The 108789-nt window shown below is 32.7% G+C and carries 103 protein-coding genes, 1 pseudogene and 4 riboswitches; of the genes and pseudogenes, 68 read left to right on the top strand and 36 right to left on the bottom strand.

All coding sequences use genetic code 11. The features are described 5' to 3' along the window. Window positions 1–335: 335 nt before the first annotated feature. From ACYQ3D_RS09200 to ACYQ3D_RS09100, 21 genes are all read left to right on the top strand, one after another. A complete protein-coding gene (locus ACYQ3D_RS09200; protein WP_459838025.1) occupies window positions 336–617 on the top strand; it encodes an acylphosphatase in 282 nt (93 codons plus the stop codon). A 319-nt stretch (window positions 618–936) separates the two neighbouring features. After that, the gene (locus tag ACYQ3D_RS09195) at window positions 937–1365 is read left to right on the top strand and encodes a MarR family winged helix-turn-helix transcriptional regulator (protein WP_459838024.1); all 429 of its coding nucleotides are present in this window, start codon (window positions 937–939) and stop codon (window positions 1363–1365) included. 124 nt (window positions 1366–1489) lie between these two features. Further along, a complete protein-coding gene (locus tag ACYQ3D_RS09190; RefSeq protein WP_459838022.1) occupies window positions 1490–2632 on the top strand; it encodes an MFS transporter in 1143 nt (380 codons plus the stop codon). A 246-nt stretch (window positions 2633–2878) separates the two neighbouring features. Beyond that, window positions 2879–3442 carry a nitroreductase family protein gene (locus ACYQ3D_RS09185; protein WP_459838020.1) on the top strand — a complete coding sequence of 188 codons (564 nt, stop codon included), beginning with the start codon at window positions 2879–2881 and terminating at the stop codon, window positions 3440–3442. 72 nt (window positions 3443–3514) lie between these two features. Then, window positions 3515–3670, top strand: a complete 156-nt coding sequence (locus ACYQ3D_RS09180) for a hypothetical protein (protein WP_459838019.1) — start codon at window positions 3515–3517, stop codon at window positions 3668–3670. A gap of 230 nt (window positions 3671–3900) precedes the next feature. Continuing rightward, entirely contained in the window at window positions 3901–6606 is a 2706-nt protein-coding gene (locus tag ACYQ3D_RS09175) for a calcium-transporting P-type ATPase, PMR1-type (RefSeq protein ID WP_459838016.1), read from the top strand. Window positions 6607–6724: 118 nt separating this feature from the next. Further along, window positions 6725–6994, top strand: coding sequence for a hypothetical protein (locus ACYQ3D_RS09170; RefSeq protein WP_459838014.1), 270 nt, complete (start codon window positions 6725–6727; stop codon window positions 6992–6994). Between the two features lie 112 nt (window positions 6995–7106). Further along, a complete protein-coding gene (locus ACYQ3D_RS09165; protein WP_459838012.1) occupies window positions 7107–7652 on the top strand; it encodes a tryptophan transporter in 546 nt (181 codons plus the stop codon). A gap of 162 nt (window positions 7653–7814) precedes the next feature. After that, on the top strand, window positions 7815–9803 hold the full coding sequence (locus ACYQ3D_RS09160; RefSeq protein WP_459838010.1) for an ATP-dependent helicase: 1989 nt from the start codon (window positions 7815–7817) through the stop codon (window positions 9801–9803). Window positions 9804–10040: 237 nt separating this feature from the next. Beyond that, window positions 10041–12596 carry an alpha-glucan family phosphorylase gene (gene glgP / locus ACYQ3D_RS09155; protein ID WP_459838008.1) on the top strand — a complete coding sequence of 852 codons (2556 nt, stop codon included), beginning with the start codon at window positions 10041–10043 and terminating at the stop codon, window positions 12594–12596. Between the two features lie 170 nt (window positions 12597–12766). Further along, on the top strand, window positions 12767–14221 hold the full coding sequence (gene glgA, locus ACYQ3D_RS09150; protein ID WP_459838006.1) for a glycogen synthase GlgA: 1455 nt from the start codon (window positions 12767–12769) through the stop codon (window positions 14219–14221). A 19-nt stretch (window positions 14222–14240) separates the two neighbouring features. Further along, window positions 14241–15893, top strand: coding sequence for a glycoside hydrolase family 57 protein (locus ACYQ3D_RS09145; protein WP_459838004.1), 1653 nt, complete (start codon window positions 14241–14243; stop codon window positions 15891–15893). Window positions 15894–16002: 109 nt separating this feature from the next. After that, window positions 16003–16668 (top strand): YetF domain-containing protein, encoded by a 666-nt coding sequence (locus ACYQ3D_RS09140; protein WP_459838003.1) that lies wholly within the window; start codon window positions 16003–16005, stop codon window positions 16666–16668. 77 nt (window positions 16669–16745) lie between these two features. Further along, the gene (locus tag ACYQ3D_RS09135) at window positions 16746–16943 is read left to right on the top strand and encodes a hypothetical protein (protein ID WP_459838001.1); all 198 of its coding nucleotides are present in this window, start codon (window positions 16746–16748) and stop codon (window positions 16941–16943) included. Between the two features lie 12 nt (window positions 16944–16955). Then, the gene (locus tag ACYQ3D_RS09130; RefSeq protein ID WP_459838000.1) at window positions 16956–17108 is read left to right on the top strand and encodes a DUF1540 domain-containing protein; all 153 of its coding nucleotides are present in this window, start codon (window positions 16956–16958) and stop codon (window positions 17106–17108) included. A gap of 119 nt (window positions 17109–17227) precedes the next feature. Beyond that, window positions 17228–17746, top strand: coding sequence for a transcription repressor NadR (locus ACYQ3D_RS09125; protein ID WP_459837998.1), 519 nt, complete (start codon window positions 17228–17230; stop codon window positions 17744–17746). Window positions 17747–17862: 116 nt separating this feature from the next. Beyond that, the gene (locus tag ACYQ3D_RS09120; RefSeq protein ID WP_459837997.1) at window positions 17863–18240 is read left to right on the top strand and encodes an alpha-helical endospore appendage domain-containing protein; all 378 of its coding nucleotides are present in this window, start codon (window positions 17863–17865) and stop codon (window positions 18238–18240) included. 158 nt (window positions 18241–18398) lie between these two features. Next, window positions 18399–20453 carry a thioredoxin domain-containing protein gene (locus ACYQ3D_RS09115; RefSeq protein WP_459837995.1) on the top strand — a complete coding sequence of 685 codons (2055 nt, stop codon included), beginning with the start codon at window positions 18399–18401 and terminating at the stop codon, window positions 20451–20453. Window positions 20454–20505: 52 nt separating this feature from the next. Then, the gene (locus ACYQ3D_RS09110; protein WP_459837993.1) at window positions 20506–21093 is read left to right on the top strand and encodes a DNA-3-methyladenine glycosylase; all 588 of its coding nucleotides are present in this window, start codon (window positions 20506–20508) and stop codon (window positions 21091–21093) included. Window positions 21094–21209: 116 nt separating this feature from the next. Continuing rightward, on the top strand, window positions 21210–21695 hold the full coding sequence (locus ACYQ3D_RS09105; RefSeq protein ID WP_459837991.1) for an Lrp/AsnC family transcriptional regulator: 486 nt from the start codon (window positions 21210–21212) through the stop codon (window positions 21693–21695). Next, window positions 21692–22855 (top strand): aminotransferase class I/II-fold pyridoxal phosphate-dependent enzyme, encoded by a 1164-nt coding sequence (locus ACYQ3D_RS09100; protein WP_459837989.1) that lies wholly within the window; start codon window positions 21692–21694, stop codon window positions 22853–22855. Before ACYQ3D_RS09105 ends, ACYQ3D_RS09100 begins: the two co-directional genes overlap by 4 nt. Before the next feature lie 31 nt (window positions 22856–22886). Here ACYQ3D_RS09100 and ACYQ3D_RS09095 read toward each other — a convergent pair whose 3' ends face one another. Next, window positions 22887–23732, bottom strand: a complete 846-nt coding sequence (locus ACYQ3D_RS09095) for a DegV family protein (protein WP_459837987.1) — start codon at window positions 23730–23732, stop codon at window positions 22887–22889. A 110-nt stretch (window positions 23733–23842) separates the two neighbouring features. Between ACYQ3D_RS09095 and ACYQ3D_RS09090 the strand changes: the two genes are divergently transcribed. Together ACYQ3D_RS09090 and ACYQ3D_RS09085 are read left to right on the top strand one after the other, a co-directional pair. Beyond that, window positions 23843–24049, top strand: coding sequence for a zinc ribbon domain-containing protein (locus ACYQ3D_RS09090; RefSeq protein WP_459837986.1), 207 nt, complete (start codon window positions 23843–23845; stop codon window positions 24047–24049). Window positions 24050–24073: 24 nt separating this feature from the next. Continuing rightward, on the top strand, window positions 24074–24619 hold the full coding sequence (locus tag ACYQ3D_RS09085; RefSeq protein ID WP_459837984.1) for a manganese efflux pump MntP: 546 nt from the start codon (window positions 24074–24076) through the stop codon (window positions 24617–24619). A 44-nt stretch (window positions 24620–24663) separates the two neighbouring features. Here ACYQ3D_RS09085 and ACYQ3D_RS09080 read toward each other — a convergent pair whose 3' ends face one another. After that, window positions 24664–24804: a hypothetical protein gene (locus tag ACYQ3D_RS09080; protein WP_459837982.1), complete on the bottom strand. Its 141-nt coding sequence runs from the start codon at window positions 24802–24804 to the stop codon at window positions 24664–24666. Between the two features lie 187 nt (window positions 24805–24991). Between ACYQ3D_RS09080 and ACYQ3D_RS09075 the strand changes: the two genes are divergently transcribed. The 10 genes from ACYQ3D_RS09075 to ACYQ3D_RS09030 all read left to right on the top strand — a co-directional run bounded on the left by ACYQ3D_RS09075 (window position 24992) and on the right by ACYQ3D_RS09030 (window position 36756). Then, window positions 24992–25468, top strand: a complete 477-nt coding sequence (locus ACYQ3D_RS09075; RefSeq protein WP_459837980.1) for a protease complex subunit PrcB family protein — start codon at window positions 24992–24994, stop codon at window positions 25466–25468. A gap of 61 nt (window positions 25469–25529) precedes the next feature. Continuing rightward, window positions 25530–25665, top strand: a riboswitch (Lysine riboswitch). Window positions 25666–25750: 85 nt separating this feature from the next. Continuing rightward, window positions 25751–27331, top strand: a complete 1581-nt coding sequence (locus tag ACYQ3D_RS09070) for a Na+/H+ antiporter NhaC family protein (protein ID WP_459837978.1) — start codon at window positions 25751–25753, stop codon at window positions 27329–27331. 123 nt (window positions 27332–27454) lie between these two features. Continuing rightward, on the top strand, window positions 27455–28159 hold the full coding sequence (locus tag ACYQ3D_RS09065) for a vWA domain-containing protein (RefSeq protein ID WP_459837977.1): 705 nt from the start codon (window positions 27455–27457) through the stop codon (window positions 28157–28159). A gap of 124 nt (window positions 28160–28283) precedes the next feature. Then, on the top strand, window positions 28284–31052 hold the full coding sequence (locus tag ACYQ3D_RS09060; protein ID WP_459837976.1) for a UPF0182 family membrane protein: 2769 nt from the start codon (window positions 28284–28286) through the stop codon (window positions 31050–31052). Between the two features lie 154 nt (window positions 31053–31206). Further along, on the top strand, window positions 31207–32259 hold the full coding sequence (locus tag ACYQ3D_RS09055) for a M42 family metallopeptidase (RefSeq protein ID WP_459837975.1): 1053 nt from the start codon (window positions 31207–31209) through the stop codon (window positions 32257–32259). Further along, complete coding sequence (locus tag ACYQ3D_RS09050; RefSeq protein WP_459837974.1) at window positions 32250–33287, top strand: M42 family metallopeptidase; 1038 nt, start codon at window positions 32250–32252, stop codon at window positions 33285–33287. Before ACYQ3D_RS09055 ends, ACYQ3D_RS09050 begins: the two co-directional genes overlap by 10 nt. Continuing rightward, a complete protein-coding gene (locus ACYQ3D_RS09045) occupies window positions 33271–34275 on the top strand; it encodes a M42 family metallopeptidase (RefSeq protein WP_459837972.1) in 1005 nt (334 codons plus the stop codon). The genes ACYQ3D_RS09050 and ACYQ3D_RS09045 overlap by 17 nt, the downstream gene beginning before the upstream one ends. A 147-nt stretch (window positions 34276–34422) precedes the next feature. Then, a complete protein-coding gene (locus ACYQ3D_RS09040; protein WP_459837970.1) occupies window positions 34423–35409 on the top strand; it encodes an asparaginase in 987 nt (328 codons plus the stop codon). Window positions 35410–35433: 24 nt separating this feature from the next. Next, a complete protein-coding gene (gene splB, locus ACYQ3D_RS09035) occupies window positions 35434–36447 on the top strand; it encodes a spore photoproduct lyase (protein ID WP_459837969.1) in 1014 nt (337 codons plus the stop codon). A 24-nt stretch (window positions 36448–36471) separates the two neighbouring features. Beyond that, the gene (locus ACYQ3D_RS09030) at window positions 36472–36756 is read left to right on the top strand and encodes a hypothetical protein (protein ID WP_459837967.1); all 285 of its coding nucleotides are present in this window, start codon (window positions 36472–36474) and stop codon (window positions 36754–36756) included. Window positions 36757–36824: 68 nt separating this feature from the next. Here ACYQ3D_RS09030 and ACYQ3D_RS09025 read toward each other — a convergent pair whose 3' ends face one another. Further along, window positions 36825–37388, bottom strand: coding sequence for a 5' nucleotidase, NT5C type (locus ACYQ3D_RS09025; RefSeq protein WP_459837966.1), 564 nt, complete (start codon window positions 37386–37388; stop codon window positions 36825–36827). Window positions 37389–37401: 13 nt separating this feature from the next. After that, complete coding sequence (locus ACYQ3D_RS09020) at window positions 37402–38169, bottom strand: DUF1385 domain-containing protein (RefSeq protein ID WP_459837965.1); 768 nt, start codon at window positions 38167–38169, stop codon at window positions 37402–37404. A gap of 125 nt (window positions 38170–38294) precedes the next feature. After that, window positions 38295–38395, top strand: a riboswitch (TPP riboswitch). A 108-nt stretch (window positions 38396–38503) separates the two neighbouring features. Between ACYQ3D_RS09020 and thiS the strand changes: the two genes are divergently transcribed. From thiS to thiE, 5 genes are read left to right on the top strand one after another with little or no spacing between them, the layout of a single operon-like run. Beyond that, on the top strand, window positions 38504–38707 hold the full coding sequence (gene thiS / locus ACYQ3D_RS09015) for a sulfur carrier protein ThiS (protein WP_459837963.1): 204 nt from the start codon (window positions 38504–38506) through the stop codon (window positions 38705–38707). A gap of 1 nt (window position 38708) precedes the next feature. Next, window positions 38709–39479 (top strand): thiazole synthase, encoded by a 771-nt coding sequence (locus tag ACYQ3D_RS09010; RefSeq protein ID WP_459837961.1) that lies wholly within the window; start codon window positions 38709–38711, stop codon window positions 39477–39479. A 1-nt stretch (window position 39480) separates the two neighbouring features. Then, window positions 39481–40581 (top strand): 2-iminoacetate synthase ThiH, encoded by a 1101-nt coding sequence (gene thiH / locus ACYQ3D_RS09005; protein ID WP_459837959.1) that lies wholly within the window; start codon window positions 39481–39483, stop codon window positions 40579–40581. Window positions 40582–40595: 14 nt separating this feature from the next. Continuing rightward, window positions 40596–41207: a sulfur carrier protein ThiS adenylyltransferase ThiF gene (thiF, locus tag ACYQ3D_RS09000; RefSeq protein WP_459838029.1), complete on the top strand. Its 612-nt coding sequence runs from the start codon at window positions 40596–40598 to the stop codon at window positions 41205–41207. 1 nt (window position 41208) lies between these two features. After that, the gene (gene thiE, locus ACYQ3D_RS08995; protein ID WP_459837957.1) at window positions 41209–41823 is read left to right on the top strand and encodes a thiamine phosphate synthase; all 615 of its coding nucleotides are present in this window, start codon (window positions 41209–41211) and stop codon (window positions 41821–41823) included. A gap of 97 nt (window positions 41824–41920) precedes the next feature. Here thiE and ACYQ3D_RS08990 read toward each other — a convergent pair whose 3' ends face one another. The 3 genes from ACYQ3D_RS08990 to ACYQ3D_RS08980 form a co-directional block, all read right to left on the bottom strand. Further along, window positions 41921–42781, bottom strand: a complete 861-nt coding sequence (locus ACYQ3D_RS08990; RefSeq protein ID WP_459837956.1) for a methylenetetrahydrofolate reductase — start codon at window positions 42779–42781, stop codon at window positions 41921–41923. 85 nt (window positions 42782–42866) lie between these two features. After that, window positions 42867–45275: a homocysteine S-methyltransferase family protein gene (locus ACYQ3D_RS08985; protein ID WP_459837954.1), complete on the bottom strand. Its 2409-nt coding sequence runs from the start codon at window positions 45273–45275 to the stop codon at window positions 42867–42869. Between the two features lie 153 nt (window positions 45276–45428). Further along, window positions 45429–46121, bottom strand: a complete 693-nt coding sequence (locus ACYQ3D_RS08980; protein WP_459837953.1) for a hypothetical protein — start codon at window positions 46119–46121, stop codon at window positions 45429–45431. A gap of 42 nt (window positions 46122–46163) precedes the next feature. Beyond that, window positions 46164–46344: riboswitch (SAM riboswitch) on the bottom strand. Window positions 46345–46504: 160 nt separating this feature from the next. On the opposite strand from ACYQ3D_RS08980, the gene ACYQ3D_RS08975 reads away from it, so the two are divergent. The 15 genes from ACYQ3D_RS08975 to zupT all read left to right on the top strand — a co-directional run bounded on the left by ACYQ3D_RS08975 (window position 46505) and on the right by zupT (window position 66036). Beyond that, on the top strand, window positions 46505–47437 hold the full coding sequence (locus tag ACYQ3D_RS08975; RefSeq protein WP_459837951.1) for an ArsR/SmtB family transcription factor: 933 nt from the start codon (window positions 46505–46507) through the stop codon (window positions 47435–47437). Between the two features lie 242 nt (window positions 47438–47679). After that, window positions 47680–48561: an aldose epimerase family protein gene (locus ACYQ3D_RS08970; RefSeq protein WP_459837949.1), complete on the top strand. Its 882-nt coding sequence runs from the start codon at window positions 47680–47682 to the stop codon at window positions 48559–48561. A gap of 579 nt (window positions 48562–49140) precedes the next feature. Continuing rightward, window positions 49141–50916 carry a glycoside hydrolase family 2 protein gene (locus tag ACYQ3D_RS08965; RefSeq protein ID WP_459837947.1) on the top strand — a complete coding sequence of 592 codons (1776 nt, stop codon included), beginning with the start codon at window positions 49141–49143 and terminating at the stop codon, window positions 50914–50916. 129 nt (window positions 50917–51045) lie between these two features. Beyond that, window positions 51046–52416: an MFS transporter gene (locus ACYQ3D_RS08960; protein ID WP_459837946.1), complete on the top strand. Its 1371-nt coding sequence runs from the start codon at window positions 51046–51048 to the stop codon at window positions 52414–52416. Between the two features lie 285 nt (window positions 52417–52701). Then, complete coding sequence (locus ACYQ3D_RS08955; protein WP_459837944.1) at window positions 52702–53988, top strand: MFS transporter; 1287 nt, start codon at window positions 52702–52704, stop codon at window positions 53986–53988. Between the two features lie 273 nt (window positions 53989–54261). Next, the gene (locus ACYQ3D_RS08950) at window positions 54262–54789 is read left to right on the top strand and encodes a nitroreductase family protein (protein WP_459837942.1); all 528 of its coding nucleotides are present in this window, start codon (window positions 54262–54264) and stop codon (window positions 54787–54789) included. Between the two features lie 13 nt (window positions 54790–54802). Then, the gene (locus tag ACYQ3D_RS08945) at window positions 54803–55429 is read left to right on the top strand and encodes a TraR/DksA C4-type zinc finger protein (protein ID WP_459837940.1); all 627 of its coding nucleotides are present in this window, start codon (window positions 54803–54805) and stop codon (window positions 55427–55429) included. A 115-nt stretch (window positions 55430–55544) separates the two neighbouring features. Next, window positions 55545–56243 (top strand): FadR/GntR family transcriptional regulator, encoded by a 699-nt coding sequence (locus ACYQ3D_RS08940; protein ID WP_459837938.1) that lies wholly within the window; start codon window positions 55545–55547, stop codon window positions 56241–56243. A 755-nt stretch (window positions 56244–56998) separates the two neighbouring features. After that, entirely contained in the window at window positions 56999–58588 is a 1590-nt protein-coding gene (locus ACYQ3D_RS08935) for a solute:sodium symporter family transporter (protein WP_459837936.1), read from the top strand. 167 nt (window positions 58589–58755) lie between these two features. Continuing rightward, window positions 58756–59970 (top strand): ROK family transcriptional regulator, encoded by a 1215-nt coding sequence (locus tag ACYQ3D_RS08930; protein ID WP_459837934.1) that lies wholly within the window; start codon window positions 58756–58758, stop codon window positions 59968–59970. Between the two features lie 16 nt (window positions 59971–59986). Next, window positions 59987–60967 carry a UDP-glucose 4-epimerase GalE gene (gene galE / locus ACYQ3D_RS08925; protein ID WP_459837932.1) on the top strand — a complete coding sequence of 327 codons (981 nt, stop codon included), beginning with the start codon at window positions 59987–59989 and terminating at the stop codon, window positions 60965–60967. A 213-nt stretch (window positions 60968–61180) separates the two neighbouring features. Then, a complete protein-coding gene (locus ACYQ3D_RS08920; RefSeq protein ID WP_459837930.1) occupies window positions 61181–62383 on the top strand; it encodes a galactokinase in 1203 nt (400 codons plus the stop codon). A gap of 54 nt (window positions 62384–62437) precedes the next feature. Beyond that, a complete protein-coding gene (locus ACYQ3D_RS08915) occupies window positions 62438–63385 on the top strand; it encodes a DUF5107 domain-containing protein (RefSeq protein WP_459838028.1) in 948 nt (315 codons plus the stop codon). A gap of 24 nt (window positions 63386–63409) precedes the next feature. Then, window positions 63410–64942: a UDP-glucose--hexose-1-phosphate uridylyltransferase gene (galT, locus tag ACYQ3D_RS08910; RefSeq protein WP_459837928.1), complete on the top strand. Its 1533-nt coding sequence runs from the start codon at window positions 63410–63412 to the stop codon at window positions 64940–64942. A gap of 281 nt (window positions 64943–65223) precedes the next feature. After that, entirely contained in the window at window positions 65224–66036 is an 813-nt protein-coding gene (zupT, locus tag ACYQ3D_RS08905) for a zinc transporter ZupT (protein WP_459837926.1), read from the top strand. Here zupT and ACYQ3D_RS08900 read toward each other — a convergent pair whose 3' ends face one another. Beyond that, on the bottom strand, window positions 66037–66471 hold the full coding sequence (locus ACYQ3D_RS08900) for an FxsA family protein (RefSeq protein WP_459837925.1): 435 nt from the start codon (window positions 66469–66471) through the stop codon (window positions 66037–66039). Window positions 66472–66579: 108 nt separating this feature from the next. On the opposite strand from ACYQ3D_RS08900, the gene ACYQ3D_RS08895 reads away from it, so the two are divergent. From ACYQ3D_RS08895 to ACYQ3D_RS08885, 3 genes are read left to right on the top strand one after another with little or no spacing between them, the layout of a single operon-like run. Further along, window positions 66580–68304 (top strand): CHASE2 domain-containing protein, encoded by a 1725-nt coding sequence (locus ACYQ3D_RS08895; RefSeq protein WP_459837923.1) that lies wholly within the window; start codon window positions 66580–66582, stop codon window positions 68302–68304. A 3-nt stretch (window positions 68305–68307) separates the two neighbouring features. Further along, window positions 68308–69153 (top strand): FecR family protein, encoded by an 846-nt coding sequence (locus ACYQ3D_RS08890; RefSeq protein WP_459837921.1) that lies wholly within the window; start codon window positions 68308–68310, stop codon window positions 69151–69153. A 24-nt stretch (window positions 69154–69177) separates the two neighbouring features. Beyond that, on the top strand, window positions 69178–69834 hold the full coding sequence (locus ACYQ3D_RS08885) for a Crp/Fnr family transcriptional regulator (protein WP_459837919.1): 657 nt from the start codon (window positions 69178–69180) through the stop codon (window positions 69832–69834). 150 nt (window positions 69835–69984) lie between these two features. On the opposite strand, the gene ACYQ3D_RS08880 is transcribed toward ACYQ3D_RS08885, so the two are convergent. Continuing rightward, window positions 69985–70965, bottom strand: a complete 981-nt coding sequence (locus ACYQ3D_RS08880; RefSeq protein WP_459837918.1) for a DUF4382 domain-containing protein — start codon at window positions 70963–70965, stop codon at window positions 69985–69987. Between the two features lie 96 nt (window positions 70966–71061). Continuing rightward, entirely contained in the window at window positions 71062–71292 is a 231-nt protein-coding gene (locus ACYQ3D_RS08875) for a hypothetical protein (RefSeq protein WP_459837916.1), read from the bottom strand. Between the two features lie 223 nt (window positions 71293–71515). Between ACYQ3D_RS08875 and ACYQ3D_RS08870 the strand changes: the two genes are divergently transcribed. Continuing rightward, window positions 71516–73981, top strand: coding sequence for a U32 family peptidase (locus tag ACYQ3D_RS08870; protein ID WP_459837914.1), 2466 nt, complete (start codon window positions 71516–71518; stop codon window positions 73979–73981). A 1-nt stretch (window position 73982) separates the two neighbouring features. Here ACYQ3D_RS08870 and ACYQ3D_RS08865 read toward each other — a convergent pair whose 3' ends face one another. Then, window positions 73983–74984, bottom strand: a complete 1002-nt coding sequence (locus tag ACYQ3D_RS08865) for a hypothetical protein (RefSeq protein WP_459837912.1) — start codon at window positions 74982–74984, stop codon at window positions 73983–73985. Continuing rightward, a complete protein-coding gene (locus ACYQ3D_RS08860; RefSeq protein WP_459837910.1) occupies window positions 74929–75378 on the bottom strand; it encodes a GIY-YIG nuclease family protein in 450 nt (149 codons plus the stop codon). The genes ACYQ3D_RS08865 and ACYQ3D_RS08860 overlap by 56 nt, the downstream gene beginning before the upstream one ends. 116 nt (window positions 75379–75494) lie before the next feature. Between ACYQ3D_RS08860 and ACYQ3D_RS08855 the strand changes: the two genes are divergently transcribed. Both ACYQ3D_RS08855 and ACYQ3D_RS08850 read left to right on the top strand, forming a co-directional pair. Beyond that, on the top strand, window positions 75495–76427 hold the full coding sequence (locus ACYQ3D_RS08855; protein ID WP_459837909.1) for a tyrosine-type recombinase/integrase: 933 nt from the start codon (window positions 75495–75497) through the stop codon (window positions 76425–76427). A gap of 63 nt (window positions 76428–76490) precedes the next feature. Next, window positions 76491–76679, top strand: a complete 189-nt coding sequence (locus tag ACYQ3D_RS08850) for a DUF1540 domain-containing protein (RefSeq protein WP_459837908.1) — start codon at window positions 76491–76493, stop codon at window positions 76677–76679. 21 nt (window positions 76680–76700) lie between these two features. Here the strand turns inward: ACYQ3D_RS08850 and ACYQ3D_RS08845 are convergent, their stop codons facing one another. After that, on the bottom strand, window positions 76701–76856 hold the full coding sequence (locus tag ACYQ3D_RS08845) for a hypothetical protein (protein ID WP_459837907.1): 156 nt from the start codon (window positions 76854–76856) through the stop codon (window positions 76701–76703). A gap of 112 nt (window positions 76857–76968) precedes the next feature. Beyond that, a complete protein-coding gene (locus ACYQ3D_RS08840; RefSeq protein WP_459837905.1) occupies window positions 76969–77418 on the bottom strand; it encodes a DUF5667 domain-containing protein in 450 nt (149 codons plus the stop codon). A gap of 128 nt (window positions 77419–77546) precedes the next feature. Between ACYQ3D_RS08840 and ACYQ3D_RS08835 the strand changes: the two genes are divergently transcribed. Beyond that, window positions 77547–79100 carry a putative polysaccharide biosynthesis protein gene (locus tag ACYQ3D_RS08835; protein ID WP_459837904.1) on the top strand — a complete coding sequence of 518 codons (1554 nt, stop codon included), beginning with the start codon at window positions 77547–77549 and terminating at the stop codon, window positions 79098–79100. Here the strand turns inward: ACYQ3D_RS08835 and nhaC are convergent. From nhaC to ACYQ3D_RS08810, 5 genes are all read right to left on the bottom strand, one after another. Continuing rightward, complete coding sequence (nhaC, locus tag ACYQ3D_RS08830) at window positions 79097–80473, bottom strand: Na+/H+ antiporter NhaC (RefSeq protein ID WP_459837902.1); 1377 nt, start codon at window positions 80471–80473, stop codon at window positions 79097–79099. The genes ACYQ3D_RS08835 and nhaC overlap by 4 nt on opposite strands. A 26-nt stretch (window positions 80474–80499) precedes the next feature. Beyond that, a complete protein-coding gene (locus tag ACYQ3D_RS08825) occupies window positions 80500–81546 on the bottom strand; it encodes a type I phosphomannose isomerase catalytic subunit (RefSeq protein WP_459837901.1) in 1047 nt (348 codons plus the stop codon). A gap of 87 nt (window positions 81547–81633) precedes the next feature. Beyond that, window positions 81634–81939, bottom strand: a complete 306-nt coding sequence (locus tag ACYQ3D_RS08820) for a hypothetical protein (RefSeq protein ID WP_459837900.1) — start codon at window positions 81937–81939, stop codon at window positions 81634–81636. 55 nt (window positions 81940–81994) lie between these two features. Further along, window positions 81995–83191 (bottom strand): O-acetylhomoserine aminocarboxypropyltransferase/cysteine synthase family protein, encoded by a 1197-nt coding sequence (locus tag ACYQ3D_RS08815; RefSeq protein ID WP_459837899.1) that lies wholly within the window; start codon window positions 83189–83191, stop codon window positions 81995–81997. Window positions 83192–83255: 64 nt separating this feature from the next. After that, window positions 83256–83358: riboswitch (SAM riboswitch) on the bottom strand. Between the two features lie 52 nt (window positions 83359–83410). Next, window positions 83411–83599: a DUF6897 domain-containing protein gene (locus ACYQ3D_RS08810; RefSeq protein WP_459837898.1), complete on the bottom strand. Its 189-nt coding sequence runs from the start codon at window positions 83597–83599 to the stop codon at window positions 83411–83413. A 191-nt stretch (window positions 83600–83790) separates the two neighbouring features. Between ACYQ3D_RS08810 and ACYQ3D_RS08805 the strand changes: the two genes are divergently transcribed. Together ACYQ3D_RS08805 and ACYQ3D_RS08800 are read left to right on the top strand one after the other, a co-directional pair. Beyond that, a complete protein-coding gene (locus ACYQ3D_RS08805; RefSeq protein ID WP_459837897.1) occupies window positions 83791–84588 on the top strand; it encodes a hypothetical protein in 798 nt (265 codons plus the stop codon). Window positions 84589–84646: 58 nt separating this feature from the next. Then, a complete protein-coding gene (locus ACYQ3D_RS08800; RefSeq protein ID WP_459837894.1) occupies window positions 84647–85789 on the top strand; it encodes a hypothetical protein in 1143 nt (380 codons plus the stop codon). A 52-nt stretch (window positions 85790–85841) separates the two neighbouring features. Here ACYQ3D_RS08800 and thiI read toward each other — a convergent pair whose 3' ends face one another. The 5 genes from thiI to ACYQ3D_RS08775 all read right to left on the bottom strand — a co-directional run bounded on the left by thiI (window position 85842) and on the right by ACYQ3D_RS08775 (window position 90882). Beyond that, complete coding sequence (thiI, locus tag ACYQ3D_RS08795) at window positions 85842–87020, bottom strand: tRNA uracil 4-sulfurtransferase ThiI (RefSeq protein WP_459837892.1); 1179 nt, start codon at window positions 87018–87020, stop codon at window positions 85842–85844. 87 nt (window positions 87021–87107) lie between these two features. Further along, window positions 87108–88250 carry a cysteine desulfurase family protein gene (locus ACYQ3D_RS08790; protein ID WP_459837890.1) on the bottom strand — a complete coding sequence of 381 codons (1143 nt, stop codon included), beginning with the start codon at window positions 88248–88250 and terminating at the stop codon, window positions 87108–87110. Between the two features lie 62 nt (window positions 88251–88312). Further along, window positions 88313–88624, bottom strand: coding sequence for an MTH1187 family thiamine-binding protein (locus tag ACYQ3D_RS08785; protein WP_459837887.1), 312 nt, complete (start codon window positions 88622–88624; stop codon window positions 88313–88315). A gap of 79 nt (window positions 88625–88703) precedes the next feature. Beyond that, window positions 88704–90326 (bottom strand): radical SAM protein, encoded by a 1623-nt coding sequence (locus tag ACYQ3D_RS08780; RefSeq protein WP_459837886.1) that lies wholly within the window; start codon window positions 90324–90326, stop codon window positions 88704–88706. Window positions 90327–90423: 97 nt separating this feature from the next. Further along, window positions 90424–90882, bottom strand: a complete 459-nt coding sequence (locus tag ACYQ3D_RS08775) for a GIY-YIG nuclease family protein (RefSeq protein WP_459837884.1) — start codon at window positions 90880–90882, stop codon at window positions 90424–90426. Between the two features lie 87 nt (window positions 90883–90969). Between ACYQ3D_RS08775 and ACYQ3D_RS08770 the strand changes: the two genes are divergently transcribed. After that, window positions 90970–91329, top strand: coding sequence for a hypothetical protein (locus ACYQ3D_RS08770; protein ID WP_459837883.1), 360 nt, complete (start codon window positions 90970–90972; stop codon window positions 91327–91329). A 28-nt stretch (window positions 91330–91357) separates the two neighbouring features. Here the strand turns inward: ACYQ3D_RS08770 and ACYQ3D_RS08765 are convergent, their stop codons facing one another. The 4 genes from ACYQ3D_RS08765 to ACYQ3D_RS08750 form a co-directional block, all read right to left on the bottom strand. Continuing rightward, window positions 91358–91786, bottom strand: coding sequence for a DUF2721 domain-containing protein (locus tag ACYQ3D_RS08765; RefSeq protein ID WP_459837881.1), 429 nt, complete (start codon window positions 91784–91786; stop codon window positions 91358–91360). A 10-nt stretch (window positions 91787–91796) separates the two neighbouring features. Then, a complete protein-coding gene (locus ACYQ3D_RS08760) occupies window positions 91797–92183 on the bottom strand; it encodes a DUF2721 domain-containing protein (protein ID WP_459837880.1) in 387 nt (128 codons plus the stop codon). Between the two features lie 115 nt (window positions 92184–92298). Then, window positions 92299–93360, bottom strand: a complete 1062-nt coding sequence (locus ACYQ3D_RS08755; RefSeq protein ID WP_459837878.1) for an AI-2E family transporter — start codon at window positions 93358–93360, stop codon at window positions 92299–92301. A 39-nt stretch (window positions 93361–93399) separates the two neighbouring features. Continuing rightward, window positions 93400–94455, bottom strand: coding sequence for a DNA polymerase IV (locus ACYQ3D_RS08750; protein WP_459837877.1), 1056 nt, complete (start codon window positions 94453–94455; stop codon window positions 93400–93402). 489 nt (window positions 94456–94944) lie between these two features. On the opposite strand from ACYQ3D_RS08750, the gene ACYQ3D_RS08745 reads away from it, so the two are divergent. The 3 genes from ACYQ3D_RS08745 to rbr all read left to right on the top strand — a co-directional run bounded on the left by ACYQ3D_RS08745 (window position 94945) and on the right by rbr (window position 96966). Beyond that, window positions 94945–95103, top strand: coding sequence for an aspartyl-phosphate phosphatase Spo0E family protein (locus tag ACYQ3D_RS08745; protein WP_459838027.1), 159 nt, complete (start codon window positions 94945–94947; stop codon window positions 95101–95103). A 79-nt stretch (window positions 95104–95182) separates the two neighbouring features. Then, window positions 95183–96238: a GerAB/ArcD/ProY family transporter gene (locus ACYQ3D_RS08740; RefSeq protein WP_459837875.1), complete on the top strand. Its 1056-nt coding sequence runs from the start codon at window positions 95183–95185 to the stop codon at window positions 96236–96238. Between the two features lie 155 nt (window positions 96239–96393). Continuing rightward, entirely contained in the window at window positions 96394–96966 is a 573-nt protein-coding gene (rbr, locus tag ACYQ3D_RS08735; RefSeq protein ID WP_459837873.1) for a rubrerythrin, read from the top strand. Between the two features lie 79 nt (window positions 96967–97045). Here rbr and ACYQ3D_RS08730 read toward each other — a convergent pair whose 3' ends face one another. Further along, window positions 97046–98158, bottom strand: a complete 1113-nt coding sequence (locus tag ACYQ3D_RS08730) for an amidase domain-containing protein (protein WP_459837871.1) — start codon at window positions 98156–98158, stop codon at window positions 97046–97048. A 153-nt stretch (window positions 98159–98311) separates the two neighbouring features. Between ACYQ3D_RS08730 and ACYQ3D_RS08725 the strand changes: the two genes are divergently transcribed. Further along, window positions 98312–98959 (top strand): undecaprenyl diphosphate synthase family protein, encoded by a 648-nt coding sequence (locus ACYQ3D_RS08725; RefSeq protein WP_459837869.1) that lies wholly within the window; start codon window positions 98312–98314, stop codon window positions 98957–98959. Window positions 98960–98987: 28 nt separating this feature from the next. On the opposite strand, the gene ACYQ3D_RS08720 is transcribed toward ACYQ3D_RS08725, so the two are convergent. The 7 genes from ACYQ3D_RS08720 to ACYQ3D_RS08690 all read right to left on the bottom strand — a co-directional run bounded on the left by ACYQ3D_RS08720 (window position 98988) and on the right by ACYQ3D_RS08690 (window position 108091). Then, window positions 98988–100289 carry a cation:proton antiporter gene (locus tag ACYQ3D_RS08720; RefSeq protein ID WP_459837867.1) on the bottom strand — a complete coding sequence of 434 codons (1302 nt, stop codon included), beginning with the start codon at window positions 100287–100289 and terminating at the stop codon, window positions 98988–98990. Window positions 100290–100840: 551 nt separating this feature from the next. Continuing rightward, on the bottom strand, window positions 100841–102946 hold the full coding sequence (locus tag ACYQ3D_RS08715) for a sigma 54-interacting transcriptional regulator (RefSeq protein WP_459837865.1): 2106 nt from the start codon (window positions 102944–102946) through the stop codon (window positions 100841–100843). 348 nt (window positions 102947–103294) lie between these two features. Continuing rightward, the gene (locus ACYQ3D_RS08710) at window positions 103295–104650 is read right to left on the bottom strand and encodes a hypothetical protein (protein ID WP_459837864.1); all 1356 of its coding nucleotides are present in this window, start codon (window positions 104648–104650) and stop codon (window positions 103295–103297) included. Window positions 104651–104679: 29 nt separating this feature from the next. Continuing rightward, window positions 104680–105954, bottom strand: a complete 1275-nt coding sequence (locus tag ACYQ3D_RS08705; protein WP_459837862.1) for an acetyl-CoA hydrolase/transferase family protein — start codon at window positions 105952–105954, stop codon at window positions 104680–104682. A 44-nt stretch (window positions 105955–105998) separates the two neighbouring features. Next, window positions 105999–106319 (bottom strand): hypothetical protein, encoded by a 321-nt coding sequence (locus ACYQ3D_RS08700; protein ID WP_459837861.1) that lies wholly within the window; start codon window positions 106317–106319, stop codon window positions 105999–106001. Next, window positions 106320–106622 carry a NifU family protein gene (locus ACYQ3D_RS08695; protein ID WP_459837859.1) on the bottom strand — a complete coding sequence of 101 codons (303 nt, stop codon included), beginning with the start codon at window positions 106620–106622 and terminating at the stop codon, window positions 106320–106322. A gap of 20 nt (window positions 106623–106642) precedes the next feature. Then, window positions 106643–108091, bottom strand: a complete 1449-nt coding sequence (locus ACYQ3D_RS08690) for a 4-hydroxyphenylacetate 3-hydroxylase family protein (protein ID WP_459837858.1) — start codon at window positions 108089–108091, stop codon at window positions 106643–106645. 553 nt (window positions 108092–108644) lie between these two features. Between ACYQ3D_RS08690 and ACYQ3D_RS08685 the strand changes: the two are divergent. Further along, window positions 108645–108770 (top strand): annotated as a pseudogene (locus tag ACYQ3D_RS08685) (IS3 family transposase); the annotation flags it as partial. Window positions 108771–108789: the final 19 nt, after the last annotated feature.

Raw genomic sequence — 108789 nt, 5'->3', positions numbered from 1 at the left:
AATTGATATAAAGTGGCACTTTCGTGCCACAGCTATCAGCTGTCTGCAAATGGTTTTTATTACGGAAGGTCTGTTTTCTAGACCTGTAGGGTCTGTCGTGAGCCAAATCAAATTCTTCAATTCAAAACTATAAACCTAGTTCAACCTCTGAAAACACAGTAATCTTAAAGGATTTAGATGTTGAACTCAAAGGTCTTGAATTAGCTGATAGCTCATAGCAGATAGCTGACGACTGTGTCACCTGCGGTGACACAATATATCAATAATATTTAAAATTATAGTATTCATTAATTTAATTATTGCAGTAGAAAAATAATAAAAGGGAGGGAACCTAAATGGTTGATAAAATAAGAAAACATATCTATTTAAGCGGTAGAGTCCAAGGAGTAGGATGTCGAGCTTATATCAACCAAAATGCTAATATGTTAGATGTATCCGGGTGGGTGAAGAATTTAACTGACGGACGAGTAGAAGCAATATTTGCAGGGCCTCAGAATGCAGTAAAAGAAATGCTAGAGATTGCTAAAGAAGGACCTCCTTTTGGTAATGTGACTGATATTGAAGTTTATAATGAGGAGTATAAAGGAGAATTCAAGAAGTTTAGAATTAAATATTAAAAATGAAACTAACTAAAATACTTACTGAAAAATAAAAAGAGTTTAAAATTATTTATCAGGGCTGATGTTAGAGTTGGCCCTGGATTTATTTTTTGTAAATTAGATGATTATCAAGTCAATTATTAATTAGTCACTTATGAACATATAAACTTAAATATAATTTAAGAAATAAAATCATCATAAAATTCTAGATCATTCAACTCTTTAAAGATTTTACGGATCAATAAAGAATAAACTTTTAGTCAGACAGATGTTGACAAAGGAGAAAAATTAAGATATTATTTGTATGTACAAACATTAATTTAAGGGAGCGAAGACAATGATAGATAAATATCTGCATAATTGTTTATATTTCACAGCTAACAAATTATCAAGGGCAATAACGAAAATGGCAGAAGAAGAATTTAGGATTGTAGGACTAACTCCTAATTATGCTTTTTTGTTAATAATAGTATATGAGAACGAAGGGGTGGGACAGAAAGAAATAGGAGAAAAATTACATCTTGCTCCTTCAACCGTAACTAGATTTGTAGATAAGTTAAAAAGTAAAGGACTAGTCGAAAAGAAAAGTGAGGGGAAAAGGGCTTTAATTTATTTAACGGATAAGGGAATTGAGTTGCAAGATGATATTAGACGCGCCTGGAAAAATCTTCACAAAAGATATTCGGAAATTTTAGGCGAGGATGCAGCCGAAGAATTAAATCAATTAGTCGATGAAGCTGGAATTAAGTTAGAAGAAAATTTGTAAATTGGATTTATTTATGATTGTTATTAAATAAGCTCGTATGTATAAGTAATATAGGACAACAGATATATGTTAGTGGTGTTAATTTAATCTTAAGAGAAAATGATTTTGTAAGGAGGAGTAGTTGATGCAATTTAAAATATTTAATTTTATCTTTTATATGGGAATGGCTACTTTTCTTTACTTTAATGTTTATTTTAAAAGTATTGGTTTAACCTCTACTCAGATTGGAAATATCAATTCAATTGCGAAAGCGATTTCTTTATTAATTCTTCCTCTGTGGGGGATGGCTGCTGATTATTTTAAAGTGAATAAAAGATTATTAATGATAGCAGTGTCAGGAACGTTGGTAGCCAGTTTATCATTTTTATTATTTCAAAAATTTGTTTTTGTGTTGTTAATAATGATTGTATTTTTAATCTTTTTAACTCCAATAATTCCTTTAATTGATTCCCAGTTATTAGGTTACTTAGGTGAGTCGGGAGATCAGTATGGGAAATATAGAATTTGGGGTTCAATTGGGTTTACTTTGATAGTACCGTTGATCGGTTTTTTTCTCGAACGGACTAGTCCTGGGAATTTATTTTTTGTTAGTGGGGCTGTATTTCTACTTACTTTAGGATTAACTTATACTTTGCCAGAGAGTAATGTCGAGGTAGAGCTTAATGATTTTCGTGAGTTTAAGTTTTTATTTCAGCACAAAACCTTGCTAATTTATATTGTTTTTGAATTTTTAATTTATATGACTTACTATACGTATAATGTTTTCTTTCCTATTTATATTATGGACAATGGGGGAGGAGAAACATTAGTAGGGATTGCCCTAGCAGTTGCTGCTATTAGTGAAATGGGAGTTTTCTATTTTTCAGAACAGATTATACAGAAATTTGAATTTAGATATATTTTTCTGGTCTCAGCTCTGTTTTTTTCACTGCGTTGGTTTATAGTATCTCAATTTCCTATTCCGGCAGTGTTATTAGTTTCTCAATTATTACATAGTTTAACTTTTGGTTTATTTCATGTGACTTCAGTTAATTTTATCAATTTAATCAGCGGAGAGCGGTTTAAGGCTACAGGTCAAAATTTATATGCTACATCAAAAGGGGTTAGTGCAATAGCCGGGAGTGCTCTCGGCGGCTGGATTTATGATAATTTAAGTGGAGGAGTTTTGTTTTTGAATATAAGTGTTATTGCCTTACTGGCTGGAATTGTTTACTTTTTAATTTTAAGTTATCAGGCGCGGCACCAAGGATATGCAGAAAAAATTTAAACTTATCCCTTAAAATGGGTTGACAAAAGAGGGAAAATAGTATATCATTTGTATGTACAAATGATGAGCTAAATTTTGGAAAGAAAAAAGATATATTTTTTTAAAGTATATTTGTATGTACAAACAATAACAAAGAGTGGGTAGAAAGTTAGGTACTGCTAGACTGATTTTTAAATTACCAGGAAAGAAAATTATTCCTCAAAGGTAAAATTACTTAAATTAATAATATTATAGGAGGAATTAACCATGGGAAATGAAACTTTACAGACTATTAAAGAGAGAAGGACAGCTAGGGCTTTTAAGGAAGAACAAATTAAAGATGAAGAACTAGAAGCGATTTTAGAAGCGGGGATGTATGCACCAAGTGCTCATAATCATCAGTCGTGGCATTTTACAGTAGTTCAGAATCAGAAGTTGCTAGATGAAATGAGTGAAGATGCTAAAGAAGATGCTAAAGGTTTTGATGATGAACAAATTCAAAAGATGGCGAATAATGAAAAATTTAATATTTTTTATGATGCTCCTACAGTAATTATAGTTTCGGGAGAAGATGAAACAATGATGCCGGAGATTAATTGTGCAGCAGCAACAGAGAATATGTTACTTACTGCTGAGTCTTTAGATATAGGAGCCTGTTGGAATGGATTTGTTACTTTCTTATTTAATGGAGAAAAAAGAGAAGAATACTTGGAAAAACTTGATATTCCAGAGGGGCATACTCCTTATTATGGGGTTGCTTTAGGTTATAAGCAGGTAGAATCAGGAGAGGCGCCTGATAGAAGAGAGGATAGGATTCAATACATAAGTTAAGCAAAAGAAAGGTTAATTAATGAAAAAAGCATTATAAAGAGGGGATTAATATGTTTAATTTAAAGAAGGAAGGTGCGGGATTTTTTATATCCGCAATCTAAACAACAAACTAGTAATTTTTTAGAGCAAGCAATGTCAGAAGAATGGCCGGGATTTGTAATAGCAGAAGTTGAAACTGAAGAATACCTAGGACAAATTGACTTTGGGGAGATACTTTATCTGAATTAGCTTATTGGTTTGAAGTTGATATGTCTAAGCTGGTAAAGATTAATAATATAAAAGATCCTGATCTATGCAGGAGATAAATTAGTTCTTCCTACTAATAAGTAAAAATAAATAGTTGATTTAATAAAGAGTAGTTCCTAGGGGAGCTACTTCTTTTTTAGTTTTAGGTCATTTTCTACTTCTAACCTGAATAATTTATAATAATAGTAGTATTAGAAAGGAGGGGAGTCTGGTTGACCGAAGAACAGAAATTATATAATTTATCTACTGTTGAATTAGAGCAAGTACTGGATACTAATTTACAAAAGGGATTAACGGAAAATAAAGTTGGGGCTAGATTAGATCAAGTAGGTTTTAATCAGTTACCTACTAATGATAGTAAGTCTATTTTTCGTTTATTGTTAGAACAATTTCAAGATTTTATGATCTTAGTCTTAATTGGAGCTACAGCTATTTCCTTTTTCTTAGGGGAAATGGCAGATGGGATTACTATTTTAGCAATTATAATTTTAAATGCCTTAATGGGTTTTATCCAGGAGTATAGAGCAGAAAAGTCATTAGAAAAGTTACAGGAATTTTCTGCTCCTGAGGCTATGGTGTTAAGAAATGATCAATTAGTAGAGATTCCAGCTCGAGAACTAGTTCCTGGAGATATAATCCATTTAAAACGAGGCGATAAAATACCAGCAGATTGTAGAGTGATTGCAGCTGATAATCTAGAAGTTAATGAAGCTTCTTTGACTGGAGAATCAGTACCTGTAAGTAAAGCAGCAACTAGTCTATCTGGGCAAGTAGCAGTGGGCGATAGAAAGAATATGTTACATATGGGTACTACAGTTACTAAAGGACGAGGAAAAGCAGTGATTACTTCTACAGGTGTAGGTACTGAAATGGGCCAAATTGCTGATTTATTACAACAATCTAGTAGCAGTTTAACTCCTCTACAAAAAAGATTAAAGGCGTTAGGTAAGTGGTTAGTGTTTGTTTGTCTCTTAGCTTGTGTGTCTGTAGTTGTTTTAGGGGTTATCAAAGGAGAACCTATTTATAGGATGTTCTTATCAGGTATTAGTTTAGCAGTAGCTGCTATTCCGGAAGGACTACCGGCAATTGTGACTTTGGCCCTAGCTATTGGGGTGCAGAAGATGAGTGAACGGAATGCAATTATTAGGAAGTTACCAGCAGTGGAAACCTTAGGTTGTGCTACAGTAATTTGTTCGGATAAAACAGGAACTCTGACTAAAAATGAAATGGTAGTAGAACAGATATATACTAATAATCAACTTTATTATTGTCAAGCAGAGGGATTTAATTATCCAGAATTAGAAGAATTATTAAAGATAGGAGTGATCTGTAATAATGCTCAATTAAAACAAGATAAATCGTTATCGTCTAAGTTAAAAAATAAAATGTTAGGTACTAGTCGACAAGAAGTAGTAGGAGATCCTACAGAAGGGGCCTTATTACTGGCTGGAGATCAGATTGGTCTAAAAAAGGATACTTTAGAACAGCAATTTAGTGAACGGTTAGAAGTTCCCTTTAATTCTGGGCGAAAAAGGATGTCTGTAATTGGAAGACAAGAAGGCCAGTATAAATTATATGCTAAAGGAGCACCTGATATTTTAATTGAGCGGTGTAGTCATTATCTGGAGGAAGGAGAAGTTAAGAAGTTAACGCCAAGTAAAAAAAGAGAGATTATGGAGAACAATGATCAATTAGCCAGTCAAGCGTTAAGAGTTTTAGGTTTAGCTTATCGTGATCTGGGAAGGAGTTTGGATAGAGATAATTTAGAAAAATACGAAACAAATCTAGTCTTTGTTGGTTTAGCAGGAATGATGGATCCCCCACGAACTGAAGCTAAAGAAGCTATTGCTCGTTGCCAGAGGGCTGGTATTCGCCCTAAGATGGTAACTGGTGATCATAAACAGACAGCAGTAGCTATAGCTAAAAAACTTAATCTGTTAAAAGCTAAGGATAAGGTGGTTACTGGTTTAGAGTTAGAAGAGATGAGTGATCAGCAGTTGGCCCGGGAGATTGAGGATATTGCAGTCTTTGCTCGGGTATCACCGGAAGATAAATTAAGGATTGTAAATCTTTTACGTGATCAGGGACATATTGTAGCCATGACAGGAGATGGGGTTAATGATGCTCCAGCAATTAAAGAGGCAGATATTGGTATTTCCATGGGGGGAAAAGGAACAGATGTAACCCAGGAGGCTTCTTCTTTAGTTTTAGCTGATGATAACTTTGTAACTATTGTAGATGCAATAGAAGAAGGAAGAGCTATTTATGATAACATTAGAAAGTTCATTCGTTATTTATTGTCCTGTAATATTGGTGAGATTCTAACTATGTTTTTAGCTTCTTTGTTGGGATTACCATTACCATTAGTTCCGATTCAGATATTATGGGTTAATTTAGTAACTGATGGTTTTCCTGCTTTAGCTTTAGGGTTGGATCCAGCGGATGATGATATTATGAATAGACCGCCTCGAGAGACTGAAGAGAGTGTATTCTCGCGGGGATTAAAATGGCGGATTATAGGTCAAGGAATTTTAATTGGATTAGGCACTTTATTTGTCTTTTTATGTGGTTTGCAATTTGGTGATTCTTTGGCTAAAGCCCGAACCATGGCTTTTACTAATCTGGTAATGGCTCAGTTGTTTTTTGTCTTTAGTTGTCGTTCGGAAGAACATAGTTTATTGCGGATGAACCCTCTAAGTAATTTATATTTATTAGTAGCAGTTGGTTTGTCCTTTGGCTTACATTGGTTAGTATTATATCAACCTTTCTTCCAGATGTTATTTAAAACCACCTTATTAACTAAACAAGAATGGGGAGTAGTCTTATTAGTTTCTGGAGGTTCTACTTTCTTAATAGAAACAGTGCAGTTTATAACTAATTTAATCAAAAATAAAGTATTTATGGTGGGATTTAAATAATCTACTAGTTAAGAGAGGTAGCTTTGGCCCTCTCTTTTTGTTTTAGGAATTATAATTTAAGCGATTAGAGCATATATATTGATTAAGATAGTGCTTTATTAGTTGGGAGGTGGTGAAAGTGAATTATTATATTTATGCTACTGACCATGCCATCAAAAGATATCAACAACGACAAAAAGCAATTAGTCGTTCTAAAGCAATTCATAATATAGTTGAGGGAGTAAAAAGAAGTAGGTTGATTGGATTTGCTAAAGGAAAAAGAGAAATCAGAGAACACCGGGGGGTTATATTTGTTTGTGAATTAGAAGAAGATAAGATGAATGTAATTACTATTCTTAATAGTAAAGCTGAATTGAGATTTATTGAAGATAATAATGAAGTGAATTAATTATTTAAGATTATTAAAAAAATATATCAGAAGACTCTTGATTTTCATTCTGTTAGGTAATATACTTATGAATATAAAGTAGTAAATAATGAGCTAAGAGGAGATGAGACTAGTGGAGTTGAGAAAATTTGTTGAAGCGAGTTTATTGTTGGCAGGAGGATTTGTCTTGCATCAGATTATGCCACCTATTCCAATAGGGGCTGGAATGCGACCAGATATGAGTTTGTTGATGCTATTTATTATTATAGGTCTCTATCAAAATAAGAAGTTAACTTTATTATCCGGGGTGGTGACAGGAATAATATCTGCTTTGACGACTACTTTTCCTGGGGGCCAAATACCTAATTTAATTGATAAACCGATTACCGGTTTTGTGGTATTAGGTTTATTTTTAGTAGCAGATAAGTTAGAGATTCCTACTAAGTTTAGTTTGGCTATTATTGGTAGTGTAGGAACAATTGTAAGTGGAGGGCTGTTTTTAGGTTCAGCTTATTTAATAGTTGAGTTACCTAAGGCATTTGCAGCTTTATTCTCTACTGTTGTTTTACCAGCAGTCTTGTTGAATACTGCTTTTATGTATGCCTTATATCCGCTAATTGTTAAGATTAAAGGCTCTTTGTCAACAATTGAATTGGATTCTAATAATAAAGCAGCCTAATTAGGCTGCTTTATTCATTTTTTTGGTTAACAGAAGGAACTTAGTTATGTTATAATATCAGAGTGCTTATATTAAAAAATAAAAATTTAAATTTCACTTTATATTATTTTAATTTTTGAGCACAATAGATGACAGAATTAATAGTAGTTTAAGGAGGAAAAGATGAATTTATCTACAGCATTAAACAAGAAGCAAGAAAAAGCAGTAAAAACAACTGAAGGGCCTGTTTTAGTATTAGCTGGGGCAGGAAGTGGGAAAACAAGGGCATTGACTTATCGGATTGCATATTTGATTGAGCAAGGAGTGGATCCTTATAATATCCTAACATTAACTTTTACTAATAAAGCAGCTGAAGATATGCAACGAAAAGTTAAAGATATAATCGGTGATAAACCATCTAGGATGTGGATGGGTACTTTCCATAGTGTAGGGGTTAGGATCTTAAGTCAAAATCTAGCAGAGTTAGGTTATGAATCAGGGTTTGTAATTTATGATCAAACAGAAAGTAAGGCTTTAGTTACAGATATTATTGTTACTTTTGATCTAGATACTGAAACATATGATCCTAATAGTATATTAGGAATTATCAACCAAGCCAAACAGAACTTATGGACTAAACAAGACTTGGTAGAGCATTATGACCAGCAAGAATTTTATCAAACTGTAGCTGATATCTATCAAAAGTATAACGAAACTTTACAGAAGAATAATGCTTTTGACTTTAATGATTTAATTAAGCAGACAATTGAATTATTTCAGGAGCAAGAAGAGATATTAGATAAATATCAAGATAGATTTAAATATATCTTGATTGATGAATATCAGGATACTTCACCAGCACAGTATCAGTTAGCTAAAATGTTATCCCAAAAACATAATAATATTTTTGTGGTAGGAGATGACTACCAAAGTATATATAAGTTTCGCGGGGCAGATATGAGTAATATTCTTGATTTTAGTGATGATTTTGCTGATTGTGAAGTGATCAAACTAGAGAAAAATTATAGATGTAAAGAGAATATTATTCAAGCCTCTAATGTTTTAATTAGCAATAATTTTAATCAATTCGATAAACAAGCTTGGACTGATAACCAGGCTGGAGAACCAGTTGTAATTACTGAAGCTAGTGATGAGTATGGTGAGGCTGATTATATAGCTGATGAGATTAAAACTTTAGTTAGGTTTAGTGGTTATGAGTATAGTGATATTGCTCTGTTATATCGCTCTAATCACCAATCAAGAGTAATCGAGGAGGCTTTTATTAAACAACAAATTCCTTATCATATTGTAGGTGGATTAGGATTTTATGATCGGCGAGAGATTAAGGATACAATCAGTTATTTAAAGGTAGCTGTTAATCCACAAGATACAGTAGCTTTAAAGCGAATAGTTAATGTACCTAAGCGAGGTTTAGGACCAAAGACTATAGATAAATTAATTAATTATGCTCAAGAGTATGTACCAGAATTTGACCTCTTTAGTTTTGCGCAAGAAGATGCTTCTTTAGGGTTATTTGATGTCATGAAAGACCCTACTCAAGTAACAGGAATAGGTGCTAAGAAGGCTACTAAGATTAAGAAGTTTCATCAGGATTTAGAAGACATTATAGAAATTAAAGAATCTAATCTGGCCTTACCGGATAAGGTTGATAAAATTTTAAAGCGAAGTGGTTATCGGGCTATGTTAGAGTTGGATGATTCGGAAACAGCCCAGACTAGATTGGAAAATATACAAGAATTTTTAACTTTAGCTGCTAACTATTATTCTAAAAATAAAAATAGAGATTTAGAGGATTTTGTCCGTGATTTAAGATTGTTTTCTGATCAAGATGATTTAACTAAAGCTAATCAGGTAAAAATGATGACTGTTCATGCTGCTAAAGGACTGGAGTTTCCAGTTGTTTTTATAGCTGGTCTTGAGGAAGAAACTTTTCCCCATTACCGGAGCTTAAAGACAGGTTTACTAGAGGATATTGAAGAGGAAAGAAGGTTATGTTATGTAGCTATGACGCGAGCTGAAGATAGACTATATATGAGCTATGCTTTAGAGCGGCAAAAATATGGGGAGACTAAACAGATGAAACCAGCTAGATTTTTAGAGGAATTACCGCAAGAGGTTATTTTAGAACAAAATCATAATCTTGGTTTTTAATTTATAAAATCAGAAAGATGGTTTGGTTAACAGAAGAAATTCAATTATTCTTTACAGCAGAAGAAATCTATGATTATGAGTAAGGTGTGCCTTTAAAGGTGCACCTTATTTATTTTAAAAGTAGTAATTATTAGGCTTGTAACTAAATATAATATACTATTAAGTGGTATGTTACCAGAATATTACTTGACAATTAATTGATATAAATGCTATAATTTAACTTCAGAGGTGATTATTATGGAATTTTACGGAAGTTTTTCGGTGAAATCGAAATTGCCGGAGCGAATTAATAATTTAGAAGATTTAGCTTATAATCTATGGTGGTCTTGGAATTATAAAGCAGAAGAATTGTTTAAACGGATTGATAGACAGCTATGGCAAGAATATAATAATAATCCAGTAGAGTTGATTTATAATATTAGTCAGTCTAAATTAGAAGCATTAGCTACTGATAAAGAATTTTTACAGCAGTATGACGAAGTGATTAGTGACTTTGAAGCTTATCTAGCAACTGATGATACGTGGTTTCAACATAATTTTCCTGATTATTGTACTAATTCCCAGGAAGTAATTGCTTATTTTTCAGCTGAATTTGGTCTTCATGAATCCTTACCTATTTATTCAGGTGGTTTAGGAGTATTATCTGGTGACCATTGTAAGTCAGCTAGTGATTTAGGGTTACCTTTTGTGGGGGTAGGTTTACTATATAGATCAGGTTATTTCAAACAGCAGATTAATGAGGAAGGCTGGCAAGAAGCATTCTATCCTACATTGGATCTTAGTTATCTACCAGTTACTCCGGCTCAAGATGATACAGGTAACGATTTAAAGGTGCAGGTTAAATTAGCTAATAGAGAGGTTATAGTTAAGGTCTGGAAGTTACAAATTGGTAGAGTGAAGTTATTTTTGTTAGATACTGATCTTCCAGCTAATAATGCCACCGATAGACAATTGACTTCTCGGTTATATAGTGAAGAACAGGAAACGAGGATATCCCAGGAGATAATTTTAGGGATTGGTGGTACTAAAGCACTAGTTGCTTTAGGTTATAATCCTGTTGTCTGGCACTTAAATGAAGGACATTCAGTCTATTTAGAATTTGCCAGAATAAAAGAATTAATGAAGCAAGCCAACTTAGAGTTTAATGAAGCAATGGAAGTTGTAGCAGCTAATAGTGTCTTTACTACCCATACTCCTGTTCCAGCTGGTAATGAAGTCTTTCCTTTTGGTTTAAAGGAGAAATATTTTGCTAATTACTGGGGAGAATTTGATTTAACTAAAGATGAATTTATGAATTTAGGATGTGTGCATGATGTAGAACAAGAGGAAGGGTTTTGCTTAACTGTTTTAGCTCTTAAACTAGCTAGGTATAATAATGGTGTTAGTCAATTACATGGAGAAGTAGCTAGTGATATGTGGGAAGAAATCTGGGGGGGGGTTCCGACAGAGGAAAATCCTATTACAGCTATTACTAATGGAATTCATACTTTAACTTGGTTGGCTCCAGAATGGGAAGAATTATTTGATGAGTATCTACCTGCTGATTGGAGACAACAGATTACTGATCAGCAAATGTGGGAGCAGATAAGACAAATTCCTGCTGCTGAATTTTGGCAAGTCCATTACCAATTAAAAAGTAAATTAATTGATTATGTTAGAGATAAAGATTTGGCTCGGCGGAAAAGATATGGTAACTTAGCTAGTAAAGATGAAGGGTTATTAGATAAAGATAAGTTAACAATTGGTTTTGCGCGGAGGTTTGCTACTTATAAACGAGCTACACTAGTCTTCAATGATTTAAAGAGATTAAGTAATATTTGTAATCAATCTGATAGAGAAGTTCAGTTTATATTTGCTGGTAAGGCTCATCCAGCTGATGTACCTGGCCAGGAATTAATTAAAAAGATTTATGATATCAGTCAGCAAGAAGAATTTAAAGGACAGATAGTAATTTTAGAGGATTATGATTTAGAGATGGCTCGTTATCTAGTGCAGGGTGTTGATGTGTGGTTGAATAATCCTCGACGTCCTTTAGAAGCTAGTGGAACTAGCGGTCAAAAAGTAGCAGCTAATGGGGGGTTGAATTGTAGTGTGCTTGATGGCTGGTGGTGTGAAGGTTATAATGGGAAGAATGGTTGGGTGATTGGTCGGGAGATCACTTATGATGATCAAGCAAAACAGGATGAAATAGATAGTAATTCCTTATATTATATTTTAGAAAAGGAGATTATTCCTCTCTATTATGATGTTGAACGGGGAGTAGCTACTAACTGGATTACCCGAATGAAAGAAGCAATGATTACTAGTATTCCTGTTTATAGTACTGATAGAATGGTCCAGGAGTACACTACAGAGTTATATTTACCGGCTTATAACCGAGGAACAGAACTAAAAGCTAATCAATATCAAAAGGCTAAACAGTTAGTTGCTTGGAAAGAAAAACTAACTTCAGCGTGGTCAGAGATTGAATTAAAGGCTGGTGACCAAAAAATAGATAATGAAGTTTATAAATTAGAGGAAAAGATTGAGTTCTCTGTTCAAGTGGAGTTAGCTACTTTGCGTCCTGCTGATATAGAGGTGGAATTATATCTATTATCTGAAGCTAATAAAGAAACAGAAGTTTTTACTATGGAATTAAAACAAGAATTAGCGCCAGATAGATTTATTTATAATCTAAGCGTTGATTTGAGCCAATTAAAGTATAATGGTGATTATAAATATACTTTTAGAGTGGTACCTGAATCAAGTAAATTAACAGACAAACATGAGCTAGGATTAGTAACTTGGCTATAGCTATTAATTGATACTGGAATTAGTTCCAGTGTTTTTTGTTTTCAGTTTTATATCATATAAATTACATAATAAATAAAATTTGACAATTAATTAGCAGGGTATTATAATTTAACCAGCGACAAATAAACATATTTTACAAATTATATAAAGTGAATTATAGGAGGTAAAAAATGAATCAGGAACAACTAAAAGTTCTATTTGTTTCTTCAGAAGTAGTTCCCTTTGCTAAAACAGGGGGATTAGCAGATGTAGCTGGTTCACTTCCTCAGGAACTGAAGAAATTAGGTGCTGATGTTAGAGTAGTAATGCCTGAATACAGTCAGATTCCTGACGAATATTTACAAGAAACAGAACATGAACTGCATTTTCGGACTAAAGTTGGCTGGCGGAATAATTATGTAGGAGTTAATAGTTTAGAAAATAATGGAGTAACTACTTATTTTATTGATAATAAGAATTACTTTACTACTCCTGGATTATATGAAGGAGATAATAAAGCAGTTAAATTTGCTTTTTTTTGTAGAGCAGTGCTAGAAATGTTACCTAAGTTAAATTTCAAACCTGATATTATTCATTGTAATGATTGGCAGACTGGTCCTTTAAGTATGATGTTAGAAGAGAATTATAAATTATATGATTTTTATCAAGACATCAAAACTGTGTATACTATTCATAATTTACGGTATCAAGGGGTATTTGGAAGAGAAATTTTAGAAGATGTATTAGCTTTAGACGCTAAGCACTGGGTTACTGGTGTAGTTAAACATAATGATTGTGTCAACTATATGAAGATGGGCATTAATATGTCTGATATTGTGACCACAGTTAGTGAAACTTACGCTGAAGAAATTAAGACTCCTTACTTTGGAGAAGGACTGGATTATGCTCTGCGAATGAATGGTGATGATTTATATGGCATTGTTAATGGATTAGATTATGAGGACTATAATCCAGCTACTGATGATGCTATTTATGCTAATTATGATCAGGATGATTTAGCAGGTAAAGTAGAAAATAAACTCCAATTACAAGCAGCAATGAATCTGCCACAAAATAAAGAGGTAGCAGTTATTGGTTTAGTTACTCGGTTAGTTGACCAAAAAGGTTTGGATTTAATTACTCATATAATAGATGATTTAGTAGAAGAGGATAACTTACAGTTTATTATGTTAGGAACAGGAGCTGCTGAATATGAAGAAATATTTGCTGAATTAGGAGCAAGATATCCTAATAAAGTAGCAGCTAATATCATGTATGATGCCGAGTTGGCCCGGAAAATTTATGCAGGTAGTGATCTATTCTTAATGCCTTCGCAGTATGAACCATGTGGCTTAGGACAATTAATCAGCTTAAGATACGGGACTATTCCTGTTGTACGAGAGACTGGGGGCTTAAATGATACTATCCAGTCTTATAATGAAGAAACAGGTGAGGGCAATGGTTTTAGCTTTACTAATTATAATGCTCATGATTTGTTATATACTATTAGAAGAGCCCTTCATTTTTATTATGATCAACCTCAAGTCTGGACTAAGCTTGTTACTAAAGCTATGCAGGAAGACTATAGTTGGCAACAGTCAGCTGAAGAATATTTAGACTTGTATAATAAGTTAGTTACTACATAATAATTTGGGAGTGATACATGTGGAAGAAGAAAAAGGTTATTTATCTTTAGTACTACACGCTCATTTGCCTTATATTCGGCACCCTGAGCATGAAGATTTCATGGAAGAACATTGGTTATTTGAGGCAATTACTGAAACTTATATTCCCTTGCTAGATCATTTTGCTAGTTTACACCAGGAGAATATAGAATATAGATTAACTATGTCTTTAACACCTCCTTTAATGGAGATGTTAACTGATCCATTACTCCAGCAGAGATATCTTGATTATTTAGATAAATTAATTGAATTAGCCACTAAAGAACTAGATAGAACTCAAGATCGGCCTCAGATTAATAAAACAGCTGCTCATTATTTACAAAGATTTCAAAAAGCAAGAAAGATTTTTGTAGAAGATTATGATTGTAATTTAGTGACAGGTTTTAAGAAATTTCAAGATCTAGGTTATTTAGAGATTATTACTTGTGGGGCTACTCACGGGTATTTACCTTTAATGCAGCAGTATCCAGAAGCAGTTAGAGCCCAGATAGAACAAGGGGTTAAAACTTATAAGCACCATTTAGATCGTGCTCCTAGAGGTATTTGGTTACCAGAGTGTGCTTATTATCCTGGAATGGATGATATACTAAAAGAATATGGGTTACGCTTTTTTGTTGTTGATACTCATGGTATTTTACACGCTGAACCAAGACCTAAGTATGGAGTTTTTGCTCCTATTTATACAGAATCAGGAGTAGCAGCTTTTGCTCGCGATCAGGAATCTTCTCGTCAAGTTTGGAGTTCTGAATCTGGTTATCCAGGTGATCATGATTACAGAGAATTCTATCGTGATGTCGGTTATGATGCACCTATGGATTATATTGCTCCTTATATTCATCCTGATGGGATCCGAATGAATACAGGAATTAAATATCATAAGATTACTGGAGATAAGACTAGTTTACATCAGAAAGAACCTTATGATTATGAAGTTGCTCGTGGTCGAGCCGAAGAGCATGCAGCTGACTTTTTATCTAATCGGGTCCAGCAGATAGATTATTTAGATCAGCTAATGGATCGTAAGCCAGTAATTGTGTCTCCTTATGATGCTGAATTATTTGGTCATTGGTGGTATGAGGGACCTGATTTCTTGTATCATTTATTGAAAAAAACTGCTTGTGATCAAAATCAAGTAGAATTAATTTCTCCTATTGATTATCTAGAAGAGTATTCTAGTAATCAAGTTAGTCAACCACCTACTTGTAGTTGGGGCGCAAATGGTTATAATGATGTCTGGTTAGATGACAGTAATAATTGGATCTATCGCCATCTTCATCAGGCAACTGAAAAAATGATTGAGCTAGCTAGTACTATTAATGACCCGGATGAAGTGACTGAAAGAGCCCTTAATCAAATGGCTCGTGAATTATTGTTGGCCCAGAGTAGTGATTGGGCATTTATTATGATGACAGGAACAACTGTAGAGTATGCTGTCTACCGGACTAAAGGTCATATCCATCGTTTATTTGAGTTATATGATCAAATAAAGGCAGGAACAATTGATCAAGAGTGGTTAGATGAATTAAACTGGAAAGATAATCTATTTCCTAATATTGATTATAATATGTATAGCAAACATTACGAACCAAATACTACAACAACTGATCAAGAGTTAACAATTGTAGCTAATTAGTAATTGGAAATAATTATATATTCAGCACTGGAATTATTCCAGTGCTTTTTTATTTTTTGACTGTTTAATTAAAAAAGATTAGGAAAAAATAAAATCAGGAGGGCAGAAGATGGAGTTATTTTTTAAAACATTATTTATTTATTTGATAACTTTAATTGCTATTCGGTTAATGGGTAAAAGAGAAATAGGTGAATTAACCCCTTTTGATTTAGTAGTCTCTATTATGATAGCTGAATTAGGAGTTTTAATTATTGAAAATGAAGGTATTTCTTTAGTCAAAGGATTAATTCCTATTTTTACTTTAGCTGGTATTGAAATTATTATTGCTTATTTATCATTAAAAAATAGTTTTATTAGAGAGTTAGTTAACGGAAGTCCTACTGTTTTAATTAAAAATGGTGAGTTAATGGTAGAAGAAATGACTTCCTCGCGGTATACAATTCATGATTTATTAACTCAATTGAGAGAAAACGGGATCTTTAATATTTCAGATGTTGAGTTTGCTGTGTTAGAGACATCAGGTGAATTAACAGTACTACCTAAATCTCAAAAAAGGGGCCTTACACCAGAAGATTTAGGTTTGGAAACAACATATGAAGGTTTACCAATTGTATTGATTGAAGACGGTAGGATTAATTATGAAGGATTATATCAATCAAAATTAGATGAAGATTGGTTATTAAATGAATTAGAATCTAGAAATATTAGTCAACCAACAGAAGTAATATTAGCAGCATTAGAGACAGATGGTAATCTTTATATTTCTACTAAGTAATTAACATGTAAAAAAACGATATTATTGCTTAGTTAGTAGAATAATAAAAATAGTAACTTAACAAAGGAGGGATTTTAATGAGTCAAGAACCTAAAGATAAAGAACAAGAGCGTAGAGACGAAATAGTCTCTGAGATTAATCCAGATGATGTGGATAAAGGAGAAGAGTTACCTGGTTTTAAAAAAATCAACGGTACTTTAGGACAACTAGAGAAAGAACGTGATTTAAATCCTGATGATTTTGATAATGAAGTTGATGATTCCGAAACTGAATAAGGAGTTGGTATTATGGCCAAGATTAAGTGCATAGTAGATAGCTGTGCTAATAATAATGATGATGGATTCTGTAAATTAGAAGAGATCCAAGTAACTGCTGATGATAATGGACAGTTTGCTCGCCGGGCCAAAACTACTAAGTGTCAATCTTTTGTTCGAGAGTAAGGCAGGAATTATAATTTACAGAGAGAATAACATACAGCAGGGACAATATTGTCCCTGCTGTAAATAAATTATTAATCTAAACTAAAATTGATAAATCTAAATAGAATAGGGGGATATTTATGTCAGGAAGTGAAAGAAGAAAAAAGTTACTAGAGAGATTACAGGCAACTGACCAGCCAATTACTGGGTCGGATTTCGCTATAGAATTTTCTGTTAGTAGACAAGTAATTGTTCAAGATGTAGCTTTACTACGAGCCCAAGGGGAAGAAATACTAGCTACTTCTCGTGGTTATTTAATTGAAGATAGTAAAAATGAATTAGCTCAGATGACAATTGCTTGCCAACATGATGATACTCCTTTAACAATAAAACAAGAATTAGAGATTATTATTCAATACGGAGGAAGAATTAAAGATGTTACTGTAGAACATTCGATTTACGGAGAATTAAAAGGGGTGTTAATGATTCAATCACAATCAGATATTGAGTCTTTTATTGCTGATTATGAATCTGGTCAAGCTTTATGTTCACTAACAGAAGGAGTTCATTTACATACTATTGAAGCTTTAAACCAAGAAGTATTAAATTTAATTAAAAATAAATTATGTGTAAAGGAGTATTTATTAATTCAAGATTAAGTTGGATTTATAATTAAGTCACTTATTACTTAGTCATTTATGAACACGTAATAAAAACAAAAAACAAACAATAACATATAATAAAGAATAAAAAAATTATAACAAGGAGGAATAAAATGAATAAAGTATCAATTAAAGAACGACAAGAAGATGAAGTAAAAAGAGATTTAGTAGAAGCAACTGCTTTAGAAAAAACAGCTTTAGCAGAATTAATTGATGCAGAAGCAGAAAAACTAAAGAAGATATCTGAATTAGAGGGGATAACAGTTGATAAGTTAATCCAATTACAAGACAACATAAGTACAATTTTAAATACTGGTGTAGAATTACAAAAATTATTCCAAGCAGATCTAGATTTTGCTCAAGGAGACTTAGCAAGTAAAGAAGAAGCAACTGATGAAGAAGTCATAAAAGTAAAAGAAGAAATAAATGAGGTAGAAGAAGATGGAACTAAAAAAGTAGAAAAAGTAATTACTAAGCAAAAAGAAGAATAAAGTAGATACTAGGTTTAAAGTTAATGGCTTAAAAGCGTTCTTCCTGAACAGGAAGAACGCTTTTTCATCTAAAAAGAATAGCTACAAGTAAGAAAGTACAAATTATAAATAAGTTAAAAAATTATTTATTTAATCAGAGAAGAGAAAGGAGTAATCTGATGGCTAAAACAAATAATCTAATTAATGAACAAAGTCCTTATTTACTGCAACATGCTTATAATCCAGTTAATTGGTATCCGTGGAGTGAAGAAGCTTTTCAACGAGCCCAAAAAGAAGATAAACCAGTATTTTTATCCATTGGATATTCTACTTGTCATTGGTGTCATGTAATGGAGCGAGAGTCATTCACAGACAAAGAAGTAGCTGACATACTAAATGAAAACTTTATTTCAATTAAAGTAGATCGGGAGGAAAGACCAGATGTTGATGATATCTATATGTCTGTTTGTCAAACTATGACTGGACAAGGTGGTTGGCCTTTAACAATTATTATGACTCCTGATAAAAAACCTTTTTTTGCTGGTACCTATTTTCCTAAAGAAGCTAAACGAGGTCGGCCAGGACTATTACAAATTTTAAATAAAATTAAGAAAGCTTGGATTAATGAGCGAGAAGAACTCCTAGAATCCAGTGAAAAAATAACAGATATAATCAAGCAGGAAAATCAGAATCAACAACCCCAAGATTTAACTACTACTAAGCTAGAAGATATAGTAGAGACAGGAGTAACTAGTTTAAAAAATAGTTTTGATTCTAAATATGGAGGTTTTGGAAGAGCTCCTAAATTTCCTAGTCCCCATAACTTAATGTTTCTGTTAAGATATTGGAAAACAACAGAAGACCAGGAAGCTTTAAATATGGTAGAAAAAACTTTAGATAGTATGCAGCAAGGAGGGATTTATGATCAAATTGGTTTTGGATTTTCTCGCTATTCTACCGATGATAAATGGTTAGTACCTCACTTTGAAAAAATGTTATATGATAATGCTTTATTAGCTATGGTTTATCTAGAAGCTTACCAAATATTAGATAAAAAGGATTATGCTCAAGTAGCTCAGGAAATTTTAACTTATATCAGTCGAGATATGACTTCAGAAGAAGGAGCTTTTTATTCAGCAGAAGATGCTGATTCAGAGGGAAAAGAAGGGAAATATTACCTGTGGACTCCTGAAGAAATAAAGAAAGTACTAGGAAATAAGAAAGGACAAGAATTCTGTCAAACTTATAATATTACTCAAAACGGAAATTTCAAAGGCCAGAATATACCTAATTTAATAGGGACAAATAAGAGTAAATCAGAAATAAATAATCAATTTGCTACTGCTAAAGAGAAGTTATTCGAAGCCCGAGAAACAAGAATTCGTCCCGACCAAGATGATAAAATCTTAACTGGTTGGAATGGATTAATGATTGCTACCTTTGCTAAAGCAAGTCAAGTTTTAGAAAAAGAGGAATACTACACAATAGCTAAAGAAGCTGCCCAATTCATTTGGGATAATTTAAGACGAGCTGAAGATGGACGTTTATTAGCTAGATATAGGCAAGGAGAAGCAGATTATTTAGGTTATGTCGATGATTATGCCTTCTTTATCTGGGGATTAATAGAATTGTATGAAGCTGGATTTAATCCGGATTATCTAGAACAAGCTTTAACTTTAAACCGGGATTTGATTCACTACTTTAGTGACCAAGAAGCAGCAGGACTTTATTTGTATGGTGATGATGGAGAAAAGTTAATTACTAGACCTAAAAGAATACGTGATGGAGCACTACCATCAGGTAATTCAATAGCTACCTTAAACTGGTTACGTTTAGCTAAGTTAGTTGAAGATGAAGAACTACAAGAGATGGTTAGAGAGCAAGTAGAATATTTTTATCAGCAATTACAACAAAGACCATCTGCTTATACAGCCTTTTTAATGTCAGTATTATTTATTCAGGAAGTAGGACAAGAAATTGTAATAGTTGGTCAATCTATAACTGAGGAATTTGAAGAAATGATTAATTTTACTCAGCAAGAATTTATGCCTTTTAGTACAACAGTAGTCAAAGAAGAAGAGGTCAATATAACTGATACAGTCCCTAGTTCATCTAGTTATAAACAAATAGAAAATAAGCCAACTGCCTATATCTGCCAAAATTTTAGTTGCCAATCACCTGTCACAACAGTAAAAGAATTTAAAGAATTAGTTACTAATTCTTTAAATTCATAACTATTTGATGATAATTAAACTGGCAGTTAAATTAATAAAGGAGGCAGTAAAGTTGCGTTTAGGAGCAGACTTTTACCAACAGGATGCTTTAACTGTAGCAAAACAATTGATTGGACAAGTTATTGTCCGGCATCTAGAAGGTACTAAAGTAAAATGCCGGATAGTGGAGACAGAAGCCTATATTGGGCCTGAAGATAAAGCCTGTCATGCTTATCAAAACAAACGAACTAATCGCACTGAGGCTATGTTTGGTCCGGCTGGTTTTACTTATATTTACTTAATTTATGGTCTGCACCATTGTTTTAATATTGTAACTGGTAGACAAGATAAACCAGAAGCAGTATTAATTAGGGCTGTAGAACCACTAACTGGAATAGATACAATTCAAAACAGACGACAGATTAAGAGTAACTTAAAAAAAGATTTAACTAATGGACCAGGAAAATTATGTGAAGCATTGCAAATAGATAAAAGTTTTAATCAATATGATTTAACTAGTGGAGAAGAATTATATCTAAGCAAACAAGAAGAAGGTTTTTCAATAGCAACTTCGCCGCGGATTAATATTGATTATGCTCAAGAGTATACAAAAAAGGAGTGGAGATTTTTTATACCAGACAATCCTTTTGTGTCCCAATGATTAGTAACAATTTTGAATAGTTCAACTTTAGAGACAGGAGAATATTTTATTACCTAGAATACATAGCAATACTAGTAGAAATTTTTAAAATTAGTAGTCGAGAAGGAGAGATAAAAATGCAAGCAGAAATTTTAGATTTATTAGAGGATAATAGTAAATTAAGTCCAGCCAAAATAGCTACTTTATTAGATGCTCCACTGGATGAAGTAAAAGAAAAAATTAATAATTTAGAAGAGGAGAATGTAATTGTTAAGTATCATACTTTGATTGATTGGGATAAAACAGATAAAGAAATTGTAACAGCTTTTATTGATGTTAAAGTAACACCTGAGCGCGACTTAGGTTTTGATGCTGTAGCAAAAAGAATCTATAAATTCTCCGAGGTTACTTCAGTTTATCTAATGTCAGGTGGGTATGACTTATCTGTACAAGTAGAAGGTAAGACAATGCATGAAGTCGCTTTATTTGTAGCGGAAAAACTAGCTACAATTAATCATGTAGAAAGCACAACAACTCATTTTATGTTAAAGACTTATAAAAAAGATGGAGTTATTTTTAAAGAAGGAACAGAAGCAGCTGAGCGGCTAGTGGTATCACCATGAATTGGGAACAGTTAATTTCAGCCCGAGTTAAAGAAATTTCCCCTTCGGGAATCAGAAAATTCTTTGATTTAGTATCCGGAGTAGATGATGTGATTTCTTTAGGAGTAGGGGAACCTGATTTTGTTACTCCTTGGCATATTAGAGAAAGTGCTTTTTATTCACTAGAACAAGGAGCTACTATGTATACTTCTAATTATGGCTTATTGGAGTTAAGAGAAGAGATTGCTCAACAGACAAAGGAAAAGTATGATCTAACATATGATCCCGAAGAAGAGGTATTAGTTACTGTAGGAGTCAGTGAAGCAGTGGATTTGGCATTACGGACTCTATTAGATCCGGGAGAAGAATTACTATTGCCAGAACCTAGTTATGTTTCTTATGAACCTACAACTCAATTAGCTGGTGGAGAAGTAGTTCAGATACCTACTAGTAGACAAGATAATTTTAAGTTGACCGCAGAACAGTTACAACAAGCAATCACTCCGCGTAGTAAAGCCTTAGTGCTCTGTTATCCTAATAATCCTACTGGAGCTATTATGGAACGAGAAGATTTATTAGAGATAGCTGAAATAGTAAAAGAGCATGATTTAATTGTCTTAGCAGATGAAATCTATAGTGATTTAACTTATACTGGAGAGCATACTAGCTTTGCTAGTCTACCGGGAATGAAAGAGCGAACTATTGTCTTTAATGGTTTTTCAAAAGCTTATGCTATGACAGGTTGGAGAGTAGGTTATGTACTAGCTCCTCAACCAGTCATCAAGGCTATGATGAAAGTGCACCAATATACGATGTTGTGTGCTCCAATTATGAGCCAGAATGCTGCTCTAGAAGCCTTAAAAAATGGAGCAGATAGAAAGAAAGAAATGTTTATAGAATATAATAGACGACGTAGAGTAATTGTTAAAGGATTAAATGAGTTAGGGCTGGATTGTTTTGAACCGCAAGGTTCTTTTTATGCTTTTCCTTCTATCAAATCAACTGGATTGACATCAGAAGAGTTCTCTCAGAAACTACTCGAGGAGGAAGGGGTAGTAGTGATCCCTGGTAATGTTTTTGGAGCTAGTGGAGAAGGATTTATTCGTTGTTCCTATGCTACTTCTTTAGATGATATTTACGAAGCCTTAAATAGAATCGAAAATTTTGTTAATAAAATATAATTAGTAGAGAGATTAATCTCTCTACTAATTATTATTCTAAACTTTCAACTACTACTCCAATCAGTCCTGGGCCAGTATGGACTACCATAACTGGACTGATCTGACCAAAAAAAGTTTCTTGAACATTATCTAGTTTTTCAAATCGAGCTAGTAAGTCTTGAGCTTTGGATAAAGCATTGCCATGCATTACGCTAACTCTACTAGCTCCTTGTTTGATTTTTTCTTTAGCTATGTTAAAAAGTTGATTAATAGATTTTTTTCGTCCTCTAGTTTTTTGGTAAGTATAATATTCTCCTTGTTGGTTAATAGAGATAATTGGTTTAATATTTAACAAATCACCAATTGTTCCTTTTACTTGTCCAATCCGCCCCCCTTTACGTAGATATTTTAAGTTTTGAAGTACGAAAAATACTTCTGTATTCTTTATTTTTTGTTGTGTTTTAGTGACTAATTCGGGCCAAGGTACTTGTTGCTTGATTAAATCAGCAGCATATAAGACAACACTACCTAGGCCCATTGATAGTGCTTTAGAATCAATAACTTCTACTGTGATATCTTCTAGTTGTTGACTGACCATTTGGACTAGATTATAAGTTCCACTTAAGCCACTGGAAATATGGAGTGCAATTATATGAGTATAGCCTGCTTCTTGTAGATTAAGAAGTTTATCCTTTATTTCTTCAGGAGCTGGCATAGAAGTAGTAGGAACTTCAGTAACTAGTTGGTCATAAACTGTTTGGGGCTGGATTTCAACCTTATCACGATACTCTTGATCCGAATAGATAATTTTAAGCGGGACCATACTAACTGGTAACTGATCTAGTAAATCGGATGGTAAATCACAAGTGCTATCTGTTAAGATACCTATTTTTTTCATTATCATTCCACCTTTTAGTGTTAATTTTGATATTTAAATTGTATCACAAACATTATAATATGACAATAGCGTTAATTTTATGTATAATGTCACTAATTGGAGGTGAGACTATGACTACAGATTATACTTGTCCTAAATGTAGCAATAATAATTACGAGACAGATACCTTTTCTGCTACTGGAGGGGGCTTATCTAAATTATTTGATGTGCAAAGTAAGAAATTTACTACAATAACTTGTAGCAAATGTGGTTATACTGAACTTTTTAAAGAAGATACCAGTACTTTAAGTAATATTTTTGATTTCTTTACTGATTAATAAATAGAAGGTGTGTGGTAGTAAATGATAAGTGTTATTCCGATTGCTATAGCATTAGCTTTAGATGCTTTTGGAGTTGCTTTAGGAATAGGCTGCGGTAGTCAAATAAAGTCGCAAGAGAAATTAGGGCTGATTTTTTCTTTTGGTTTATTTCAATTTCTATTTTCTTTATTAGGAGCTATAGTAGGTAATTATATTGATAGTCATTTCTTTAGTATCAGTGGTTATGTTAGTGGGCTTATAATTTTATTATTAGGATTATTTTTGATTAAAGAAGGTTATCAACAAGAGGAAACTTATATTTACCACAATCTTACTTTTATGACTTATATTATTTTAGGTGTTAGTGTTAGCATTGATGCTTTAGGAGTTGGTTTTTCCGTTCTTTATAATTTAAATCTAGTTACAATCATTAGTAAAACTATTGTCATTGGAGTAGTTACTAGTTTATTAACTTTTAGTTCTCTAGTAATAGCTAACTACATTAAAAACTTCAGTTTGGTGGAAAAATATGCAGATTATTTAGGAGGTATTATTCTGGTTGTTTTTGGGCTAAATATGATGTTGTAGTATCTTCTTAAACCTGAGCCAGGGCTTAAACCCTGGCTGTTAGTTTATCTTTTCTTCATCCAGTTGAGAGCCTTGCCTAATAAAAAAGCACCAGCAAAGGTTAAGAGTAATGTTGAATAGAGATTATCTTTTTTAGGTTCCTGCTGCCTAGTATTACTTAATTGATTCTTGATTCTAGTAAGCATTATTTCTCCCTCCTTAACAAGTTAAACTTATTATTATTTTGTCTTAAGTAGTAATCTAATATCCTACACGAAATATTGTAAAAATGTAATTTAAAGTTAGTACCAAAATTTTAAAATTGCATTGTTTTAGAGAATATAATATAATAGATAATAAGCTAGTTATAGTTTGATTGTGAGGTGAAAAATTATGCGACAGAAAGTGCTGATTAGTTTATTAATAGTACTGATTTTAGTAATTACTGGCTGTCAAAATCAAGGAGAGTTAATCTATCAGGATCAAACAAAATTAGATGGAGACCAGTTTACTGGTAACTACCTTAACCAAAAGCAGGCTACTGTAATTACACCGCAAAATATAGAAAGTTTAAGAGGCGAACTAAGAGGAATCCAGAATTTAGAATTAGAAACTGGACTAGCAGTCTATGTTACATTAGGTAAACAACCTTCAGGAGGTTATCAGATTAAAATTAAAGAAATCAGACAGCAAGAAAAAAAGCTGTATGTAACTGTTAAAGCAGTTGGCCCAGCTCCAGAAGAAAGTGTAACCCAAGTAATTACTTATCCGCAGGATGTTGTTAAAGTACCACTCACTAAAGATGAAATCAATCAAGTAGTCTTTTTATCTACCCAGCAAGAAAAATTAATTACTCTTGCGGTAAATTAAGTTTATAGTTTCTATTTGCACAAATTGCTCATATATGTTATACTGTCTTAGCAAACTGAATAATTGAGATAGAGGGTGCAATTATCAAGAATACCTAATAAAGGGAAAGGGATAATTGCCGAAACAGTCAATCTGTTGGTCTTATATCGAATAGATATAAGACTGTCGCTATCTATTAGTGGAGTACTATCTCACCGATTAGCAACTGACAGCTCTGGTGAGTGAAAAACTTTCCAGAGTTTTTTTAATGGTCATTAATATTTATAACAAGGAGGAAAGAACATGGAAAGTTATGGTATATTATCATTATTACCACCGTTACTAGCTATTTTGTTAGCTTGGTGGAGTAAGGAAGTGTTGATTTCTTTATTTACTGGTTTACTTGTCGGAGCAACTATTTTAGCTGATTTTAACCCATTGGTAGGATTTATGAAGACTCTTGATACTTATATTGTAGGCTCTTTAACAGATTCTTGGAATGCATCTATTTTACTTTTCTTATTGATTTTATCAGGTATGGTAGGGATTATTACTAAATCAGGAGCTACTAATGCCATTGCTGATTTTATAGCTAAGAAGGCTAAAACAGCTAAAAGAGCCCAATTAGCTACTTGGATTATGGGGATTTTGATCTTTTTTGATGATTACGCTAATAGTTTAATTGTAGGAAATACAATGCGGTCAATTACTGACAAACTGAAAGTTTCTCGAGAAAAATTAGCTTATATTGTTGATTGTACTGCTGCTCCAGTAACTAGTATGGCTTTTATTTCTACTTGGGTAGGTTATGAGATGGGCTTAATCCAAGATGCTTTTTCTAAGTTAGGAATTGAAGCTAATGTTTATTCTACTTTTATCAAAACAATCCCGTATCGTTTTTATAGTATCTTAGCTTTGGTAATGGTCTTTATAATAATTAAGACTGGTAAAGACTTCGGGCCAATGTGGGAAGCAGAAAATAGAGCTAGAACTACAGGTAAATTATTAGCTGATGGAGCTAGCCCAATGGCTTCAGAAGAATTAACAGATATGGAGCACAAAGAAAATAATAATATGAAGTGGCATGATGCCTTTTTACCTATTATTTCAGTAATTATAATTGCTTTAATTGGTCTTTGGTATGATGGTGGAGGTATGGCAGCAGATGTAAGTATTAGACAAGCCTTTGGTGATGCTGATTCTAGTGTCGTATTATTATGGGCTTCCTTTAGTGGTACTCTAGTAGCAGGTCTTTTGGCGTTATTTAAATCTAATTTAGCAGTCGAAGAAGTAGTGGATAGTTGGGTGAATGGGGCTAAAGCATTAGCTACAGCCTGTGGAATTTTAATTTTAGCTTGGTCACTAGGAACAGTAATTGATAAACTAGGCACAGCAGATTATATTGTAGCTATGACTAAAGGATTCATCCCTCCTTATTTGCTACCAACAATGATGTTTATTATTCCTGCTATAGTAGCTTTTTCTACAGGTACTTCTTGGGGTACTAACGCAATTATTATGCCGTTAGCTATTCCTATGGCCTTTGAATTTGGAGCACCTATGTTACCAACAATTGGTTCAGTATTAACTGGTTGTGTACTAGGAGATCACTGTAGTCCTATTTCAGATACTACAATAATGTCTTCCACAGCATCAGCAGCAGACCATATTGATCATGTTAATACGCAATTACCTTATGCTCTAATGGTAGGAGCAGTATCAATAGTATTTGGTTTTCTACCAGCTGGATTTGATCTGCCTTATTGGGTAGTTTTTCCGTTATTAGCCCTAGGATGTATTGCTTTATATTTATTGGTTAATTTCTATGGTTCGCAAGTTGAAGAAGTGGAAGTTACAACAGAAGATAAAGAACGAGTTGCCTAGTTTGTCCAGATCCCAGCGGATTTCCCGCTGGGATTTTTAATTTTAAGTAATAAAAAAATAAATTAGGAATACGATTATACTAAGAAGATGATGGATTTTAAGTTGAAAAAAGGAGGGATTTTAATGAGGTTAAAGCAGAATATAACTTTAATTACATTAGTAATCTGTTTGTTAGGTTTATTAGTGGGAATTAATAACCTGGATATTTTATCTTTTTCTGCTGTTCAAGATAAATCAGCACGAGGAGAAGAAATCAAAGTAGATAACTCTAGCTCCCCAACTCAACATCAGGATAATATAGAAATTATCTGGGATGTATCTAACAGTATGTGGGCTACAGTGGATAAACAACATAAAATTTCACTCTCTAAAGAAATTTTACATACAATAGTTAACCAACTTCCTAAGCAAGTCAATTTAGGACTTAGAGTCTTTGGTAGTAAACAACATCAAGATAACAAATCTTTATTGGCCATCCCTCTAGCTACAAATAACCGATTAAAAATAACTAGTTTTATAAATCGAGTAACTCCTGCTGGCAAATCACCTATTGGACTAAATTTATTACAGGCTAAAAAAGATTTGGTTGCTACAGATGGTAGAAAACATATTATCTTAGTAACTGATGGGCAAGATACTGGCCGAATTATGCCAAATAATATAATCCAAGAGATTAAACAATTAGGAATTAAAACTCATGTAATTCATGTAGGAGAAATCAAACAACAAAAGCAGCTCCAATTAAAATCACTAGCTAAGTTAGGGGATGGGAAGTATTTTACTTATTTTGAAGCAAAACAAATAGTGCCCACACTTAACTTTGATTAAATAACAGAAATTGATTTTTAATAAAGGAAGAAACTATAATCTATAGAATAAATTAAAAAGAAGTGTAATTTAGAATAAACTATAATAATTAGTTAAGAATAACAAATAATACGGAGGTGCTAAAATGAATAAACTAAAAAAGCTGTTAATTTTATTAATTACAGTATTTATTGTAAGCAGTATTTTTTTAGGTTTGGGAGTTAATTTCTTTACAGATTGGTTATGGTTTGAAAATCTAAACTTTGCTGATACATTTTGGACGATTATTACTGGTAAGATAGGATTCAAATTAGGAACTTGGTTGTTAGTTTCGAGTATTGTATTAATTAATTTACTAGTTACTAAACCCAAAGTGATGGATTTTTGGCAGCGAATTAAAGAGCGAAAAGAAAATCAAGGTGAAGATGTAGTTGAATTAAACCCAGTTGAGTCTAGTAAATGGTTAAAATTCATCACTCCTGGTAAAATAACTTTAGTTTATCTATTTGCTAGTTTAGTTATTGGTTTTATCTTTAGTAATGTTAGCTCTAGAGGTTGGGAGGTTTTGCTTAAGTTTTTAAATAGTACTTCTTTTGGACAAACAGATCCTTTATTTAGTAAGGATCTAGGATTTTATATCTTTAAGTATCCTTTTTATAATTTACTTTATCAATTACTAAGTTTAGCTTTGATATTATCTGGAGTTGTTTCGGGGGCTATTTATCTACTAACTTCTAGTGGTAGTTCTTTCTTCAATAAATTAAATAGTAATCATATTAAGTACCATTTATCTATTTTATTAGCTATCTTTTTTGGACTAAAAGCTTGGGGTTATCGACTTGATATGTTTAAATTACTTTATTCAGGTCGAGGAGTAGTATTTGGAGCTAGCTATACAGATGTTAATGCTCAATTGCTAGCTTTAAAAGTATTATTTGTAATCTCAATTATAGTTGCTATCTTTATTTTTAGCAATATCTTCTTTAAAAATCTCAAGTTTATTATTGGAGGAGTTGTTGCTTTAGTTGTAGCTTCACTTGTATTAGGTAATCTATATCCTACTTTTATCCAACAATATCAGGTAGAACCAAATGAAATAAATCGAGAAGCACCTTATATTAAACATAATATTGAATTTACTCAACAAGCTTATAATTTAGACGAGATTGAGGAACGAGAGTTCCCAATTGAGGAAAAGATGACCTATGAGGATATAACTAATAATCAAACGACAGTTGATAATATTAGACTTTGGGATACTAGACCTTTAAAATCAACTTATGGTCAATTACAAGAAATTAGATCCTATTATTCGTTTAATGATATAGATGTTGATCGTTATAAAATCAATGGTGATTTACAACAAGTAATGTTAGGAGCCAGAGAGTTAAACCAAGATTTATTACCTGATCGAGCCCAAACTTGGGTTAATAAACGCCTCAATTATACCCACGGGTTTGGCTTAGCTATGAGTCCAGTTAATAAAGTAACTGCTGGAGGCCAACCAGAGTTTATCATTCAAGATGTACCACCTAAAAGTAAAGGACCTCAGATTAAACAGCCTCGAATTTATTATGGGGAGTTAACTAATGAATACGTAGTAGCTAATACTAAAGCGCAAGAATTTGATTATCCCCAAGGCAATAAAAATAAATATTATACATATCAAGGTAGTGGAGGAATAAAATTAGATTCGTTGGCTAAAAAAGTAGGCTTTGCCCTCAAGTATGGTACCTTAAAATTGTTATTAAATAATGATATTACTGCTGATAGCCGATTAATGTTTAGAAGAAATATTAAATCTCGAGTCCAAAGAGTAGCTCCCTTCTTAAGATATGATCAAGATCCTTATTTAGTGATTGGAGATAAAGATAGACTATACTGGATTCAAGATGCTTATACAACTACTAATCTATATCCTTATTCAGAACCACAAGACTGGGGAAATTATATTAGAAACTCTGTTAAGGTGGTAATTGATGCTTATACAGGACAGATGAAGTTTTATGTAGTTGATTCTTCTGATCCATTAATTCAAACATACCAAAAGATTTTTCCTGAGTTATTTACTGCTCAATCTGAAATGCCTCAGAAGATCAAAGATCACCTTCGGTATCCAGTAGATTTATTCAATATCCAAACTCAGATGTATAATAACTATCACATGCGGGATCCTAAAGTGTTTTATAATAAGGAGGACCTCTGGAATATTCCCCAAGAGAGTTATACTGATATAGAAAATCAAAATAATACTACAACTACAGGATCTCAGGTCGATATGGAGCCTTATTATATTCTAATGAATCTTTCTGAAGAGCAAAAAGAAGAATTTTTATTGATGTTACCTTTCACTCCGCAGAAAAAGAATAACTTAAATGCCTGGTTAGCAGCTAAACCAAATGGTGAATTAGTCTTATATAGATTCTCCAAACAAGAATTAATTTATGGGCCAATGCAGATTGAAGCGCGGATTGATCAGGATTCTAATATCTCTAAACAGTTAAGTCTATGGAATCAACAAGGTTCTAATGTAATCAGAGGTAATCTACTAACTATTCCACTTGGAAAATCACTATTATATGTAGAACCAATCTATTTACAAGCTGAACAAGGTGAATTGCCAGAGCTAAAAAGAGTTATAGTCTCTCATGGAGAAGGGTTAGCTATGGCTCGTAATCTCGAACTAGCTATTCAAAAATTATTTGGAGTAACTAAAGAAGACCAAGAGGAAACTCGAGCTGATTTACCACCAGAAACAGAACAGTCCGCTACTGTAAAAAGTTTAATAGCAGAAATTGATGATTTGTATCAGCAAGCTCAAGAGGAATCACAAGCTGGGAACTGGAGTCAATATGGTGAATTGCTACAGGAATTAGAGGATAAATTAAATAAACTAAAAGACAGAGTAGAATAATTTATACTAGTTTAGTACAGGATTAATCTATGACAATAAGAAATATACCTAAAGAGAAGGCTGAATTGGTAAAGGATGATAATTATATTTTTATTGTTGTCATTAGTATTTACTTTTAAATTAAGAGAAGATAGTAAAGAGAGGGGGATTTATAGTGGAAACCAAACAGCAATTAAAAGAGTTATCAGAAACAGTAGGTGTGTCAGGTTATGAAGCAGACTTAGCCCACCAAGTAGGACAACTCTTTAGTAATTATGTAGACCAGATTAAATATGATACCTTAGGTAATCTAATTGGTTATCAAGCTGGAGAAAGTAAGGATAGTCTCCAGGTTATGCTAGCAGCTCATATCGATGAAATCGGATTGATGGTTACAGATATAGAAGAAGGTTTTTTAAGGTTTACTACAGTAGGAGGGGTGGATTATAGAACACTAGTAGGCCAAGAAGTGGTAGTTCATAGTAGTCAGAAAAACTTTAAGGGTATTATCGGGGCCAAACCTCCTCATGTACAGACTAAAGAAGAAAGAAAAAAGGCTTATCAGTCTGAGGATATGTATATTGACTTAGGTTTACCAGCTGATAAAGTGGTAGATGAGGTTGAAATAGGGGATATTATCTCTTTAGCTAGAGATTTTCAGGATTTAGAACAGGATAGAGTAACAGGTAAAGCCCTTGACGATCGTGCTGGTATCTTAGTTATTTTACATACCTTACAGGAATTACAGAAGTTACGCCAGCAAGTTGATTTATATCCTGTGGCTACCGTCCAAGAAGAAGTAGGGGTTAGAGGAGCTACTACTAGCACTTATGGAATAGTACCGGATATTGGAGTAGCAATTGATGTTTGTCACGGAACTATGCCTGGTGTTGATGACGAAGATGCTTCTGAATTAGGCGAGGGGCCAGCAATAGGATTTGGGCCTCATGTCCATCCTAAATTATTTAATAAGTTAGAGAGTATTGCTGATAAATTAGAATTACCTTATCAAGTAGATCCTTCTAATACTCCTTCTGGAACTGATGCTTATGCTATTCAAATTACTAGATCTGGAGTTCCTACTGCTTTAATTTCGATTCCATTACGGTATATGCATACCTCAGTGGAGACTTTAGAGCTCCAAGATATCAAACGAGCCGGTAGATTATTGGCCCACTTTATTGCTGAGATAGATGGCGAGCTAGAGGAGGAATTAACATGCTGTTAGAGAAGTTAACAGAAGCTATTGGAGTTTCCGGTCGCGAAGAGGAAGTAAGAGAGATAATTAAAGCAGAGATAATAGATTATGTAGATGAGATCAAGACTGATAGTTTAGGTAATCTGATTGCTTATCAAGCAGGAGATGATAGCCAACCTACAGCTATGTTGGCTGCTCATATGGATGAGATTGGGTTAATGATTAGTGATATTACAAGTGATGGGCTGCTTAAGTTTAAACCAATTGGGGGACTTGATAAACGAGTCCTAGTCTCTAAACAAGTAACAGTTGGCCCGGATAAAATTCCTGGGGTTATTGGAGCTAAAGCAATCCATCTTCAGGAGCCTGAAGAAAGAAGAAAGCCACTGGATTATAGTAACTTATATATAGATATTGGCACTGCTAGTGAAGAAGAAAGTAAGAAGTTAATTGAGTTAGGAACTATGGCTACCTTTAATACACAGTTTGATCAGCTAGGAAGCCAGACTGCTAAAGGGAAAGCCTTTGATGATCGAGTAGGGTGTGCTAGTTTAATAAAGTTATTACAAGCTCAGACAGATATTTCTTTATATGCTGTCTTTACTACTCAAGAGGAGGTAGGGGCTAGAGGAGCTAATATTGCTGCTTATAATATCAACCCTGATTTAGCTTTAGTATTAGAAGCAACAACAGCTTCTGATGTGCCAGATAGTAAGGAAGCTCAATATTCTACAAGCTTGGGCCAAGGGCCAGCCTTAACTATCCGCGATAGTAGAGTAATCCCTGATCAAACAATTGTGCAGACACTGCTTAAAACTGCTCAGGAGCAAGATATTAATTACCAATTCCGTAAATCTACTAGTGCTGGTAATGACGCAGGAACAATTCAGTTAACTAAAGAAGGAATTCCTACTGCAGTTGTTTCTGTACCTTGTCGTTATATCCATTCTCCTGTTTCCCTAATCAATCTAGCTGATTACCAAGCTACAACCAAGTTAGTAACATCATTCTGTCGTAAAGTTGCTAAAGGAGGAATTAGTGATGAAAAAATTAATTAAAAAACTGGTAGAAACTTATGGGCCAGCTGGTGCTGAAGCAGAGATTAGAGAAGTTATTAAAGCAAAAATAAAGGATCATGTAGACCAGATTAAAGTGGATACTATGGGGAATTTAATTGCTCTTAAGAAAGGAAGAAGTTCAGATCATAAAGTCATGCTGGCAGCCCATATGGATGAAATAGGAGTGATTGCTACTCATATTGATGAAGATGGATTTATTCGTTTTTCTCCAGTAGGTGGAGTACCTACTTATACTCTATTAGGGGAGCGAGTTTTATTTAACGGCCAGACAGTTGGAGTTATAGACAAAGAAGAAGAAGTAGAGGAAATAAATAAATTACAGCCAGCTAAAATGTATATTGATATTGGAGCAAGCAGTCACCAGGAAGCAGCAGAAAAGATCAGTTTAGGAGATACAGCCTGTTATTATCGCCAGCTGAACAATCTAGGAGATAGAATAACAGCTAAGTCCTTAGATGATCGAGCAGGTTGTGCAGTACTAATAGATAGTCTACAAAGATTAAATCAGCCAACTTATGATACCTACTTTGTCTTTACTACCCAAGAAGAAGTTGGTACCCGAGGCTCACAAGTCTCAGCTTATGGAATTGATCCTGATCTAGGTATAGCAGTGGACCTAACTTTAACAGGTGATACTCCAGAAGCTAAATGCAGACCTATGTCCTTAGGAGACGGGCCAGCTATAAAAGTAAAAGACCGGAGTGTACTAGCTAATCCGCAAGTTAAAGATTTATTAGTCGAGTTGGCCCAAGCTAACGAGATACCTTACCAGCTAGAGGTACTCCAGGCTGGCGGTACAGATGCAGGAAGTATGCAATTAACTAAAGATGGTGTTTTAGCAGGAGCAATTTCTATTCCCGCCCGTTATGTCCATTCTCCATCAGAGATAATTGATATATCTGATCTAGAAAATGGAGTTAAATTATTAAATCAGCTACTAACTAGTAGTTATAAACAAATATTATAAATTTTATTTGCCGCCATAAGGCGGCCTTTTTTTATTTATATCTCTTCTATTAGTACTAAAAAATAATAATTATCTAGTCTAATTAGAATTATAAAGAACCTGCCTGCATAATTTATTAGTAAGAACTCTTATAAAGGAGAGGCTAAGATGAAAAAAATTAAGATTATTACTACTGGTGGTACTATTGCCATGGGCCCAGATGAAACAACTCACCAGATGGTACCCCAATTATCAGGTGCAGATTTGTTACAACAGATTCCTCAACTAGAAAGTATGGCCCAACTGGAATTAATCCAGTATACTAATCTGGATAGTTCCCAGTTACAGCCCGAATCAATTCTGGAGTTATCTCAATTAGTAGAAAATTCTTTAGCTCAAGATGATATCAGTGGGGTAATAATTACTCATGGGACAGATACTTTAGAAGAAACAGCTTATTTACTTGATTTAATGATTAATCATCCTAAACCAGTAGTTCTCACAGGAGCATTACGTAGCTTTAAACAACCTAGTTCGGATGCAACTGCTAATCTGATTCAATCATTACAAACAATTCTAGAGCCTCATAGTAAGAATCGAGGCGTTTTAGTTGTGCTTAATAATTTAATTCATGCTGCTCGTTTTGTAGCTAAGACCCATACTAATAAACTAGAGGCTATTTCTTCTTTACACCATGGGCCATTAGGAACTATTGATCACTGTGGAGTCCATTATTTTGCTTCACTTAAACCCCAAGTAACAGTTAAAACCTCCTCTTTAACTAACCAAGTAGAGATTATCAAATTAGGTGTTGGTAGCACTGATAATTTAATCCAAGCAGCTTTAGATGCTGGTTGTCAAGGGTTAGTAATTGAAGCTTTTGGGGTAGGCACTTTACCCTACGAGGTGACTCCTGGTCTCCAGCGAGCTAAAAAGAAAAGAGTTCCAGTAGTAATCACTTCTCGAGCTCGAGAAGGTAGAGTCTACAATCTCTATGGAGCTTCGGCTGGGGAAGTAGAAATTGCTGATTTAAATTTAATTTTTGGTGAAAATTTAACTAGTGCCCAGGCTAGATTACTATTAATGTTATTATTAAGTCAAGACAAATCTATTCCAGAGATTAGAGAATTTATCAATTTAGAACTGAAAACGTAATTAATTTAATAGGAGGTAGAGCAAATGCAACAATTTAAACCACAACGAGTCTTAATAGAACATGATGCCTTAGATTATCCACTAGGTAAAAAGATAGAGAAGCAATTTAGCAACCAGGAAATCCCTATAGATTATATAGAATCGCATAATAGAGTCCGAGCTGAAGAAGATATGGAACCTCCGGCTTTATTTAATTGGAATAAGGAAACATTAGTAGTTGGGGTTAAAAAGACACTTAATTTTAAATCTTGTCAACCATCTGCTGACTATCGATTAGTAACTAGCACTAGTTGTCCGGCTAAATGTGAGTACTGTTATTTGGCTAAGAATTTAGGTACAGCTTCCTATGTGAGAGTTTATGTTAATCTAGATGAAATTTTAAAGGCTGTTAAAAAGCATATTAGAAAGGGGCACGGGGAGATTGTTACCTTTGAAGCTAGTAGTTCTTCTGATCCAGTAGCTGTTGAGCACTTAACAGGTTCGCTGCAAAGAATTATTAACTATTTTGCTAAGCAGCCCAAAGGGCGGTTAAGAGTAGTTACTAAATTTGCTAATGTAGAACCTGTTTTAAATTTAGAGCATAATGGTCATACTAGATTTAGATTTAGTCTTAATAGTAAGTATGTAATAGATACCTTTGAACATTTGACTGCTGATTTAGAGGAAAGAATTAAAGCAGCAGGTAAGATTCAAGAAGCTAATTATCCTTTAGGCTTTATTTTAGCTCCACTAATGATCTATGATGGTTGGCAAGAGGATTACTCTCAATTATTAAACCAACTCCAACAGGAGTTAGTAAATCCTCAAGATGAAAGATTGACTTTTGAATTGATTATGCATCGCTTTAGCACCCGCTCTAAGAATTTAATTGAAAAGAGATTTCCTAATTCTCAATTAGAGTTAAATAAAGATAAATATCACCATAAAGGTTTTGGGAAGTATGTTTATCCGGAAGAACAGGCTACAGAATTAAAAGAATTCATTACTGCTAAAATAAATGAATTATTCCCCAAAGCAGAAGTGGAGTACTTTACTTAAAAATAATTAGTTTTTAAGGGGTTGATGACAATTAATGAGTACAAAGCACTACGAATTATCTCGATTGCTTTTAAAGTACTAGCTGGTTTCGCATTATTATTTACTTTATTGGTTACTTTTGTTAATATAATCCAGAATCCTAACATGGGGCCACAAACTCATCCGAATCCAATTATCGCCTTTTTTAATACTTTATTTCCTATTCTATTTGGTCTATTCCAGAGTTTATTCTTATATGCTAGCAGTGAGTTGATTTTATTACTAATTGATATGAAGGATAATTTAGAAGATATAAATCATAAATTATAATAGTGTCAGTAGTGAGTGTGAGGAATGAGTGACTGTAAACTCACACTCATTCCTCACACCCACACATATTATTTTAAGATTTCCTCTATTTTCTTTTCTATTTCCTGCCAAGTATGCACTCGAGGAATTGCTCCTTCGTAATGGTGATTATGATCCATATCCATTAAAAACACAGGAATTTCTAATTCCTTAATAGCTAGTAGATTCTTTAACTTATCATCAACAAATGCTTCTACATCTTCTTGCTGACAGCTAGCAGCTTTATCTTGACTGTGAATTAGTTTATCAAAGGGGATTTCGTGTTCTGCTAACCACTGCCGAGTTACATCATTATATCTCTCTTCTCGAGCAGTAATTAAAATAATCCGATTACCTTGTTTTTGTAAGTTAGTTAAAACCTCTTTAGCTTTAGTATAAGGACTTACTTGTCCGAAGATTTTTCCACCTTCTGTTTCCATAAACTCCTCTATCTCTTCTAACTGAAGATCATAAGCTTTTGTAAAGTCATAAACTTGTTTCTTTTTTTCTTCTAAATCGAAATAATTACAGATCCGCTGGTGCCAGATATTAGCACTGCCTTTACCTTCATCAGTTAAAACAGCATCAATATCAAACCCAAGTACATGTCCCATTATATCCCTCCAATTAAGCTGCTGATTCTCTCTCTTGTTCTTTAGTAAGCAATAGATTAAGTGCTGCCTCGGCTGCTTGTAAATGTTTAGCATCGGGTTCAACAGTAGTGAATCGCTGGACTAAAAAGGGAATTGATAATAATCTGTCGGGGATAAATAATAATAATTCATAAGCTACCCCTAATAATAATAGAGTTTGAGCATACAGGTTAAACCCTAATCCAAAATATTCTATAACAAAGGTTAAAATTAGATATAAGGCTATTAAATTAGTTCCACATCGTCTAGCTAGACGAGAATGAGAGGCTATATCACTATTAAACTCGGATTGATAGTAATTAACTGCTTTATGCTCTGCTCCATGGAATTTAAAGACTTCCTGGAATACTGTATGGCGTAAAGTGATTAATAAGACCACTAATAACCCCCAATAAAAGATTGAGGGTAGAAAGAAGATGCTATTGACCACTTGATTACTGCTAGCAGGATATAAAATAAAGTAAGTTTCTAAAGCAATATCAGCAGATATTAATAACAAAATAGGCCAAAAACGTTTAGGCTGACTAGCAGCTTCTTTAAAGAAAAAGTACAACGAGAATAAAAGACTAAAAACCCCTCTTAAAATAGGAATCTTTTTGGCTAATTGATACAATTTATTATCAGCTAAGGCATTACTACCTACTTGATAGACTAGTCTTTCTTCTTGATAATAAGCTTTCACAGAGTAGTGTTCTCCAAATAAAGCTACCCCATTTTTATAGGCTCGACCTCCAATGCGCATAAATTTCACCCCCAACTATTAAATAGTGTATTCTTTTTATCCTTAGATGTCAACAATGATTTAGTAAGATAAATTTATTTCTTGATATTATTTAGGTAAATTGATATAATATAGGCACAATCAAATAATTAAGCTAGGGGTGCCTTAGATGGCTGAGAGGAGTTTAACTCCAACCCTGTAACCTGACCTAGGTAATACTAGCGTAGGGAAGCTGGTAATAAAGATAATTATGTACCTCTGGGGGCTTCCTTACATTTATAGGGAAGCCCCCTTTTTTTAATTAAACAACAATATATATCTTATAATTATTCACCTGAATGAAAGGAGGGTAGAGATGAAAATAACTTTAAATGGAGAAGAGGAAACATTAGAAACAGAAATTTCATTAATTGATTTTCTAACTGCTAGAAATTTAGATCCGGATAAGCTAGTAATAGAATATAATCAAGAAATAATTTCCCGAGAAGAATGGGCCAACATTACTTTACAAGATGGAGACCAATTAGAAGTATTAAGGTTTGTAGGAGGAGGATGTTAATATGTCTGATAAGCTAATTATAGGTGATAAGAAGTTAGAGAATAGGTTATTTACTGGAACTGGTAAATTTGCTGACCAAAATTTAATTCCAGAAACAATTGAAGCTGCTGGATCACAAGTGATCACTATGGCTTTAAGAAGAGTTAATTTCGATACACCAGAGGAGAATGTAATTAACTATATTCCAGATGATTGCATTTTATTGCCTAATACATCTGGAGCCAGGACTGCTCAAGAAGCAGTTAGAATTGCTAAGCTTGCTAGAGCTGCTGGGTGTGGAAATTGGATCAAAATAGAAGTAATATCTGATAATAAATATCTGCTTCCAGATAACCAAGAAACAATTAAAGCTACAGAAATATTAGCCGAAGAAGGTTTTGTGGTACTGCCTTATGTAAGTCCTGATCTTATGGTAGCTAAAAAACTAAAAGAAGCAGGAGCAGCAGCAGTAATGCCTTTAGGAGCTCCTATTGGTTCTAATCGAGGTCTTAAAACTAAAGAACTAGTTAGGATTTTAATTGATGAAATTGACTTACCAATTGTCGTTGATGCAGGTATTGGAAAGCCATCACAAGCTGCAGAAGCTATGGAAATGGGAGCTGATGCTGTACTTGTAAATACTGCTATTGCTACTGCTAATGATCCAGTAGCTATGGGTAAAGCTTTTAATCAAGCTGTTCAAGCAGGAAGACATGCTTATTTAGCTGGAACAGGAAGAGTTAAGGATGAGGCTTCAGCTTCTTCACCACTAACAGGATTTTTAGGTGAGTAATATGACTTTTTATAATACCTATACTCAATTTAAAGACTTCTCTTTTACCAGTTTTTTCAATCAAGTAACAGCAGCAGATGTAGAAGAAACTCTAGAAAAAGATAATTTAAACAAAAAAGATTTTTTAACCTTATTAGCTCCAGCGGCTAGTGATTATTTAGAAGAGATGGCTCAGTTGGCCCATCAATTAACGGTACAACACTTTGGTAAAACTATGACCCTATATGCTCCACTTTATGTGGCAGATCATTGTGTCAATCAATGTGCTTATTGTAGTTTTAGTGTTACTAACGATTTCAAACGTAGTAAATTAGACTTAGATCAAGTAGCTAAGGAGGCAAAACTTCTTGTTAAGAAGGGCATGAAAAATTTACTGATCTTAACTGGTGAATCAAGACAACATGCTCCTATTTCTTATTTGAAAGAAGTTATTGAGGTACTTAAAGATTATTTTCCTTCTTTAGCAATAGAAATCTATCCCTTAAAAGTTGAAGAATATGAAGAATTAATTGCTGCAGGAGTGGATGGTTTAACCATTTATCAAGAAGTGTATAATGAAGAGATATATGATCAAGTACATATTACAGGACCAAAAAAGAATTATCAGTTTAGGCTAAATGCTCCTGAGAGAGGTTGTCAAGCTGGAATGAGAAAAGTAAACATTGGTGCTTTATTAGGACTTTCTGATTGGCGCCAAGAAGCTTTTTTTGCTGGATTACATGCTCAATATTTGCAGAACAATTATTTAGAAGCTAAAATCAGTCTATCTGTTCCTAGATTACAACCCCATCTAGGTAATTACCAACCTAATTCAATTGTTGATAACCAGAGCTTAGTTCAGATTATGTTAGCTTATAGATTATTTTTACCACGAGTAGGAATTAATATTTCAACTCGAGAAAGTGCTCAACTGAGAAATGATCTATTGCCTTTAGGAGTTACTAAACTATCAGCTGAATCATCTACAGCAGTAGGTGGCTATACGCAAGAGACAGAGACAAAACAATTTGCTACCTCTGATAATAGAAAAGTAAGCCAAATAAAAAATATGTTAACACAAAAAGGATATCAACCTGTCTTTAAAGATTGGCAACGGATTTAATGGAGGATAAAAAAATAAATCAGTTTGAAGAATCTTTACAACAATCATTAACCACAGAGCAATTAGATGAAATTCAAGGGGTAACTATTGGTATTGGTGGGGCAGGAGGTTTAGGATCTAATTGTGCCTTTAATCTAGTTCGCTCTGGCTTTAAGAATTTTGTGATTGTTGATTTTGATATTATTGAATATTCTAACCTAAATCGTCAGTTTTATTTTAGAGATCAAGTAGGAGAAAAGAAGGTAGCAGCACTCAAAAAGAATCTATTACAGATCAACTCTGACTTGAATTTAGAGATTAAAGATACAAAGGTAACTTCTCAGAATACAGCCCAACTATTTACTTCTTGTGACATAGTAGTTGAAGCATTTGATCAAGTAACAAGTAAGAAATTATTAGCAGAAAAATTTATGAACTCTAATAAACTGCTCGTGTCAGCTGCTGGTTTAGCTGGCTGGGGAGAGGGAGATGACATAAAAACTAAAAGGGTTAAAGAGAATTTCTATTTAGTAGGTGATTTAGAAACTGAAGTAAGTGAAGAAGTTCCACCTATGTCTCCTAAAGTTAATATTGCTGCTGCTAAACAGGCTGATATTATATTAAATTATGTATTGGAGGGAAAGTAAAATGTTGAATACTGATTTATACTGTATTACTGCTGAAAAGTATTCGTTAGGCAGAAGCAATATCGAGGTAGTAAAGGAAATGTTAGAGGCTGGAATAGAGATCATTCAGTATCGAGAAAAAGAGAAGAAGATGCTTTATAAATATCAAGAGTGTAAAAAGTTACGTGAACTAACTACTCAAGCAGGAGCTAGTCTAATTATTAATGACGATGTAGATTTAGCTTTAGCAGTTGAAGCTGACGGAGTCCATATTGGTCAAGAGGATCTACCAGTTAAAGAAGTAAGAAATCTGTTAGGGCCAGACAAGATTATTGGTCTATCTACTCATTGTCCTGAGCAAGCTCAAGCTGCCCAAGAGATGGAAGCAGATTATATAGGAGTTGGCCCTATCTTTGAGACAGATACCAAAGGAGATGTTTGTGACCCAGTTGGTTTAGAGTATTTAGAGTATGTAGTAAAAAATATTGATCTTCCTTGTGTAGCAATTGGAGGAATTAAAGAACATAATGTAGATCTGGTAAAGGATATAGGGGCCAACTACATTTCTATGGTAACAGAAATTGTAGGTGCCAAAGATATAAAAGAAAAAATTAGAAGTATTAGAGAAAGAATATAATATTAAAATCATTGATCAGTGTGAGTGTGAGTGAAGTCAAATTCAACAAATTATTTGAATTCTACTCACACTGATTCTCACACTTACACTGACTTATTTAAGTAATTTCAGTTAATATATCTAAGAGAATATCAGACCGATTAGCTGACATAATATGAATCCCCTCAATTAAATCATAAGCTTCTTGTAAAAACTGATTAGAGATTTCAACTCCTTTTTTAACTCCTTGCCCCTTCATTTGTTCTAATACTGAAGAAGGGATTTCAACTCCTGGTACATTACCATCTAAGTACTGAGCCATCTTATAGCTGGTTAGTGGTAAGACCCCAATTAAGATTGGTACCTCTAAATGATTAGTCTTAGTTAGAAACTCTTCTAGCAATTCAAAGTCATATGCTGGTTGAGTTTGAATAAAATCAGCTCCAGCGGCGACTTTAGTTTCTAATCTCTCAATCTCTTCATCTAAATCATCAGCACCTAGGTTTCCAGCTGTAGCTACTGTCAAATCAGTAACACCTGTTAATTGATTATCATTAGTATCAGCCCCTTGATTTAATTTCTGGACTGTATCAATGACTCCTATTGAATTGGTATCAAAAACTGGGCTAGCTTGGGGATGATCTCCTTGAGTAGGATCATCGCCTGTAATAGCTAAGATATTATTAATTCCTAGTTTAGAAGCTCCTAGCAATTCTCCTTGTAAAGCTATAATATTTTTATCCCGACAAGTAACATGAGGAATAACCTCTAATCCAGTTTCTTCTTGAATAAAGTGGCCGGCCATAATAGAGCTCATCTTCATTTTAGCCATTGGTGAATCAGTTACATTAACTGCATCAACTTTTCCTTTTAAATCCTGGGCTACTTGGAACATTGTCTTACAATCTGTTCCCTTAGGTGGAGTAAGTTCTGCTGTAATAATAAAATCTTTATTAGTTAATTTATTTTTTAATAACATACTCAATTCTCCCTTCGCAATGTTAGTTTATAATTGATAGTTGAAATCAAGATTAACATTTTTAAAATGTTTTAACTGTAAATTATCAATTCTCAATTAGTTTGGTCGCTTGTTTAACTGCTTCTACTGCATTAGCAGCATAGCCATCAGCCTCTATATTAGTAGTATAATCTTCTGTAACAACTGCTCCGCCTAATAAAACTTTAGTCTGGGGAGCTACTTCTTTAAGTTTAGTTGTGATTTCTTCCATACGGGGCATAGTAGTAGTCATTAAAGCACTCAAACCAACGACATCCACTTCTGGTTTACTAGCCTGATTGATTATTTCCTCTGTAGGAACATCTTTTCCTAAATCAATGACCTCAAAACCGTTATTTTGGAGCATAATCTTAACAATATTCTTCCCAATATCATGAATATCTCCCTTAACGGTAGCTAAGAGGATAGTACCTAAATTTTTTTGTTGATCTGCTTCAGCCAACAGGGGTTTTAGCTTAGAAAATGCCTGCTGCATTGTTTCGGCTGCCATCATTAACTGAGGTAAGAAATAAGTTCCTGCGTCATATTTATTACCTACTTCTTTAATTCCGGGGATCAAAGCCTGATTAACAATTTCTAAAGCAGAGCAGTTCTCTAAAGCTAGTTCTAGTTGCTTATTTATATTATCTTTAGCCCCTTCTAATACAGACTGGTGGATCTGAGTTACTAGATCACTATCTTCTGGATCATTTTCCTGGGCTGGATCTTTAGTTGTATCTGTTGGTTGATTAGTATAGGCACTTAAATATCTATCTCCGGCAGGATCACGATTTACTAATAAGTCACTAGCTTTTAAAGTAGCCTGCATAGCTTGACTAGTAGGATCCATAATAGGAGCATTTAATCCAGCTTGAATAGCCATAGCTAAATAGGTGGTATTGACTTGTTCTCTAGCTGGTAGACCATAGGAAATATTACTCACTCCTAATACTGTAGCTACTCCTAACTTCTCTTTAATCAACCGAATAGCCCGGATTGTTTCTTGGACTTTATCCTGTTCAGCACTAGCTGCTAAAGCTAAAGTATCAATCCAGATGTCTTTTCGCCTGATCCCAATTTCTTGAGCTTGCTGAACAATTTTTTGAGCGATCTCTAACCGTCCTTCAGCAGTGGAGGGGATCCCATCTTCATCTAAAGTCAATCCTAAAACTGCTGCTCCATACTTTTTAGCTAAAGGTAAGATTTTATCCAAACTATCTTGTTCACCAGTTACGGAATTGATTAGTGGTTTCCCAACAACTTGTTGGAGTCCTGCTTTTAAGACTTCTTGATCAGTTGTATCAATAGAGACAGGTATATCAGCTACATTATGGACTGTTCCCAGGGCCAACTTCATTGCCTGCGCTTGATCAATTTCAGGTACCCCAACATTAACATCTAAGATATCCGCTCCAGCTTTTAGTTGTTGAGTAGCTTCTTGGGCCACAAGCTCCATATTTTGCTTAGCTAATTGAGTGGATAATTCATCGCGACTAGTAGGATTAATCCGTTCGCCAATAATCCGCGTCGGTAGATTATCACTAATAGTTACCGTCTTACTCCGGCTAGCTAATTTAGCTTCTGTAGAAGTCGTCCTTTTTTTAGGTTTAACTTCTGTTACTTGCTCTTTAACTAATTTTATGTACTCCGGAGTAGAACCACAACAACCACCAATTATATTTGCTCCAGCCGCTATAAAGTCAGAAATATAATCGGCCATTTCCGCAGCTGACATAGGGAATACAGTTTCATTATTTTCATCTAAGATTGGTAAGCCAGCATTAGGCTGAACACACAGAGGAAGATCGGTATGTTGGCCCATAGCTTCTATAATATCAACTAACTTAGCAGGACCTAAACTACAGTTAACCCCTATTATATCTGCTCCTAGCGCTGTAAAAACAGTAACTGCTGTCTCAGGGTCTGTGCCTGTCATTGTCTTTAGCTCTTCTTCATAAGTTAAGTTCACAATAACAGGAAGGGAGGTGGTCTCCTTAACAGCAATCACAGCTGCTCTTGCTTCCTGTAGGTCAGTCATTGTTTCAATATTAATCAGATCAGCTCCAGCTTCTGCTAGAATCTGGGCTTGGTGGGCGAAAGCATCATAAGCTTCTTGAAAGGATAGTTCCCCAATTGGTTCTAGTAATTTACCAGTTGGCCCAATAGAGGCTGAAATAAAGGCTTCACTAGCTACTTCTTGGGCCAACTTAACTCCTTGGCGATTAATCGCCTTAATTTGGTCTGCTAATCCATACTCAGCTAACTTAAATCTATTGGCCCCAAAAGTATTAGTCTGGATTAGATCGCTACCTGCTTGGAGATAACTCTGATGGATCTCTTGTAGTACTTCCGGGTTGATTAAATTAAGTTCTTCAGGGCAATCGCCTACCTGAAGTTCTTTCTGTTGTAGTTCGGTACCTAAGGCACCATCTAATACTAAAATCTGTTCTTCTAATTTATCTACTAGACTACTCATCTACTATATACTCCTTTCGTTATTAAAATTCAGAATTGACAATTGATAATTGAGAGTTAAAAACCATTTTTTATAAAATTTTGGTTGTAAATATATTTATAAATTTGATGTTATTAGTTTAATTATCAATTATCAATTCTCCATTTTCAATTATCAATTATTATAAATACAACTTTCCAATTCACAATTCCTACAATCAAAATCACAACCTGCCTGCTCAGTTTCTTCTACTCCTAAACCAATCAAGGCTGTGATTGATTTTTGGGGTTGTAATAAAAAACTTTGGTTAGTAGTAATCCCTAAATTTGCCCCGGCTAATAAATTAAGTAGTTGGGGCTGGATATCCAAAGTGGAATCTCCGTAGCCTGGGCTATACCTCATAGTTAAATAGGGCAGGTCTCTAGCTAGAGCCTCTTGTTTAATCTTATGAGTTAATTGATTAGCTGCCTCTTCTACTGCCACTGAACCAATGGCATCTAAAGTAGTTGCTTTAGTAAGTTGGCCCTGAGCAAAGAGTTGTTCTACTTTCTTTTCTATTTTATCGCCAATAGTTACTGCTAAGAGAGCAACTGCTTCTTGGTTAGCTAATAAGTCAGCTATATCCTGGCTTTGAAAAGTAAGTTTTCCTTGCGCCAGATTGACTTTAGCTTGGTTAATCTCTATTTTTTCTAAGATGATATACTTTCCTCTAGGTTCTAATAAAGGCCTAGCATAATCTATAGTATTAACAATCATACTTTCTATTTTGGGACTTGATTCAGTCTGTTCTTGGTAACCTAACTCTTGTTTTACATCTTCTGTAGGAATTTTAACTGTTATCTTTTGGCTAATAATTAACCCCTCCATTAAAAAAACCTCTTCTGCTGAGAGAAGAGGAGTTATCATCTTCCCTTATCTCTCAGAATTACCCTGCAGGAGTTGGCACCACTGTAGTATTTTAAAGTTTAAGTTTAAGGCTGAGTTTAAGCAATAATACTTCTGGCTCAAACTTAATCTTAAGCTCAAACTAAAATTTACTACTGGTTGCCGGGCTTCATCGGGCCAGTCCCTCCACCTCTCTGAATAAGGAATAAATTTTATTTAATTATTATCCACAAGTATAACATCAAATTTAAAATTTGTCAAAATAAAATTTTTTTCAGATACTTAATGCAATTTTTATTTGTAATTTATTTTAATATATATTAAAATAAAAATATGAGAATTAAAATTGGAAAGGAGTTATTAGCATGCAAGGAAAAATACTAGAAATAGAAAATAAAGAAGAAACTATAAAAGTTATGAAGGCTCTTAGTTCAGAATCAAGAATAAACATTTTAGAACTTTTAAACAGCCATGAAATGAACTTAAATGAAATTTCTAATAAGTTAGATATGCCACCATCTTCAGTTACTGTTAATATAAAAAAATTAGAAGAAGCTGGATTAATTAAAGCTCATTATAAACCAGGTAGTCATGGATCACAAAAGTTATGTTCACGCACTTATGATAGTATTTTGATTAGATTTTTAGACTCGAATGTTAATTTTAATGCTAATCTTGTCAAAGTATCAATGCCAATTGGTAATTATAAGGACTTTGATATTAAACCTTCTTGTGGAATAGCTACTAAAGAGGGATATGTAGGTATCCTTGATGATGAAAGGTCTTTTTTTGAACCAGAACATAGTAATGCTCAATTACTATGGTTTGAACAAGGATATATAAAATATAAGTTTCCTAATAATTTACCTGCTAATTCTACTACTAAGAAATTAGAATTAAGCATGGAGATCTGTTCTGAAGCTCCTGGTTTTAATAAAGAATGGCCTTCTGATATTACAATTTGGATTAATGGCATTGAGGTAGGAACTTGGACTTGTCCTGGTGACTTTGGTGAAAAACGGGGCAAACTAAATCCTAATTGGTGGAATGCAGGATTAACTCAATATGGTTTATTAAAAGTGTGGACAATAGATGATACAGGTACATATATTGATGGCAAACAAATATCAAAGAAGAAAATATCAGACTTAGATATTCAAGAAAACAAATTTATTAATTTCAAAATAGGAGTTAAAGAAGATGCTAGAAACGTTGGTGGAATCAATCTTTTTGGGAGTAAATTTGGTAATTATGAACAAGATATTATAATGCGTTTGCATTATGCTTATAAGGATTAATTATTAATTCTTTACTAGATTATAGATTTTATTTATGATCTAATAATATTTTTTATTTTAATATTTACTAAACTTAGTTGAGGTGGTGATTTAATGAAAATTAATAAAGAAAGATTTGGGAAATTAAAAAATGGAAGAGAAGTATTTAAATACAAATTAATAAATAAAAAGATAGAAGTGGATATACTTAATTATGGGGGGGGATTATAACAGGAATTTATACTCCCGATAAGGAAGGCAAAATGGAAAATGTAGTTTTAGGTTTTGATAATATAACTGCTTATGAAGAAAAGTCACCTTATTTTGGAGCTATAATAGGTAGACATGCAGGAAGAATAGCCAATGCAGAATTTACTTTAAATGAAAAAGTATATAAATTAGCTCAAAATGATGGTCAGAATAATCTCCATGGTGGATTAATTGGTTTAGATAAAAGAATCTGGGAGGTAACAGAATTAGAAAGTGGAATAGAACTAACTTATTTTAGTCCTCATTTAGAAGAAGGTTTTCCTGGAAAGGTAGAATTTAAAGTAAGATATTTATTACAGAATAATAAATTAATTATAGAATATAGCGGTAAACCTGATAGAGAAACTATTATTAATTTAACTAACCATACCTATTTTAATTTGTCAGGAGCTACTAAAAGAGATATATTAGATCATAAATTAAAGCTTAAATCTAACAAATTTATTTGTCTAGATGAAAATTCAATTCCTACTGGGGAACTAAGAGAAGTAGTAAATACCCCCTTTGATTTTAGAAAATTAAAACCAGTGGGTAAAGATATAGAAGCAGATTATGACCAACTGGAATTTACAGGGGGCTATGATCATCCTTTTGTACTAGACGAAGGAAAAGAAGGTATAATGCTTAAGGATGAAAAATCTGGTAGAGCTTTAAGTATTTCAACTGATCAGCCTGCTGTTGTCTTTTATTCAGGGAACTACCTTCAAGATGAAGGTGAATTAAATACTGGAGTGGAAGCTAAAAAAAGGTTGGCCCTTTGTTTAGAAACACAAGACTATCCAAATGCTATAAACACAAATAGTTTTCCTAATAAAGTATATGATGAGGAAAATAAATATAGAGCAAAAACAAAATATAAGTTCTATATTGATTAAAATAAGTTAATTCGAGTATTAATCATAAAGTGTTTTTTAGAAGTTAGTTAAGGATATGAGAAATAAGTGGTTATAGCAATATTAAGGTATTAGTAAAGTATTGGGAAAGTTTTCTTGACAAGTTAATATAATTTATTTATAATAATACTAAAGAAAATAATAAATATTAAACAAAGATTATTCAAAGCTATTTTAAATGGATATTAAGTATATATAATCAATATTATAATTCATTAATAGCAAAGGAGAGTTGTTTTCTTATTTATTAAGTAGATTTTAATTTTTATTTCAATTATTTTTAGAAAGATTTAAATTTATATTAATAAAAATTTAAATCTTTACTAACATGAGAAATATAAGCAGATAACAGCTATATCATGATACTAAAAATTAAATATATTTATAATTATAAGTATAAGAAATAAGTGGTTATAAGTCTATAATAAATGATAAGCCCCCACTATATCTATTTTTAAGATATTGGTGGGGGCTATCTTATTTTGTTAACTTTATTTAGTAGATTAATTAAGTGGTGAAAGCCAAATAATAAAAAAGTAAAGGAGAGTGAGTGTATTTATTATGTTTGAAAAACTTAAGTATCCAAGACCTCAATTTGTAAGAGAAAATTGGATGGACTTAAATGGAGAATGGGAATTTTCCTTTGATGAAAAAGATGAGGGATTATTAAAAGGAAAGTTTTTAAATGATGAATTTTATGATATGAAAATAAAAGTTCCGTATAGCTATCACACTAAAAAATCAGGAATAAATAAAAATAAGGATTGTAATATAGTGTGGTATAAAAGAGATATAGAATTAGATTATAAAAGAGATAAGAGATATATCTTGAATTTTGGAGCTGTAGATTATAAATGTGATATATGGATAAATGAGAAACATGTAAAAACACATATAGGAGGACATACTCCATTTAATGTTGATATCACTAATTATGTAAAAAAAGGTAATAATAAAATTATAATAAGAATAGAAGATAATAATTCTTGTGACCAACCAATAGGTAAACAGTCATGGAAAGAAGATAATTTCTTATGCTGGTATACAAGAACTGTTGGCATCTGGCAATCAGTATGGATAGAAGAAGTTGGAGAGGTATATCTAACAGATATAAAAATGACCCCCGATATAGATAATTCATCATTGAATCTTGATGTGTTTATAAGTGATGATGAAGAAGTGACTTTAGTAGGTGAAATCTACTTTGATGATAAGATTGTAAATAAATTTTCAACAACTTTTAAATCAAAGAGAGCTAAATTAACATTAGATATAAGCTCTAAAGCCCCACACTTTAGACTTCATTATTGGAGTCCAAGTAATCCTAATCTTTATGATATAAAATTTAAACTATATAAAGATGAAGAATTAATTGACGAGATAGATAGTTATTTTGGGATGAGAAAAGTAGAATCTATAGGTAAAAAAATATACTTAAATAATCGAGAGTTTTATCAAAAGTTAGTATTAGACCAAGGTTATTTTAAAGATGGAGGTATGACAGCAACACCTGAAGAATTGAAAAATGATGTGATGAAAATCAAGGAGATGGGCTTTAATGGAGTTAGAAAGCATCAAAAGATAGAAGATAATAGATTTATGTATTTATGTGATGTGATAGGGCTTGTAATGTGGGCAGAGATGCCGAGCTCATTTGAGTATAGTCATGTAAGTAATGAGAATGTAACTAAAGAATTATATTCTTTTGTAAGTAAGCACTATAATAATCCATCTGTAATAGTTTATACTCTTTTGAATGAATCATGGGGAATAAATGAAGTATTTACAAATGAAAAACAGCAAAATTTTGTAAATGCATTAGTGCATTTAACTAAATCATTAGATGATACTCGGTTAGTAGTTGGAAATGATGGTTGGGAACATACTATAACTGATATATTAACTATACATGATTATAACTCTGATGAAGAAATTATGAAAGAAAGATATAAAAACATGGAAAGAGTAGTGGATGGATCACCAGCCAAGACAAGTGTTAGAAGATGTTATAGTGAAGGTTATTCATATAACGATAACCCAATAATAATAAGTGAGTATGGTGGAGTTGCTTATCAAACAAGTATAGATAATGATGAACAAAATTGGGGGTATGGAGATAGATTAAAAGACAACAAGCAAGTAATAAATAAAATAAAAAAATTAACAGAAGTTGTTATGGATATAAACTATGTTTGTGGATTTTGTTACACACAATTATCAGATGTAGAACAAGAAGTAAATGGATTGCTAGATCATAATCATGAATATAAATTTGATCCGAATAAAATAAGAGAAATTTTAGAATATAAACATAATTTAGGTTTTACATTTGAGTAAAATAGATATGAAAATTTAGCTTTATAGTTTTGAATCCATTGTAGATATCCTTTTTAGAAATTTTAAAAAGAAAGTTCCGATTTTTGTATAATTGAACATAACAAGAAATTAGATAGGAGGAATATTTTTATGGAGAGTCAAGTAGTAAAAGAAGATACTCCATTAAGTAAAAAGGAATATTTTGCATATTTTTCTTATGGTTTCGGTCAATGTCTCAGTTTTGGGTTAGTTAGTACTTTTCTAATGTATTTTTATACTGATATATTAGGAATATCTGCCTTAGCTGGAAGTACTATATTTTTTGTAGCTAGAGCATGGGATGCAGTAAACGATCCTATGGTAGCTAGCTTTATGGATACTAGAAGAACTAAAGAGGGGAAATTTAAAGGGTATCTAAAATATGTACCTATACTTATATTAATTTCAACCATATTGTGTTTTATATCTCCTGATATATCACAGCTAGGTAAAATTATATATGCTGGATTATCATATATTTTATGGGGGACACTATATACTATGTCAGATATACCATTTTGGTCATTATCTGCAGTGATGACGAAAAAATCTGAAGAAAGGACTAGATTAGTTACAGGTGCAAATTTAGGTGTTTTTGCAGGAATGGGTATGGCAAGTGTAATATTACCTCCTTTAGTAGATACATTAGGTCAAGGAAATTCATATAGAGGATATTTATATGCAGTAGTAACCATAATGCTATTAGCTTACTTATTTATGTTATATGGTTATAAGCATATAACTGAAAGAGTAGAACCAACAAAAGAATCAAGAAAGATAACACTTAAAGATGTATTTGAAACTTTAAAGAGTAATAAGTATATGTTTAAGATTTTATCAATATTTGGCCTAAATATATTTATGAATATAGTCCAAAATATTATAAATTATTTCTTTATATATAATATGGGCAATCCAAATCTTATGAGTATATTTGGAATTATAGGGACTGGTAGTGCATTAGGCTTTTTCTTAATCCCGCCTTTAACTGAAAAATATAGCAAAAAAAGTGTATTATCAGCAATATTAATATTTGATATAGTTCTAAGAGTAGTATTTTTTAGTGTAGGATATGAGAGCACAATCTTTATAATGATAATGGTGGCTATAACACAATTCTTATATGCAGCAACAGCACCAATAATATCTGCTATGTTAGCAGAGACTATAGAATATTCTGAAGTTAAGACAGGAAATAGATGTGAGGCAATTGTATTTTGTGGTCAAACTTTTATAGGAAAATTATCTGTAGCATTAGCAGGTGGTTCTACAGGAATAATCCTTTCTATAATAGGTTATGTTCCTGATACAGCTCAGACATCTGAAACATTACTAGGATTATTTGTAGCTATATCTATATTGCCAGCAGTAGGTTCATTATTAAGATTTATTATATTATCAACATATGAATATACTGAAGAGGACTTCAGAAAAAACTTAGAAATATTAGAAAAAAGAAAGTCTAAAGAAAAAAGTATTTAATGCATAATGGTTATAGTACTTAAAACTATGGGGATATCCCACATAGTTTTAAGTACTAACAATTCCATTTAAGAATTTTAATAGCTGTAGTTGAATATTTAAAGCTAGATCTCCATAACCTGGACTATAGCACATAGTTAAATAGGGCAGATCTCTATTTTTAGCATGTTGTCCAATTAATGAGGAGTTGTCATCTTCCACTTTAATATTTGTCAAAAAGACGTATAAATTTTTAATAAGTTTATAAATATAATTACTAGCATAGAAAAATAAGGAGTAAAGAATATGGCTAGTGACAAAGAAGAAGTAAAGAAAAAGATAGAAGCAAACTATAGATTCAATTTTATAGTTAATGTATTAGATGGGGCTTTTTATACGTTAGGCTTAGGGATTATTTCAGTTAATACTATCTTACCATTATTTGTGCGCCAGTTAACTGAGTCTAAGTTTTTGATCAGTCTAATTACAGCTATTTTAATGTTTGGGACTACTGTTCCTCAACTATTATCTGCTAAATGGACAGCAAAGTTAAACAAAAAGAAAAAATCAGTTTTGATATTAGGAGCTTTACAACGAATTCCCTGGCTCTTATTAGCTATCTTAACCTTTCTGTTAGGTAAAGAATATGAGCTTTGGCTATTGTTAGGATTCTTTCTTTTATGGTTAATCCATAATCTCTTTGCCGGGTTAGTTGGCCCGCCGTGGTTTGATTTAGTAGCTAAAGTAATCCCCCAGGAAAGAAGAGGGCGTTTCTTTGGCTATCGTACCTTTTTTAGTAGTTTATTAGAAGTTTTAGGTGCCCTAGGAGCAGGTTATATAATAAAACAATTTAATTTCCAACTAGGATTTTCTATTTTATTTGGAGCTACCTTTATAGCAATGATGATTTCTTATCTAGCTTTAGTATTTGTTAAAGAACCTAGTTACCCAGTGGAGAATCAAATAGATAGCTTTAAAGAGTATAAGTCTCGATTGCTTTCTATTCTCAGGAAAAATATTAACTACCGTAATTTCTTATTTGGAGCAATACTAATCCAATTTATTGGTATGGCTAATGGATTATTTACAGTAGCTGGGATAGAAAGATTAAATCTTGACTCTGGAGCAGCCAATAAAACAGTTGCTATATTTACTGTCTTGTTAATCTTAAGTAAGAGCTTAACTAATATAGCCTGGGGTTATCTAGGTGATAAGTATGGACATAAGTTAGTTATTTTATTTGCTAGTGTCTTTAACGCTCTAGGAGTCTTGCTAGCTTTTTTCGCTAACCAACTGTTTTCATTTTATCTAGTTTTTATTCTGACTGGTATAGCTTTAGGAGGAATTAGCGTTTCCTCTTTAACTATCATAGCTGATTTTTGTGCTACTCCTGAGGAGAGAACTATTTATGTAGGTCTGACTAATACAGTAGTAGGATTAGTGGTAGCCATTATCTCTCTAGGAGGAGGCTTGCTAGCAGATATAGTAAACTATAAAGTAGTTTTTGGAATTTCCTTTGTGATGATTATCTGTGGTATATTATTTTTAACTTTTAAGGTAATAGATCCACGATTTAACAACGAATTTAATTAATATTTAGATAGCGTAAAAAAGTATAGATAGTTTCACTCAAAAAAATAGAAAAAAGCCTCTCTTTGATAAGGTATTGTTAACCACATTGAATTAGAAAAAATCTTATATATCCGAAAAGAAGATTTTAGTAAGTTAATATCCGATAATGATAGGCATAAGTCCATCTCCATTATGAAATTTATTTTATATTTGCTTTTAATTGCTTGTATAATAGTTTATTTTGCGGATAAATTAAAAATTAGAATAAGCTATTGTTTAAGGAGGGAAAGATAAATGGCTAAAGATATTGTCTCAACTATTCGCGATCGAGTTAGTATTCGAGACTATTCCCAGCAAATGATATCAGATGAAATAATTCAAGAGTTACTTGAATCAGCTCATTTTGCTCCTAGTGCAGGCAATTTGCAGCCTTGGGAGTTTTATGTAGTCAAAAACAAAGAAAAAATTCAAGAATTAGTTGCAGCTACTAATGATCAAGAGTGGATGGCTGATGCACCAGTTGTAATTACAGTCTGTGCTCGACCTGCTGTTTCAGCAAATAAATATGGAGATAGAGGTTCTGGTCTGTATGTGATTCAGGATACTGCTGCAGCAATTGAAAATATTTTGTTAACGGCTGAAGAATATGATTTAGGAAGTTGTTGGGTAGGTGCTTTTGACGATAATAGAGTAAAAGACATCTTAGGGATTAAGCAACAACTTTGGCCTGTGGCATTAGTTACTATAGGTTATCCACAAGAAAGAGTAACTGATGCTACTTCACGTCGTTCTTTAGATGATGTAACAACATTTATTAACTAGGAAGTGATATATAATGGGGTATAATGTAGACCATTACCGCCAGAAACTGTTACAGGAGCGAAAGAGAATTTTAAATCAGTTAGCTAATTTTGCTGAGAAGGGCTACGAAGGATTAACCAACGATCAACGCTATTCTACTGGTGAGCTTTCTAAATATGATAATCATCCTGCAGATACAAGTAATGCTACTTTTGAAAGAGAAAAGGATCTAGGTTTAAAAGATAATGCGCAAGTTATATTGGCAATGATTGATGATGCTTTAGAAGAAATAGAGACTGGGCAGTATGGTTTATGTGATTATTGTGGAGAAGAAATCAATTCTCAACGATTGGATGCTATCCCGTACAGTACAGTTTGTATAGAATGTAAAAGTCAGATTGAGGAACAAGAAGAGATTAGTGATCGACCAATAGAAGAAGGTACAGTAAATGATTACTTTGATACTGGAGGTCAGTTCAGATTAACAGATGCAACTGAAAATATTGCCTTTGATGGTGAAGATACCTGGCAGGCTTTAGCTTCTGTAGGTACATCTAATACTCCTTCTGATGTACCAGGAGCGAAGAATAATTTAGATAGCTATATTGATGCTGCTGAAAAAGAAGAACAACGGATTTATGAAGACAGGTTAGATAATTAATTTAATTGCCTTTTCTGATGATTTTCATCAGAAAAGGCATCTATATTATAGGATTATAGAATTTTTAAAGGAGAAACTTTTAGTAAATAGAATTATAAGCTAAGAGGTGGTTGAAATGAAATTTAATCCTGTGAAAGAGAAAAAAATATACGAAAAAATTATTGATCAAATTAGAGATATGATTTATCAAGGTAAGCTTAAAAAGGGAGATAAGCTTCCTTCTGAAAGAAAATTAACTAAATCTTTAAATGTAAGTAGAGCATCTTTAAGAGAAGCTTTTAGTGCTTTAGAAATGCTTGGTTTAATTGAAAGTAGGCATGGGGAAGGTACTTTTATTAAAGAAGATACGGGAGATAATTTTTTGAAACCTTTATCTTTACTTTTTATGTTAGAAGATAGTATGGAACAAGAGCTAGTTGAGTTAAGAAAAATAATTGAGATAAGGGGAGTAAAGTATGCTGTTTATAGAGCAAGTGATAGTGATTTGATTGAGTTAGAAAAGTATATAGAGTTAATGAAGAAAAATAGAGAAAATGAAAAAATTAGTCGCCAAGCTGATCGTAAATTTCATTATACATTATCTAAAGCAACAGGAAATAATTTAGTATGTAAATTTTTAAATTCTATTTCTGGAGTAATGGGAGTATATTTTGTTAATATTATGAAAAAAATATCAAGAGATGAAGATAAAAGTAACAAATGTATCAGACAACATACGAAAATTTATGAGGCAATAGTTCAAAGAGATGAGAAGTTAGCTCAAAAGGTAATGGAAGAACATTTAGATTGGGCAGAATCTTTATTAGATTTATAATTAATTACAGAGAAAATAATTATTTTATAAGCAAATAATTCGATCACAAAAAGGATAGATAGCGTAGAAAGTATAGGTGAATTAATCCCAAAATAGAAAAGAGCCTCTCTTTTTGATAAGGTATTGTTAACCAGACAAAACCAAAGAGAGACTCTTTATGAATAATATTATACAACAATTTGAGAAAAATATCAGCATTGAATTAGAAAAAATCTTATATATCCGAAAAGAAGATTTTAGTAAGTTAATATTCGAACAAGTAAATAGTAAATTAAAACAAAAGTTTGCTCAACCTGAGAATAATATATTGTCTGATTACTAAAATAGTTTGACAAGTTGGATGGAAAAGATTATAATATAAGTGAAATAAGTTAATAATAATAGGAAAGAAGTAGGAATGGGGAGTTTTATTTTTGCCTACTTTATTTTATTAATTAATAAAGTAGGCAAAAATAACATTACTATAGTGCTTATATTTTCGTTATAATTAATATAACTTACATAAGGCTTTATTATCGAGCAAAATTCCTCCTATTGGATCAAAAAAGATTGATTTTTTGCACATTTTATTCATTTAATTAATTAAGTTTTTTTATTAAAAAGTGAAGGAGGCTAATAAATGGTTTATAATCTTAGTAACATAAAGTAGTTAACTAATAAAAAGGATAAGATAGGAGAAATAATTTAATATAATTTAATAATCTTCTCCTTATCTATGCTATTAAATATTAAATAAGATAAGGGGGCAAGTTAAAATGAATATTTTTGCAATTGGATCATTTATATTTTTTACTGTTTTAGTTGCTGTTATTTCTTATACATTTACTAAAGAAGAAGATTTAGCTACTGAAGATGGATATTTTCTTGGTGGTCGAAGTTTAACTGGTTGGATGATTGGTGGTTCTTTAATGTTGACAAACTTATCTACAGAACAGCTAATAGGATTAAATGCCCAAGGATATACAGATAATATGTCTGTTATGGGTTGGGAAGTTGGCGCCTCAATAGCTTTAGTAATAGTGGCTTTTTATTTATTACCTAAATATCTAAAAGGGGGCATTACGACTATACCTGACTTTTTAGAAGAACGTTTTGATGCTGGAACTAAAAGAATAGTTACCATTTTATTTTTATTTGGATATGTATTTAATTTATTGCCACCTATTCTTTATACAGGTGCTAGAGGAATCAGTGGTATGTTTAATATTCCAGAAACATTAGGGGTTAGTCAGTGGACTGGATTATGGATTGCAGTCTGGGGAATAGGTATTATTGGTTCTATTTATGCTATTTTTGGAGGTTTAAAAGCTGTAGCCGTATCAGATACAGTAAATGGTATTGGATTATTTATTGGTGGTTTGGCTATTCCAGTCTTTGGGTTATCTGCTTTAGGTGATGGGTCTATTGTAGAAGGTTTTCAGACTATTATGCAAAATAATCCAGGAAAATTAAATGCTATAGGTTCATCATCAGATCCAGTACCATTCGGTACAATGTTTACTGGAATGTTACTAGTAAATCTATTTTATTGGGGTACAAATCAATCTATTATTCAAAGGGCATTAGGAGCTAAGAATTTAAAAGAAGGCCAAAAAGGAGTTCTTTTAGCAGCTGCTTTAAAGTTATTAGGACCTTTATTTTTAATATTACCAGGAATTATTGCTTTTAATATGTTTGGACCTGGTTTAGAACCAACTAATGCTTATCCTAAATTAGTTAATGCAGTAATGCCTGAGCCATTAGTAGGTTTCTTTGCAGCAGTATTATTTGGTGCCATTTTATCCTCCTTTAATTCTACATTAAATTCATCTGTAACATTATTCTCATTAAATATTATTAAACCTATTTTTAAACCAGATGCATCAGATGAAGAACTTGTAAGTTACGGAAAGTATATTGGTACAGCTTTAGCTTTATTTGCTATGACTTTAGCACCATTTATTGCTAAAATACCAAAAGGTTTCTTTCAGTATTTCCAAATTGTAAATGGTTTTTATAATGTACCAATCTTTACAATTATTATTGTTGGATATATAACAAAGAAAGTTCCAGCAATTGCAGCTAAAATTTCTTTAGGAATCTTTATCACTATTTATGGTTCAACACAATTGTTTTGGGATACAGGAATTCACTTTTTGCATATTTTAGCTATTTTATTTGTAGTTTGTTCCCTAATCATGATATTGATTGGAAAGTTCAAACCTCGTGACAAGGCTTTTGTTTTAGAAGATAAAGAAGCGGTTGACTTGACTCCTTGGGAAAAAACTTATATTGCAGGGGGATCTATAATTAGTGCTATGGTAGTAATTTATATTATATTCTCAAGTGTAGGGATTGCAGGTTAATAATAAAATTGGCTCTTGGTTAAAACTATAGTAATCTAGAAAGGCCAAGGGTTTTTATTATTGAGTGAATAAAAAAAGATATTAGCATCCCCTAAATTTTAGAAATAATACTAATTAGATGTTATAATAGTAGTAGTCTTTATTAATTAAAAAAGAAGGGGATATTTATGAATCAAAAAGTTAGTTTTGATTTAATGAAGCAATTAAATGTTTCATTAATTATGGAATGTATTAGAGAAAAAGGGCCAATTTCTAGAGCAGATATAGCTGAGATTACAGAATTAACTCCTGCTAGTGTATCTAAAATTACTAAGGAGTTAATGGATAAGAAATTTATTAAAGAAAATGGTTTAGGAAAGTCCAGCGGAGGAAGACCTCCTGTATTATTAGAGTTAAATCCTAAAGCAGGTTATATTATCGGGGTTAATTTAGGACCTGAAATCTTGGAAGTAATAATTACTGATTTAGAAGCTGAGATTTTAGTTAAGAATAATAAAGATTTAAATAATTTAGCCCAAGATTATGTACTAGATAAATTATTGGAATTAATTCAAAAAACGATTCAAGAAAGTGGCGTCAATAAAGAAGAAATTATAGGTATTGGTATGGCTGTCCATGGTTTAGTAAATAGTGAAACAGGAATTTCTTTATTTGCTCCGCATTATAAATGGACAAAAGTACCTATCGAAAAGATAGTAGAAGAAGAATTTAATATTCCTACCTTTATTGATAATGATGCTAGAGCTATGGCTTTAGGCGAACAATGGTTTGGGATTGCTTCTGGTTCAGATGATTTTATTACTATTAATGTAGGCAATGGTATTGGTTCAGGGATTGTTATAAATGGGGGATTATATCGAGGGGTTAACTATAGTGCAGGTGAAATAGGTCATATAGTAGTGGATAACGATGGTCCCCAATGTAGTTGCGGGAATTATGGATGTTTAGAGAGTTTAGCTTCTAATCCTAAAATTGTAGAGAGAGCTCGTAAGCTAATCAAACAAGGAGCTAAAACTAAAATAGTAGAGTTGGTTAATGGTGATTTGGAAGATATTACAGTAGAAGATATTTGTTTGGCAGCTAAACAAGGAGATGAAGTAGCTCAACAAGTCTTAACTGAAGTAGGAAGATACTTAGGAATAGGGATAGCTTATCTATTGAATATCTTAAACCCAGAAATGATAGTTATTGTAGGAGATATAATTACTGCTAAAGAGTATGTTTTTGAGTATATCAGAGAAATTATTGATGTTAAAGCCTTACAGGTTCCAGCAGAAAATATTACTATTGTAGCTACTAAATTACGAAATAAAGCTGCTACAATTGGTGGGGTTACTCTAGTGCTTAAGGAATTATTTGCTGGTCCAGACTTATTAGAGTAGAAAAAGGAGGGGTTAGATGAATATTTTAGTTACAGGTGGAGCAGGTTATATTGGTTCTCATGTAGTTAAAGAGTTATTAGCTACAAAACATCAAGTGATTGTGTATGATAACTTACAAAAAGGACATCAAGAAGCAGTAGTAGGGGGAGAGTTTGTTCAAGGTGATTTAGCAAATAAGAAATTGCTAGATGAAACATTTGCCCAATATAATATAGATGCTGTAATTCATTTAGCAGCAGATAGTTTAGTAGGAGAATCAATGGAGAATCCAACTAAATATTATCACAATAATATGGTAAATGGATTAAATTTGTTGGATACAATGATTGAACATGATGTTAAAAATATTGTCTTTTCTTCTACTGCAGCTGTATATGGAGATGTAGAGCAAACACCAATTAGCGAAGATGTACCTAAGGAGCCAACTAGTGTCTATGGTAGGTCAAAGTTATTCTTTGAAAAAATAATGCAAGATTATGACCAAGCTTATGATTTGAAATTTGTTTCTCTGAGATACTTTAATGCTAGTGGAGCAGATGAATCAGGCCAGATTGGAGAAGATCATAATCCAGAAACTCATTTGATTCCTATAGTGTTACAAAAAGCTTTAGGCCAACGGGATAAGTTAGCTATCTTTGGGACTGATTACCCAACTCGTGACGGAACATGTGTTAGAGATTATATTCATGTAACAGATTTGGCTCAAGCTCATATTTTAGGTGTTGAAGCTTTAGCTAATGGTAAAGAGAGTTCTATTTATAACTTAGGTAATGGAGACGGTTATTCGGTTAAAGAAGTAATTGAAACTGCTAGTGAAGTTGTTGGTAGAAAAATAGAAGCAGTTGCAGGAGAGAGAAGAGCAGGAGATCCGGCAACTTTAATTGCTAGTTCAAAGAAGATTAGAGAAGAGCTAAATTGGGAACCACAATATGGAGATTTAGAAACAATCATTGCAACTGCCTGGAACTGGCATAAAAATCACCCACAAGGATTTTAAATCAATTTACAATTAACAATTGACAATGGACAATTTAAATTCAAAGCCTAATAATAAATAATAAAAAGAATAATATATTACTTGGTAAAAAGTTATATATTATTCTTTAAATCAAAATTTCATACTAAAAGTAATTAAACTGGAATTGTTATTTGATGTTAACTGTAAATTGTACATTGTTAATTATCAATTAAATAGCGGGGAGGGAAATCAATGAATGAGCAAGCTAGAAAAATAAAACAAAAACTGATTGAACAGTTTGGTAATAATGACTATCCAATTAAAATTGTTCAAGCACCAGGTAGAGTTAATTTAATTGGTGGTCATACAGATTATAATGATGGCTTTGTCTTACCAGTTGCTATTGATAGAGAGGTTACAATAGCAGTTCAACCTAGAGATGATAAGCAAGTAAAAGCATATTCCCTGGATTTTGCTAGTCAAGTTTCTTTTTCTTTAGCTAATATTCAATATAATGAAGATTTACAATGGATTAATTACTTGCAAGGAGTAGCTAAATTTTTAATGGAGGAAGGTTACGACTTACAAGGAATGAATTTAGTAGTAACAGGTAATGTTCCCCAAGGAGCTGGCTTAAGTTCTTCTGCTGCTTTAGAAGTTGCTACTGCTTTTGGATTTAAATTAGTAAATAATTTTAGGTTGGATAGAGTAAAAATGGCTAAAATATGTCAAAAGGCAGAAAATGAATTTGTTGGTGTCAGTTGTGGAATTATGGACCAATTTATTTCTGCTTTGGGCAAAGAAGACAATGCTTTGTTCGTAGATTGTCGAACTAATGAATATCAATTAACCCCTTTTGGAACTAGTGAGATTAAAATAGTGGTAGCTAATACTAATGTGGAACATAGTTTAGTAGATTCTGCTTATAATCAAAGATTAGAGGAATGTCAAGAAGGGGTTAAAATATTTAATCAATTATTGGATCACAATATAACTGCATTAAGAGATGTATCGGTAACTCAATTTGAAGAACATAAGAATGAGTTACCTACAGTTGTAAGAAAAAGATGTGAACATGTTATCTACGAAAATGAAAGAGTAACTAAAGCAATTCAAGCCTTAAGAAATAATAAGTTAGACAAGGTAGGATCTTTAATTGCTCAATCCCACCACAGTCTACGTGATTTATATGAAGTAAGTTGTGATGAGTTAGATTTAATGGTTGATTTAGCTTCAGAAATTGATGGCATACTAGGTTGTAGAATGACTGGGGCAGGTTTTGGTGGTTCTACAGTTAATTTAGTTAAAGGAAATGCTGTTGAAGAATTCAAAAATAAAGTAGCTGAGCAATACCAATCCCAAACCGGAATAGAACCTGATATTTATATTTGCAATATTGAAGATGGAGCTCGAGAAATTAAATTAGAAGAAGAGGTCTGTAATTCTGTTAGTTAAAAAGTTTACTCACTTTATTAATTTAATTAATTTATCATTAAGTAGGGAGGGGATATTATCATCAATCAGGGGACTTATAAAGGATTAGAAAGTATTGTGTTAGAAAATGAAAGATTAAAAGTAGAATTCCTTCCTGAGTATGGAGGGAAAATGGCTTCTTTATATCATAAAGAAACTGCTAGAGAATTTTTATTCCAAAGTGAGCAAGAAAAACTTAAAATTCCAGAATATGCAGCTGATTTTTCAGCCTATGATTCTAGTGGTTTTGATGAAGTGTTTCCCAGTGTAGATGCTAGTTTTTATCCAGATGGAGCTTGGAAAGCAACACCGGTTCCCGATCATGGTGAAGTTTGGACCTTACCCTGGGAGTTAGAAGTTAAAGATAATAAAATCAAGTTAGCAGTTGCTAGTTCTAGATTTCCTTATAAATTAGAAAAAGAGGTTAGTTTAAAAGATAAAAAAATAAGAATTAATTATACTGCAACTAATTTTTCTCGTCAGGAATTTAAATTTATTTGGTGTGCTCATGCTTTGTTAAATTGTGATTCGAAACATACCAAAATCATCTTTCCTTCCGGGGAAGATAAAATAATTAATGTTGAAACTGCAAGTGAACATCTAGGAAATTGGGGAGCAATACATAACTATCCACTAGTTACAACAGAAGATGGCACAGAAATTGATCTAAGTAGAGTAGAACCTAAAATTGCTAATAACTGTGAAAAATTTTATATTCCACATAAGCTAGAAGAAGGTAGATGTGGGGTGGAATATGAAGATACTAAAGAACGATTAATATATAAATTTCCAGTTGATAAAGTGCCTTATTTAGGGGTTTGGAAGACCCAAGGTGGCTATCGAGGAGATTATAATATTGCTTTAGAACCTTGTACCGGGATCTATGATGATTTATATGTAGCAGATAGAATTAATAAAGTGGCAACAATTCCAGCTGAAGATACTTATCAATGGTATTTAGAAATGAAAGTAGAAAATTATTAATTTTTGAAAGAAGGAGGGCCAACTATGAAGATTGCTTTAGAAATAGAAAAATTGCTTAAGTATGGTCGAGCCAAAGGCTTACTAGGTAAATGGGATGTAGTACCAGCTCGAAATAGTCTGCTGAATTTACTGAAGGTTAAGGAACCAGCCCAAGTAAGCTATGATCAATTAGATTATAAAGTGCCTGATTCTCCACAACAAATTTTAGATAATCTACTTGATTATGCAGCCCAAGAAGGGATCTTAGAAAATAACACAGTTACTTATCGAGATTTATTTGATACAAAAATAATGGGCCAACTGATGCCGAGACAATCAGAGGTAGCTAAAAATTTTTGGCAAACTGCCCAAGAGGAATCAATAAAACAAGCAACAGCTGATTATTATGCTTTAGCTAAGCATTCTAATTATATTAGACAGGATAGAATAGCTAGAAATATGTCCTGGACTACTACAACTGAATATGGTGACCTAGAAATAACAATTAACTTATCTAAACCAGAAAAGGATCCGGAAGCAATTGCTGCTGCTAAAAAACAGGAAGAAACTAATTATCCAAAGTGTTATTTATGTTTAGAAAATGTAGGTTATCCAGGTCATCTGAATCATCCGGCGCGGCAAAGCCATCGGGTGGTACCACTTACTTTACAAGATGAACAATGGTTTCTACAGTACTCTCCTTATGTCTACTATAATGAACACTGTATTGTATTTTATGAGAAACATAGCCCAATGAATATCAATCAAGAAACATTTGCTACTTTACTTGATTTTGTAGAGCAAATTCCTCATTACTTCTTAGGTTCCAATGCAGATTTACCATTAGTAGGAGGATCTATCTTAAATCATGATCATTTCCAAGGTGGCAATCATACCTTCCCTATGGAAGAAGCTACAATAGAAGAAGAATTTAATCATCCAGACTTTCCTGAAGTAGAAGCAGGAATAGTTAACTGGCCAATGTCAGTAGTTAGACTGAAATCTAAAGATGCTAAGCAATTAACTAAGTTAGGTGGGATTATTCATCGGGAATGGAAAGAATATAGTGATCTAGAAAGAAATATTAAGGCTTATACTGGTGACCAACGCCATAATACAGTAACTCCAATTGCTCGTAAAAAGGGAGATTATTTTGAATTAGATTTAGTATTAAGAAATAATCGTAAATCAGACCAGTATCCCTTTGGTATTTTTCATCCTCATGAAGAGTTACATCATATTAAAAAAGAAAATATAGGTTTAATTGAAGTAATGGGCCGCGCTATCCTACCTGGAAGATTAAAAGAAGAATTAGCAACTATTGAAAAGTTTTTAACTGGAGAAAAAGAATTTAATAAACAAAACCTTAGTGAAAATTTAGTTAAGCATAGTAATTGGATAGAAGATATGTTAGAAAACCATGGTACTAATCTTACAAAATCTAAAATCCAAGAGGTTTTACAAACAGAAGTAGGAAAGAAATTTAAGCAAGTCTTAGAAGATGCTGGAATTTATAAAAGAGATAAAGATGGTAAAGAGGGCTTCAAAGAATTTTTAAAGCAAGTTGGAATGAAATAATAAAGATGCTACCTTAGTTAGCTAGGCCCTACAAGGGGCCTATTTTTTATTAGCAGGGCAGGAAAAAGAGAACTGATCAAGAATATAATCATAGTAGATTATATATTATTGGGAAGGATAATTATGTCAGATGATAGAGTTTTATCCCAGGAGGAAACAGATGATTTAGTAGATAAATTACAAGATGATGATTAAAATTTTGCGAAGAGGTTTTAACCTCTTCTATTTCTTTTTTTAATTTTACTTACTTTACTAAAACATTCTGTTTAAGAGGTGGTTTGATGAATAATGTTTTAATTGCTTTTTTATTAACTTTATTTGCTGGCTTAGCAACTGGAGTAGGTAGTGCCTTAGCTTTTTTCACTGATAGAACAGATACCTCTTTTTTAGCTACTTCTTTAGGATTTTCAGCTGGAGTAATGGTTTATGTTTCTTTCGTAGAAATCATAGTTAAAGCTAGAAAATCCTTAACTGCTGCTTTAGGTAGTCAAGTAGGAGAATGGGTTACTGTAGGGTCTTTCTTTTTAGGTATTTTAATCATTGCCTTAATTGATAAAGTGGTTCCCGAAGTTCAAAACCCACATGAACCTAGAGAAGAAGAGGATATTGCTAATTTGAAGCAAACTACAAAAAGTAAAGAGGAATCTCAATTAATGAGGATGGGAGCTTTTTCAGCTTTAGCTATAGCTATTCATAATTTTCCGGAAGGACTAGCTACTTTTGCATCTGCTTTATCTGATCCTAAATTAGGGCTTTCTATAGCTATTGCAATAGCTATTCACAATATCCCAGAAGGCATCTCTGTTTCCGTACCAATTTACCATGCTACTGGTAATAAAAAGAAGGCCTTTTTATACTCCTTTCTATCTGGCTTAGCAGAACCGACCGGAGCGCTATTAGGCTTTTTTGTCTTTAGAACTTTCTTTAATGATTTAACATTTGGGATTTTATTTGGTAGTGTAGCAGGAATTATGGTCTTCATTTCTATTGATGAATTATTGCCTACTTCTAGAAAATACGGGCAAGGTCATCAAGTGATTTATGGCTTTATAGCGGGTATGGCTCTAATGGCTTTAAGTCTATTATTATTTTAACTAATCATCATCTACTATATCAATTGTCTTGCTTTCGTCTTCATCTGGGGCAAAGAATTTAACTCTACTACCAGTAGTGATTAATTTTTTTAAGCTATCTTTGGTTATTCGTTTAATTAATGGTCTAGTGAAGGGTAGGATGCAGGCAAATCCTGCTAAATCAGTTATTAGACCAGGAGTAATCAACATTACTCCTCCAATTAAAACTAATAAACCATTAACTAAATCATCAGCGGGCATACTACCTTGAGAAAGGGAGTAATTAATCTGTCTAATAACAGTAGCTCCTTGGTGCTTAGCTAAACCAGCTCCAATAATTCCTGTGATAGCTACTAATCCCACAGCCATTAAACTACCTAAGTAGTAACTGATTTTGATTAATAAAAATAATTCTAATAAAGGAATAATAGTAAATAACAAGACTAATTTAAACATTTTATTACCTCCTGATAGTGGTAAATGATATTCAGTAATTTATTTTATTCAGTTAGCGGGCCAACTGTTATTGGTAATTTAAACCAAAATAGGTAAATAGGAGAGATTATGTTACAGAATAATTCTTGGTTATTAGTAGGAAGTTTAATAGCTATACTGGTAACTATTATATTTATAAGTGGTATCCTACAAGATATTGAGTTAGTTACTTATGATTATAGATTATTAATCAAAAGTCTGTTTACTGTTAACAAACAAAGTGATATAGTGATTGTTAAAATAGATCAAAAGTCTCTAACTGAGTTAGGGGCTTGGCCGTGGTCTAGAGAGTATCATGCTCAGTTAATCAAAAAATTAAATCAAGCTGGAGCTGAGGTAATAGGTTTTGATGTTTTATTTGATCTAGCTACTACTCCACAAGCAGATAATAGATTAGCTAATGAGCTTAGTCGGTGGGATAATATATTATTACCTTCTACTGTAGAGTTAAAGATGATTAAAAGTTGGCAAGAGAAAAAGATTAAAGTTAATCAGGTAAATCCTCCGTTAGATAAATTCAATCAACAAGCACTTAAAGGAGGATATCTTAATTTAGTGCCTGACCAAGACGGGAAAATCAGAAGGGTTACTTTGTTAGAAGAAGAAGGATTAACTCCTTTTGCTCTTAAGTTGGCCCGGAGATATAGCCAACAGGAGAAGAAGATTATAAACAAAGAAGGATTAATTAACTTTCATTATCAATCTAATTACTTTACCAAAATTTCTTATAGTGAAGTTTTAACTGCTGATTTTCCAGAGGGATTTTTTCAAGATAAATTAGTTCTTATTGGAGCTACAGATAGTAGCCTTCAGGATTATTTAATGACTCCTTTGGCTATGGTAAAAGGATATTTACCAGGAGTTAGAATTCAAGCTGAAATTATAGATAGTTATCTACAAGATTCTTTTTTATATAACTTAAATAATCTTAAAACAATAGGGCTTATCTTGTTATATAGTTTAGGGTTAGCTTATATTTATCACAGGATAGCTTTGGGACCAGGATTAATAGTAACTGGCTTACAGTTGAGTGTAATGATAGCTATTAACCTCTGGTTATTAGTTGCATTTAATTTAGTTATTCCTATAATTCCTATTATCTTAATTACCATCTTAAACTTAATCAGTAGCAATTTAATTTCTTATTGGGAAATAGCAGATAAGAAAAAAAGATTAAAGACAGTTTTTAGCCGTTATCTAGCCCCTAGAGTAGTTGAAGAAGTAATAGACTTGGCAGATGAAGATTATCTCCAGGGCCAACGTAGAGAGATTAGTGTTTTATTTATTGATCTAGTAGGGTTTACTACTTTTTCTGAAGATCAGGAAGCTAGAGAAGTAGTTAATCTGCTTAATCAATATTTCAGTTTGGTTACCGAAGAAACGTTTCAGCTAGCAGGTACTTTAGATAAATTTTTAGGGGATGGAGCAATGATCTTTTTTGGTGCTCCAGTTAAACAGACAGATCACGCTCAAAAAGCTGTTCACTTAGCATTAGAATTAAGAACAAAGATTAATCAGGATTCTGACATACCACTAGCTATAACAGTAGGAATTAATACTGGCAGAGCAATAGTAGGTAATATTGGTTCTATCAAACGAAGTGATTATACTGCTATTGGTGATGTAGTTAATACTGCTGCTAGAATTGAGACAGAGGCTCAATCAAATGAGATATTAATTGGAGAAAAAACAGCTCAGCAAATTAATGATGAATTTTTAGTGAAACTTAAGCAGGTAGTACAACTGCCTGGGCAAGAAAAGAAAACTAAACTATATTGTATTCAGGAGGAATAAAGGATGATTCGTAATAAACTAGTAGTGATTTTTATTCTACTTACAATACTTACTTTACCTATTAAGCAGACCACAGCTGCTGAAGGGATTAAATTGACTAAAATAAAGGGGGATGTCTATTATAAATCCCAAGGATGGTGGATTTTTACTGGAAAATGGCAAGAGTTAACAGATGAAGTTAGATTAAAAGCTGGAGATAAAATCAAAACTAAACAAGATAGTAAGGCACAGGTTACTTTTTCTAAACAATCTCGAATTTTAATTAAATCTAACTCCAAATTACAGATTACCAAGAATCAAGCTGGGAATGTAGATTTAAAACGGCTAAAATTAAATTTAGGAGAGGTTATAGTTAAATTCATTGATCAATTAGGAGGTCAATTAGAGATAGAAACTCCTTCAGCAGTAGCAGGAGTTAAAGGAACTACCTTTAAGGTAGTAGTTAATGAACAGCAAGAAACTAGAGTAGCAGTTAATGAAGGAAAAGTGGCAGTTACAAATGAAATAGGTACTGTAACAGTCACTAAAGGTAAAGAAGCTGAGGTAACAGATGAAAAATCTCAGCCAATAATCAAAGATAATCCTGGGCAGAAAAAAGGACAGAAAAAACAGGATAAAAAATGGATTAAACAGACAAAAGAGTGGTCCCAAAAGGTTAAAGAAAAAGTAAAGAAAAAGGAAAAATCTAATAATAAAAATAAAGGGAATTCTCAATCAAGTAAAAAGAAAAACAATCCTGGCAAAGATAAATCTAAAGAAAAAGGAGCTTCAAATAACAAACAAAAAGACAAAAACAAAAGTGAAAGTGAATCTAATAATAATAATCAAGGAAAAAGTCCAGGGAGATAAAATATTATTTTTAGGAGGTATAAAATGGTGATTTCTTTTTTAGAGAGAATACCTCTTTTTCAGGATTTAACTAAACAGGAGTTACTGAAGATAGAAAAAATAATTGATCAAGCAACTTATCAAAAGAAAGAATTTATTTTTTTAGAAGAAGAAGTTGGAGATGCTTTTTATATTATCTTAAGTGGTCTAGTAAAGGTCTTTAAGACTGATAGCAATGGTCGCGAAAGAACTCTTAGTCTATTAGATAACAAAGATTTTTTTGGAGAAATGGCTCTTTTAGATGATAACTTACGGTCAGCATCTGTTAAAGCAATTAAAGAAAGTAAAGTGTTAGTTATAGAAAAAAGCAAATTTAGAAGATTAGTAGCTGACTATCCTGATATTTCGTTGAAGATTATAGCAATTTTATCGCAAAGATTACGCAAAGCTAATAATCAGATTAAAGACTTAACTTTTAAAGATGTTCGGCAGCGTCTACGAGCTAAATTACAAGAATTAGCCTGTAATCATGGAGTAACTAGAGAAGAAGGAACTTTGATTACTGAAAAAATCACTCACCAAGAATTAGCTGATCTAGTAGGAACTACTAGAGCTACTGTGACTAAAATATTAAATGAGATGGTAGCTGAGGATAAACTATTAATTAAGGATAGATACTTAATCTTTAAAGATAATTTCTAATCAGGAAGTATTAAAAATAGAGATTACAGTAAGGTTTAGATTGTACTTGGGAGATTAAAGAAGATGTTAAAAAACATTATAAGTTAGGATAGTGTAATAAAAAAGCCACCTTTAAAGGTGGCTTTTTGAATTGAAGTGTAAATATAATTGTTATTGTTTTTGTAATTGTAATGGATTATCGATTAATTGTTCATTTGTTTCTTCTGCAGTTACATCAATTGTGATTTCTTCTGTTCCACCAGGTTGTTTTTTAGTAGGTAATTTATATTCAGTTCCATCTTCAGCTTTAACGTAAGCATTAATAGTGTAAGTTCCTTTTTCTAAACCTCTAAGTTTGAAGGATCCAGCAGGTCTAGTTTTATCTTCAGTAGTTTCTTCAGTAGTTGCTACAGTAGATTTAACTACATCTTTATTCTGTATAGCTTCTACTACTACGTCGTTTTCAGTAATAGCTTCTGTAGCTCCATCAGTATCGGCTAATACTCTTCCTTCTATATCTCCAGAAATTACTTTATTAATAACATCAATAGCTGTTGGTTTTAACTTAATGGGGCTTTTCCCAGCCTGATTTAAAAGCTTACTAACATCATTGTCTAAAACTAGACGGGAGGTTATCCCTTCTTTAATAGTAAAACCATCAAAACCAGAATCCTTATTAATTTTTAGACCACTTTGAACCCCACTAGGAATAAAAATATTTTCTTTTTGAGTATTACCATCAGAATCCTCATAAACAACATAAGATTTCCCTAAAGTATTAGGATTAGTTGTATCTTGGTCTTTAGCTGCTACATAGAGTCTAATTTGATCGTAAGTACCATTTGGTAACATTTTTCTTCCTAATAGTTCTTTATCAAATCTGAAATTTAGCAAATCTATTTCAAGTTCTCCATTTTCTTTATCTTCAAAGTTATTAATTGTTTCCCAACCAGTCTCTGCATTATGAACTTCAACTTTATCCAAAGTTACATATACATGATCTGCATTATTAACTGGAGCATCAGACATTGAAAGAATTAGTTCTCCACTATCACCACTTAAACTATCATCTCCTGTAAGCCCACTACAACCAACTACCAATAAACTCAATGATAACACTAATATTAAAGGCATAATCTTCTTCATCTTCATCATTAATTCCCCCTTTGATTATTCATTTCACTTTCATTATAACAGTCGGGGGCCGAAAATAATGTTGGCTAGCACACTATATATTAAATATGTTAGTTATCTTTTATCAAAACGTCCTTCTCTAATAAATTCACGAATTGTTTTTTCAGTAACATCAGTGTTACGACTAATTTCTACCACGGAAACCCCAGGATTATCCCATAAATAATCTCGAACCTTTCTAAATTCATCTCTCTGTTGTTGATAACATGTAGGACATAATTTTTTATCTTTATTAATTTGATTAGTAAAAATTTGTCCGCATTGGGAACACTTTTGTAAAGCCATATTTTACCTCCTATAAACAAACTTTTATTATATATTATCTTATAATTACTAATTAATTTATGTAATATAGAACACTTGATTAGTAATTATACATTATATCAGTGATATGTTACTAATTAAAGCTATATTTAGTTAACTAGTAAATGACTTATAAAAATTGCAATACTAATTAAGATAAGATACAATGAAGCTGGTTAGTATATTAGAAAGGGGCTTGATTTAATTGAATAATAAATTAGAATTAATGTCTCCAGTTGGAGACCAGGATAGTCTTTATGCTGCAGTACAAAATGGTTGTGATGCTATTTATTTAGGAGGTAAGTTATTTAATGCTCGTAATCGAGCTGAAAATTTTAGTCTCTCAGAACTTAAGTCAGCTATTGATTATGCCCATATTCGAGGAGTCAAAGTCTATATAACAGTTAATACCTTATATAAAGATCAAGAAATAGAAGAGGTATTAGATTTTATTGCTGAAATATATCAAGCAGGAACCGATGGAGTAATTGTTCAAGATTTAGGAGCTGCGCGATTGATTCACAAAGCATTTCCTGACCTTGAGTTACATGCTAGTACCCAACTTACAGTACATAACTTAGCTGGGGCCAACTATCTAGAGACTTTAGGCTTTTCTCGAGTGGTATTAGCTAGAGAACTATCACTTCCGGAGATAAAAGAAATTAAGCAAAAGACTGATTTGGAAGTAGAAACTTTTATTCACGGGGCATTATGTATCTGTTATTCAGGGCAATGTTTAATGAGTAGTTTAATAGGAGGGCGGAGTGGTAATCGCGGGCGGTGTGCTCAACCATGTCGCCTACCTTATAGTGTAGTAGACTTAGAGACAGAAGAAGTACTTAAGCAAGAGTTGGCCCAGAAGCATCTTTTGAGTCCTAAGGATATCAATACTTTAGAGCTCCTTCCGGAACTAATTGAAGCAGGAATTACTGCTTTTAAGATAGAAGGACGAGTTAAAAGAGCTGAGTATACTGCTTTAGCCACTAGAGTGTATCGTAAATATATTGATCAGTATTTTGAAGCTAAAGACGATTATGAAGTTAAAGAACAAGACCAAGAGAAGTTGGCCCAGTTATTTAATCGTGGTGGTTTTATACCAGGTTATTACCAAGGAAAAGAAGGATTAGACTTAATCAGTCATGAACGGCCCAATAATTGGGGCGTAAAAATAGGAGAAGTAGTTGCTTATGATTCTGAAAATAGAAGTTGTCGGATTGCTTTAACTAAAGAATTAAATCAAGGAGACGGAATTGAAATCTGGACTGACCAAGGACCAAATCCTAATTTAATAGTAGGAACTGATATTGAAAGAATAGAAGATAATATAGTAGAGATTGTAGTCAGAAAGAAAGTTACTCCAGGGGATGCAGTCTATAAAACAGCTGATAAGAAGTTATTAGAGCAACTTAGTAACAGTTTTCAACAGCCTAATACTTTAAGGCAAATAACAGTTTATGGAGAGTTAACTGCTCACATAGGTAAACAGTTAGAATTCAAATTATGGGATGAGGCTGGATTCTCTATTTCAGCTAGTGTAGATTTTATCCCTGAAGTAGCTAAGAATCAACCTTTAACTACTAAAGATATAAGAGAACAGTTGAGTAGATTGGGTAATACACCTTATCAATTAGAAAACTTAGATTTAGAAACTGATGAGAATTTATTTATTCCTGTTTCTAAATTAAATCAATTACGTAGAAATGCTGTAGAGAAATTAAATCAGAAAAGGAAAAATCAATTTGTAACCGATCAAGATAATAAATTATCAGCTGATTTATTTACTTTAGAACAAGCTAGCCAACCAAAAGAAAAAGGATTAACTGTTTATCTCCAACAAGCAGATTATATTACAGAGGTAATTGAGTTAGGAGTGGATAGATTATACTGTGCTAGTCAAAGTATTAATCTAGAGGAGTTAGATGATTTAGTTGCACAAGCTAAAGCTTATGAGACTGAGTTGTTCGTTAGATTGCCTAGAATAGCTAGAGAAGAGGAGATGACAGCAGTTAAAGAAAGAATAAATAAATTAGAAGAGACTAAGATTGATGGCTATTTAGTACCACAATTAGGTATAGTCAACTTATTGAAGAAAACTGATAAAAAATTAGTTGCTGATTTTCCGCTTAATAATTTCAATAGTTATACTACACAGCTATGGCAAGAAGAAGGATACGATAGTGTTGTTTTATCACCGGAGTTGACTTTAGAAGAGATCAAAGAGTTAGCTAGCTATAATAAGATAGATAAGGAGATTATTGTTTATGGTCATCTACCGATGATGATCAGTGAGCATTGTCCAGTAGGTTATGTAGCAAATGACGGGGCAGTTGGCCCGTGTCAAGAGGATTGTTTAGCTAACAGTTACGGGTTATTAGACCGTAAGAAAATGATAGCTCCAATTAAGACTAATCCAGATACCTGTAGAAGTATTATTTATAATAGTCAACCAGTTTATCTACTTAAACACTGGACTAAACTTAAAGAATCTAATTGTCAAAATTATCGGTTGGATTTTACAATTGAAGATAAAGAAGAGGTGCTAGAGATTATTAAGGCCTACCAGACGAAACTGGATAATCCCCAAGTGAACACAGATAAGATAAATAAACTAAATCACAAGATGCAACAAAAAGGTTATACTACAGGACATTTCTTTAGAGGAGTAAAATAATTTATATATCAATATTTGCCTTATTAATATTAGCTTTAATAAGTTGATTTAATTTCTTTAATTCTTCTAATTGGTCTAGAGAAGAAACTGATTTTCTATCTGCAAATTTAGATTCATATTTTGTGAGTTGGTTAATTAATTGTTTATGTTTATTATGTGGTATATTTATACTGTCACTTATTTGTTTTATTTTATCTTCATTATGGAGATATCTGGATAAAATTAGATTCATTAATTGATTTTTAGAAATATATTCCCTATCATTAAAAATGATAGGGAAATAATAATCCCTTAGATTTTTAGTTAATAAATTTGATATAGTACCTGGTAGTGAAATTTTTATATTTAGGAAGTTATTTATTTCTTTGTATTTAACTAATTTCTTTAAATTAAATACTGAACTATGCTGAATATTTAATGGTAAGTTTTTATGATAGTCTTTAATGAATTCTGTTTCATGGCGAGTAAAAAAGTCTAACATTAATTGTGATATAAGATGATCAGTAGTAATATGAGAAGCTTGAGCAAAATTTTGTAATAAGTTATAAATTGATTGATCAATTTTATATTTTTCAGATTTAGTGTCCGAAATAAGATTATTAATGGTAAATAGTTTTGCATACTTTTTAAATGATTTAGTTTGGATAGTTGAGTTTTTAAATAATTTCTTATTAAAATGATCTTGGATAATTTTTCTGATATAGTCTCTTAGTGATATTCTTATTAAATAACAAGATGCAATTAGCTTATGAACTAAACTTTTGTTAAGTGATATAGATACCATAATATAGTTTTTATCTAATGACGTATGTAACTTATTGATATTATTAAGAGGCGTAATAGTAAAAGAAGATTTTTTATCAATGTTCTTAATATGATTTGTAATTATTTCTTCTATATAATCCTCATAACTTATGTTAGATAAAAAATTAGTACATAATTTTATTTTAGTAAAAGTTGTTTTTAAAAGCGGAATATTTGATATAAACTTTTTCAGGGTCATGACTGATCCCTTTTTTGTATACATTATTGTATATTTTTCTATTGGATTTTTCTATAAATTCTGTAATGGTTCTGAGACTACTAAAAGATAATCTAGGATATTGAGATCCATCGAGAGAAATCAACTGATTTTTATGAGATTTATTTTTGATTGGTTGGTATTTATTAATTTGATATTTTTCGTATGCATTTAATTTATTTTCATTTTTAACTTCAGCAAAATCAAAATAAAAAATGTTATTTTTATCTCGAAGATGTTGTTTTAGTCTTGTAGCTATATCAATGGATTGTCCAATGTAGATTATTTCTTGAGTTGTATCATAAAGTCGGTAAATCCCTTGTACTTGTTCATTATTCATGATTTTATAAGCTTGTGCTTCAGTTTGATTGAGCATTATATCACCTTTTTATCTTTTATATAGTTAGTTTTTACTTAAATCACTATATTTATTCGTTAAATATGAATTTAACGAATGTTTATAAGCGATATATAATCAAAGGAGGGGTTAAAATGAATGAAATTAAATATAACAGAGCAATTAAAAGCTTTGCAAAATACCTAATAGCAGAACGAGGTTATTCAGAACTAACAATAAAACATTACAAACATGATTTATCAGTATTCGGAAGATATCTAAGTGAAGAATTCGATTGTGATCTAGAAAAATTAGCTATTAAAGATATTACCACATTCCAAATAACTGAATTTTTAAGTGATATCATCTTAATTAATGATAATTCTCCAGCTGCTAGAAATCGAAAATTATATAGTATTCGCTCCTTTTTTAAGTATTTTAAAAAAAGAAAAATAATTTCAGAAAATCCTACCGATCAAATTGATCTAACTAAAACTGATACTGAATCTGAACCAATATACTTAAATGGAACAGAAATTAAAGATTATATTCAAGCTATAAAAAAATATAACTCCCCTAATAAAAATAGAGACCTAGCAATTGTGAAAACATTTCTCTATGGTGGACTCCGGATTTCAGAATTAGTTAAACTAAATTTAGATAGTATAGACCAAGAAGATAAGTCAATTAAATTTTATGGTAAAGGTAACAAAGAACGGTATGTACCTTTACACCAAGAAGTGATCACAGCAATTGAAAATTATTTACCTGATAGAAATGAAATCACTCCAAATAATCAAGATGCTCAACAGGCTTTATTTCTCTCCAATCAAGGAAATAGAATTTCTCCACGTACTATCCAAAAAATGGTCAAAAAGTATGCTAAACAAGCTAATATAAAAAATGCAGATAAAATAACTCCGCATAAATTACGACATACTTTTGCTTCTAATCTATACAAAGAAACTAAAGACTTACGTGTGTTACAAAGACTTTTAGGCCATAGCGATATATCTACTACTCAAATTTATACTCATACAGATAAAGAACAACGCAAAGAAGCTGTAGATCAACTCCCTGAATTCTAATGTATACTTTAAAAGGAAAAGATAAACAATAACTATGAATCTAGTTACTTGGAGGTGACAGAGATGAGTGAAATAGCTTGTAATGTTAAGAACTGTCATTATTGGGGCCAAGGTAACGTCTGTCAAGCAGATAAAATTCAAGTTAGTAATATTGACTATAGTACTGATATGGAAGCTGGTAGTTTTAATCAACCTGCCCCTTCCTCTAATTCTCACGAGACACAATGTGTTAGTTTTAAACCTAAGAAGTAGTTTCAAAAATAAAGACGGAGCCTAATAGGCTCCGTCTTTATTTTCTTCATCAACCACAAGTAATTTATATACTTGTTTTAATTCTTCTTCTTCAAAATCAGTTATCTGTCCTTTATCTTTTTTCTCTTTTAAATTCTTTGCTATTCTGATTAAATTTCTAACTTCTTCTTCTGTCACTGATCCCTCCCTCCTCCTTATTCTTTACTTACCAATAATATATTTGCTATCAATTAAATTTGTGATTTTTCAAAAAATAAAACAGCCACCTAATCAAAGATGGCTGTTACTATTAAAATAAGTCTTTTAATTGGTTTGTAAACTTATCTAATTTAACCTTCTGATGTAACATTTCCTTCTTTACTTCTTGCATTGCCTCATTGACATCTTCTTTGAGTTGTTGTAGTTCCTTACTATCTATAGAATCTTGAGCTGAAATTTTAACTCCTGTAGTAAAGTTATTAACTGCTTCTTTAAATAATTGCCCTGCTTTATCTGTTTTTTCTTTTTCTAACATCTCTCCTGTCTCTAATAGCCTTTCGTATGCATAAATGAATTTCAACTTAGCTTTATCCTGTCCTTTACTAAATAATAACTTAACCTTCTCCCCTGTTTTATCCAAAAAATAAAAAGGAGAATCAGCTGAGATCTTATTTTCTGTTGTTAACGAATTATCAGCAGCTAAAACTGTAGAGACATTTAAAATAAGAATCAACAATAAACAAAATATAATTTTTTTCACTTGGATGTGCCCTCCCTCCTAAAGCTTGCTACTTACTTATTAAAGAAAATTCTTTTATTTCCTGCTTAAATTATTAATTTAACTATTAAGCAAATTATATATATATTATAGAGAAGGCTATTTAGGGAGTGAGGCAAATCAAAAAACAATCACTAATTAAAGGCGCTTTTATTCTTATGCTAGCTGGACTCTTTAATAGAGTTTTAGGGTTTACATTACGTATTATTCTAGTTAGGATTATTGGTGATGAAGGATTAGGATTATTTCAGAGAGTATTTCCTATTTTTATGACTACTTCTATCTTCATCACGCTAGGATTACCTATAGCAGTTTCTAAATTTGTCTCGCGAGAGATTAGTAAAAATCATTATCATACTGCACTAAGGATCCTTAAAGTTTCTTTATTAATTGTTCTCGTAACTAGTTCTATAACCACTTTTATATTCACTAAACAAGCTGATTGGATAGCAGTTGATATCCTGGATGATCCGCGTACCTATTATATTCTATTAGCTATAGCCCCTGCTCTGTTCTTTACTAGTTTAGCTTCTATACTCCGAGGATTCTTCCAAGGATTAAGGATTATGACTCCTACTGCTTGTTCACAAATGATAGAACAGATCACTAGATTAATAGTTACTCTCTTGTTGGTGATCAAAGTAATAAATAGTTCACTAAAATTCCAGACTATGGGGGCTGCTTTAGGAATTAGCTTTGGAGAAGCAGTCGGTTTTTTTACTTTAGTAGCTATCTTTATCTACCATCTACCTGAATTAAGAAGTTATTCGCAAACTAATTCTCCTAAATCAAATCTTAATTTGGCCCAAGAATTAATTAAATTCGGGGTTCCTATTACTTTAGGTAGAATTATAGCCTCTTTAATGTATAGTGTAGAAGCAATCACGATTCCTAGCAACTTAGAAAAAGCAGGCTATAGTATGGCTGCTGCCACTTCTTTCTATGGCCAATTATCAGGTATGGTTCAGCAGCTAATTTATCTACCTACAATCATGACGGTAGCTCTTAATTCTAATCTAGTACCTGCTATATCAGAATCAATAGCTCAAAATAACCAATCTACAGCTCGCAAAAGGGCCAACGAAGCCATCCGTTTGACCTTTTATCTAGGATTACTAGCTGCTATTATACTCTATTTAGTCCCAGAAGAAATTTGTAATTTGATTTTTGGCTATCCTCAGGCAGGAGATACTTTACAAGTATTAGCCACCTGTGCTATCTTTTTATATTTATCTCAGATCTTTGCTGGAATTCTACAGGGGTTAGGAAAACCTAACTTAGTAGTTAGAAACTCAATTATAGGTCTTATTATTGAGGTTGGAATTATCTATAGTATCCTTTACCTGCCTTCAGATTGGTTATTTATAGTTATTAGTTTAGCTATTGGGGTTAGATATTTAATTATTGCTCTGTTGAATTGGTTTTCTATTAATCATCAAATTGATTTAAAGGTTCCTATAGTTCATACCTTTATTAAACCATTATTAGCTGGTAGTTTAGTCTGTCTAAGTCTACCACAGATTTATAAAGTCACTTACTATATGTCTCATAGTAATTTAATTAGCTTACTGAGTTCTATTTTTATCAGTAGCCTTCTTTATCTAGTTTTTTTGATAATGACTAACGGTATTACTCCAGAAGATATTGAACGTTTAAAACCTTAATCCAATTCTTCCATCGTAAATCCAGTATAACCATAAAAAATAGAAATTAATGGAGTCAACAAACATAAGAAAGCATAAGGCGCGTACTCCAAAGGAGAAACCCCTAAAGTGCTAAAGATAAAAGAACCACTTAATCCCCAAGGAATTAAAGCATTAAACAAAGTTCCTGAATCCTCTAAGCTTCGGGAAAGATTTTTCGGATGTAAATTTAATTCTCGATAAGATTGAGCATACATTCTACCAGGTAACATAATAGATAAATATTGATCAGCCAATAAAATATTAACTCCTAGACAAGTAAAGACTGTAGTAACTACTAAGCCACCTCGATTAGTTGTTAGTCGAGATAAACGGTCTAAGATCACTTCTAAGAAACCTACTTTTTCTAATAAACCACCTAAACTCAAAGCAATAATTACCAAGGATACTGACCAGAGCATATCCTGGAGACCGCCTCTAGTTAATAATTGATCTACCATCTCAATTCCGGTATCACTTTGATAACCATAATGCATTGTACTAAGCACTTGTTGTAGAGTAGCTTCTTGGAATAGAAAACCAAATAAGCCTCCTAATAGTGCACTAAGTAATAAGGTAGGTAAAGCAGGTTTCTTTTTAAGGGCCAACATAATCACTATTACAGGTGGTAAGAGTAATATTGGCCCTAGATAAAACTCCTGTTGGAGATTAGTCAAGATTAAATTTATCTTGTCCTGGTTTAATTGTTGGCCACTATACTGTAACCCAATTATAATATACAAGCCTAAAGAAATAAGCAGACTAGGTGTTACAGTAAAAAACATATGTTTAATATGCTCAAATAACTTACTGCCAGCTACTGCTGGAGCTAGATTAGTAGTATCAGATAATGGAGACATCTTATCTCCAAAAAAGGCTCCTGATACAATTGCTCCAGTAGCTATAGGTAATGGGATTTCTAAACCTTCTGCAATCCCAATCAAAGCTACCCCAATAGTCCCTACTGTAGTCCAGGAACTACCAGTAGCTAAAGAAACAATAGCACAGACTAATACTGTAACCACTAAAAAACTTTGCGGTGTTAATAATTGCAGTCCATAGTAAATCATTGTCTGGACTGAACCACTTAGAATCCAAGTTCCGATTACTGTTCCAATTACCATTAAAATTAAAATTGAACTTAATCCTATATTTATTCCTTCCAGTATAAAATCTTCAATTTCCGACCAAGAATAATCCAATTTAAAAACAGCAAATAAAGCTACTAAGCTACTACTTAACAATAAAGGAATGTGTGGAGCTACATCTAATTGTAAAATCCCATAACTTAAGATTGATATACTAACTCCTACTATCATTAAAGCAGATATAATTGATGGATTCTTTTTAGTCATCTAATCACCTCATAAATAATTAAAGATTATAAACCTGCTATCTGGTTTATTTCTTGAGCTGTATATCCTAGTTCTTCTAAATTAGATCTTAAATCAACTAAATCTTGTCTATAAGACTTTAATATCTTACAATCACCTTCAATCTCATAATTACCTAGACTAGCTGGAATCAAGACTGTCTCTCCTGCAGTTAAACTTATATTACCATCTTGATATACTATATTGCTTTCTCCTTCTAAGCCCATTAAAACATAAAATCTATCTCCTTGAGCACTAGTTTGATAACTATCATCAATATCTAATGTCTCGGTAATAAAATAAGGACAAGCTACTAACATCTCCCTAGTAACTCCTGCTTCTTCTATCTCTAAGCCTTCTACTTTACTAGGTGGCGTATTCCCAAATTCAATCACATCCAAAGCAGAATCAATATGTAATTCTCGCGATGTTCCATCCTGTCCTACTCTATCCCAATCATAAACTCGATAAGTAGTATCCGAATTCTGTTGGATTTCAGCTAGTAAAATCCCTTCTTCTATAGCATGAACTGTCCCAGTAGGAATAAATAAAACATCACCAGCTTCCACTTCAACTTCTACCAAATCCCCTTCTAATTCTCCAGCTTCAATATCAGCAGCAAATTTCTCTCTAGTAACTGTAGGTTGGATACCATAAACTAACTTAGCACCCTCTTCAGCAGTAAGTACATACCACATTTCTGTCTTCCCTAATTCTCCTTCTTCTTGCCTAGCTGCATATTCATTATCGGGGTGAACTTGAACTGATAATTTATCATTAGCATCCAGTAACTTGATTAACAAAGGAAACTTTTGATAATCTTCTGCTTGTGCTTCCTCTCCTAAGATTTTAACCCCTGCTTGTTCAATAACCTCCATTAATTCTTGGCCAGCAAACTCTCCATTAGTTATTTGGCTACTACCATTCTTATGAGCAGCAACTTCCCAACTTTCTCCGATTGAATCACTAGATAAATCTCTACCAAACTCAGTAGCTAAAGCACTACCACCCCAGATTTTTTCTTTATAAACTGGTTCAAATTTTAAGGGATACATCCTATCATCCTTTCTAGCTAAATATTATAATTCCTCTTTATACATCTTTAAATATAACCTGTGATTTATCCTGCTTAGCTCTATTATTTAAAACAAAGAAACTACAATACTGATAATAAATATAGGCAGACTAATAATTAACAAATTTAATCCTTGTTGCGATTTATCCCTTTCTTCCTTAGTCTTATTTTGTCCAAATTTAAATAAAACTTTATCTTTACAATAAAGAAAAATTCCAGCAGTAAATAATAATAAGAACTCTATAAATAAAGTATCACTAAGTTGGAAACTAGTTATAGGATTGGATTGGAGAAAAGATACTACTATAACTACTAATATACTTATTATAGCAATGATACTCCCCGTTAACAATAATTTATATTCAGACCTCATTTGTTAATATTTAACTCCCTTCTAAACTATAAAAGCCCCCAGATGGGGGCTTAAATTACTTAACTTGAGTAAAAGCTTGTTCTAAATCAGCAATAATATCTGCTGGATCTTCAATCCCTACAGAAACCCGAATTAAATCTTCAGTAATTCCCGCATCTTGTTGTTCTTCTGCAGATAATTGTTCATGGGTAGTAGAAGCAGGGTGGATAATTAAACTTCTTGTATCTCCTATGTTAGCTAATAAGGAACAAAGTTGAACATTATTAACTAAATCTTTACCAGCTGCAAAGCCACCTTGGATACCAAAACAGACCATTCCTCCAAAATTTCGTTGTTGTTTAGCAGCTAACTGATGTTGGGGATGACTCTCTAACCCGGGATATCTAACCCATTTAACTTGCGGATGATCTTCTAACCAACTAGCTACTTTCAAAGCATTTTGAGAATGTTTTTCCATTCTTAAAGATAGTGTTTCTAACCCTTGGATAAATAACCAAGCATTAAAAGGACTCATAGCTGGTCCAGTATCCCGATATCCTTCTGTTCTAGCTTTAGCAATAAAGTCTTGTGGGCCAACTATCACTCCCCCAATAGAACTTCCGTGGCCTCCAATATACTTAGTAGTAGAATGAATTACAATATCAGCACCTAATTTAAGTGGTTGGCAAAGATAAGGTGTATTAAAGGTATTATCAACTACTAACTTTAAATTATGTTCATGGGCTAACTCAGCTACAGCTGCAATATCAACTACATCTAAGGTAGGATTACCTGGAGATTCTAAGTATAAGAACTTAGTATCTTCAGTAATTGCTTGTTCCCAATTTTTAATCTCATGAGGGTCAACAAAGTTGGTTTCAATTCCATACTTAGGTAAAGTTTCGGAGAATAAATGATATGTACCGCCGTAAATATATTTAGAAGCTACAATCTCTCCAGGTCCATCAGACAAAGTTAAAGCTGTTAAATCAATAGCAGCCATACCTGATGATGTAGCTAATCCCGCTTCTGCTCCTTCTAAGTTAGCTAATCTTTCTTCTAACACAGCATTAGTAGGATTTCCAATCCTAGAATAGATATTCCCCTCTTCTTCTAAGGCAAATAAACTGGCAGCATGATCTGCATCATCAAATTCATAGGAAGTTGTCTGATAGATAGGAACTGCTCTTGAATTATTACTATCTTCCTGGGGGTCATAACCTCCGTGTAACGCCTTAGTCTCAAAACTATACTCTTCTTCGCGACTACTCATTGGTAATACCTCCCTTGATTATAAAATAAAAAATCCTCTTCTTATAAGAAGAGGTTAATTACTCTTCTTATCTTTCAATACACTTAGGTATTGCAAGAATTGGCACCTTCCCTATTGGGGGTTGCCGGGCATCTTTGGGCCAGTCCCTCCACCACTCTTGATAAGAGTCAAATATTTGATTTTAAATAATAGTAACATACTTTAATAAAACTGTCAACCCTACTTAATCATCTCTATAGCATTGACATTAACAATTATATAGTCTTCTGTATCATCTTTAATAATTACAATTTCTTGTTCATTATCAGCGGACCCTTCGATAATTTCCCCTGTTATCACTTGCCCTCCCATAGTATAGATAGTCACCTCCACTCCTAACAAATGATTTTTAATAAAACTAACATTCATAATCTATTTCCTCCTTTTCTTATTAAGATATTATGATACTTATCAAAAAATATAATCTATTATTAACATTTTTTTCTATACACCATATTATATAGTGACTCATCGGAAAAAAGACCATTTAACAAAAAGATAAATCCCAGTTCACTCCTGAATTGCATAATATATATTAGTAATTTAACAGGAGGGATAGAATGGATTTTGTAGATGTAAAAAGTTTATTACAAAGCAAACAGTTTGAAGACAATCAAACAACTATAGTAGGACCTATGGAAATCATTTACCCTTCTTCTAAAGAAACAAATCAAAATTTACTAAACGAAGATGAGTCAACAAAACGTGCAGAGTCAGCACTAAAAACAAGTAAAAACCAAGGAGGAGAAAGAATGGCTGAAGAAGATTTAGAGATTCAACAAGTAAATGGTGGTTGTACTGAAGGTACTCCTGATCCAGACTTAGACGAATGTGAAGACTGTGAAGAGATTCCTTTTTGTTGCACCTTAGTTATTCCGGAAGGTTTTGAGATCCCTGACGATGACGAAGAAGACTATATCGAGGAAAACTTTGATCTAGCTGCTTATTTTGTAGACGGCTGTTTTGATTGTCTAGAAATCCCTTGTGCCTTAGAAACTGAAACTTGTGGAGAAATTGCAGTAACTCAACTAGCAATCAAAGGCTGTATTAAAACAATAGGAAGTTTATGTGTAGTTAGTGAATCTGCTCCAGAAGCAGGTTCTCAAGCAGCTGTCTGTTCTGAAGACTTAATCTGTGTTGATCCTGAAGACTTTGATTTGGAAGAAGATGACTTTGTACCTGTTTGTGTAGGTTGCGGTGCTAGTTGTCCTGGCGAAGATGGTACCCTTCGAGTTATTGGGGCTAATGTAGATGATGTCGATGAACTAGATAATGATGACAATGATGATCTTTGTGGCGAGCAAGTTTGGCAAATTGAAGGAACTCTTGAATTTGCTTGTGCACCTGTAAATGACTAATTAGTAGTGTGGGGCAACCCACACTTTTTCTTTCATTTTATTAAAAGGAGGAGGAAATATGAGTCAAAATAGAAGTTGTCCCGAAGGCAACTTAGATCCAGATTTAGACGAATGTGAAGACTGTGAAGAGATTCCTTTTTGTTGCACCTTAGTTATCCCCGAAGGTTTTGAGATACCTGACGATGATGAAGAAGACTATATCGCGGAAAACTTTGATCTAGCTGCTTATTTTGTAGACGGCTGTTTTGATTGTCTAGAAATCTCTTGTGCCTTAGAAACTGAAACTTGTGGAGAAATTGCAGTAACTCAACTAGCAATCAGAGGCTGTATTAAGACCATAGTAAGTTTATGTGTAGTTAGTGAATCTGCTCCAGAAGCAGGTTCTCAAGCAGCTGTCTGCTCTGAAGACTTAATCTGTGTTGATCCTGAAGACTTTGATTTAGAGGAAGATGACTTTGTACCTGTTTGTATAGGTTGTGGTGCTAGTTGTCTTGGCGAAGATGGTACCCTTCGAGTTATTGGGGCTAATGTAGATGAGGTCGATGAACTAGATGATGATGACAATGATGAACTTTGTGGCGAACAAGTTTGGCAAATTGAAGGAACTCTTGAATTTGCTTGCGGTATTGTAGATGATGAAGATAACGGTGACAATGGTGATAATGGTGATGACGAGGAAGTTTGTGAATGTCAAGTAACTACCCCCGGCGGTACTGATACAGAATGTACAATTGATACTCCTGAAGATGTAGAATCAACAGACTGTACTTTAAATATTCAAGTCTGTACGGGATGTAATGTTAACGGTAGTTCAATTGATTATACAAACACTTTTATAGATGATGAAGATAATGAATTTACTGTTTCACTTGCCTACAGTGAAACTGGTGAAGCCCCATCAAATATAGGAGAACTTTGTTCAGTCAGATGTTTTGCCAATGATACCGAAGCAGAAATTAGAGGTTTAGGAAGATGGGTAGAAAATGGTGAAGAACAACTATGTAATTTCCTGATAGAATTAACTGAGACTCCTATTGACCAAAATGATACAGGAACTATAACTATCTTTTGTCCTGGAGATGAAGAAAATCCTTGTCCTGATGAATTTCTTGGCGAGATAGTACACCAAACAGATATAACTTTTCCTGGACTTCAATCAGTTAATATTACTTCTCAACCTTGTGAAGCTCAAAATCAATAGTTTATAGTTACCTAGGGAAGATACTTCCCTAGGTTTTTACTTCTCTTTAAATTTAATTAATTTCTATAATTTCTACTTCTTTAATAGCCTCTTTTATCAACTCATCTACCTCTAAATCTTCTTCCCCTGCTCTAACCTGCTCTAAAGTAGGATGAGTTTCTGGAGTTTTAGGTACAAAAACAGTACAACAATCCTCATAAGGTTGAATCGAAATCTCATAAGTACCAATCTGTTTAGCCCGCTCTTCTATTTCTATCTTATCTAAACCAATTAATGGTCTATAGATAGGCATTTCTGGCATAACATTAGTAACATACATTGAATCTAAAGTTTGACTAGCTACTTGGCCCATACTCTCTCCGGTAACTAAAGCTTTACCGCCCTGTTGTTTAGTAAGCTGTTCTGCAATCTCTATCATCTTCCGTCTCATAATTACTGTTGTTAAATCTTCAGGGCAATGTTCATTAATTTCTTTTTGGATTTCTGTAAAGTGGACTACATGTAGATCAATTTCTCCTTGGTATTCAGCTAATACTTTAGTTAAATCAATCACTTTCTCTTTGGCCCGATCACTAGTGAACGGGAAGCTATGAAAATAAATTGGAGTAATCTCCACTCCACGCTTCATAGCCATCCAGCCAGCTACTGGACTATCAATTCCTCCGGATAACATGACTCCTGCCTTTCCTGTAGTACCTACTGGTAATCCTCTCATTCCTGTTATATCTTGGGTATAAATATATGCTCCTTCATATCTAACTTCCACGTTGACTTCAATATCTGGATTATCTAAATCAACTTGCAAGTTACTAAATTCATCTAAAATATAGGCTCCTAACTCTCGATTTAGCTCCATGCTATCCAAAGCAAATCCTTTATTGCTACGACTAGCACTAACTCCAAAGGTAACAGTTCCTTCTTGAGCTGGTAATACTTCCTCAACTGCTGTAATACAAGCTTCCTTAATTTGGTCTAAATCTAAATCCACTTCTAATGTAGGGCAGATTCCTACTATACCAGCTACCTTTTGTAATTTAGAAACTACTGTAGACTCCTCTAATGCCGTCTCTACAAAAATCCGCCCTGATGTTTTATAGATCTCAACTGTTTTTTCTGGGCCAACTCCTGCTAAAGCCTGTCTGATATTACTAACTAATTTATCTTCAAACATATGGCGGTTATGGCCTTTAGTTCCTATTTCTCCGTATCTGATTAAATATAATTTTTGCATGCTAATCACTCCTATTAATTATAATTTAGAGTTGACAATTGAGAATTGACAGTTTAAAAAATTTATCTCAATTATCAATTATTATTGTTATATATATTTTCGCAACATCTCTACTTTTTCCTTAACTTTATCTACTGTATAGTCTATTTCTTGCTGGGTAGTCTCCCAACTTAAGCTAAATCTAATAGCTCCAGTAATTAAATCTTGCTGCCTGCTAATTGCTTCTAAGACATGTGAACTAGCTTCCCGAGAAGAACAAGCTGCTCCAGTAGACAGATAAATCCCTTCTTCTTCTAAGCTATGAACTAAAACCTCTCCTCGTAAACCAGCAAAAGAAATATTAGCAATCTGAGGTGCTCCTGCCTTTACTGAAGGACCATTTAAGTAAGTATCATCTATTTCAGTCAAGATTCTATTAACTAGATATTCTTTTAGCTGGTACATAGTTTTAACCTCTTCTTGGTCAGGTACTAGACTAATTGCTTTACCAAAACCAGCAATCCCTGGTACATTTTCAGTTCCTGGTCTTAATCCTTCTTCCTGAGAACTACCTTCTAGTAGTGATTCTAATCGGGTATTAGCACTTACATATAAAGCACCAACTCCCATTGGCCCGTGAATCTTATGGGCACTCATAGAATAGAGGTTGATTCCTAATTGAGCCGGTTTTATATTTATCTTCCCTAAAGCTTGAATACCATCTACATGCCAATAAAGATTATCATACTGCTTGAGTAATTGACTTATCTTTTTTAAAGGTTGAATACTACCTAATTCATTATTAACAGCCATTGTACTAACTAAAATAGTTTCCTCATTTAAAACCTTCTCTAGTTGGTCTAAGTTTATTATCCCTTGCTGGTCAACTTCTATATATTTTACATCCCATCCTTTTTCAGCTAATTTTTCAAATACTCGTAGTACAGAAGGATGTTCTATAGAGGTAGTAATTAGTCTCTTACCATGTCGCTGTAATACATTTAGTGCTCCTTTAATAGCTAAATTATTAGCTTCTGTCCCTCCAGAAGTAAAAAAAAGTTCTTTACTTTGGACACTTAAATTATTAGCTATTTTTCGGCGAGCTTTTTTAATCAACTTTTCTGCTACTAGTCCTTTATTATGTAAAGAAGAAGGATTTCCATACTTCTCAGTAAAGACTTCATTTATTGTAGTAACCACTTCTGGCGCTACCTTAGTTGTTGCCGCATTATCTAGATAGATTTCTTTCATTGTTAAACCTCCAGTCTGTTCAGTTAATTAAACCTAGAAAATGTTGATATAAAGCCCCCCCATTACTCACCTTCTGTTAGCTTACTTTTCACTGAATTGAGTTTTTGCTCTATACTAGCCTCTTTATCCCGGCGGTCATCAATCTTAACATTAGTTGTTACTCTTTGGGCCCCATTAACAAATGGTACTTCATGTATTTTTCTAATAGCTACTAAAATATCATCTAATTCGCCTTCGATAATTGTCCCCATTGGAGTTAATTGATACTTGATATTCTCCTCTGCAGCCAATACATCTTGACAATCAGCTACATAATCACTCAAACCTGTATCTTCAGTCCCTACAGGTACGACAGTCACTTCTGCAATAGCCATCTTTATCACTCCCTGTTTATAATTTACAGTTTACAATTAACAATGTACAGTTAAAATCAAAACCGTACACTGTCAATTATCAATTAAATGTTACTAGCCCCTCTAACTGCGATACATCATAGCCATCTAAAATTTGACTAAGCTGATCTAAATCTTCAATCTTACTTTTCATAAATAATTTAGTTGCTCTATTCTTGCCAATGCCTGGTAAGGCTTCTAATTGGGTAATACCAGCCTGATTAATATTAAAGGGATACGGAATTCCAGTTATAGACCGATAACCGTGATCTATAATCTTAACATCTAATTTTTCTTTTAATTCAAATTGGCCCGGAATCCCAACTAAAATTGGATAAGTGCCTAATTGTCTACCAAAAGAAGTTTTTCCTCTCACTTCTTCAATGATCACATCTCTTAATAAAGTACCTACTGGGAAAACCATCTTTAACATTGGATGGTTAATTTTTTGATTAACTTTCTTTTTGTATTCTTTAAAGTCATATTTATCATAATCTGCAGTTTCATAATCTCCTACGGGATTAACTTGACGGATGTTAATTCTACGTAATAATAAATCAGATTCTAAAACTCTTTGTAAAAACTTAAAGTTAAGTTCCATTGTTTCAGGGCGTTCACCTTGTAAACCATGTAACAAATTAATCCCCGGTAATAGCTTAGGAACCCCCTGTTCTCTAAAACCAGCTAGTTGATTAACCTTCTTTATTGCAGTAAAAGTTTTATCTACAGTTGTACCAATTTGATTAGCTTCAAGAACTTGTGGATCTGCTGATTCTAATCCAAAAGCTGCTGTATCGCCAGCTGTATTATAGGTAGCAATAGTCTCTAACATCTTAGTACTCCGCTCAGGAAAGTCTGCAATAGTAGCCGGATTAATATTATCCATATGTAAGGTCTTGAGCTTAGGTGCTACTTCTCTAATACCACTATATAATTCTTCTATAGCTGTTGGATTAGGGATCAATTTCTTCCCTTCTCTTTTACTTTGAAAGAGTAATAAATTTGTTTGACTACCTAATCTAAAATGCCTATTACCTAATTGATACAAAGCTTTTACTTCTTTAATAATACCTTCTATACTTCGATGATAAGTTACTTCTTTAAATCCTTCACTACAAAAGGAACAATTACTATTTCTAGGGCAACCACGAAAAGTTTCTAGTTCACAGACTAATTCAGGAAAGTTAGGGTGTAGTTTAGTTACTGGGGCACCTAATTGAGCCCAGTTATCAACTACTTGGCTTACACTCTTCTCGGCTAAAGGATTAGTGGAAGTTAACTTCTTATAAGCCATTAATCCTGGTAATTCAGAAGCTAAGTGATCAATATAATCCACTTCTAATTGGCAATTTACAATGGGCCCACTTAAAATAGTTTCTGTTTCGGGAAGATTTTGGGCTATTTGCTCTATTTCAGTAACTGAAATAGGCTTCCCACCTAAATATTTCCCAGGAACAGTTGTTCCAGCAATGATAATAGTTAAATCTGTTTCCTTTAACTCCTCTACTTTTTCTTCCTCTTCTCTAAATTGATCTATTGTTAAATACTCAATCTCTTTTTGATTTACTCCTGCTGCTTGTAAAGCACCATAAGTATATCTTACATGTGGTGCAATATAAGGAGGCACTCCTAAACAGGAGGGTTCGTCTAAATAACCATCTAAAATAGTAACTTTTTTAGCCATATTTTATGTCCCTCACTTGCATAAATAGTAGTGTTACAATAGTTTATTATACCAATTTAGTCTTAAAAATAAAAGTAAAGCTTGATAAACATTTCAGCTATACTTCTAATTTTAGTACATTCCCCTCAATAAGTTGAAAAAATTGGGCAAAGGATGGATATTCTTTAAAGTAGAATAAGTGGCTTTGACACTTACAATCACTAGCTCCAAATCCAGATAGAGGAATAAATACAGCAGGTAATGATTCTAAAACGTTGGCCCACCTATGTTCATAGCGGTCCTGACTATATGTATACCAAATTTCTAATAATTCTGTAGCTTCTCGTAAATAATCAATATGCCAATGTGATTTCTTATCTTTTTGAGCATGACGGTTGACTCTAGATTGAACACCTCCAGGGCCTAAAGCGCTACCAACATAAACATAATATCCTTGTTCCAGATCTAAAGGGCCAAAACTACCAACTTGAATCTTTTTTTCTCTTGTTGCCTTTAAAAGTAGTATATAAGTTCCTGGCTGAGATGATATAGTCTCTTCAATCTGATTTGTAGTCATTTTTACCTCCTTAGCAAAATACCTCGTGTAATAATCTAACTTTTTTACCTATATATTATAATAACGGATTAATGAGGAGGAATTCCAATGGCAATTAAAGATTTAGTATCTAATTTAAGTGACCAGAAATTAATTAAAGATTATCAAGTTAAAGCAAAACAAAATAATGAATGGCTAACAATCAAATGTAAACTTAAGAATAAAGGGAGTATGATAATTAGTAAACTAGATGGAACAGAAACAAAAGAAGACTTTCAAAACCAATTTAAAGAGTATCTTTCTGCAAGCGAAATTAGAATTATAGCCTATTATACTTCTGAACCTAACAAAATAGTAGATTGGGTGGAAAATAGGAAATATGATAAGCAAAGTCTTTTAATAGTCTGTTTAAATGAGGCAAAAGAAAGAAAGTTTCTAACCAAGCTACAAGAAATCATCAACCAATAGTAATTTGGGGTTAATTATTAACTATAATTTATTTTTGGTTTTCTTGATCAACTGCAGAGTTATCATCTATACTTTCACTTAATTGAATATTCAAAGCATTAACTGAAATATTTATTTCAATTGCCGATAGAAGTAAAGATAACATCAATGAACCAAGTCCAAAGGCAAAGAAAACTTCGCCTGCTATTTTATTATTAAAGAACAAAAAGAACATAGACAAAACACAAAAAAATAAAGCTAAAATAGCTAAAAATTGCATATTTCTAATGATTTTAACCCTCTTTTTTAAATTCATTAACTGAGAGGCTATAATATCATCTTTGGTTCCTTTCTTCTTAGCTTCATCATGCAAATTCCGAATCAAATTAGCTAAAACTACAAATCTATTTGTATAAGCTAACAGCAATAAAGAAATAGTAGAAAAAATAAGAGCAGGAGTAGTTAAAGTAAATTCCATGTTTATCACCTCATATTTGTGTTTTTATATTCAACGCCTTCGTGGAATAGTAGATTTCAATTGCTGCTATTATGAGGGCCAACAAAAAAAGTATAATAGCAATTGAAAAAAATATAGTAGCTATCATAACCTCTTTAAATAATAATAAAAGCATAGTTGATGTTGAACAGAATAAAGATAAAACTCCAAAAAACTGTAAAAATTTAATATAAGAAATGCGCTTAGATAATATAAATATTTGTTTTCTATAATACTCTGGTTGATCTGAATTGTTATTTTTAATTTTTAAGGATAACCTCCTAATCAATTTAGCAACAGCTGAAAATCTAACAGCATAAGCAGCCATTAATAAAGAAAGCGTCGAAAATAATACAGCTGGAGTTGTTATTTTTAACATATCATCATGTGGCCTCCTTGATATTTTTTAATTACTATAAAGATTTTCATTATTATATCATATTTTTAAGATATAGATCAAATTAAGTAACTTAACTATACTTATTTTTTCTGAATTATTCTATTTGTAAATCAACTAAATGTCTAATGATTACTCTAATTACTGCATAAGCTGGAACTACAAATAAAGCTCCTAATACTCCAAATAATAAAACAGCAATTAAAACTAAGAACAGAACAATTAAAGGATGAATATCAAGCCGATCTCCTTGGACAACAGGTCGTACTAAATTTCCTTCTAATTGCTGAGTGATTATTAAGACAATAATTAATTTTACTACCATTAACCAACTATTTGTAATAGCTATTAAAGCTGTAGGAATAAAAGCTATCATAAGTCCTAAAATAGGGATTAAAGATCCTAACATTGCTATTAAAGCAAGAGCTAAGGCATTAGGAAGACCAATAATTAAGTAACCAATAAACATCAAAATCCCTAAGATAAAAGCCACAATCAGTTGACTACCAATATAACTAGCTAAAACATGATCAACCTCTTGTAAAATTTCTTTTGTTTTCTTTTTTTTATGCCCTGCAAAGAAGGATAAAATGAATCTATAAATTCTTCTATCATCTTTAAGAAGATAGAATACTACAAAAGGAATCAAAATCACAATTGTTCCTAGATTAGTTAAGGAAGAAAAAACTCCCATAAAATTATAATTGCTAATTTCTCCTAAAATATTTTGCATAAATGATATTACTCGCTCTTGTAGATTAAATTGGTTTAAAAAGTTTAAATGGCCACCTCCTATTTTAATTATCTTACGCAAGTTTTCTCTTGCATCATCATAATGAAGAGAGATATAATTAATTAATTTTTGTATTTCATTACTAATTATGCTCCCCCCAAAGTAGATAACTATAATAGTAATAGTGATGATTAGTAAAAAGGTAAGTAAAATAGCTAGATTTTTATATTTGATTTTAGTAGTTAGAAACCGAACTAATGGTCTTAATAAATAGTAAAAAAATCCTCCTAATAATAAAGGGAATACTACAATAGATAAACCTTTAGATAATGGTTTCATAACATAAGGTATTTGACCACCTAAAAATATAATTAATAATACTAAAATAATCCCCTGAGCTATTTTGAAGAATTTTCCCTTTAACATACTTGATTCCCCCTGGTTAATTGCTTATTCTATTGATTTTTAATTATCAGAAAATAACTGTAGTTGTTTAAAATCTTCTGTTACTAAATTAGATAAAGTCACTCCGATTAATCGAACTTGATCTTTTAAATTAATTTCTGATAGTAATTCATTAGCTAAATTAAAAATAGTAGTTTGATCTTTAATAAAATTTCTTGTAACTGTTTTACTACGAGATATCTCCGTAAAATCAGTATACTTTAATTTTAGAGTTACAGTTCTTCCTTTGACTTTTTTATTTTCCCTTCTAGTGTTGACTTGTTGAGATAATTCGATTAAGTAATCCCTTAAGATAGATTTATCTTTAGTATCTTCTTGAAAAGTGGTTTCTTTTCCAATAGATTTAGGAGCACTAGGAGGTGTTACTTTTCTATTATCTTCTCCCTGGGCCAACTTATAAATCTGGTACCCTTTCTTACCTAACTTTCTTATTAGAAATTTAGCTTCAGCCTGAGCTATATCTTCTATCTTATAAAACCCCAATTCCTTTAGCTTGACTTCAGTCTTTGGCCCTACCCCCCATAGTTCACTCACATCTAATCCAAATAAGATATCTTCTACTTGACTAGGAGAAATAATTCTAAACCCATCTGGCTTATTCAAATCTGAAGCCAGTTTTGCTAGATATTTATTATAACTAATCCCTACTGAAGCAATTAAGTTTAATTTTTCCTTAATGGAACGTTTGATCCTCCTTGCGATTTTGATACTATTTTCTCTACTATGGTTAACATCTAAGTAAGCCTCATCTAAAGATAAAGGTTCTACCAAAGCAGTATACTCTTTAAAGATATCTTTAATTTTAACAGATACTTTTTTATACTTATCATGATCTGGAGCTAGATAAACTCCATCAGGACATAACTGGCGTGCTTTATAAATTGGCATCGCCGAATGGATGCCATACTCTCGTGCTTCATAAGAAGCTGTACTGACTACCCCTCGCTTACTCTTCCCTCCAATAATCACTGGTTTATTTTTTAAATTTACATTATCTCTTTGTTCAATAGAAGCATAAAAAGCATCCATATCTACATGTATAATATCTAATTCCATAATATCCCTCTAAAATTATTATAATAAAAACTCTAATAATAGTATTCTTAATTAAAAAAAAGATTCCTACAAAAAGTAAAAAAACATACTTATTAATTTCCATTCTTTTTTATTAACTTATATTCTTCTCTGTTCTCTTGGGCTAAGAACAAAAGTTGTTCGAGCATCTTTTTCATATTAAGAGTGTCCTCTTAAATTGATTATATATTTTTAGGTTGTTGAATAAAAGATTTTTCTAGTAATAAACTGTTTTATTTTCACAATATATTTTAGTCCTTTGCCATTTAGTTAGCCTAGTGCTTCCTTCATTCTCGAAAATTAACCCTTATATCATCCTGATACGGGTTAATTTTAAGAGTCACTCTCTGAAATATATTGTTTATAATAATTGCAAATTAATTAAACAAGGTGTGATAATATAAATATTTAAAAGCATAAAAAATAGAGAAGATGTTCTAAGCTAACAGAGAAAAGAAACTAAGACGGAAAATTGAGAAATTACGTTTGAAATTACATCAAGCAATGAAAGAGAAGACTGAGTTTAACCAAGAAGAGATTGTAGAGTTAAGTCAAAAGTTAAACGAATTAATTTATCAGTATTGTAAAAAAGATAATATACTAGATAAAATAAAACAAACTAGACTATAAAGAATGAAAAGAGTTAAGAGAATAAAAAATAGATATTAGAAATACCTATAATAAAATTTGGATAAGGAGAGATCTTATTTTGTTTCAAGATAAGAAGAGAATATCTACTTATCAAGCCGTAATGCTTGTTATCTCCAGTGCTATAGGAAATGTTTTTGCAATTATGTCTGTCTTTCTTGTAAAGGATGCAGGAAGAGATGGCTGGCTTTCATTAATTTTGGCCTATGCTATTGGAATGATAATAGGATTAATATTGATTAAATTAGGATCATATTTTCCGAATAAAACTCTTGTTCAATATTTACCTGATGTCTTAGGAAAATTTTTGGGTAAATCAATTGGGCTGATTTGGATTTTAAGTTTTTGGTTACTTACTGCTATAGTCCATCGTGAAAATGCAGAAATCATTAAGTTTTTTATGCCACAAATTTCTTCCTCATCAATTATTATAATGACAGTTTTATTAAATATCTATATATTGAAAAAAGGTTTTAAGATATTTGCTAGAATTGCTGAGTTATTGATACCGATGATGATAATATCTATATTATTGGGTATATTTTTCATTATACCCGAGATGGAATTAAAAAGATTAACTCCTATAATAGAAATGGGATTTTCACCTGTACTTAAAGGTATTCCTCGGCAGTTAGCTTTTGTTATGCAGACTATACTTTTTATGGGATTTTGGTTTCCTCGTTTGAATAATAAGAAGAAAGGGACAAGTATATTTTTAGCTGGATTATCTATATCAGGAATACTTTTAACCAGTTTAGTAGTAGCAACTATAGCTGTTTTGGGGCCAAAATTGATTGTTAAGCTTACAGTTCCTGCTCTTTATTTATTCCATGGTACTATTTTTATAGTATTTTGGGTAATATCTACCTTTGTACAGACACTAGTCTTTTTTTATCCTAGTGTTATTGGGCTTGCTCAATGGCTTAATTTAAAAGATTATAAGTTCTTAATTCTACCTATGTCTATCATTACAGTAACATTGGCTTTATTACCTTCTAGTTTTATGGAAGTGTTAGATTTAAATAACCTAGATAATCTTTTGATAGTATTGCCATTGGGGCTTTTAATCCCTATTATTTGGTTTATAGCTATAATTAGGGGGTTCAGTAAATCTTAAGGGAAAAGAAATTAAAATCTTGTTTATTCACTTTTAGAACTTGCTAAATTAATTATTCAACAAGGTAATTTTTTAAAAAACAAAATAAAAGAAGGACTAATTACTATTACCAATAATATAAATAATAGAACGATTAATTTTATGGAGGGATATTAATGAAATTACAAGGAACAAAAACAGAAGAAAATTTATTGAAAGCATTTGCTGGAGAGTCTCAAGCTCGAAACAGATATGATTACTTTGCTTCACAAGCCAGAAAAGATGGTTATGAGCAGATTGCTGAAATTTTTGAGGAAACAGCACGAAATGAAAAAGAACATGCTAAAAGATTCTTTAAGTTTTTAGAAGGAGGAACAGTAAACATAGAAGCTGGTTATCCAGCAGGAGTAATTGGTACTACAGAAGAAAATTTAAAAGCAGCTGCTGCAGGAGAAAATGAAGAACACACTGAATTATATCCAGAATTTGCTCAAGTAGCAGAAGAAGAAGGGTTTACTGAAATTGCTAGAGTCTTTAGAGAAGTTGCTGAGGTAGAAGAAGAACATGAAGCGCGATATTTAGCCTTATTAGAAAATTTAACAGAAGGTGAAGTTTTTGCTAAAGATGAAGAAGTTAGATGGAAATGTGGTAATTGTGGTTATGTCCATGAAGGAGAGGAAGCACCAAAAGAATGTCCAGCTTGTGCTCACCCACAAAGTTACTTTCGACTTAAAGAAAAAAATTATTAAGATATATCTAGATAAAAGAGTAGGCAAATTGCCTACTCTTTTATCTGATTAATTTGTTCATTTATAAGTATTGTAAAGTTTAATAATGAACTCGAACTAACCAAAACTTAGTTTGAGGGCTCCAACCTAAATCCCAAGGAACTCGATAACGATCTGCATTATGAGAATTAACTAAGATATACCCCTTAGAATCAATCCCTGTTACAACAGATATATGTTCTACAGACCCCTGGTTCTCATAGGCTATATAATCTCCTGGTAATAACTCATAAGAAGACTTAAGCACTTGATCATAAGTACCTCGGTCAATTACTGAAGCCCGACCACTATGAGTCATATACCTATTAAAAGCATGAGCATTTAACCAAGCTTTAGTGCCATCTCTTTGATTATAATCCCAAGTACTACTTTTTTTAAATCCTCCTCCTTCATGCAGAATTTGAGAAGCAAAATTAGCACAATCACCACCTCGATGATTAAAATTTCTATATTCTTTATTATATTGAAAGTCATATTCTATTGGAGTAGCAGCACCACAGTATTTATTCGCGTATTTTAAAGCTTTAGTTCTTTGGGGCTTGAGATCAGAAATATCTTTAGCTTCTTGAGCCAGAATAAATTCTTGTAAATTTTGTTGTTGATTCAACTGAACAGAAGTTGATAATGGATCTCTATACCATTCTTTTTTGATTATCCAGCCTTTTTCTTGCGAGGATAAATCCAAATAATGATAGGTTCCTAGTCTAAAGGAATTATATTTATCTGGTTCATCTTGATAGGAATACTGATATTCTGTAGAGACTAATAAATTCATAGTAAATTCATCTTCTTTTTCTTCCATATTTGTGACAATTACTTGGGAATTAATATCCTTGATTTCTACTCCTTGTTTAATGGCCCACTTATGTAAATAATTCATCTTCCTTAGCTCATGTTGATAAGCCCACAAGCTATATTTGTTATCTTCATTATAGAATTTTTTTAAAGCGGTTGAATCCTGTTTTAATATAGCTTTATTTCTAGAATCAATTATTTCTTGTACCTTTATTGGTAACATATCCTCTAGATTTTCTTCTGTAAGTACAGTAGTACCTGGAGGAGACCTATCTTGTAGATAAAATCCTATTCCGCTAATAAACAAAACAATTAATAATAAAGTCATTAGCTTTTTTAATTTAATAAAAATAAACATACTTTCCCCTCCACAATAGACTTATAAAATTATATGTCCTAAATTAATATTCTATTCCTTAAATTTTTAGATGGTTATTTTATTAGAAATTATAACTAGTTAATAATAAATAAAGTAATAATTGATAATAATAATTTAAAAGGAGGGGAATAAATGAGAATACCACGTCATATTGGTGTCATACCTGATGGTAATAGAAGATGGGCTCAAAATCATGATTTAAATAAAGAAGAAGGTTATACTTATGGATTAGGCCCCGGATTAGAATTATTTAAATTATGTAAAAAGGAAGGAGTTGAAGAACTAACTTTCTACGGATTTACTATGGATAATACTAAACGTCCTTCTATCCAGACTAAATCATTTACTAAAGCTTGTATTGAAGCAGTTAAAATGTTAACGGTCGAAGATGCTTCTATCTTAGTAGTTGGTAATACAGAATCAGATATGTTTCCGGAAGAACTATTACCCTATACTACAGCGAGACAAGATTTTGGCACAGGAGAAGTAAAAGTTAATTTTTTAATTAATTATGGCTGGCATTGGGATTTAAGCAATTTAAATAAAAACGAAAGTCGATCTAAAAAAGGAATTATTTCTTCTCTTAAATCAAAGGATATCTCCCGGATAGATTTAATTATTCGTTGGGGAGAAAGAAGGAGATTAAGTGGATTTTTACCTGCTCAGTCAGTTTATTCAGATATTTATGTAGTTAACAACTATTGGCCTGATTTTAAAACAGAGGACTTTTATCAAGCCCTACAATGGTATGATAAACAAGATATTACTCTAGGTGGCTAATAAATAAAGCCTCAACTTGAGGCTTTATTTATTCGTTAATATTAATTTCTTCTGTTTGAATTAAAGCGTATTCAGTCAGTAAGGGGCCAACTATTTCGGTCACAGCAGTAGTAAATAGTAAAATATTAAAGACTAACATTCCTACCTGCGAGCCATGTACAGAAAAATTAATAAAGTCTCGTTGTACTGTATAAGCTAAGTCAATAGCTACTCCCACTTGGGGTAATAACCCAACTCCAATATATTTAGTAACTTTGGGGGGAGCATTGGATAACCAGCCTCCCAAAGACGCCCCACCTACCTTCCCAATAATTCGAGCTAGAGCATAGACTAAAGCTAATACCAAGAAACTCTGCGAAGTTATCTGATTAAATTGAATGTGAGTTCCAGCTAAGATAAAAAAGATAGCATATAAAGGAATAGTTAAAGTATCCATATGCTTAGCCACTCCTAAATACTTCCGAGAAAAGTTCCTATAAGCAAATCCAACTGATAGATTAGCAATTAAAGGAGAAAAATCCAGAGCTAAAGAAATAGCAGAAATCCCCACTATAGTGGATAATAATAATAGTATTTTCCTTGTTTTTTTACCAGAATAGTAATTCATTAGTTTTTGAGACAAATAACCTACATTTAAGCCTAGTAAAATAGCCCCTAGTATCTTAAATGTCGGAATGCAAATAGCAGTAAAGAAAGAAAACTGTAATTCATCTGCTACACTAATTAAAGCAATTGGTTCAGCAAAGCTAAAAATTATTAAAGCTAATGCTTCATCAATTGCTAAAATCATTAATAAAGTAGCTGCAAATTCACCTCGAGCTTTATATTCCTTAATCACTAATACAGTAGCTGCTGGAGCAGTGGCAGAGGCTATAGCTCCTAGCAATAAAGCTATAAATAAAGGTTGCTCTACAAGTAACATACTAATAGTTACTAGCGAGAAAGCACCTAACGACTCCAAAATAACAATTAAAGCAAACTCCAGCTCTAACTTTTTGAGTACTCTAATAGATAATTCACTACCAATAGTAAAAGAAATAAAGGAAACGGCTAAAATAGTTACATAGTTAAAAGAATCAATTAAATAAGTATACCATTCTTTCTGTAAAGTAGATAAAAAAGGAAGATTATAGATTAAATTATCACTAAATAAAATACCAATAAAGATATACCCTACAACACTAGGAATCTTTAGTTTTTTAGTAATTGCAATTACTAAAAAAGAAACTACAATTAAACTACCAATAATATAAATTGTTTTATGGCTGAGATGGTTTAACATTGACCACTGTTGAAGGTCTTGAAGGGTACTAACAGCTTCTAAACTCATGTATGTCACCTCTTAAAAATTATATTTCACTACCTTTATTTATTAATTGTCTGTAACTTTGTTAATTCCTGGTTATTATTAAACATAACTAATATTATGGTTCACTAAAAAGTAGCTCTTTGAATTAAGTATTTAAAGCTAGTTTTCTATTTTTCAAAACTATAATACCGATAACACAGAAAAATAAGTTAGATAAAGCTGATATATCCTTATCTTTTAGTCCTTTAAGTAATTTCTTGAAGTTATAAGTTGCAACTTTAAACCCGAGCCAGATTTTTACCCATAGTTTTCCCTAACAGGGATTTCATCAATGTTATATTTGTTTCTGAAGGTTGAAGGAATACCTTCAATTCCAGCTCGTTTATTAGCTAATTGCTGATATTCATCTGTGCTCATCTTTTCTTATAGTAAAGCTATCTGATAATCTTTATCAGTGAATCTAATTGTATTAAACTTTTTCTGCTTTAAGATACGACATATGAAATAATCGGTTTAATCAGACCCCTAACCAATCGAATTTACCCTTTTGGGAAAGTTAATTTCAATCGAAATTAATCAAGCATATACTTCTGTTTTTTTCTTATTATTGTAGATTGATGAACATCTAACTCTTTAGCTGCTTCTCTTGTAGTACTACATTTATCTAAAGCTTTAACCAATAATTTTTTTTCTAGCAATTCTACTGCTTTTTTTAAAGGAATAATATCTGAAATCTTAATATATTTTTCGAGATCATTTTCACAAATAAATTTTTTTGGTAAATCATCTTTAGTAATCATTTCATTATTAGACATTACCACTAATCTCTCTATTAAATTCTTCAACTCCCGTACATTTCCAGGCCAATCATAATTGATAAGATATTCTAAAGCAATAGAAGAAATCGCCTTATCCACTCCATGTTCTTTTTTAAACTTATTTAAAAAATCAGAAATTAAGATCGGAATCTCCTCTCTTCTTGCTCTTAAAGGAGGAATTGAGATAGGAACTACATTGAGGCGGTAAAATAAGTCTTTTCTAAATTCATCTTTCTGAACCATCTTCTCTAAATCACGATTAGTAGCAGCAATAATTCTTACATCTATGGGAACCGGTTTTGTTCCTCCAATCGGCATTATTTCTCTTTCTTGAATAACCCTTAAAAGCTTTACCTGTAAGTTCAGAGACAGTTCTGCAATTTCATCTAAAAATAGAGTGCCGCCATCTGCTAACTCAAACATCCCCTTTTTGCCTTCTTCCTTGGCTCCAGTAAATGCTCCCTCTTTATATCCAAATAATTCAGATTCTAATAAATCTTCAGGAATAGCACCACAGTTAAGCCTTATAAATGAATTTTCACTGCGTGAACTGGATTTATGGATTAATTCAGCCACTAATTCTTTCCCCACTCCAGATTCACCTAACACCAATACTGTCGAATCAAATTTACTTACTTGAATTGCAGAATCCAAGACTGTCCTCATCTCTTTACTCTTAGCTACTATCTCTCCATCATCCATCAGCTGCAGTCTAAGCTCTTCTAATTCCTGATGATACTTAGCAGTTAGTTCTTTTACTTCCTTTAACTCTTCTCTTAACCTATTTAATTCTGTAATATTCCGGACATTAGTTACAATTCTAATCAGCTCTCCATTATCATTAAAGACAGGATTACCGGTTACTATGACATCTTTTTCATCATTAATCTGCTGCATAATTGTTACTGGTTTTTCTCTTTTTTTAACTAATAAAGAAACTGACTGTGAAAATATTCCTTCCTGTTGTAAATTCTCCATATGTTCACCAATTAATTCTTCCTTTTTTAATCCGGTTATTCTTTCATAAGCACTATTCATTTCAATGGTACATCCTTCACCATCAGTAATATAGATCCCATCATACGAAGACTCAATAATAGTCTTTAATTGTTTATTTAATTTCTTGACACTGTCTAATTCTTTACTGATAGATTCTATTTCAGAGATATCCTGAAAAACCCCTACTGCCCCAATAATCTTATTTTCTTTTTGAATAGGATTTCGATTACTAACAGCAGTATCAGCTCCGAGCTTTAATTTTTTAGAATATTGTGGTTCTCCCGATTCAAGCACTTCTAGCAGTCCAGTCTGAGGAATAATCTTATCAATTTTCTCTCCTAATGCTTCCTCTCGTGGAATTCCTAACATTCTTTCTGCTGCTTTATTATAAAGAGTAATCTTTCCCTCAGTATTAATCACTACAATAGAATTATAAGTAGAATTTAAAATAACATTAAATTCATCAATCATTCGTTTAACTTGCGGCCAGCATTTCATTAAATCTGTGGTAGATAAAATTCCTATAATCTCATCCTGGTCATTAACTACAGCCACAAACTCTCTATCAAAAACATTATTAATTATATCATCTACGGATTGATGGTGATTTATAGTAATCATTTCTGGTAGATTAATACTTCCTGCTAAGCAACTAGAAATTTTCTTAGTTAAAGAAGTAGAATTATTTATCATCTGTAGTAAATAATGGCTAGTAATCAGTCCTAACCTATTATTATCCTCATCTACTATAGGAGCAGAATTAATCCTTTGGTTAATAAAGATTTCATTTACTTCATTTAGGGACATATTAGACCTAATCATTACGACTTTTTCAAGCATAATATCTTTGACTTTTAACATCTAACCCCCCCTATCTAATCTTATTGTTATTAAACTCCTTCTAAGCAAAACTTATATTAAGCAAATTCCATAAATATGAAGCTTATTATATATCTTCAACAAAAAAGCTTATTTTCCTTGGAAGAGTTGATGGAATTACAGCCAAAAACTAGATTGAAGCCTGTTGCAATTATTTGCTAACAGACTTCAATTACAGTACAGATGATTCTTCACAATATTAATCAAAGAGTCTAATTATGATATTTTGCTTAAACCATTATAAGATTAGAATAAGAGGGGAAGCAAGATAAAGATTTTTATCCTGCTCCTTTGAATTATTATTTTTCTTACATTCTAAATTAATCCTTATTATGCTGCTTTTGATTCTTCTACTTTATCAAGTTCTTTATCAGGACCGATTAGATAATAAATAATGAATCCCACTCCTAATCCCCATGCTGCACCTTTAGTTGCCAAAATTGCTCCCATGACACCTGCTACTCCTTTTTGAGCATCAGTTTCAACATAATTCATAGCAAGTCTAGTACAGACATAGCCCTGCACTAATAGTGTCAAGGAGAGGGCAACCGGTAGCACCGGCTTTAAGAAAGAAACAATAGGCATCAACATTAAAGAAAGGAAAGTAGTTATCCTAAATGTTCCTGCTCCACTAAAGAAAGAATCCATATATTTTCTGCCTTCTTTATATCTTTCTCCCACAGCTGCAGTAACTGCTGCCCATAAAGGACCGCATAATGGAGCGTATGGAATTACAACTGATTGAATCAAATTACGTAAAGCACTTATGATATTGGAACGATTAGGATTTAAATCTATATTTTCATCGGTTCTTTCTTCATCTGCTTCTTCTACCAATGCTTTACTGGTAATAAAGTCACCAAAAGCAATTATATAAGCCACAAGCGCCATAGGGATTGCTTTAAGAAACACACTTAATGCTGGAAATCCAACGCCTAAAGGACTCGTCTTTTCTAATACTAATCCTACTTTCGGTAAGAATATTGACCAATCTATATTAGGAACAGGAATCTCCCCAATTACTGCTCCAACTATTAATGCTATTAATACCCCAGGTAACATACCATATTTACCAAAAAGATATAATAAATTACTATCTTTTTTAGCATATTTATATTTTATAGAGAAAAGCACCCAATAAGAAACTATAGTTCCCACAAGAATCGCAATAGGAAATTGATTAAATCTTCCTCCGGCCTCTATTTCACCGATTACAGCGGCAACTCCGGCTCCTAAAAGAATCCCTCCTTTAATTGAATCTGGGATCCACTTAATTAATTTATTAGCCCAGCCGGTAACCCCCATTATTAAGAATATTACTCCTACCATCATCTGTAAAGCAATTACAGCATGAATCCGCGGTACTCCTATAGAGTATTTTTCGAGAAAACCTAATACTAGTGGTATAGCTGGAGTTATCCACCCAGGCACTACTGGATCGCCTAATAAGACATGTAAATTATACAGCAAACCATTGATGATCACCATTGATAGAGCTAATTCAAAAGAAAAGCCCATAGTTTGAGTTAAAATCGGTATTGCTCCAAGACAGGTTGAACATAACAATAGTCCTTGAAAGAATTCAGGCCACGCCCAATCATAGTGAATAATTGGCATTCGTATTTTGAAAGGCCCAAACGGAATATAAGGCTGTTCTTCTCCTTCTTTTCTTTCCTTAATCGGCATTTTACTCCCCCCAGTTTAATTCATTAGTTTTATAATTCTTGCCGCAATTCTTCTCTAAATTTAGGAGCAGCTATTTCAATCAATGCTTCTGCTCTATGGCGTAAAGATTTACCTCGCAAATCTGCTACTCCATGTTCAGTGACAATAAAATGAACATCGTTACGAGAAGTAGTAACAGGCGTACCAGCATCTAATTGAGGTACAATCCTTGAAATTTCTCCACCTGCTGCTGTAGAAGGCATAGCAATAATTGACTTACCGCCTTTAGAAAATGATGCACCGCGCACAAAATCAACCTGACCGCCTACACCACTAATCTGAGTACCATTTATTGTTTCGGAAGCTACCTGCCCCATTAAATCTACCTCAACTGCCGAATTAATAGATATCATCTTCTTATTCTGACCGATTATCCGCGGATCATTAGTATAGTCTACTGGACACATCTCAAGGATAGGATTCTCATCAACGAAGTCATAAAGCTTTTGGGTACCCATTAAGAAGGTTACAATCATTTTTCCGTAATGTAGTGTTTTCTGGCTATTATTAATCACCCCTTTTTTAATTAAGTCTACAACTCCATCTGAAATCATTTCCGAATGAATACCTAAATTCTGTTTATCAGTTAAGAAATTTAAGACTGCATCAGGAATAGCTCCAATTCCTAACTGTAAGGTAGAACCATCTTCAACTAATGGGGCAACATTCTTGCCAATTTCTTCTTCAACGTCACTAATTTCTGATTTGGGTAGTTCAATAATCGAATTAGAAGTCTCTATAATATGATCAATCTCAGATACATGAATAAAGGAACCATAAGTCTTAGGCATCTGATCATTAACTTCAGCAATTACTATATCTGCTGTTTCTGCGGCCGGCTTTGTATAGTCTGCTGAGATACCATAACTACAATAGCCATGTTTGTCAGGCGTAGAAACCTGAATCATAGCTACATCAACAGATAGATAATCCTTCTTAAATAGTCGAGGAATTTCAAAAAAGAATGTGGGAGTATAATCAGCCCGGCCTTCGGCTACAGCTTTGCGGGTAGTTCCACCTACAAATAAAGCATTATGTCTAAAGCTATCTTCCATTCTCGGCTGGGCATATTCTGCATCTCCCATAGCCAGCATATGAACAATCTCTACATCACTTAATTCTGGAGCTCGCTTAACCATTGCATTTACCGTATCCTGTGGTTCTGCACAAGCATGACCTAAAACTACTCTATCACCAGACTCAATCGTTTTTACAGCCTCTTTAGCACCTTTCACTTTGCTTTTATACTTTGTTTGCCAAGTCATTCTTAGCCTCCTTATTTTTACGCTAGCAAAATTTAAGCTATTTACTAGTCACAAATCAATCCTGTTACTTCACTATTTAACATATCTAATATCTGACTATTTACTTTCTTTATCAACTCTTCTTTACTTAGCTGATTACCATTTAAGATAAAACCGCGGATGTTAATTGTTGGAAATTCATAATCATTAAATTTAGAAGCACAGCCTACATGACAGCCATTGACGATCAGCAGTAAATCTAGCTCTTCTTCAGTAGAAAAACAAGAAGTAAATGAGACAGCTAATCTTCTTTTTAACTTATCAACTAATTGTTTGCGCTTTAACTGAGGATTACAGCCGCCACAATACTTAACACCAATCTTCATTTAAGTTATACCTTTCCTATTTTTTCGGCGTCTGCTCAAAATCTCTTTAGCATCACTAATTAATTCATCACTGACTCCTTCGATAGCTTTAATATCTGTTAAATCGGGAAATTCTTCTTGTAAGGAATCAATTACTACTTCTTCCATTGTTAACTGAGCAGCTGGACATTGACTGCAAGCTCCTAATAACTTAACTTCCAGCCTACCTTCTTCTAATTTAACTGCTTTGATATCGCCATTATGTGAGGCCAATTTTGGCCTCACATTTTCATCCAAAAATTCCTGAACCTCTGCTAAATCCATAACTGATCCTCCTTAAGCGATTATTCTTCCTTGACGTCAACTATATTTTTGGCTAACTCTTTTTTCTGCTCTAAATTGCCCTGACGCTGAATCATAATCCGCTGAGCCATTGGTGAGCCAGCCCCGTGCATAGATTCTGTTCTATAGCCAACTGCAGCTGTTCCTAAGGACATATTCTCAATGAATCTCAACATCTTCATCCGATTTTCTGTTGAAACATCTGGGTTAGCCTTTAAATACTTCTTGATATAATCACTTATTTCTGGATTGCGTAAATCAGCCTCAGAAGGCATAGTTACCATCAAGCCGCCGGCAATATCCTCAGCTAAACGAACAATCTCATAAGGAAATCTAGTTACATTCTGTTTACAGATATTAGCCAGCAGCATATCGATTAAGTAATTACCTGAAGCCGTAGGAGAGCCCTCAGCTGAGCAAGCAATTCCGGAAGAATAGAGTGTTTCATTGAGGTGAATCATCTCGGTTAGCTTATCGTTAATATGAGATGCCCCTTCTACACCGTTATATTCAGCAGCAGTTGCTGCAGCTCCAATCAATACATCTCCAACCCCTACTTTACAGCCGCCGTAGCTTTGTCGGTGGTAACCAGCAAAGCGAGACACTAACTTACCGGCATACTTGTATTCGCCGCACATAAAAACGCGTTCCCAAGGTACAAAGACATCATCAAAGACCATTAACGCCTCTTGTCCGCCGTAAGTAGGATTCCCCATATCAATCTCGCCATCTTCTAACTTACGGACATCACAAGACTGCCGACCGTAGATATAGAATACTCCCTCGGCATCACTAGGTAGAGCAAAGGAAAGAGCATAATCTTTATCCTCTTCTTTCATCGCAATTGTCGGCATGACTATTAATTCATGAGAATTTATTGCTCCTGTCTGGTGTGCTTTAGCCCCACGGACAACAATCCCATCTTCTTTCTCTTCTACTACATGCAGATATAGATCAGGGTCATCTTGCTGATGCGGCCGGCGACTGCGGTCTCCTTTAGGATCTGTCATAGCTCCGTCCATAGTCAAATCTTCTTTTTGACAGTATTCAAGATACTCTTCAAACCGCTGATGATACTCTGTATCATATTCCTCATCCATTTCATAAGTTACACTATCTAAAGCATTAATAGCATCCATACCTACACAGCGCTGGAAACAGCTTGCCGTTCTTTGACCTAATAATCTAAGCATTTTTACTTTCTTAATTAAGTCATCGGTACTTTGGTGTAAGTGGGTAAATCTATTGATTCTTTCTCCTGTTAGGTCTGAAGTAGCTGTCGCTAAATCTTCATGTTCCGGGTCGTTTGCTACTTTATAAGTCTCAGCTACTGAATTAACTGATGGTCTAATAATCGGATGCTCTACAGGATCTTCAATTTTTTCTCCAAATAGATAAACCTCTAAATCCAGCTCTTTTAAGCTCTCAATATATTCCTTAGCAGTTTTCATTAGTTAATCCCTCCTAATAATTTAAAATTCTAAGTTTGGAATCAATAACTAATCATTTCTTTACATATAACCAATTAAGCTTACCTTTATCTAAACTTCACCTCCTCCTTTTATTATTTATTATATTCCTTCACAATAGTATAAATGCATTTTCCATTCCAAACAATAGTAAATCATAAAATAAATGTATAAAATACATTTTTTAGTATAAACCATTATTTAAACAATGATTTTAAATTAAATTATAGAATTTAGGAAAATAAATACAGGTAAATACCAAAATCATCTGCTTAAAATCGGTTATTTTGATGCAAATATGCAACATTCATTTTGCTTCTGCATCAAAAAACAAGTTAATTTATCTAAGTACTTTTAAAGCGTCCAGATTTAGATGGAACTTCTAACTACTTCATATAGATTAAATTTCAATCTAAATCGCAGAGTAACCCTGACGATGGCAAAGCCTACTACTAGGTTAGTTTACAAGATGTTTGATTTTTAACTGTTTTAACCTAAAAGTTTAGGCAATCCTTAATCTTGAAGGAGAGTTCACAACTCCATATACCCGTATTACGGTTATAGAATGATTACAAACTACATCAGAAATAAAGAAGGGATAATAGTCAATCATAAGCGTATTCATCGGATTATGAGAGAATTGGATTTATTACAAAAATAAAATAGCCCAAAACCAGAGG

It is taken from the genome of Halanaerobaculum tunisiense, assembly GCF_054657635.1.
Note: the sequence above shows the minus strand (reverse complement) of the source record. Positions and strands in the feature narration are given on the sequence as shown.

What these genes read in the sequence shown, in the direction of transcription:
- ACYQ3D_RS09200 (WP_459838025.1), top strand. Translation starts at nt 336, where the DNA reads ATGGTTGATAAAATAAGAAAACATATCTATTTAAGCGGTAGAGTCCAA.
- ACYQ3D_RS09195 (WP_459838024.1), top strand. Translation starts at nt 937, where the DNA reads ATGATAGATAAATATCTGCATAATTGTTTATATTTCACAGCTAACAAA.
- ACYQ3D_RS09190 (WP_459838022.1), top strand. Translation starts at nt 1,490, where the DNA reads ATGCAATTTAAAATATTTAATTTTATCTTTTATATGGGAATGGCTACT.
- ACYQ3D_RS09185 (WP_459838020.1), top strand. Translation starts at nt 2,879, where the DNA reads ATGGGAAATGAAACTTTACAGACTATTAAAGAGAGAAGGACAGCTAGG.
- ACYQ3D_RS09160 (WP_459838010.1), top strand. Translation starts at nt 7,815, where the DNA reads ATGAATTTATCTACAGCATTAAACAAGAAGCAAGAAAAAGCAGTAAAA.
- glgP (WP_459838008.1), top strand. Translation starts at nt 10,041, where the DNA reads ATGGAATTTTACGGAAGTTTTTCGGTGAAATCGAAATTGCCGGAGCGA.
- glgA (WP_459838006.1), top strand. Translation starts at nt 12,767, where the DNA reads ATGAATCAGGAACAACTAAAAGTTCTATTTGTTTCTTCAGAAGTAGTT.
- ACYQ3D_RS09140 (WP_459838003.1), top strand. Translation starts at nt 16,003, where the DNA reads ATGGAGTTATTTTTTAAAACATTATTTATTTATTTGATAACTTTAATT.
- ACYQ3D_RS09135 (WP_459838001.1), top strand. Translation starts at nt 16,746, where the DNA reads ATGAGTCAAGAACCTAAAGATAAAGAACAAGAGCGTAGAGACGAAATA.
- ACYQ3D_RS09130 (WP_459838000.1), top strand. Translation starts at nt 16,956, where the DNA reads ATGGCCAAGATTAAGTGCATAGTAGATAGCTGTGCTAATAATAATGAT.
- ACYQ3D_RS09125 (WP_459837998.1), top strand. Translation starts at nt 17,228, where the DNA reads ATGTCAGGAAGTGAAAGAAGAAAAAAGTTACTAGAGAGATTACAGGCA.
- ACYQ3D_RS09120 (WP_459837997.1), top strand. Translation starts at nt 17,863, where the DNA reads ATGAATAAAGTATCAATTAAAGAACGACAAGAAGATGAAGTAAAAAGA.
- ACYQ3D_RS09115 (WP_459837995.1), top strand. Translation starts at nt 18,399, where the DNA reads ATGGCTAAAACAAATAATCTAATTAATGAACAAAGTCCTTATTTACTG.
- ACYQ3D_RS09105 (WP_459837991.1), top strand. Translation starts at nt 21,210, where the DNA reads ATGCAAGCAGAAATTTTAGATTTATTAGAGGATAATAGTAAATTAAGT.
- ACYQ3D_RS09100 (WP_459837989.1), top strand. Translation starts at nt 21,692, where the DNA reads ATGAATTGGGAACAGTTAATTTCAGCCCGAGTTAAAGAAATTTCCCCT.
- ACYQ3D_RS09095 (WP_459837987.1), bottom strand. Translation starts at nt 23,732, where the DNA reads ATGAAAAAAATAGGTATCTTAACAGATAGCACTTGTGATTTACCATCC.
- ACYQ3D_RS09090 (WP_459837986.1), top strand. Translation starts at nt 23,843, where the DNA reads ATGACTACAGATTATACTTGTCCTAAATGTAGCAATAATAATTACGAG.
- ACYQ3D_RS09085 (WP_459837984.1), top strand. Translation starts at nt 24,074, where the DNA reads ATGATAAGTGTTATTCCGATTGCTATAGCATTAGCTTTAGATGCTTTT.
- ACYQ3D_RS09080 (WP_459837982.1), bottom strand. Translation starts at nt 24,804, where the DNA reads ATGCTTACTAGAATCAAGAATCAATTAAGTAATACTAGGCAGCAGGAA.
- ACYQ3D_RS09075 (WP_459837980.1), top strand. Translation starts at nt 24,992, where the DNA reads ATGCGACAGAAAGTGCTGATTAGTTTATTAATAGTACTGATTTTAGTA.
- ACYQ3D_RS09070 (WP_459837978.1), top strand. Translation starts at nt 25,751, where the DNA reads ATGGAAAGTTATGGTATATTATCATTATTACCACCGTTACTAGCTATT.
- ACYQ3D_RS09065 (WP_459837977.1), top strand. Translation starts at nt 27,455, where the DNA reads ATGAGGTTAAAGCAGAATATAACTTTAATTACATTAGTAATCTGTTTG.
- ACYQ3D_RS09060 (WP_459837976.1), top strand. Translation starts at nt 28,284, where the DNA reads ATGAATAAACTAAAAAAGCTGTTAATTTTATTAATTACAGTATTTATT.
- ACYQ3D_RS09050 (WP_459837974.1), top strand. Translation starts at nt 32,250, where the DNA reads ATGCTGTTAGAGAAGTTAACAGAAGCTATTGGAGTTTCCGGTCGCGAA.
- ACYQ3D_RS09045 (WP_459837972.1), top strand. Translation starts at nt 33,271, where the DNA reads ATGAAAAAATTAATTAAAAAACTGGTAGAAACTTATGGGCCAGCTGGT.
- ACYQ3D_RS09040 (WP_459837970.1), top strand. Translation starts at nt 34,423, where the DNA reads ATGAAAAAAATTAAGATTATTACTACTGGTGGTACTATTGCCATGGGC.
- splB (WP_459837969.1), top strand. Translation starts at nt 35,434, where the DNA reads ATGCAACAATTTAAACCACAACGAGTCTTAATAGAACATGATGCCTTA.
- ACYQ3D_RS09030 (WP_459837967.1), top strand. Translation starts at nt 36,472, where the DNA reads ATGACAATTAATGAGTACAAAGCACTACGAATTATCTCGATTGCTTTT.
- ACYQ3D_RS09025 (WP_459837966.1), bottom strand. Translation starts at nt 37,388, where the DNA reads ATGGGACATGTACTTGGGTTTGATATTGATGCTGTTTTAACTGATGAA.
- ACYQ3D_RS09020 (WP_459837965.1), bottom strand. Translation starts at nt 38,169, where the DNA reads ATGCGCATTGGAGGTCGAGCCTATAAAAATGGGGTAGCTTTATTTGGA.
- thiS (WP_459837963.1), top strand. Translation starts at nt 38,504, where the DNA reads ATGAAAATAACTTTAAATGGAGAAGAGGAAACATTAGAAACAGAAATT.
- ACYQ3D_RS09010 (WP_459837961.1), top strand. Translation starts at nt 38,709, where the DNA reads ATGTCTGATAAGCTAATTATAGGTGATAAGAAGTTAGAGAATAGGTTA.
- thiH (WP_459837959.1), top strand. Translation starts at nt 39,481, where the DNA reads ATGACTTTTTATAATACCTATACTCAATTTAAAGACTTCTCTTTTACC.
- thiE (WP_459837957.1), top strand. Translation starts at nt 41,209, where the DNA reads ATGTTGAATACTGATTTATACTGTATTACTGCTGAAAAGTATTCGTTA.
- ACYQ3D_RS08990 (WP_459837956.1), bottom strand. Translation starts at nt 42,781, where the DNA reads ATGTTATTAAAAAATAAATTAACTAATAAAGATTTTATTATTACAGCA.
- ACYQ3D_RS08985 (WP_459837954.1), bottom strand. Translation starts at nt 45,275, where the DNA reads ATGAGTAGTCTAGTAGATAAATTAGAAGAACAGATTTTAGTATTAGAT.
- ACYQ3D_RS08980 (WP_459837953.1), bottom strand. Translation starts at nt 46,121, where the DNA reads ATGGAGGGGTTAATTATTAGCCAAAAGATAACAGTTAAAATTCCTACA.
- ACYQ3D_RS08975 (WP_459837951.1), top strand. Translation starts at nt 46,505, where the DNA reads ATGCAAGGAAAAATACTAGAAATAGAAAATAAAGAAGAAACTATAAAA.
- ACYQ3D_RS08970 (WP_459837949.1), top strand. Translation starts at nt 47,680, where the DNA reads ATGGAAAATGTAGTTTTAGGTTTTGATAATATAACTGCTTATGAAGAA.
- ACYQ3D_RS08965 (WP_459837947.1), top strand. Translation starts at nt 49,141, where the DNA reads ATGTTTGAAAAACTTAAGTATCCAAGACCTCAATTTGTAAGAGAAAAT.
- ACYQ3D_RS08960 (WP_459837946.1), top strand. Translation starts at nt 51,046, where the DNA reads ATGGAGAGTCAAGTAGTAAAAGAAGATACTCCATTAAGTAAAAAGGAA.
- ACYQ3D_RS08955 (WP_459837944.1), top strand. Translation starts at nt 52,702, where the DNA reads ATGGCTAGTGACAAAGAAGAAGTAAAGAAAAAGATAGAAGCAAACTAT.
- ACYQ3D_RS08950 (WP_459837942.1), top strand. Translation starts at nt 54,262, where the DNA reads ATGGCTAAAGATATTGTCTCAACTATTCGCGATCGAGTTAGTATTCGA.
- ACYQ3D_RS08945 (WP_459837940.1), top strand. Translation starts at nt 54,803, where the DNA reads ATGGGGTATAATGTAGACCATTACCGCCAGAAACTGTTACAGGAGCGA.
- ACYQ3D_RS08940 (WP_459837938.1), top strand. Translation starts at nt 55,545, where the DNA reads ATGAAATTTAATCCTGTGAAAGAGAAAAAAATATACGAAAAAATTATT.
- ACYQ3D_RS08935 (WP_459837936.1), top strand. Translation starts at nt 56,999, where the DNA reads ATGAATATTTTTGCAATTGGATCATTTATATTTTTTACTGTTTTAGTT.
- ACYQ3D_RS08930 (WP_459837934.1), top strand. Translation starts at nt 58,756, where the DNA reads ATGAATCAAAAAGTTAGTTTTGATTTAATGAAGCAATTAAATGTTTCA.
- galE (WP_459837932.1), top strand. Translation starts at nt 59,987, where the DNA reads ATGAATATTTTAGTTACAGGTGGAGCAGGTTATATTGGTTCTCATGTA.
- ACYQ3D_RS08920 (WP_459837930.1), top strand. Translation starts at nt 61,181, where the DNA reads ATGAATGAGCAAGCTAGAAAAATAAAACAAAAACTGATTGAACAGTTT.
- galT (WP_459837928.1), top strand. Translation starts at nt 63,410, where the DNA reads ATGAAGATTGCTTTAGAAATAGAAAAATTGCTTAAGTATGGTCGAGCC.
- zupT (WP_459837926.1), top strand. Translation starts at nt 65,224, where the DNA reads ATGAATAATGTTTTAATTGCTTTTTTATTAACTTTATTTGCTGGCTTA.
- ACYQ3D_RS08900 (WP_459837925.1), bottom strand. Translation starts at nt 66,471, where the DNA reads ATGTTTAAATTAGTCTTGTTATTTACTATTATTCCTTTATTAGAATTA.
- ACYQ3D_RS08895 (WP_459837923.1), top strand. Translation starts at nt 66,580, where the DNA reads ATGTTACAGAATAATTCTTGGTTATTAGTAGGAAGTTTAATAGCTATA.
- ACYQ3D_RS08890 (WP_459837921.1), top strand. Translation starts at nt 68,308, where the DNA reads ATGATTCGTAATAAACTAGTAGTGATTTTTATTCTACTTACAATACTT.
- ACYQ3D_RS08885 (WP_459837919.1), top strand. Translation starts at nt 69,178, where the DNA reads ATGGTGATTTCTTTTTTAGAGAGAATACCTCTTTTTCAGGATTTAACT.
- ACYQ3D_RS08880 (WP_459837918.1), bottom strand. Translation starts at nt 70,965, where the DNA reads ATGAAGATGAAGAAGATTATGCCTTTAATATTAGTGTTATCATTGAGT.
- ACYQ3D_RS08875 (WP_459837916.1), bottom strand. Translation starts at nt 71,292, where the DNA reads ATGGCTTTACAAAAGTGTTCCCAATGCGGACAAATTTTTACTAATCAA.
- ACYQ3D_RS08865 (WP_459837912.1), bottom strand. Translation starts at nt 74,984, where the DNA reads ATGACCCTGAAAAAGTTTATATCAAATATTCCGCTTTTAAAAACAACT.
- ACYQ3D_RS08860 (WP_459837910.1), bottom strand. Translation starts at nt 75,378, where the DNA reads ATGCTCAATCAAACTGAAGCACAAGCTTATAAAATCATGAATAATGAA.
- ACYQ3D_RS08855 (WP_459837909.1), top strand. Translation starts at nt 75,495, where the DNA reads ATGAATGAAATTAAATATAACAGAGCAATTAAAAGCTTTGCAAAATAC.
- ACYQ3D_RS08850 (WP_459837908.1), top strand. Translation starts at nt 76,491, where the DNA reads ATGAGTGAAATAGCTTGTAATGTTAAGAACTGTCATTATTGGGGCCAA.
- nhaC (WP_459837902.1), bottom strand. Translation starts at nt 80,473, where the DNA reads ATGACTAAAAAGAATCCATCAATTATATCTGCTTTAATGATAGTAGGA.
- ACYQ3D_RS08825 (WP_459837901.1), bottom strand. Translation starts at nt 81,546, where the DNA reads ATGTATCCCTTAAAATTTGAACCAGTTTATAAAGAAAAAATCTGGGGT.
- ACYQ3D_RS08820 (WP_459837900.1), bottom strand. Translation starts at nt 81,939, where the DNA reads ATGAGGTCTGAATATAAATTATTGTTAACGGGGAGTATCATTGCTATA.
- ACYQ3D_RS08815 (WP_459837899.1), bottom strand. Translation starts at nt 83,191, where the DNA reads ATGAGTAGTCGCGAAGAAGAGTATAGTTTTGAGACTAAGGCGTTACAC.
- ACYQ3D_RS08810 (WP_459837898.1), bottom strand. Translation starts at nt 83,599, where the DNA reads ATGAATGTTAGTTTTATTAAAAATCATTTGTTAGGAGTGGAGGTGACT.
- ACYQ3D_RS08805 (WP_459837897.1), top strand. Translation starts at nt 83,791, where the DNA reads ATGGATTTTGTAGATGTAAAAAGTTTATTACAAAGCAAACAGTTTGAA.
- ACYQ3D_RS08800 (WP_459837894.1), top strand. Translation starts at nt 84,647, where the DNA reads ATGAGTCAAAATAGAAGTTGTCCCGAAGGCAACTTAGATCCAGATTTA.
- thiI (WP_459837892.1), bottom strand. Translation starts at nt 87,020, where the DNA reads ATGCAAAAATTATATTTAATCAGATACGGAGAAATAGGAACTAAAGGC.
- ACYQ3D_RS08790 (WP_459837890.1), bottom strand. Translation starts at nt 88,250, where the DNA reads ATGAAAGAAATCTATCTAGATAATGCGGCAACAACTAAGGTAGCGCCA.
- ACYQ3D_RS08785 (WP_459837887.1), bottom strand. Translation starts at nt 88,624, where the DNA reads ATGGCTATTGCAGAAGTGACTGTCGTACCTGTAGGGACTGAAGATACA.
- ACYQ3D_RS08780 (WP_459837886.1), bottom strand. Translation starts at nt 90,326, where the DNA reads ATGGCTAAAAAAGTTACTATTTTAGATGGTTATTTAGACGAACCCTCC.
- ACYQ3D_RS08775 (WP_459837884.1), bottom strand. Translation starts at nt 90,882, where the DNA reads ATGACTACAAATCAGATTGAAGAGACTATATCATCTCAGCCAGGAACT.
- ACYQ3D_RS08770 (WP_459837883.1), top strand. Translation starts at nt 90,970, where the DNA reads ATGGCAATTAAAGATTTAGTATCTAATTTAAGTGACCAGAAATTAATT.
- ACYQ3D_RS08765 (WP_459837881.1), bottom strand. Translation starts at nt 91,786, where the DNA reads ATGGAATTTACTTTAACTACTCCTGCTCTTATTTTTTCTACTATTTCT.
- ACYQ3D_RS08760 (WP_459837880.1), bottom strand. Translation starts at nt 92,183, where the DNA reads ATGTTAAAAATAACAACTCCAGCTGTATTATTTTCGACGCTTTCTTTA.
- ACYQ3D_RS08755 (WP_459837878.1), bottom strand. Translation starts at nt 93,360, where the DNA reads ATGTTAAAGGGAAAATTCTTCAAAATAGCTCAGGGGATTATTTTAGTA.
- ACYQ3D_RS08750 (WP_459837877.1), bottom strand. Translation starts at nt 94,455, where the DNA reads ATGGAATTAGATATTATACATGTAGATATGGATGCTTTTTATGCTTCT.
- rbr (WP_459837873.1), top strand. Translation starts at nt 96,394, where the DNA reads ATGAAATTACAAGGAACAAAAACAGAAGAAAATTTATTGAAAGCATTT.
- ACYQ3D_RS08730 (WP_459837871.1), bottom strand. Translation starts at nt 98,158, where the DNA reads ATGTTTATTTTTATTAAATTAAAAAAGCTAATGACTTTATTATTAATT.
- ACYQ3D_RS08725 (WP_459837869.1), top strand. Translation starts at nt 98,312, where the DNA reads ATGAGAATACCACGTCATATTGGTGTCATACCTGATGGTAATAGAAGA.
- ACYQ3D_RS08720 (WP_459837867.1), bottom strand. Translation starts at nt 100,289, where the DNA reads ATGAGTTTAGAAGCTGTTAGTACCCTTCAAGACCTTCAACAGTGGTCA.
- ACYQ3D_RS08715 (WP_459837865.1), bottom strand. Translation starts at nt 102,946, where the DNA reads ATGTTAAAAGTCAAAGATATTATGCTTGAAAAAGTCGTAATGATTAGG.
- ACYQ3D_RS08710 (WP_459837864.1), bottom strand. Translation starts at nt 104,650, where the DNA reads ATGCCGATTAAGGAAAGAAAAGAAGGAGAAGAACAGCCTTATATTCCG.
- ACYQ3D_RS08705 (WP_459837862.1), bottom strand. Translation starts at nt 105,954, where the DNA reads ATGACTTGGCAAACAAAGTATAAAAGCAAAGTGAAAGGTGCTAAAGAG.
- ACYQ3D_RS08700 (WP_459837861.1), bottom strand. Translation starts at nt 106,319, where the DNA reads ATGAAGATTGGTGTTAAGTATTGTGGCGGCTGTAATCCTCAGTTAAAG.
- ACYQ3D_RS08695 (WP_459837859.1), bottom strand. Translation starts at nt 106,622, where the DNA reads ATGGATTTAGCAGAGGTTCAGGAATTTTTGGATGAAAATGTGAGGCCA.
- ACYQ3D_RS08690 (WP_459837858.1), bottom strand. Translation starts at nt 108,091, where the DNA reads ATGAAAACTGCTAAGGAATATATTGAGAGCTTAAAAGAGCTGGATTTA.